The sequence below is a fragment of the Methanosarcina sp. UBA411 genome (assembly GCF_002495725.1).
Lineage (GTDB): Archaea > Halobacteriota > Methanosarcinia > Methanosarcinales > Methanosarcinaceae > Methanosarcina.
Genome location: NZ_DAGK01000024.1, coordinates 18,882 through 134,224 on the forward strand (window position 1 = coordinate 18,882; position 115,343 = coordinate 134,224).

The 115,343-nt window shown below is 39.1% G+C and carries 93 protein-coding genes and 1 pseudogene (1 of these 94 only partly in view); 44 read left to right on the forward strand and 50 right to left on the reverse strand.

The window, feature by feature from the left end; genetic code table 11:
* Positions 1-117 precede the first annotated feature (117 nt).
* The 7 genes from BP861_RS08710 to BP861_RS08740 form a co-directional block, all read right to left on the reverse strand.
* Positions 118-1,056 carry a cytochrome c biogenesis CcdA family protein gene (locus BP861_RS08710; RefSeq protein ID WP_292374462.1) on the reverse strand — a complete coding sequence of 313 codons (939 nt, stop codon included), beginning with the start codon at positions 1,054-1,056 and terminating at the stop codon, positions 118-120.
* 1,593 nt (positions 1,057-2,649) lie between these two features.
* Positions 2,650-3,762 carry a pyridoxal phosphate-dependent aminotransferase gene (locus tag BP861_RS08715; RefSeq protein WP_292374464.1) on the reverse strand — a complete coding sequence of 371 codons (1,113 nt, stop codon included), beginning with the start codon at positions 3,760-3,762 and terminating at the stop codon, positions 2,650-2,652.
* A gap of 64 nt (positions 3,763-3,826) precedes the next feature.
* Positions 3,827-4,441 carry a 6-phospho-3-hexuloisomerase gene (gene hxlB / locus BP861_RS08720; RefSeq protein ID WP_292374466.1) on the reverse strand — a complete coding sequence of 205 codons (615 nt, stop codon included), beginning with the start codon at positions 4,439-4,441 and terminating at the stop codon, positions 3,827-3,829.
* A 217-nt stretch (positions 4,442-4,658) separates the two neighbouring features.
* The gene (locus BP861_RS08725) at positions 4,659-5,171 is read right to left on the reverse strand and encodes a hypothetical protein (RefSeq protein ID WP_292374467.1); all 513 of its coding nucleotides are present in this window, start codon (positions 5,169-5,171) and stop codon (positions 4,659-4,661) included.
* A gap of 14 nt (positions 5,172-5,185) precedes the next feature.
* Positions 5,186-5,545, reverse strand: a complete 360-nt coding sequence (locus BP861_RS08730; protein ID WP_292374469.1) for a DUF2073 domain-containing protein — start codon at positions 5,543-5,545, stop codon at positions 5,186-5,188.
* Between the two features lie 5 nt (positions 5,546-5,550).
* Positions 5,551-6,192 carry an Era-like GTP-binding protein gene (locus BP861_RS08735; RefSeq protein WP_292374472.1) on the reverse strand — a complete coding sequence of 214 codons (642 nt, stop codon included), beginning with the start codon at positions 6,190-6,192 and terminating at the stop codon, positions 5,551-5,553.
* 744 nt (positions 6,193-6,936) lie between these two features.
* On the reverse strand, positions 6,937-7,932 hold the full coding sequence (locus tag BP861_RS08740; protein ID WP_292374696.1) for a phosphate uptake regulator PhoU: 996 nt from the start codon (positions 7,930-7,932) through the stop codon (positions 6,937-6,939).
* A gap of 240 nt (positions 7,933-8,172) precedes the next feature.
* Here BP861_RS08740 and BP861_RS08745 point away from each other — a divergent pair, with 240 nt between their 5' ends.
* From BP861_RS08745 to BP861_RS08755, 3 genes are read left to right on the forward strand one after another with little or no spacing between them, the layout of a single operon-like run.
* A complete protein-coding gene (locus BP861_RS08745; protein ID WP_292374474.1) occupies positions 8,173-9,036 on the forward strand; it encodes a shikimate kinase in 864 nt (287 codons plus the stop codon).
* A gap of 14 nt (positions 9,037-9,050) precedes the next feature.
* Complete coding sequence (locus BP861_RS08750; RefSeq protein WP_292374475.1) at positions 9,051-9,338, forward strand: chorismate mutase; 288 nt, start codon at positions 9,051-9,053, stop codon at positions 9,336-9,338.
* A gap of 21 nt (positions 9,339-9,359) precedes the next feature.
* Positions 9,360-9,755 carry a 5-(carboxyamino)imidazole ribonucleotide mutase gene (locus tag BP861_RS08755; RefSeq protein ID WP_292374477.1) on the forward strand — a complete coding sequence of 132 codons (396 nt, stop codon included), beginning with the start codon at positions 9,360-9,362 and terminating at the stop codon, positions 9,753-9,755.
* 942 nt (positions 9,756-10,697) lie between these two features.
* On the opposite strand, the gene BP861_RS08760 is transcribed toward BP861_RS08755, so the two are convergent.
* The 5 genes from BP861_RS08760 to dph5 all read right to left on the reverse strand — a co-directional run bounded on the left by BP861_RS08760 (position 10,698) and on the right by dph5 (position 14,423).
* Positions 10,698-11,369, reverse strand: coding sequence for a diphthine--ammonia ligase (locus BP861_RS08760; protein ID WP_292374478.1), 672 nt, complete (start codon positions 11,367-11,369; stop codon positions 10,698-10,700).
* 118 nt (positions 11,370-11,487) lie between these two features.
* A complete protein-coding gene (locus tag BP861_RS08765) occupies positions 11,488-12,387 on the reverse strand; it encodes a carbohydrate kinase family protein (RefSeq protein WP_292374480.1) in 900 nt (299 codons plus the stop codon).
* A gap of 253 nt (positions 12,388-12,640) precedes the next feature.
* Positions 12,641-13,030: a DUF555 domain-containing protein gene (locus tag BP861_RS08770; protein ID WP_292374698.1), complete on the reverse strand. Its 390-nt coding sequence runs from the start codon at positions 13,028-13,030 to the stop codon at positions 12,641-12,643.
* A gap of 271 nt (positions 13,031-13,301) precedes the next feature.
* Positions 13,302-13,583 (reverse strand): DUF357 domain-containing protein, encoded by a 282-nt coding sequence (locus BP861_RS08775; protein WP_292374482.1) that lies wholly within the window; start codon positions 13,581-13,583, stop codon positions 13,302-13,304.
* 39 nt (positions 13,584-13,622) lie between these two features.
* Positions 13,623-14,423, reverse strand: coding sequence for a diphthine synthase (gene dph5 / locus BP861_RS08780; protein WP_292374484.1), 801 nt, complete (start codon positions 14,421-14,423; stop codon positions 13,623-13,625).
* 162 nt (positions 14,424-14,585) lie between these two features.
* Between dph5 and BP861_RS08785 the strand changes: the two genes are divergently transcribed.
* Together BP861_RS08785 and trxB are read left to right on the forward strand one after the other, a co-directional pair.
* Positions 14,586-14,828, forward strand: a complete 243-nt coding sequence (locus tag BP861_RS08785; RefSeq protein ID WP_292374486.1) for a glutaredoxin family protein — start codon at positions 14,586-14,588, stop codon at positions 14,826-14,828.
* 54 nt (positions 14,829-14,882) lie between these two features.
* Positions 14,883-15,812: a thioredoxin-disulfide reductase gene (trxB, locus tag BP861_RS08790; protein ID WP_292374488.1), complete on the forward strand. Its 930-nt coding sequence runs from the start codon at positions 14,883-14,885 to the stop codon at positions 15,810-15,812.
* Between the two features lie 234 nt (positions 15,813-16,046).
* Here the strand turns inward: trxB and BP861_RS08795 are convergent, their stop codons facing one another.
* Positions 16,047-16,328 (reverse strand): MarR family transcriptional regulator, encoded by a 282-nt coding sequence (locus tag BP861_RS08795; protein WP_048105965.1) that lies wholly within the window; start codon positions 16,326-16,328, stop codon positions 16,047-16,049.
* Between the two features lie 240 nt (positions 16,329-16,568).
* Here BP861_RS08795 and BP861_RS08800 point away from each other — a divergent pair, with 240 nt between their 5' ends.
* Both BP861_RS08800 and BP861_RS08805 read left to right on the forward strand, forming a co-directional pair.
* Positions 16,569-17,081, forward strand: coding sequence for a response regulator transcription factor (locus BP861_RS08800; protein ID WP_292374490.1), 513 nt, complete (start codon positions 16,569-16,571; stop codon positions 17,079-17,081).
* 886 nt (positions 17,082-17,967) lie between these two features.
* Positions 17,968-18,846, forward strand: coding sequence for a tetratricopeptide repeat protein (locus tag BP861_RS08805; protein WP_292374492.1), 879 nt, complete (start codon positions 17,968-17,970; stop codon positions 18,844-18,846).
* A gap of 370 nt (positions 18,847-19,216) precedes the next feature.
* Here BP861_RS08805 and BP861_RS08810 read toward each other — a convergent pair whose 3' ends face one another.
* Entirely contained in the window at positions 19,217-19,957 is a 741-nt protein-coding gene (locus BP861_RS08810) for an HAD family hydrolase (protein WP_292374494.1), read from the reverse strand.
* A 194-nt stretch (positions 19,958-20,151) separates the two neighbouring features.
* On the opposite strand from BP861_RS08810, the gene BP861_RS08815 reads away from it, so the two are divergent.
* The 3 genes from BP861_RS08815 (at position 20,152) to BP861_RS08825 (ending at position 21,890) form a co-directional block, all read left to right on the forward strand.
* Positions 20,152-21,369 carry a tetratricopeptide repeat protein gene (locus BP861_RS08815; protein WP_292374495.1) on the forward strand — a complete coding sequence of 406 codons (1,218 nt, stop codon included), beginning with the start codon at positions 20,152-20,154 and terminating at the stop codon, positions 21,367-21,369.
* 108 nt (positions 21,370-21,477) lie between these two features.
* Positions 21,478-21,642 (forward strand): hypothetical protein, encoded by a 165-nt coding sequence (locus BP861_RS08820; RefSeq protein ID WP_292374496.1) that lies wholly within the window; start codon positions 21,478-21,480, stop codon positions 21,640-21,642.
* Complete coding sequence (locus tag BP861_RS08825) at positions 21,630-21,890, forward strand: succinylglutamate desuccinylase/aspartoacylase family protein (RefSeq protein ID WP_292374498.1); 261 nt, start codon at positions 21,630-21,632, stop codon at positions 21,888-21,890. The genes BP861_RS08820 and BP861_RS08825 overlap by 13 nt, the downstream gene beginning before the upstream one ends.
* Positions 21,891-22,199: 309 nt before the next feature.
* Here BP861_RS08825 and BP861_RS08830 read toward each other — a convergent pair whose 3' ends face one another.
* From BP861_RS08830 to BP861_RS08845, 4 genes are all read right to left on the reverse strand, one after another.
* Positions 22,200-22,586, reverse strand: a complete 387-nt coding sequence (locus BP861_RS08830; RefSeq protein WP_292374499.1) for a hypothetical protein — start codon at positions 22,584-22,586, stop codon at positions 22,200-22,202.
* A 561-nt stretch (positions 22,587-23,147) separates the two neighbouring features.
* Positions 23,148-23,567, reverse strand: coding sequence for a cupredoxin domain-containing protein (locus tag BP861_RS08835; RefSeq protein ID WP_292374500.1), 420 nt, complete (start codon positions 23,565-23,567; stop codon positions 23,148-23,150).
* Positions 23,568-24,698: 1,131 nt separating this feature from the next.
* Positions 24,699-25,094, reverse strand: a complete 396-nt coding sequence (locus BP861_RS08840; protein ID WP_292374501.1) for a hypothetical protein — start codon at positions 25,092-25,094, stop codon at positions 24,699-24,701.
* A gap of 668 nt (positions 25,095-25,762) precedes the next feature.
* Entirely contained in the window at positions 25,763-26,098 is a 336-nt protein-coding gene (locus tag BP861_RS08845; RefSeq protein ID WP_292374502.1) for a hypothetical protein, read from the reverse strand.
* A gap of 325 nt (positions 26,099-26,423) precedes the next feature.
* Between BP861_RS08845 and BP861_RS08850 the strand changes: the two genes are divergently transcribed.
* The 3 genes from BP861_RS08850 (at position 26,424) to BP861_RS08860 (ending at position 29,582) form a co-directional block, all read left to right on the forward strand.
* On the forward strand, positions 26,424-27,785 hold the full coding sequence (locus BP861_RS08850) for an NAD-dependent succinate-semialdehyde dehydrogenase (protein ID WP_292374504.1): 1,362 nt from the start codon (positions 26,424-26,426) through the stop codon (positions 27,783-27,785).
* A 260-nt stretch (positions 27,786-28,045) separates the two neighbouring features.
* Positions 28,046-28,186: a thiamine pyrophosphate-binding protein gene (locus BP861_RS08855; RefSeq protein WP_292374507.1), complete on the forward strand. Its 141-nt coding sequence runs from the start codon at positions 28,046-28,048 to the stop codon at positions 28,184-28,186.
* 340 nt (positions 28,187-28,526) lie between these two features.
* Entirely contained in the window at positions 28,527-29,582 is a 1,056-nt protein-coding gene (locus tag BP861_RS08860) for a beta-propeller fold lactonase family protein (RefSeq protein ID WP_292374509.1), read from the forward strand.
* A gap of 1,099 nt (positions 29,583-30,681) precedes the next feature.
* Here BP861_RS08860 and BP861_RS08865 read toward each other — a convergent pair.
* Together BP861_RS08865 and BP861_RS08870 are read right to left on the reverse strand one after the other, a co-directional pair.
* The gene (locus tag BP861_RS08865; protein ID WP_292374511.1) at positions 30,682-31,254 is read right to left on the reverse strand and encodes a hydrolase; all 573 of its coding nucleotides are present in this window, start codon (positions 31,252-31,254) and stop codon (positions 30,682-30,684) included.
* A gap of 66 nt (positions 31,255-31,320) precedes the next feature.
* Entirely contained in the window at positions 31,321-31,515 is a 195-nt protein-coding gene (locus tag BP861_RS08870; protein WP_292374513.1) for a hypothetical protein, read from the reverse strand.
* A 14-nt stretch (positions 31,516-31,529) separates the two neighbouring features.
* Here BP861_RS08870 and BP861_RS08875 point away from each other — a divergent pair, with 14 nt between their 5' ends.
* Positions 31,530-31,790: a hypothetical protein gene (locus BP861_RS08875; protein WP_292374515.1), complete on the forward strand. Its 261-nt coding sequence runs from the start codon at positions 31,530-31,532 to the stop codon at positions 31,788-31,790.
* Between the two features lie 589 nt (positions 31,791-32,379).
* Here BP861_RS08875 and BP861_RS08880 read toward each other — a convergent pair.
* The 4 genes from BP861_RS08880 to BP861_RS08895 form a co-directional block, all read right to left on the reverse strand.
* On the reverse strand, positions 32,380-32,928 hold the full coding sequence (locus BP861_RS08880; RefSeq protein WP_292374517.1) for a ferredoxin-thioredoxin reductase catalytic domain-containing protein: 549 nt from the start codon (positions 32,926-32,928) through the stop codon (positions 32,380-32,382).
* Positions 32,929-33,002: 74 nt separating this feature from the next.
* Positions 33,003-33,308 (reverse strand): glutaredoxin family protein, encoded by a 306-nt coding sequence (locus tag BP861_RS08885; protein WP_292374518.1) that lies wholly within the window; start codon positions 33,306-33,308, stop codon positions 33,003-33,005.
* A 180-nt stretch (positions 33,309-33,488) separates the two neighbouring features.
* Entirely contained in the window at positions 33,489-34,157 is a 669-nt protein-coding gene (locus tag BP861_RS08890; protein WP_292374520.1) for a flavodoxin family protein, read from the reverse strand.
* A gap of 61 nt (positions 34,158-34,218) precedes the next feature.
* Positions 34,219-35,697 carry an MFS transporter gene (locus BP861_RS08895; RefSeq protein WP_292374522.1) on the reverse strand — a complete coding sequence of 493 codons (1,479 nt, stop codon included), beginning with the start codon at positions 35,695-35,697 and terminating at the stop codon, positions 34,219-34,221.
* Between the two features lie 658 nt (positions 35,698-36,355).
* Here BP861_RS08895 and BP861_RS08900 point away from each other — a divergent pair.
* Positions 36,356-37,480 (forward strand): DUF21 domain-containing protein, encoded by a 1,125-nt coding sequence (locus tag BP861_RS08900; protein ID WP_292374524.1) that lies wholly within the window; start codon positions 36,356-36,358, stop codon positions 37,478-37,480.
* Positions 37,481-37,630: 150 nt separating this feature from the next.
* Here the strand turns inward: BP861_RS08900 and BP861_RS08905 are convergent, their stop codons facing one another.
* The 3 genes from BP861_RS08905 to BP861_RS08915 all read right to left on the reverse strand — a co-directional run bounded on the left by BP861_RS08905 (position 37,631) and on the right by BP861_RS08915 (position 41,619).
* The gene (locus tag BP861_RS08905; RefSeq protein WP_292374526.1) at positions 37,631-39,307 is read right to left on the reverse strand and encodes a nitroreductase family protein; all 1,677 of its coding nucleotides are present in this window, start codon (positions 39,305-39,307) and stop codon (positions 37,631-37,633) included.
* 110 nt (positions 39,308-39,417) lie between these two features.
* A complete protein-coding gene (locus BP861_RS08910; RefSeq protein ID WP_292374528.1) occupies positions 39,418-39,960 on the reverse strand; it encodes a DJ-1/PfpI family protein in 543 nt (180 codons plus the stop codon).
* Positions 39,961-40,263: 303 nt separating this feature from the next.
* Complete coding sequence (locus BP861_RS08915; protein WP_292374530.1) at positions 40,264-41,619, reverse strand: TIGR00297 family protein; 1,356 nt, start codon at positions 41,617-41,619, stop codon at positions 40,264-40,266.
* A gap of 333 nt (positions 41,620-41,952) precedes the next feature.
* Here BP861_RS08915 and BP861_RS08920 point away from each other — a divergent pair, with 333 nt between their 5' ends.
* Complete coding sequence (locus BP861_RS08920; RefSeq protein ID WP_292374532.1) at positions 41,953-43,383, forward strand: dihydrolipoyl dehydrogenase; 1,431 nt, start codon at positions 41,953-41,955, stop codon at positions 43,381-43,383.
* A 100-nt stretch (positions 43,384-43,483) separates the two neighbouring features.
* Here the strand turns inward: BP861_RS08920 and BP861_RS08925 are convergent, their stop codons facing one another.
* Positions 43,484-44,401 carry a class I SAM-dependent methyltransferase gene (locus tag BP861_RS08925; RefSeq protein ID WP_292374534.1) on the reverse strand — a complete coding sequence of 306 codons (918 nt, stop codon included), beginning with the start codon at positions 44,399-44,401 and terminating at the stop codon, positions 43,484-43,486.
* 197 nt (positions 44,402-44,598) lie between these two features.
* Between BP861_RS08925 and BP861_RS08930 the strand changes: the two genes are divergently transcribed.
* The 7 genes from BP861_RS08930 to BP861_RS08960 all read left to right on the forward strand — a co-directional run bounded on the left by BP861_RS08930 (position 44,599) and on the right by BP861_RS08960 (position 51,665).
* Positions 44,599-45,018 carry an inorganic diphosphatase gene (locus BP861_RS08930; RefSeq protein WP_292374536.1) on the forward strand — a complete coding sequence of 140 codons (420 nt, stop codon included), beginning with the start codon at positions 44,599-44,601 and terminating at the stop codon, positions 45,016-45,018.
* A gap of 395 nt (positions 45,019-45,413) precedes the next feature.
* Positions 45,414-46,556 carry a TIGR04083 family peptide-modifying radical SAM enzyme gene (locus BP861_RS08935; protein ID WP_292374537.1) on the forward strand — a complete coding sequence of 381 codons (1,143 nt, stop codon included), beginning with the start codon at positions 45,414-45,416 and terminating at the stop codon, positions 46,554-46,556.
* Positions 46,557-46,663: 107 nt separating this feature from the next.
* The gene (locus tag BP861_RS08940; RefSeq protein ID WP_292374539.1) at positions 46,664-47,170 is read left to right on the forward strand and encodes a hypothetical protein; all 507 of its coding nucleotides are present in this window, start codon (positions 46,664-46,666) and stop codon (positions 47,168-47,170) included.
* A 277-nt stretch (positions 47,171-47,447) separates the two neighbouring features.
* Positions 47,448-48,908, forward strand: a complete 1,461-nt coding sequence (locus BP861_RS08945; RefSeq protein ID WP_292374540.1) for a YncE family protein — start codon at positions 47,448-47,450, stop codon at positions 48,906-48,908.
* Between the two features lie 181 nt (positions 48,909-49,089).
* Positions 49,090-49,461, forward strand: a complete 372-nt coding sequence (locus tag BP861_RS08950; RefSeq protein ID WP_292374541.1) for a hypothetical protein — start codon at positions 49,090-49,092, stop codon at positions 49,459-49,461.
* 113 nt (positions 49,462-49,574) lie between these two features.
* Positions 49,575-50,336, forward strand: coding sequence for an epoxyqueuosine reductase (locus BP861_RS08955; RefSeq protein WP_292374543.1), 762 nt, complete (start codon positions 49,575-49,577; stop codon positions 50,334-50,336).
* Between the two features lie 642 nt (positions 50,337-50,978).
* Entirely contained in the window at positions 50,979-51,665 is a 687-nt protein-coding gene (locus BP861_RS08960; protein ID WP_292374544.1) for a C39 family peptidase, read from the forward strand.
* 276 nt (positions 51,666-51,941) lie between these two features.
* On the opposite strand, the pseudogene BP861_RS08965 reads toward BP861_RS08960, so the two are convergent.
* Positions 51,942-52,286 (reverse strand): annotated as a pseudogene (locus BP861_RS08965) (DUF2099 family protein); the annotation flags it as partial.
* A 279-nt stretch (positions 52,287-52,565) separates the two neighbouring features.
* Between BP861_RS08965 and BP861_RS08970 the strand changes: the two are divergent.
* The 6 genes from BP861_RS08970 (at position 52,566) to BP861_RS08995 (ending at position 56,930) form a co-directional block, all read left to right on the forward strand.
* The gene (locus BP861_RS08970) at positions 52,566-52,886 is read left to right on the forward strand and encodes a DUF6951 family protein (RefSeq protein WP_292374700.1); all 321 of its coding nucleotides are present in this window, start codon (positions 52,566-52,568) and stop codon (positions 52,884-52,886) included.
* A 404-nt stretch (positions 52,887-53,290) separates the two neighbouring features.
* Positions 53,291-53,860, forward strand: a complete 570-nt coding sequence (locus BP861_RS08975; protein WP_292374546.1) for a TetR/AcrR family transcriptional regulator — start codon at positions 53,291-53,293, stop codon at positions 53,858-53,860.
* An 86-nt stretch (positions 53,861-53,946) separates the two neighbouring features.
* Complete coding sequence (locus tag BP861_RS08980) at positions 53,947-55,266, forward strand: APC family permease (protein WP_292374548.1); 1,320 nt, start codon at positions 53,947-53,949, stop codon at positions 55,264-55,266.
* A gap of 93 nt (positions 55,267-55,359) precedes the next feature.
* The gene (locus tag BP861_RS08985) at positions 55,360-55,596 is read left to right on the forward strand and encodes a hypothetical protein (protein ID WP_292374550.1); all 237 of its coding nucleotides are present in this window, start codon (positions 55,360-55,362) and stop codon (positions 55,594-55,596) included.
* Positions 55,597-55,607: 11 nt separating this feature from the next.
* Entirely contained in the window at positions 55,608-56,375 is a 768-nt protein-coding gene (locus BP861_RS08990) for a class I SAM-dependent methyltransferase (protein ID WP_292374552.1), read from the forward strand.
* 378 nt (positions 56,376-56,753) lie between these two features.
* Positions 56,754-56,930, forward strand: a complete 177-nt coding sequence (locus BP861_RS08995) for a hypothetical protein (protein WP_292374554.1) — start codon at positions 56,754-56,756, stop codon at positions 56,928-56,930.
* A gap of 133 nt (positions 56,931-57,063) precedes the next feature.
* On the opposite strand, the gene uvrB is transcribed toward BP861_RS08995, so the two are convergent.
* The 3 genes from uvrB to uvrA form a co-directional block, all read right to left on the reverse strand.
* Positions 57,064-59,076, reverse strand: a complete 2,013-nt coding sequence (uvrB, locus tag BP861_RS09000; RefSeq protein WP_292374555.1) for an excinuclease ABC subunit UvrB — start codon at positions 59,074-59,076, stop codon at positions 57,064-57,066.
* Between the two features lie 141 nt (positions 59,077-59,217).
* The gene (uvrC, locus tag BP861_RS09005; RefSeq protein WP_292374556.1) at positions 59,218-60,783 is read right to left on the reverse strand and encodes an excinuclease ABC subunit UvrC; all 1,566 of its coding nucleotides are present in this window, start codon (positions 60,781-60,783) and stop codon (positions 59,218-59,220) included.
* 43 nt (positions 60,784-60,826) lie between these two features.
* Complete coding sequence (uvrA, locus tag BP861_RS09010) at positions 60,827-63,832, reverse strand: excinuclease ABC subunit UvrA (protein WP_292374558.1); 3,006 nt, start codon at positions 63,830-63,832, stop codon at positions 60,827-60,829.
* A gap of 1,137 nt (positions 63,833-64,969) precedes the next feature.
* Between uvrA and BP861_RS09015 the strand changes: the two genes are divergently transcribed.
* The 3 genes from BP861_RS09015 (at position 64,970) to BP861_RS09025 (ending at position 67,340) form a co-directional block, all read left to right on the forward strand.
* Complete coding sequence (locus tag BP861_RS09015) at positions 64,970-65,524, forward strand: metal-dependent hydrolase (RefSeq protein WP_292374560.1); 555 nt, start codon at positions 64,970-64,972, stop codon at positions 65,522-65,524.
* A gap of 411 nt (positions 65,525-65,935) precedes the next feature.
* The gene (locus tag BP861_RS09020) at positions 65,936-66,325 is read left to right on the forward strand and encodes a hypothetical protein (RefSeq protein WP_292374562.1); all 390 of its coding nucleotides are present in this window, start codon (positions 65,936-65,938) and stop codon (positions 66,323-66,325) included.
* A 145-nt stretch (positions 66,326-66,470) separates the two neighbouring features.
* Positions 66,471-67,340, forward strand: coding sequence for a bifunctional metallophosphatase/5'-nucleotidase (locus BP861_RS09025; RefSeq protein ID WP_292374564.1), 870 nt, complete (start codon positions 66,471-66,473; stop codon positions 67,338-67,340).
* Here BP861_RS09025 and BP861_RS09030 read toward each other — a convergent pair.
* Positions 67,318-69,402: a M13 family metallopeptidase gene (locus BP861_RS09030; RefSeq protein ID WP_292374566.1), complete on the reverse strand. Its 2,085-nt coding sequence runs from the start codon at positions 69,400-69,402 to the stop codon at positions 67,318-67,320. The two genes, BP861_RS09025 and BP861_RS09030, sit on opposite strands and share 23 nt — an antisense overlap.
* Positions 69,403-69,922: 520 nt before the next feature.
* On the reverse strand, positions 69,923-70,903 hold the full coding sequence (locus tag BP861_RS09035) for a bile acid:sodium symporter family protein (RefSeq protein WP_292374568.1): 981 nt from the start codon (positions 70,901-70,903) through the stop codon (positions 69,923-69,925).
* 400 nt (positions 70,904-71,303) lie between these two features.
* Here BP861_RS09035 and BP861_RS09040 point away from each other — a divergent pair, with 400 nt between their 5' ends.
* Positions 71,304-72,014: a S4 domain-containing protein gene (locus BP861_RS09040; RefSeq protein WP_292374570.1), complete on the forward strand. Its 711-nt coding sequence runs from the start codon at positions 71,304-71,306 to the stop codon at positions 72,012-72,014.
* Between the two features lie 13 nt (positions 72,015-72,027).
* Positions 72,028-72,789: a DUF2119 domain-containing protein gene (locus BP861_RS09045; RefSeq protein ID WP_349681010.1), complete on the forward strand. Its 762-nt coding sequence runs from the start codon at positions 72,028-72,030 to the stop codon at positions 72,787-72,789.
* Positions 72,790-73,321: 532 nt separating this feature from the next.
* On the opposite strand, the gene BP861_RS09050 is transcribed toward BP861_RS09045, so the two are convergent.
* From BP861_RS09050 to BP861_RS09120, 15 genes are all read right to left on the reverse strand, one after another.
* Positions 73,322-75,970: a hypothetical protein gene (locus BP861_RS09050; protein WP_292374572.1), complete on the reverse strand. Its 2,649-nt coding sequence runs from the start codon at positions 75,968-75,970 to the stop codon at positions 73,322-73,324.
* A 40-nt stretch (positions 75,971-76,010) separates the two neighbouring features.
* Positions 76,011-77,225 (reverse strand): hypothetical protein, encoded by a 1,215-nt coding sequence (locus tag BP861_RS09055; RefSeq protein ID WP_292374574.1) that lies wholly within the window; start codon positions 77,223-77,225, stop codon positions 76,011-76,013.
* Between the two features lie 172 nt (positions 77,226-77,397).
* Positions 77,398-80,391 (reverse strand): hypothetical protein, encoded by a 2,994-nt coding sequence (locus tag BP861_RS09060; RefSeq protein ID WP_292374576.1) that lies wholly within the window; start codon positions 80,389-80,391, stop codon positions 77,398-77,400.
* Positions 80,392-80,415: 24 nt separating this feature from the next.
* Positions 80,416-82,530 (reverse strand): Hsp70 family protein, encoded by a 2,115-nt coding sequence (locus tag BP861_RS09065; RefSeq protein ID WP_292374577.1) that lies wholly within the window; start codon positions 82,528-82,530, stop codon positions 80,416-80,418.
* 351 nt (positions 82,531-82,881) lie between these two features.
* On the reverse strand, positions 82,882-84,810 hold the full coding sequence (locus tag BP861_RS09070; RefSeq protein ID WP_292374578.1) for a PKD domain-containing protein: 1,929 nt from the start codon (positions 84,808-84,810) through the stop codon (positions 82,882-82,884).
* A gap of 347 nt (positions 84,811-85,157) precedes the next feature.
* A complete protein-coding gene (locus BP861_RS09075; protein ID WP_292374580.1) occupies positions 85,158-86,795 on the reverse strand; it encodes an Hsp70 family protein in 1,638 nt (545 codons plus the stop codon).
* Positions 86,788-87,564 carry a nucleotide exchange factor GrpE gene (gene grpE, locus BP861_RS09080; protein ID WP_292374581.1) on the reverse strand — a complete coding sequence of 259 codons (777 nt, stop codon included), beginning with the start codon at positions 87,562-87,564 and terminating at the stop codon, positions 86,788-86,790. The genes BP861_RS09075 and grpE overlap by 8 nt, the downstream gene beginning before the upstream one ends.
* A gap of 2 nt (positions 87,565-87,566) precedes the next feature.
* Complete coding sequence (locus BP861_RS09085; RefSeq protein ID WP_292374582.1) at positions 87,567-89,099, reverse strand: TRAFAC clade GTPase domain-containing protein; 1,533 nt, start codon at positions 89,097-89,099, stop codon at positions 87,567-87,569.
* A 195-nt stretch (positions 89,100-89,294) separates the two neighbouring features.
* Positions 89,295-89,582, reverse strand: coding sequence for a hypothetical protein (locus tag BP861_RS09090; RefSeq protein ID WP_292374583.1), 288 nt, complete (start codon positions 89,580-89,582; stop codon positions 89,295-89,297).
* A gap of 813 nt (positions 89,583-90,395) precedes the next feature.
* On the reverse strand, positions 90,396-91,592 hold the full coding sequence (locus BP861_RS09095; RefSeq protein ID WP_292374584.1) for a hypothetical protein: 1,197 nt from the start codon (positions 91,590-91,592) through the stop codon (positions 90,396-90,398).
* 571 nt (positions 91,593-92,163) lie between these two features.
* On the reverse strand, positions 92,164-95,304 hold the full coding sequence (locus tag BP861_RS09100) for an ATP-binding protein (RefSeq protein WP_292374585.1): 3,141 nt from the start codon (positions 95,302-95,304) through the stop codon (positions 92,164-92,166).
* A 910-nt stretch (positions 95,305-96,214) separates the two neighbouring features.
* Positions 96,215-97,858, reverse strand: coding sequence for a thermosome subunit alpha (gene thsA / locus BP861_RS09105; protein ID WP_292374587.1), 1,644 nt, complete (start codon positions 97,856-97,858; stop codon positions 96,215-96,217).
* A gap of 446 nt (positions 97,859-98,304) precedes the next feature.
* Entirely contained in the window at positions 98,305-99,003 is a 699-nt protein-coding gene (rpiA, locus tag BP861_RS09110) for a ribose 5-phosphate isomerase A (protein ID WP_292374589.1), read from the reverse strand.
* A gap of 149 nt (positions 99,004-99,152) precedes the next feature.
* Positions 99,153-100,487, reverse strand: coding sequence for an aspartate--tRNA(Asn) ligase (gene aspS / locus BP861_RS09115; protein WP_292374590.1), 1,335 nt, complete (start codon positions 100,485-100,487; stop codon positions 99,153-99,155).
* Between the two features lie 764 nt (positions 100,488-101,251).
* A complete protein-coding gene (locus tag BP861_RS09120; protein ID WP_292374591.1) occupies positions 101,252-102,709 on the reverse strand; it encodes a cobyric acid synthase in 1,458 nt (485 codons plus the stop codon).
* Positions 102,710-103,064: 355 nt separating this feature from the next.
* Here BP861_RS09120 and BP861_RS09125 point away from each other — a divergent pair, with 355 nt between their 5' ends.
* The 6 genes from BP861_RS09125 to BP861_RS09150 all read left to right on the forward strand — a co-directional run bounded on the left by BP861_RS09125 (position 103,065) and on the right by BP861_RS09150 (position 109,898).
* Positions 103,065-104,309, forward strand: coding sequence for a hypothetical protein (locus tag BP861_RS09125; RefSeq protein ID WP_292374593.1), 1,245 nt, complete (start codon positions 103,065-103,067; stop codon positions 104,307-104,309).
* A gap of 145 nt (positions 104,310-104,454) precedes the next feature.
* Positions 104,455-105,624 carry an ABC transporter permease gene (locus BP861_RS09130; RefSeq protein ID WP_292374595.1) on the forward strand — a complete coding sequence of 390 codons (1,170 nt, stop codon included), beginning with the start codon at positions 104,455-104,457 and terminating at the stop codon, positions 105,622-105,624.
* A gap of 805 nt (positions 105,625-106,429) precedes the next feature.
* Positions 106,430-106,651: a hypothetical protein gene (locus BP861_RS09135; RefSeq protein ID WP_292374596.1), complete on the forward strand. Its 222-nt coding sequence runs from the start codon at positions 106,430-106,432 to the stop codon at positions 106,649-106,651.
* 354 nt (positions 106,652-107,005) lie between these two features.
* Complete coding sequence (locus BP861_RS09140; RefSeq protein WP_292374597.1) at positions 107,006-107,233, forward strand: hypothetical protein; 228 nt, start codon at positions 107,006-107,008, stop codon at positions 107,231-107,233.
* A gap of 552 nt (positions 107,234-107,785) precedes the next feature.
* Positions 107,786-109,306, forward strand: coding sequence for an AMP phosphorylase (locus BP861_RS09145; protein ID WP_292374598.1), 1,521 nt, complete (start codon positions 107,786-107,788; stop codon positions 109,304-109,306).
* Between the two features lie 58 nt (positions 109,307-109,364).
* Positions 109,365-109,898 (forward strand): tRNA (cytidine(56)-2'-O)-methyltransferase, encoded by a 534-nt coding sequence (locus tag BP861_RS09150; RefSeq protein WP_292374599.1) that lies wholly within the window; start codon positions 109,365-109,367, stop codon positions 109,896-109,898.
* A 97-nt stretch (positions 109,899-109,995) separates the two neighbouring features.
* Here the strand turns inward: BP861_RS09150 and BP861_RS09155 are convergent, their stop codons facing one another.
* Complete coding sequence (locus BP861_RS09155; RefSeq protein ID WP_292374601.1) at positions 109,996-111,456, reverse strand: protoporphyrinogen/coproporphyrinogen oxidase; 1,461 nt, start codon at positions 111,454-111,456, stop codon at positions 109,996-109,998.
* A gap of 816 nt (positions 111,457-112,272) precedes the next feature.
* Between BP861_RS09155 and BP861_RS09160 the strand changes: the two genes are divergently transcribed.
* From BP861_RS09160 to BP861_RS09175, 4 genes are all read left to right on the forward strand, one after another.
* On the forward strand, positions 112,273-112,560 hold the full coding sequence (locus BP861_RS09160; RefSeq protein WP_292374603.1) for a hypothetical protein: 288 nt from the start codon (positions 112,273-112,275) through the stop codon (positions 112,558-112,560).
* A gap of 441 nt (positions 112,561-113,001) precedes the next feature.
* A complete protein-coding gene (locus tag BP861_RS09165; RefSeq protein ID WP_292374605.1) occupies positions 113,002-113,511 on the forward strand; it encodes a shikimate kinase in 510 nt (169 codons plus the stop codon).
* 433 nt (positions 113,512-113,944) lie between these two features.
* Positions 113,945-114,223, forward strand: a complete 279-nt coding sequence (locus BP861_RS09170) for an ACT domain-containing protein (RefSeq protein WP_292374607.1) — start codon at positions 113,945-113,947, stop codon at positions 114,221-114,223.
* 40 nt (positions 114,224-114,263) lie between these two features.
* A protein-coding gene (locus tag BP861_RS09175) for a PFL family protein (protein WP_292374609.1) crosses the window boundary here: on the forward strand, positions 114,264-115,343 show its 5' portion. Its footprint extends 282 nt past the window's final position; only the first 1,080 of its 1,362 coding nucleotides appear in the window; the start codon lies at positions 114,264-114,266; its stop codon lies beyond the right edge, outside the window.

Sequence of the window (115,343 nt, forward strand, 5' to 3'; positions counted from 1 at the left end):
AGAAGAAGAAGAAGAAGAAGAATAAGAAGAAGAAGAAGAAGAAGAAGAAGAAGAAGAAGAATTTATAAAAAATATTTCAAAAATATAAATATTGTATTTAATAATCAACTTTTGAGGTTAGAGAATTCCAAGCTGCATGAGCAGAGCAACAGAAATCAGTATAAATCCTGTTGTCAACCTTATTTCCACTCTCCATCTTTCCCTGAATTCAGTTACTCTATTCGGACTGAGTCCGAAGGCAAGGAGAAGACCAAGAGCTATTACGGGAAGCAATAATCCAAGGTTATAAACGCCCATATATGTTGTTCCCCTTAAAATATCGGTTTTTGTTGCCAGAATGCTCAGGAGTGAGAGGTAGATCGCTCCTACGCAGGGCGCTTTGACCAGGGAAAACATGCTTCCAGAAAGGAAAGACAGTAATAGAAGATTGCTTTGGTCCATTTTGCCCATAAAGTTTTTTAAGGGTTCGGGAGTCCTGAAAGTAGATCTAGCATGCTTTTTTAGCCAGTAGGCATCAAAAATATGCCAGAAGCCGAGAAGGGCAATAATCAGGATCGAAGCTTCTATAAAACTTTCCTGTATTTCAGGTAGAAGATTAACAATACTAAGGATGCTCATTCCAGCAAGCATGTACATAGTAAAGATTCCTGCCGAAAACCCGAGCGTGATTTTGAGCATTTCCTTTCTTCTTCCGTGCTTCACAAGGGTGACTGAAGCAAGAAAAGCCATTACCGCAAGGAGGCAGGGATTAAAACCCGCAAGAATACCTGCTGCCAGGAGCAAGAAGGGGCTGATTTTCTCAAGGTGCTTGTTTTTCCCGTCTCGAGTTCCTGTCAGCGAAAGCGAGAGATTCTCGGCGAGAAAATGAGAAGGCATTTGGGTTTCCGTCAGAAAAACCCTGGCCGTACTTATATGTGTTCCATAGAAAAAGTCTGTCGCCCGACCTCCAGATGCCGCGGCTGAAGCAACGGATGCAGGGCTCAGCAACAAAAAAATGAAGGCCAGCGCAAAAATTCCTTTGTTTACAAGCAGCTTATGCACATTTTTCTTGTTCATATCTTTTCCGAGACTATATTTATAAAGAGATCTTAAATATTCAGGGCCGACAGATACATAATTTCTGGTAAAATTCAGATTATTACATGGTGTCAGGTCTTTTCTTATGGAAGGAAAGAGCCTATATCCAGATGGAATTTTATTCTTTAATTTTCCTCTTTTTATAACGAAAAATTATGTACTAATAACAATTATCTCTTTCGATTTTACTAATTAATGTGATACTTTTAGCCTTAATTTACGCACCTATATTAGTTTTATTGTGGAACTAATTCCAAAAACTAAAAATTAATCTTCAGAATCCCATACTTTGAATAATCAATTAAACTCGAGGTCAGGAAAAATAATTCTGAAACTTGCTCATTTTCTAAATAATTAAAGTTCTTCTCTTTTTTACTGTAATTACTGAATTAGCAATTATTTTATCTCTGATAAATGAATAAAATCTTTCTAAGTCATATTTTCCGTCAATAATGCAAAAAACTGTTTTTTCTTTCTCCCTAATTTGCTTTATTAACTAATTGAGCGTTTTATTTATCTTTCATTTACTTTAATGCTTTTACTTTTTTGTGACAGAAAGTGGAAGAAGAATTTAATTTAAAATTGTTTTTATAAAACTTTCGATTTCAGATTTTTATGTGGTGCAAAATTTTATATAAAGTGAAGGCAATATTCAATTTTGTAAAAGGATTCGTTAAGCATATTGATACTTGTGTAAGCATTTTTTATAATATAAGTTTATTAATTTTTGGAAACATTTCTAGCATTTAGTAGAAATATAAATTTGCAGAGATGGTTTAATTGACTATTAATGCAAGGAAAGAATTTATCATTATAGGATTTTTTTAATGATGGTTTTACTTATTTACAAATTTCTTCCCATAATCATTCCTTTTATATTCACAGGATCAACAGCGCCATTTTTCGTAATACATAACCATGATATAAAAGGTCATGAAACGACAATTGAAGTGTTTGATCAACATAACAAATCAGTAATAAACGAAACATACAGCCTTGAACCTAAAAGTGATTTGTTACAGCCTCGTCCTTTAAGTTTAAAGCTTTCCTGGGAAAAAAGGGAGTATACATTTAAGTGACTACGGATAAAAAATAACAAATACGATTAAAGTTGAAATTCCAAATCGTTGTACTCTTGTAGACATACGTTTATACTACAAAAGCTACGGTGATATTCCTCATGTGGACTATGAATCCACTGAGATAATTCCTATTTCTATAGAAACTAATGAAATGATGTGCTGAGAAACTATTGAAAAATGTAAACAGCGGTTGAAATAAATTTTTGACAAAAACCTATAACCTGAGAGATTATTGTCAAGAGGTATATTGTCGAGAGAGACATTATTGAAAGAAATATCGTCAAAACAGTAGCTCCAGCAGTAAAAAAGATTGAATTAAAGATTTTTACAAAATTGCAGAAGGAAAATCCAAGAGAAAGAAAAGTCAGAAAGAAAACCCCAAGAAAAATATTCCTTTTATAGGAATCTCTGAAAATTCTCCAGATTTTTTCCGGGATTTTAAACTATTTAGTGAGAATATTTTTGTTACAGCATTGCCTCAGAATACTTTTCAGAGTACTTTTTCCATGATTCCTAAGGCCTTTTCAATATCCTTCATTGAAGCCGCATAGGAAATTCTGATATAGCCGTCCCCTTCGCTTCCGAAGGCTGTGCCGGGAGTGACAATAACGCCGTTTGAGATCAATTTCGAGGCGGCCTCAGCAGAATTTGAGACTTTAGGGAAAGCGTAGAAAGCTCCTTTCGGAAGGGCACATTCCATCCCTAGGTCGTTCAGGCCTTTTACGAGCACATCCCTGCGCTTTCTGAACTCCTCTCGCATGGCGTTGACCGAATCTTTGGGCCCTGTCACTGCAGCATAAGCAGCTTTCTGAGCAATTGAGTTGGAGCATGCCTGGAAGTACTGGTGCACCTTAAGCATCTGGCCTATGTAATCTTTTCTAGCTGCCACGTACCCGAGTCTCCAGCCGGTCATGGCATAACTCTTAGAGGTAGCGTTTACAGTAATCACATTGTCCGAATAGCTGGCAGGACTAACATGTTCTCCTTCGTAGATGAAGTACTCATAGACTTCGTCGGAAATAATAGTTATATTGTGGTCGTCTGCAATCTCGGCCAGGGCTTTTATATCTGCCCTACTTGCAACTGTACCTGTGGGATTTGAAGGGGAATTAAGGATTATGGCTCTGGTCTTTGGAGTAATTTTCTCAAGCACGGTCTCAGGCTTCATAGTAAGGTCTTCGGCGAGTGGAACACCTACGGCTTTGCCACTCATAATTTCGGTCAGTGCATTGTAAGACACGAAGCCAGGATTTGAAATAAGGACTTCATCCCCGTGGTTTAGAAGAGCTGCAAGGGCAATGGCAAGAGCTTCCGAGGCGCCCGAGGTGACAATTATCTCCTCAGGGGAAACAGAGAACCCGTTATCTTTCTTGAACTTGGAACTCAGGGCTTCTCTTAACTCCGGGATACCCGAACCAACCGTATAACCCGTAAAGCCCTCATTTATAGCTTTTATTGCCGCGGCCTTGATATGCTCCGGGGTATCAAAATCCGGCTGCCCCAGCCCAAGGTTAATGGCGTCCGAGCCTGCGGCTTCGAAAATTTTCCTGATCCCTGAGGTGTCTATCCTGGCTACATTCTCTGAAAATTTTATTCCCTTCAAATTGAGCCCTCCTGTATCCCTATAAATTAATGTTTTTAAATATACCTGCTAGCAATTAAGACTTTTATTCGATGTTCGTGTGTCTCGATTTCAGTTCGGCTTCCGAGGCGCCTGTAAGCGTAATAAGCTGAGAGATTATCGAGTCAAGGAAAATAAGCGATGTAATTTCGAAAGATGTGCCCAGAGGAGGCAGATTTTTGTAACCTCCCCGCATATTTCTTTCAAGGTAACCGTCTGCATCAGGATCGTTTTTAGTCTTGCTCGGAAGGATCATAGCAATATCCGAGACTCTACCGAGTGTGGATTCTTTTTTAGAGGTGACCGTTATGAGGGTTGAGCCAATATCCTTTACGATTTTTCCGAGATCGGCTATAGAATGGGTTTCTCCTGATCCGGAAATGGCAATCACCACATCTTGGGGTCGAACAGCAGGGGTTGTAGTTTCGCCGACTACATACACGCTGAATCCGAGGTGCATAAGCCTCATTGCAAAAGCTTTGGCAACAAGCCCGGACCTTCCGGCCCCCATCACAAAGATTCTTTCGCCTTCCAGAATCTTCTGGACCATTGACTTTATTGCCTCTCTGTCAAGTCTGTCAATTATCTCATTGAGGTTTGCTGCAATCATTTTCATTGATAATAATACATCTTCGCAGTCGTTTACCTTAACTTTTTCCATATGAGTTCTCCAAAAAATATTGAATTAAGCGCCTGGTAATATATCTAATATTATAATAATCAATTAATTAAATTTATTCACCTATATGTCAATGATAGAAAATGCTCCTGAAATACTTTACCAAAGCCTTCTTTCCTTAAAATTTACATTGCGGAATCTCAGGGCAAATTTCGGAAGCCTTCTTTTCACCTTGCCGCAATGCCAGCAGTCCAGGCTTTTACCTGCTTGTTTGCGATTCAGTTTTATAATTAATAGCTTTCAATTCCCAGTTCTCAATATTATTCTTAAATTCATGATAGAGCCTCTGGATATCACAGTCACTACCGTTCCAATAAAAGTCCTTACGTGTTTCTCCTTTTTGGAGCTCTTCAAGTATAAACTTTGATAAGTGGAAAAGGGCTTTTTTATTGGAAAAGGGAATACTATAATTTACGCGATAACCACTGGCTGTTTTTCCATAGGACACGAGTGTGTACCCTTTACTCTCATATTCCGTGATCTCATCAAACTTGCAAATTATTTCAAACTCATGAACCGTAGATTGGTCGACTTTTGAAATTCCTATGAGTATCTGTGCTATAATATAATCAGGAACTTTCCGTCCAAACCATACGGCGATTTTCCCGTAAGTGCAGATTACAGTGACGTCATTCCTGCCCATCTCAAAGGAGCCGAGGGACTGGGGAGGGTAAATTATAGCTTCCACGTCTTGGGTCTTTTGGGCACACATTGCTTCCACTTCGTTTACTTACTTGCAGAGACAAGTGCACTGATGAGATTCCGATCTTTCTTAAGGGTTTTGAGCTGATTTGCAGGCCCTATTACCGTAAGTCTCTTACTGCTCTGTTTTTTGAAAATTTTTCCCAACAATGAACCATCTGTGTTTGCAGGATAACTTTGCATCTCGATGCCTGAAAACACATCAGGCTGGATCGCTGACATTGTCATTTCTATAAGTTTTGCTTCCTCCATCGGGTTCAAGCCCTTTTCAAGCACCAGGATTTTACCTTTTCGTACCTCATCGATTATGTATCGGACTTTTTCCATTGAAGCCATCTGAGAAATTCTGGCTTCGGATATCAAATCAAGCTGAATTCCCTGCATGTAGATCACCCGAACTGCTTTGCCAGAGCTTCATAAAATGAATCCATTCCCACCCCTTCAAGGGCCGAAACTGGCACCATGGGATGCTGGGGAAAGGCTTCCTTTATCACGGCCGGGTCAGCTTCTGGGAGATCCACCTTGTTTGCTACGATAAGAAGCGGAAGGTTTCTGGCTTCCATATTCCCTATTACTGTTACGTTGACTTGAGTATAGGGATTTTCGGTGGAATCCATAACAAGTATGACACCATCAAGGTCATCCAGCCATTTGACAGCTTCAATTACTCCTTCTGTCGCTTCTTTGGATCGCCTTTTGGATTCGGAATCACTCATTCCCTGCTCCATGAAATCATGGAAATCGATCTTTGTGGCAAGCCCGGGCGTGTCTACGATATCAAGGCTGATTGTATGCCCGTTGGTCTCAATACTTATTGCGTTCCTTCTTTTGGCATGCCGGGTTTCATGAGCTATATGAGAAACAGAACCCATCGTTTCTTCGGCTCCGACCCAATCCTTAAGGATCCGATTGCTAAGTGTCGTCTTACCGGCATTGGGGGGACCGTAGATTCCTATACATGCTCCTTTTTTCTTAAAGAGCTTGTTAAATATTCTTGAAAAGCTTACCTTAAATCGTTTTATCATATTCATAGCTTCCCTCCTTTGGGAAAAGCATAGCACCTAAGGATTTCTCGGATTGCTTTCCTTTACGGGTTGGTACTTAAATTTTTTTAATCTTTTGATCCATGAATATAAGTAACTTCTATTTGCCGTACTGAGGGGATTGGGGGAAATTGTAGATGTTCTTTTTCCTTTCCAGTATATCTAGGAATAAATATGTAGTTTTCAGGTCCTTTCTATGGTGGAATAGAAAGCGCCTCCGTGGAAATAACACCAGAATATAAATAAATTGCTTTTTATCGCCTGATTCCCTCACCACATTAATAAAAGGGCTTTTTATCTAAAAATAAAAGCTTTCTATCTAGAAGACTTTAAACTCTCCCGAACTGATTTTATCGTATTAAATTTTTATATGTGCACTGATGTTCTGCACTTTCCTTTATATCTTTTCCTATTTTTATTTATTCGACCTTAAAAATATAAATGATTTTTGTGAAGATATCTTCTGTATCTTCTCACTCAATTATCATTTATAACTTATACCTTAATTTTCATTCGATATTCCAAAATATTTTGTATAATCTTCAGGATATCTTTATAAATTTGAAGATATCTTTTGAGTATTTCAAAGCACTAAAAGGTAAACTTTTTATTTTGGATTTAAGATTCTAACTATATATCTAACTTTTTTATTACTTTTAGGATATTTTGCTTGAAAGTATTATATTACTTTCAGGCAGAGGAGCGTTTCTGATTTTTTCGGTAAAGCTTTGTCTATCTGTCCCGGATTGCCGAGTTTATAGCAACTTCGGCTATATTAGAGCTAAGATCTCCTATTCTAGATAAACTTTCTACAACACTCCCGAGTGAAATCATAGTCTCATGTGACTCCAATTTTAGAATAGATGCATGCAGTTCCTCTACCCATGTGCGCATGTTGTCAACGCTATCTATTACCTGATTGGCAAGAGAAGTATCGGCTTCAAAGAGGGCTTCAACTGACTGTTTCACCAGTTCCATGTAAGCATCGTTGAGTTCCTCGATCTCTTCCATCATTTTATCATTAACAGGATGTTGCAGCTTTGGGACTACATTTGCTATTTTCTGTGCGTGATCGGCTATCCTTTCCAGAGGACTTGCCGCCATTCTAAACTCATGGTATTCCTCTATGTTTGTTTCTGAAGAGTCAGGCATCCCACCTCCGCAGAGAATAGAGCGAAACTGCTTGGAAATCAGGAGATATAGTCTATCAACCTCGTCATCTCTCTGACTTACGTCAAGCGCAAGATCGTGATCAACAGTTTTACAGGCTCTTACCGCATCCTTTTGCATTGATCTCGCAATGAGGAACATCCTCTGTACGCCTTTTTTGATAGGAAGTTCATTCGGATTAAGAAGATCCTGGATAACCACACAGCTTGAGCTTTCTTCAGTAATTTCTGAGCCTATGAGTTTGTAACAAACTCTCCGGATTGTTTGTTTTTGTTCAGCGAGTATTCTTTCTGAGGAGAGTTCAATCCTATCATATCCGTGAAGATATGCAGCAACGATGTCTCTCTCCAGTTCTCTTATTTTACAGCCTGTAACATCAATCTTTTTAGTTTTGATTATCCTTCCTTCGAGAATCGGGTTTATCAGTAGTTTTCCGTCAGGCTGTGCTTTGATAGAAACCCTCATGCCTGTTTCGATTCCGACTTTTTCAGCCCATTGCTTAGGAAGGGAAATAATGTAAGTGGATCCGCCTGTTTGCTGTACTTTCCTGGTCTCGATAATTGATTCCCCGTTTTTGGTTGCTAAATTTGAAAATTAGAAATATTTATTCCTAATTTGATAATACTTTTTAATTATACTTAGAAGTACATTTTCTATATACGTGATTCAACTTTACTATTTATATTTGTGGATTCTTGCTTTTTTATGAATCTGCCACAGAACTCTGCGTTTCAGGATACTTTATTCTTATGAAGAAACGCAGTAAAAAATATTAAAGAATAACGCATTCTGAGCTTGATGATACTCGAAGGGCACGCCTGCGCGTCTGGGGCAGGAACCATTATCGCAGCATTTGCGACCTGGAAAGGTGCAGCATTTGGGACTGGATTAAAAACATATTCAGAGGTAAAACTCTCGGATCGCGAGAGAAAAATCCACGGATCTATTGAGGGAATGCCTGAAGGAGATACTTTTCTTATTGAAAGGTGTGTTGAACTTGTGCTTGAACACTTCGGGATTGAACTTGGAGGCACAGTAAAAACAAGCAGCAATATCCCACTTGCAGGTGGACTCAAGAGTAGCAGTGCAGCTGCCAATGCAACTGTACTCGCAACCTTAAACGCTATTGAAGAATCTATGCCTTCTCTTGATGCTGTAAAACTTGGGGTAAGAGCTGCAAAGGAAGCAAAAGTAACGATAACAGGGTCTTTTGATGATGCGTGTGCATCTTTTTTCGGCGGAATCGTGATTACTGATAACCGGGAATTGAAATTGCTCAAAAGAGAAGAATACAATTCAAAAGTACTAATTTTTGCGCCGAATAGGAGAGTATTCAGCTCACAGACAAATGTAAAACGTTCAAAGCTCATTGCTCCTTATGTGGATATGGCATATGAACTTGCACTTGCAGGAGAATATGAAAAAGCGATGACTTTAAATGGTTTCCTCTACTGTGTCGCTCTTGGCTTTGATACTGAATGCATTCTTCGAGCCCTGGAATGTGGAGTAAAAGGGGTAAGCCTATCCGGGTCGGGACCAGCATATGTTGCTCTTGTCAAAGAAAACCAGATTGAAGAGCTTAGATCGGCCTGGGAAAGCTGTGGGATCGAAGGCAAGGTTATAGAAACCTCTATAAATAACAGAGACGCAATATCTTTATAAAGCGAGGAGTTCAATTGAGCGAGCTTGAGTCTATCCGCAAAGAAATCGAAGAAATTGATAGGGAAATTCTTGCCCTCATTGATAGAAGAGTAAATCTGGCTGAAAGAGTACTTGAATCAAAAAGAATAAATGGAACTTTGATAAATGACCAGAAACAAAATGAGGTTGTAGTTAACAGAGCTTTAAATGCCGCAACCGAGCTCAATCTTGATTTAGGATCTATAAAAGCTATTTTTGAGATTCTTATCAGGATGAGTATTGAACGTCAAAACGAGTTGAGTGGCAAGGGAAGACTGCCCTGACTGCTCAGGAGAAGTTAAAAAATGGTTGATATCTCAGTAATTATGGGTTCCGAATCCGATAGGCCTATCGCCAACCGTGCGATATCCGTACTTGAAAAGAGCAGATACACTTATGAAGTGATGGTTATCTCTGCTCACAGGAACCCTGACGAACTTGAAAGCTACATCTCAAGCACTGATGCAAAGGTCTTTATTACGATTGCAGGTTTATCCGCAGCCCTTCCTGGGGTTGTAGCCTCAAGGACAAAAAGGCCTGTTGTAGGAGTTCCTGTGAGCGCGAAGCTTGGTGGACTCGATGCTCTGCTCTCCATTGCCCAGATGCCTCCAGGAGTGCCTGTTGGAAGTGTTGGAATCGATAATGGAGCAAACGGCGCATATCTTGCTTTGAGAATACTGGATTTAATTGACACCAACTAAGCCTTAAGAAGCCTATTAAAAGTTAAAGGCCTTCATTTCAGGCTTGAAATAGTAATTAATAGATTTACGAAATTCGGTCGGCTCACTCCGAAAATCTTTTTTTAAACTATTTCAATTATTAAGGCTATATTTACCTCTGTTCAGTTTTGCTCAACCCATTTTAACCTTTTTTAACCAGCTTTAACCAATTTTAACCAGCTTTAACCAGTTAACCCTGTTCATCTTTGCTCAACATTATTAAAATCCTTTTTTACCCTTGCTCAGCTCTGTTTAACCCAATTGATCTAGAGTTATTCTAGTTATTCATTTTATTTCAGCTGGAAAGATCTGTTAAGAAACAAACAGAATCAGGCTGAGTTGCAAAAAGTATTGTTAAACACAGTATATAGGAAAAATAGAAGCGAAATTCTTTGAATAACAGGACAAACAAATGAAAGTACTTGAAAGCACTTGGATAATAAAAACAATAACGTTGGGGATAGAGCATCTGAGTATTTGGAGGTTAAGGGAGTTGGGGGGAGTTGGGGGAAAAAGTATTGGCTGAGGTTTACAACAGAATAAGATTTTTCTCAGATGCTCTACTTATAAATATACGGCATAATATATAAAAATGAAGATATACTGCTATTTTATGTGGATTTTTCGCAGCACTTATATTTTTGACAAAAGATCTTTTAAGTCAGGTTCACATTGGTAAATCCAGATTCAAGCTAAAAAAATGCAAAAAAATAGACTTGAGAAAATGCATTCACATTGGTAAATCCAGATTCAAGCTAAAAAAATGCAAAAAATAGACTTGAGAAAACGCATAAATGACAAAAGTAAAAAATAAAGAATAAAAAGTAAAAAGATTTGATTTGAAGAATTATATAGCTTCAAATTATGAAATAAATGAAATCCAATCTCTGGAATTCACCTACTTCTCAGGAAATTTTTTGAGAATCAATTTTTGTCGACAAGTTTTGCTTCCAGGATCTTTAAGGAACCAGTGTCACCCTGCCACTCGGTTTCACTTTTCACAATCTCAATTCGTTTTTTAAAGAATGGAGCGTCAAGCACAACAGTTTCATATTCTCCGCCTTCTCCGGCCATGTGGACCATGTACCGCTTGTTCAGGGCTTTAAGATGTTCAATAGAATTTACATTTATAGGGCGGCCCAACCAGGACTTGTCAAGACCGTCGGCTGCGACTCTGACAATCCGGATATCGAGCACTTTTGACATCTCATTGAGCAATTCTTCAGGGTCCCTGTGCCAGAGTGGGGTATAGACCTTAAGCCCCAGGGAATCGCAGATTTTCTTCACTCTACCTGCCTGGTACTGAGATTCAATTGCACCTACAGCTACTCCGTCTACATCTACTTTCTTGAGGGCAAGGGTCAGGTCATCCAGTTCAAGTTCTTTTATTCCGCTGGACTCTTGCTGAACCAATGGAATTTCACAGGCGGCAGAGATTAATTCTACCATGTGGAGGTTGACGGAATGGTACATGTAGGAATCGTCCCTTGCAGGAATAATATTAATCAGGTGGGTGACCTCATGTCCTTCCTGGAGGGCTTTATATATGGCAAAAATCGAGTCCTTGCCACCGGAAACCAGTGCTGCGAGTTTCATCTGCATCCCTTTTTGTTTTACTATCTTTTTCTTACGTAGCGGGTTATAATGCGTGGATCATTATAATATTTTATATACTTTTTGACTTTTTATCATGATTTCTTAGTAATTAGCTATTTCAGCACTCTTCCTCAAGCCTTCCAAAATTGGCTTCATAACGGGCTTTCATTTCCTCCCAGGTGGGAAGGTCTGTCTGGCAGCCCCGTGTCTGTACAGCAAAAGAAGCTACTGTAGACCCTATTTTTCCGCATGCGGAAAGTGAGTATCCTCTGGTAAGAGCCAGAAGGAAACCTGCCCTGTAAGCATCTCCTGCTCCTGTAGGATCTGCAGCTTTGACAGGGATTACAGGAATTAAGAATTCTTCATTACCTGTATAGATCCTGCTGCCTTCTGAATCGTATGTAACAACGATAGTGTTGATCATCGCCTTAAGCTCGGAGAAACTCTTTCCGGTCATCTCTGAAACTCGCCTTATCTCATGTCGGTTCGCAAAAAGGATATCAGTATGAGCGAGTATGAGTTCAAGGTTTTCTTTTGAATACGTAACAAGATCCTGACCAGGGTCAAAGGATACGAAATTGGCAATTTGCGCTATCTTCGCGTTATACACCGAATCAGCGGTTGCAAGATGGACAAAATCTGCAGGTTCGGGTTCCAACTCTTTGAATTTTGAAGAGGCTCCCCAGTAAAAATAGGTTGCCTGGTTGTCTTCTCTGTCAGTAAAAATAAATGCTTTGGAAATTTTCCGGTCCTCAATTCTATAAAGGCGGGAGAGGTCAACATTCACTTCTGTAAGCAGTTTTTCATATCCTGAACTTACAAAATCCGTGCCTACAGGGGAAATAAGCTGGCTCTTCCCCCCAAGTTTTGCAATGGCAACTGCAATATTGGCGGCCCCTCCACCAGGATATTCTTCATAATCAATGACAGGGGACGATTCATTTTTTCCTGCGATTTTTTCAACATCTACAATGTAATCAAGGGCAGTATGTCCTACTATAGAAATTACTCTGTCCATGTAGTATCCTCTTTTTTCGTGGATTGTAAAAAAGCCCGGATCTTTACGCCGGATCCAACTGTAAAAACAAAGCCTGGAGGAGAGATAAAACTTGCTTTTTTGCTGACTTATATTAACGAAAAGTGATCTATTCTCACCGAGGGCCTCTTTTCAGCCATGTACCTTTTCAGGTCATGTCTGAAGAAAACCAGAGGCATAACTAGCCGCAGCATTATGCCTTATTCAGTTCCTAACAGGCTTTGAGAAAAACCTGTTATTTACCTGTTTTGCTTTTCTGCTGCTGTTCGCTCTTCTCGGCTGACCTTTCGAATTCGGTCACTTCAACGACTGTCAACGGAATGTCCCTGAGGGATTTCCCTATAACGGATTTTGCGATCCTTTCCGCATGTTCGGCAGACTCGGCATCAAAAACCTTCATCTCAAAAACAAGACCTACAAGAGCGGTGTTTGCTGCTATGAAAACACTGCTAAAAGGCTCGCCACATATCGGGCAAGACGTAGTTCCCACGTCAACCTCTACAAAATCCAATTTAGGGTTCAGGCGTTTTCCAGCTTCTGAAATCGCGACGCCTATAGCATCATCAGCCGTCTTTACATCTCTAACCAACCAAGCTGCTTCAAGTACTACATGGAAGTTTTTCATCATCGTCCACCATAATTATTTAGTTCTACTCCTTTTTCAAGGAGATTTCCCGATAGGGAAAGTTTTTACAGAATCTAAAGAATAGAATAAAGTATATAAATTGTTTCTGCTTCAATAGAATAGTACTACATTCACTTTTATATTTTCAGTTAAGATTTTAATTTATAGTTCTGAAATTTAATCCTTCCAATTGAGGCATTTATGCTTTCACCCTAGTATCAGGGTTCAGGCATTTTTGATTTTCTCTTATTTGTTCTCTTTTATTCTTGTTTTATATAGTAAAAAGAGTTTCGTCATCTACTGCAAAAACACCGAGCTTCGCTCCCGCATCGAGCCAGGCATGGCCATAACTGAAGGAGGCAAGGGCATTTACAGGGTCTTTATTCTCCAGAAAATACACCCCATCTTTATAATAGGCTTCTGCCATTGTATAATAATCCTTTGCAACGGTATACATATGGGATCCCTCAATTGGGGAATATTTGGCTTTCTGGAGTGCTCTCTTTAACATATCCTCGTATCTTTTGACTTTTTCATTAAGATCGGCAGGCATAATGATCACCGAGAAGGATTTAGAAATATTATTCTCTCTTTAATCCACTTCTTTCATAAACCCTATTGGGCCTCCAGCAAGTTTCACAAGCGCTTCAGCCTCAAGAAAATGCGGTTTTCCGGGAATTACAAGGATATGGAGAGGCTTTCCAAAATCGAAGTCCTTCAGGTTTTCTGCATAATCTGCTTTTACAACTGGGTTTTCCGAGCCTGCCCTTGCTATTCCCACTGCAGCAGCTCCATGCATAACCCCTTCTTTCCTCTTTTCTTCGACTTCGAGGAGAAGCTCAAGTGCAGTATTTACAGTCATGTAGCCTTTTTCCTTATCTATATCCAAGAACACCAGAGTATGCAGGCCCAGTTCCAGGTTTTGCTTTATAATGTCATAAGGAGTTTCTGAGATTACTTTTGTGCCTCTCCTGCTTTCATAGGGGTGAGGAATACTTGCGGATTTCCCAAAGCGGTAGTTCTGCAGTCCTGTGAGTCCTGAAACAGCTGAGGCAATAGAAGCTCCATGAACCAGACGTGTTTCAATTCCCAGTTTTTGAGCCCTCAAGCGCAGATCTACATGGGTCGTGGAGACCATTGTATCTCCACCAGTTAGGAAGCAAAGGTTCCTGTCTTTTGCCTCGTTGAGCCAGTCAGGATGCTGCTCCACATCTTCTCTTGAAAGCAAAATAATTTTTTTTCCGTAGAGCTTCTCCATTTTTTCAAGGTTCGTACCCATGAGACAGGATGTATAGAACTCAGCATAAACCATGTCAGCTTCCCTGACAGCCTCAAGTCCCTTTAAAGAAATGTCATATTCATCAAAAAGACCCAGACCTATAAATGTAAGCATAGCCCGCTTTAAGATCTCTGCGGGTTTAAAGCTTTTTGCTTGGATAGATACAAGCAATAAAAACTCTTTATTTTCCGAATTTACGGGTACGCTTAACTTATTTATATTATGGAATTAATAATAGAATGAGCTTACAACTGTATTTTTTAGTGGGGTTTTATCATGGTTAAAGTTACGCTTATTCACGCAAGCTGGTGTACTGCCTGTCCGGCAACCCGTCGACTTTGGAAAGATTTGAAATCTGAGTATGACTTCGAATATGAAGAAGTAGATGCGGAAACTCCAGAGGGCCAGGCACTGATAGATAAGTACGGTATAGTTGGAGTTCCTACAACTATTATTGATGGGGAGGTAGCTTTCACAGGCCTTCCGAAAAAAGCCGATGCTATATCCCTTATTAGCTGAGTTAATTCCAAAATATCTAGTTTTTAACTGTTTTTCTGAATTCAGGAGGTAAGTATGTACGACCTGATTATTATAGGAGGAGGGCCTGCAGGGCTCACAGCCGGGATCTATGCCGTACGTTTCGGAATTAACACTTTGGTTCTTGAAAGAAGTGAAATTAGCGGCCAGATTGCTCTTGCAGATGTAGTGGAAAATTACCCTGGCTTTCCAGCAATTTCAGGGCTTGAATTAATGGAAAAATATAGATTCCATGCTCAGGAAGCCGGGGTAAAGACACAGATAACCGAAGTACTCTCTGTTCGCGACGAGGGGGAAAAGAAGGTAATTTCCACGGATAACGGAGACCTTGAATCAAAAGCTGTCATAATTGCTACAGGCGCAAATCCTAAGCATTTGAACATACCAGGGGAAAAAGAGTTCCTCAGTAAAGGTGTTTCCTATTGTGCCACATGTGACGGGCCTTTTTTTAGAAACAAAACCGTTGTATTAGCCGGAGGAGGAAATACAGCTATTAATGATGCTATTCTCCTTTCTAAGATTGCCCGGAAGGTTTATCTTATTCACAGAAGAGACCGATTGAGAGCTGCAAAAATCCTCCAGGATAGGGCTTTTGCAATTCCAAATATTGAGTTCATTTTCAATGCCTCTATCCTGGAAATCCTAGGAAGCAGCGGAAGAATTAGAAGAGTCGAAAAAGTAATTTATAAGGATCTAAAAAGTGAAGAGCAGCATGAACTGGCTACAGACGGTGTTTTTATTTATGTAGGTATTCGTCCGAATACTGAGATCATTGATGTGGAAAAGAATAAAGAAGGTTTTATCAAAACGGATAACTTCCTTGAAACCTCAAAGAAAGGAATTTATGCTGCTGGAGACTGTCGTGATACACCTATCTGGCAGCTTGTGGCAGCCGTTAGAGATGGCGCACTCGCAGCTACTACTGCAAGTCTATACATAGAGAGCCTCAAAAAAGAGGTTAGATGAGAAATATTAATTAGATATGAAATATTAATTAGATGTGAATATTAATTAGATGTGAATATTAGAATCATCATCTTCTGACTGAAGTTGACTGAAGCAGGCTCCTGAAAAATTATCCGAACCTGGACCAGTTGACTGAGATCGCCTTAAAGTTTAATTGTTCATAAATTTAAGAGAAGGAACAGTAAAATTATTCTGTCCCTATTTTCCATTTTTCGCGCTTCTATTTTTTCAGGCTTATTCCAGCATCTGGTTAATTTTATTGTAGAAATCTATGATCAATCTTGTTGCCTCATTATCCATGTTCAACTGGAAAGTTCGGATTTGCTTTCCCAGGGGTTTTTCTATGACGATTCCCGACGCAATCAAAGGAGTAATAACCCTTGATACGCTAGAGTGAGACAGGCCAGTTTCTTCAGCTATTCCCGAAAGGTAAGTTGATTCGTTCTGGTGTTCGATCAGATTCTTAAGTACTGTCATTTGTGCGGTTTTACCGAAGATTTTTTCCATTGGATCCATTGATATCATCTCAGAGGTGGCTGTTCTCTGTAAGTGATTCATATTTCCAATATTAACTTGTTATTTACGGTTATAAACTTATCTCCTGATTGGGCAATCAGGCGATTGATAAAAAATCTTCTGAATATTTAGAGAACTCTATGCTCTATAAACGGTATTAAATTTAAAATATGGCATATTATAAAAAATATAAGAAATGTTTAAGATCTAAGAAAATGTTATACTGTATGGTGATGGAGGGTGGTTAATAATAAAAATCTTGATTGTGAAATTTTGAGATTAATTGAGGAACAGCCTGAAATAAGTGAAAGGGATATTGCTTCCAGTCTTTCAGTTCCGGAAGAATTGATAAAGATCCGAATTGCAAATCTAAATGATACACGTCAGAAAATCTTGATTATGGGTGATGGAAACATTACCTGCAATATTAAGGCGACGCTTGAAGCTGAAAATTATAACGTTGTTAAAATCCCTGGTGGCTTTTCCGCACTTGAAGCCGTAAAAACTGAAAAACCCGACCTTGTCTTGCTGGATACCGGACTTGCAGATCTTGAAGATTTTAAAATATGCAAGCAGCTTAGAACCAGTTCAAGGTACTGGTGGATCCCAGTGATGGTGCTAAGTGAAAGAGGAGAAGTGGAAAACAGGGTTAAGGCTTTTGAATCGGGAGTCGATGATTATGTTACTACGCCTTTTAACCCAGTGGAAATACGAGCCAGAGTGAGAATGATTCTAAAGCGTACTCAGATTTGACTTCAAAGTTGGTTCAGAACAGAAAAATTTTTTTCCACTCTAAAGCTTTACAAAATGGAAATATAGCCCTAAAAAGTTTAGGGCACCACTTTGAAATTTTTTATCATTACAGCATATTAGAAAGCGGTCAGAAGTATTCTCAGATGCCTATCATTTATTTAATTTCTTATTAAATATTCCTGTCGTTATTTCACGATCTTTGTTAAAATATAATAATTAATTAAATATGTCTGCCTATATCCCCGGGACACCCGTATAGATTATTTTAAAAAGATCTTTAGAATAGGCTTTAAGAAGACGAGAAGCTATGAAGAGATAAATCCGGTATTAATTTAAGTCTCTTTAGATAAGAGAGATCCTCAATTCTTCAATATGAAGAGATAATAATCAGACTTTTGACATGCCGCGAGAAGAAAGAAGTCTAGACTTTTACCGAAGTCGAACTTATCGGATTTTTCAGATTTTATTTAAAAGACTGATTTCCTCCATGTCAGGGCAAAAATTCAGAATAAATAGAGGAAAGACTGAAGAATTTGGGGCTAAGATAAATATATTTCATTAATATTAATGAGAAATTGAAAAATATGGTATAAATTTGTTTTACTTTATCTAATCCTTAAATCAATTATGAAAACTTTATTTTTAAAATAACAAAGTATAGGAATTTTTCAAAATCCTTAAAAAAGAGCAAATACATAATTTATTGTGTGTAACTGTAAATATGTCTTCAAAACGTAAACTACGACGTGAAACTGTAGATATGTCCTTATTTTTGATACAGAGCTAAAGTACAAAATTGATTTAACGCTCTGAAGGCATATATTATTGCTAGAGTAGATGTGATTAACAGTGGAAAAACGTGATCGAAAAAAGGTGTGGTTGAGTGATGACTTCTAACGAGTGGTACAATACAGGTGTTGCACTCCATGAACTTAGACGATTTGCCGAAGCTCTGGATGCATATAACAAAGCTCTGGAAATAAGCCCTGACAATGCAAAAATCCTGTTTAGCAAAGGGATGGTTCTGAAAAGCCTTTACAGATATGATGAAGCTCTTGATGTCCTTAACAGGTCTCTTGAGATCAATCCTGCGGATGCGAAGACGTGGTACTCCAAAGGTGACCTGCTTATAGGCCTTATGCAGTATAGGGAAGCTCTGGATGCATACTATCGGGCTATATATCTTGCTCCTGAGGATCCTGAAGTATGGTACAGGCGGGGAATGGCTCTGAGGGAAATGAAAGCATACGAAGATGCTATGGATGATTTCGAGAAGGCTATCCGCCTTTATGAGAAGAACTACGACATGAGCTCTATGAGTGCAAGCGAATGGTGCAAGAAAGGTATGGGGCTCTGCAAGATAAAGAGTTATGAAGAGGCCATTAGCGCTTTTAATAGAGCTCTTGAATTAAACCCTGCGAATGGTAAAGCCCTGTATAACAAGGGTGTAGCTCTCCGCTGGCTTGGAAAACACGATGAAGCAAAGCTTTATACCGAAAAAGCCGTGGAGGTCTTTGACACAAAGATAAAAGCAAACCCCGACAATGCCCGATTCTGGTACAATAAGGGAATTGCCCTAAGAGATCTGGAAAAATACAAAGAGGCACTTCAAGCTTTTGAGAGAGCTATCGATATCAATCCAAGTTTTACAAAAGCCTGGATCGGTAAAGGCATTGTATACGACAGGATTAAGAAACACCAAAAGGCAATGGAGGCCTACGAAAGAGCGGTCGATATAAACCCGATATATTCCGATCTCCTTTAAGTAGCCAGATTTCAGGTTTTTCCATTGCTGTCAAAGATCCAGAGCCAGAAAAAGCCGTTAGCCGAAAATTCTTATAGGAATTTTGAGTACTGACGGCCAAAAGTTTTTCATTTATCCAAAAGTCTTCTTTTTTCCTGATCTATCTGGTTTATAGATTTACAGCTTACAGGTTTACCTGCATACCTTTTCAGAGTCCAATATGTCAAGCACAACCATTGTGCCGGTTTATCATGCCGGATAGGGCTAGAGATAAGGGTCTCAAACTCAAACGCAACCGTCGCGCCGGTTAATCACGCCACTAGTTGGAGTTTTCGATCAAACCTTTTTTGAAAAGGTTTGCGATCAAGCATTTTTTGAAAAGGCTTGCTGCTCAGAGAAGACCAGGTATATCAAGCATGTCAGAAAAACTATTGAGCCTGAAATCAAAGCACTGATCTGCTTCTTCTCCAGGTCTCCAGTCTCCGTAGGAAGCATAAGCGGTTTTCAATCCAAGTTTTCGGGCAGGGACTATATCCCTTTTGATACTGTCTCCCACTACCAGGGTTTCCTCGGGAGTTATTTCAAGAACTTCAAGCGCAAAAAGGAAATGTGTTGGATCCGGTTTCTTTGTGCCTGTTGTATCCGCCGCTACAAGAAGATCAAAGTAATTAAGAAGTCCGACTTTTGTAAGCCTTGCTAAAGCATGATGCTTATCAGCGTCCGTTATAATCGCAAGCTTTAAGCCCAGACCTTTCAGCTTATCAAGCGTATTCGTTACAGCTGGATAGAGTTCGAGATTTTCCAGCTTTTCCTGTTCATATATTTCACAGCATTTCCTGTAGCCCTGAGCTGTAAAAAGATTCCTATCTTGCATATAGTCTCGAATATTTTCGTAATCTTCAAAACCATAGGTCCCTCTCAGGAAATACCTGAAAAGCTCCGAAGGTTCTTCAGCAATACCTCCTTTTTCTCTCCCAATAAACGATAAAATCTTCCTGAAAGCTTCCATTTTTGCGGCTATGAAATCAAAAAGAGTGTTATCCATATCAAAAAGTATGGCCTTTAAGGTTCCGGGATAAATTCTTTCTTGATCTGTCTGAATTATGCTCCTGTTTTTATCGAATTCTTCCATTTCTTCGAGCCTGCCGGTTTTCTGAACTTTGTGAATTTTGCATCTTCCTTCCCTGTTATCCAGTCTGGAACTTTTCTCAGGGTTTTCCGGGGAGAGGCTATAAAAGCCATAAAGGACAGATGTATAGATTATAAACGAACAATGGATTTAAGTAAATACCGAACGCGGACACTTAAGAATCCGCAGGGTCTACCATGAAAGCCAGAGCAGGAAATATTGATATGAATTCGGACGAAGCAAACGATAAATCCTTCAGAAAAGAAGGCGGGAAAGAAAAATCTGAAGAAGAGACGGTTTCCGAAGATATGTATGTTCTGAATGATTCGGGGGATGTAGGAAAGAACGAAATCAGTGATGAAGTCCTTGCATACGGGCTTAATGAATACGGACTTGACCTTCTCAGGAGTGGCAAGCTTAATGAGGCAATTGTAGCTTTTGATAAGGCAATTGAGAAAGATCCAGAGAATATAAATTTATTAAATAATAAAGCTCAAGTCCTTGAAACTCTTGGAAAATATGAGGAGGCTCTTGAGCTTTATAATAAAGCTGTCAAAATCAATTCAGATGATCCAGATATATGGAATAATATGGCTTTTTCTTTTTCCCAGGTTGGAAAGTATGACGAAGCTGTTAAAGCCTATGAAAAAGCCCTTAAACTCAGGCCAGATTATCCTAATGCATGGTATGGAAAGGCCCTAAACCTGAGCCAAGCGGGAAATTATGAAGCGGCTGTCGAAGCCTATGAAAAAGTCCTTGATGAGAATCCCGACTATAAAGAGGCCTGGGTAGGAAAAGGCATAGCTCTTGGGCAAATGGGCAACTATGATGAAGCAATCATCGCGTACGACAAGGCACTCGAAATTGATCCTAATTTTGTAGAAGCCTGGCAATATAAAGGCGTGGATCTGGACAGCCTTGGCAGTTACAGGCAGGCTCTGAAAGCATATCAAAAAGCTGTGGAGTTGGATCCTGAGAACGATGACGCCTGGAACAACATGGGGATAGACCTCGAGAATCTCGAAAAATACGACGAGGCAATTAAAGCTTTTGACAAAGCAATCGAAATCAACGCAGAAAGTGCCGATGTCTGGTATAATAAGGGCTTTACCCTCAGCCAGATGCAGAGATTTGAGGAAGCCGCAGAAGCATACAGGAGAGCTACACAGCTTGACCCTGAGTATTTGGAAGCTTTTTCCAGTCTGGGTTTCGTGCTTGCACAACTTAAGCGCTTCGAAGAAGCTCTGGGTGTTTATGAGCAGGCACTAAAGCTTAGTCCTGACGCTGCCGATTCATGGTTTGGGAAAGCTGTCTGTCTGAGTTTCCTAGGGCGGGAAGAAGAGGCTGAAGAAGCATATAGGAAAGCTGTAGAAATCGATCCCAGATATGCCGAAGTAGGGGGAGATATCCAGTAATCAATTTTCAAATAAATCGGCCTATTTATTGTCCAATAGCTTATTATTGTACAATTCTACTTTTTTCTTCAAAATTCTTACATTTTTATTTTGATATTTATTTTTTAGATGCCTGTTGTCCTGGATTCGAAACTTCGGAATGGATCGCTACGAGAAGCTGCAAGCAACCTTGGTATTCCTGCGCTTGTTTACGAAGGCGGGGAAGCTCTTCGATTTGATGCCCTTGCGGCAAGAATGGGCGCCGCGGGATCAGGCGAGTTATGGAATCCTTAGGAATGCTACATGTTCCTCCTTCACGAAAAAGGAGAAGCATTTTACCGGTTATCTCGCGCTCAAGCGTCTGGGTACGGGCTCCGAGCGGGATTATTCGTCCGCTCAAAAAGCTTGGGGACAGGGTAAGGGAAGGAGAAATTATCGGATTTGTTGTTGATCCGTTTAGCGAAGCAGGAGAAATTCCCGTGAGAACCGAGAAGGACGGCATCATTATAGGAAAAAATAACCTTCCACTAGTTAACGAATGAGATGCACTTTTCCATATTGCATGTTTTGAGAAGATAGAATTCGTGGAGTCGCAGCTTGAAGAATTTATGGATATGGGATAGAGTCCCTGGAACCTGTACGAAGCTAGAAAGTCCGAACAGGATTTAGAAAAAACCTGAATTGCCGTTTCTGGCTTTAATTTCTTTTCTATCTTTGTCTCTTCCTATTCTCATTTTTTCTTTCCTTACCATCCCTGAAAAATCTGAGGAGCCCAAATTAAAAAATAGAATTTAGTGGAAGAAAGAGTAATTTCAATGTAAAAATTTAAATCAAATCTATGTTTTTGCTATTTATTTAATCAATTCTTTCTCATAACTGTTTACTGTAGCAATTAAATTTTCTGAATAGTTATATATGTCGTTTAACTCATTTATTGGAGTTTTTTCAGCTTTTCTATCCTCATCGGCAAACAGCTCAAGATACTTCTGCCTTGTATTAAAATGCAATCTGCAAATGGGCTTTCTATTGTTATTATCCAGCAATATGCCACAGTAATTCTTTTTATCTCTCATAACTATCCTTTTTGGATCAACAGTCGAGTGAAGGATTGATTTTACAATGTAATATCCTTCTATCTCCTCTTCTGTTGTTGTGATATCATTGGCTTCTTTTGCAATCTCGGTATTTTCCTGCCCATCATTTTTATCTACAATTACTTCTGCAGGTTCTTCAGACATTGCAAATTTCAATCTCTCGTTGATTTTTTCATTTATATACTGGAATAGGGCATTCTTTGTAATGCCTGTGAACTTTTCACGGACATTCTGAGTAAAAGGCCCGGAATGTACCTGTTTTCCGAAATATTTTACAAAATCCTCTGATGGAGCATTAAATTCTCTTGCAAGGATTTGCTTTATCTCGCGGGTATACTTCAATTCGCAAGCTACAGAAGCCAGGTCACCGATATCAAAAGATTCTTTCCTGAATCTTTTAAGTTCATCTTTCTTTTAGGTTTTGCTTTGTTAAGTAGAAAAGAGATCATCCAGTAGTGATTTTGAAGTAAAAAGTGACTGTATTACCCCAAAAGCAATGATACTACTTTTTTCTTGGAAAATTCTATGGAGTTGCTTTATTAAATTAAACTCGCAAAAGTTAAAAAATCAATGAATAAGTTTATAAAAACTGTATAGAAGTTAGTTAAAAAATAGAAAGAGTTGTTTAAAGGCTAATTTCGGTGTCAATATCGATAGGTTCTAAGATCTCAAACTTCAGTGCTTTTTGCCTAAGTAAAACCGTTATCACTTCCTCTCAATTACTACCACAGTTCCCTTCATAGAAGGATGGATTGAGCAGTTATAATTATATGTTCCGGCATCCGTAAACAGAAATTCGTATGTGTCTCCATTCTCAAGTACCTTGGAATCAAAGGTAGGCCCTCTCACGGTATGAGCAATTGAATCCTTGTTCGCCCATCTTACGGTATCACCTGTCAGGATTTCTACTGACTCTGGGTTAAAGGTAGAATTCTGGATATCAACTTCGACGATCTTTCCTTCACCTGCTGCAGGTTGAGGCGTTGTGTTCGAAACCGGAACCACAGGCGTTTCAACCGGAGTTACTGCAGGCGTTTCAACCGGAGTTGCCGGTTTATTTCCTGCACATCCTATTGCCAGGAATATGCTAAGTAAAACTATGAAAATTACAAGTTCTCTTTTCACTCGTCTTCCCCCACAAAAATAAGTGCTTTATAATTAATATCTTGAGATTATAATAGTTCCCACCAGGTTCTAAACATAGTTCCTTTATGATTTAATCTAGAATCACAGATTTTCAAAGATAAATTTAGAATTATATTTATATCATTTACCTCTTTAGATAAACTATGATATTATATCGACAAAAATTTATTTTTAAAATAAAAGATTAAGAAAATTGTAGAACATTACATATAGAAAAGAATTTGTTTGGAAAATCAGATTCGAAGTCGATACTTATCTATTTTAGGGTCCTTCCAAATCAGTGTTAAAACTAAGGATATAGAATGCTTATTTTGAGTAATAGACATGCTTTTAGGATTTTTTTTAACAAATTTACACCCTAAAAATCAATTTTTTAGTAAAATAACCGATAAAACTCGTTAAAATTGATAAATGACCAATATAAAACTATTATTTGTTCACAATTTCTTTGATTTATGTCTAAGGCGCCTGATATCATTTTCATTTATACAAAATTCAATGATAAAAGCGAGGAAAAAATGATATTTAATCAATTAATTAAAGAATCTAAACCCTCTAAATAGCAAATAGATCATTTAACTAATGTACCTTAATTGTGGAAGGACTGGTAATATATTTAATTAAGGAAACAAGGTTTAATAATCCTTAAAAACTAATTTTTTTGAGGGATCTGTATCCATTTGGAGTGATCATTTTTCAACTTGGCAATTATATTAAACCCACCCAAAATAGCGAAGAGCCTAGCAGTTTAACTGGCTAAGAAAAGGATAATTTTCTCTGAAAATCAGAGACAATTTTTAAAAGATACCCTCCTTGAAACTAAATTTCCAGGTAATTCCTATATGCCTTCTCAGCAAATACGGATTTTTGTACTAGAGTCAGATACTTTTGCCTTTCTGTTAGTGTTTTCGTCTTTCTGCTACAGAACTAAAACACACAGAACTAAAACACCACAGCTAGCCTCGTTAAATTTAAAGATTATACGTAACTGTACTGTAAAAGTTTTATACTATGGGCAGAATTCTGATCATTGCCCCTTACCAACAATAATTCAGGCTCAATTAGAATTACCGGATTACTCTGCCCATATTGTTTTTAGATAAAGTTTCTTCATTTACCTTTGCTAGGAGTTACATGGACTACTCCGCCACCTTCACCAGTAGTACCTGTAACATTTCTAGCTGGAGTTTGTGTCCCAGTTGGAGTTCCTAATTCGATTGGAGTCTTTTGTTCATATTTCTTCTTTATAGTTATATTCTGTCCAGATACATTTGTTACATTCTCCTTTCCAGTTACATTTGTTACATTCTTCCCAGTTACATTTTCTACTCCCGTAACTGGAGTTACTTCTTTAACTGGAGTTACCTCTTCAACTGGAGTTACCTCTTTAACTGGAGTTACCCCTTTAACTGGAGTTGCGGTCTCATTTGGAGCTTTCTGACCGGCGCATCCTATTGCGAGGAATACACCGAACAATACTATCAATATGACAAGTGCTTTTCTCATATTTTCCCTCCACTCAAATAATGTGTATTATAATAGTTGCTTTATAATTGATATTGAGGTTTTATAACAATTACTGCTAGATTCTGAACATAATTCTTCTTATGATCTGCCGTATAACACCCCGTATCTCTGAAAGCAGGGATCTTCAGTTAAGTCAATACACTTCTCAATCTTCCGGTTTTATCTTCATTAGAACTACAAAGAAGAATTTCAAAAAATGAAACTGAAAAATATACCAAATATATTGATAAATCAGAAAAACAATTAAGCTCACTGATAGGAAAAAAGGATATAGAATGATCGAAAAAGTAAAATCGTTTTTAAAGACCTCTTTCGTTAAAGTAAGAATTTTAGGTAACCGATTTTTCAAGCATTTAATGTCATTTACTTTTATATATCTTCTTCTTTGCTTTAATTCTTCTTTGCTGTAATATTTCTATCACTACATTATACGAGAGAATACTGATAGAAATACCTTCCCGGCAAAGATTAACTCATATGTTTCTTATTCGAGTTGCCAAACGAATTCACAGCTGCCACCTTATGCTTCTAAAAATTAGCATATAGAAGGCAAATCACACAATAAAGTACTTGGATTAAAGATAGAACACTGAATTACCTTGAGACAATTTAGTACCGATTTACCATTAAATAATATAGTAATTGTCTCAAGGAGTTACTTTGGTTACAGTGGTCCTAGTTGCAGTAGTATTATTACCTTTTATGGTGGTTCTATTTACAGTAGTATTATTTCCTTGTATAGTAGTCCTATTTACTCCCATAGCTGGAGTTACTTCTGTAACAGGAGTTTCTTTTATAACTTCAGTTACAGCTACGACTTCCTGAACCGGAGTTACAGCTTCAACGCCAGTTACTACCTTAACCTCAGTTACAGCCTCTACAGGAGTTCCTGTTTTATTTGGAGCCCCACCTTTCTGACCAGCACACCCTATTGCAAGGAATACGCCGAACAAAACTATCAATATAATAAGTGCTTTTCTCATATTTTTCCTCCACTCAAATAATGTGTTTTATAATAGATGCTTTATAATTGATATTGAGATTTTATAATAATTGCTGCTAGATTCTGAACATAATTCTCCTTAAATCAAAAATTCTGCATCGTTTTATCTCATTTCTATTGATAGTTCAGAAAGTATTCTTCTAAAACCACGAAACATAATATATAATTTTATGATTTTCGTTTTATACTGGATCTTTTAATTAATTTGAATTGAGAGTCTTTGTCTTCTGCCTAGTTTCCTTAAATTATAATACATGGAATTCCAATATTATTAAATGACTTTTATGACTTTTTGGGGGGAAGTCGTGAAAATAAAATCCATTAATCCTTATACTGAGGAGGTAAACTGGACATATGACTCGTTTTCTTTCGAGGAATGTGAATCTAGAATTGAAAACTCTAGAGCCACTTTTTCAGGGTGGAGTTCATTGTCTATTGAGGAAAGAACAAAATACTTTTCAAGGGCTAGTAAAGTCCTTCGTCATAATTCCGAGATCTATGCCGAAATTATTACGAAGGAAATTGGAAAACCTATCAGGCAGTCAAGAGGCGAGATTGAAAAATGCGCCTGGATCTGTGATTATTATGCGGAAAACGCAGCCGAATTCCTGAAGGACGAGATTGTGGATACAGAGGCAGAGAAAAGTTATGTAACTTTTGAGCCTCTTGGAGTAATTCTTGGGATTATGCCCTGGAATTTCCCCTTCTGGCAGGTCTTCAGGTTTGCAGTGCCTGCAATATGTGCAGGAAATGTCTGTGTACTTAAACACGCTTCAAATGTTCCAAGATCAGCGTTGGAGATCGAAAAAGTCTTTATTGAGGCTGGATTTCCAGAAAACGTAGTTAATACCCTGTTAATTGACTCAAAAACTGCCATGGAAATTATTGAAGAAGAAATGATAGATGGGGTTTCGCTTACCGGCAGTATAGTCGCTGGCTCGGAAATAGGGGAGCTTGCAGGGGGATTGATCAAGCCTTTCGTACTTGAACTTGGGGGTTCGGATCCTTTTATAGTGCTTGAGGATGCTGATATAGAGAGGGCTGCGCAGACTGCCGTAAAGGCTCGTTTTCTCAATACCGGACAGAGTTGTGCTGCTAAGCGATTTATTGTCCTAGAGGATGTTGTTGTGGACTTTATCGAGGCATTTGAAATTGAAATGCAGGAACTGAAAATCGGTGACCCTATGAATGAGGAAACCGATATCGGACCTCTTGCAAAGAAAGAGTTTATAGAGAGTCTTGAAAAAGTCTTGAAAGACGCAAAAAAGAAAGGTGCAGAACCTCAAGTTTATGGAGAAGAGCACAACAAGGGCTTTTTCTTTAGGCCGACCATCATCCCTGCAGCCAGCACAGACATGAAGGTTTGCAATGTAGAGGTCTTCGGGCCTATTGCCCCGGTGATTACAGTAAAAGATGAGGATGAAGCCATTAAAGTCGCAAACTCCACAGAATTCGGACTAGGAGCCGAGATATGGTCTGGAGATCTGGAAAGGGCTCAGAGGTTGGCAAAAAGGATAAAATCAGGAATTGTAGCCATTAATGGAATGGTTAAATCGGATCCGAGACTACCTTTTGGCGGAATAAAAAAATCCGGAATAGGACGAGAACTTTCACATTACGGGCTTAAAGAGTTTGTGAACATAAAGACGGTTGTGGTCAATAAGTGAGGCTTACAAGAGCTGAGGCTGATTGAAGCTTTATATTGAAAAAGAACCCAAAATTCATTAAGAGGAATCTCAGAATTTTTTTTACACTTGAGAAGCTGCTTTCATGAAAGCTTCGGACCCTTTTTGTTGCCCAGCTTGAAGAAGAAGGCTTTGAAATATTTTCTGACTTCCAGGCGAAGAAAACCTTGACCTGCTTGAATTCACTGAGGACTTCCAGAATTAAACTGATTGTAACAAGATATGAATAGGCTGCGGCGTTCATGGCCGCAACGTATGGGAAGCTGACAGGGAAGTCAGAGGCTTGCTTTTCGACGCTTGGCCTCACAGTCACCAATCTTATTACAGGCATTGCCCAAGCACAGCTTATAGGAGCCCCCTCTTATTTCCATAAAACTACTTGATGTGGCGATTATCATAAGACCTATACATTTTAGCTTATTTTGAGCCAACTTCAACGGCAAATAACAGGGAACTGTTGAGTAATGTATAGCTTTTGTAATAAAATCTATGCATTAAAAAACAGTTATTTAATCGCATATTTTAATATGGTGAATGATAAGAAATAATTATTCCTCTCAGCTTATAAAATCTAAAATTATATCATAATCAATAGGCAAAATAACAAATAAAAAACGATGTTTTCTATATGTAGAGGATTTGGGTTATTTGTACACGAAATTTTCAGTAACCAGCAGATTACGTTACATTTAAAGTGTAAATAAAGGATAAGGGGGAAAATAAATGAATAAAAAGATGTTACTCTCTACGGTTTTAACTTTAGTAGGCACTGTTCTGATTTTAAGTCTAATTTCATCTGTGACATTGGCATCTGATGAGCAAGATGTTTCACCTACTGTACCACCTGCACATATGGGTATAAATGAAACCAATGTCTCTAATTTGAGAAATTTTAATAATATGGTTATGGCTACTGTTCCTGTAGGAAATCATCCTTACGGAGTTGCAGTAAACCCAAACGGAACAAACGTATATGTGACAAATTCCAATGACAACACTGTCTCTGTGATTGATACTGCCACAAACAATGTTACAGTCAATATAAATACAGGAATTGGTCCTGAAGGAATTGCAGTTAATCCAAATGGAACCAGGGCATACGTGACAAATGGGGGCAGCAACAACGTATCCGTGATTGACACAGCAACAAATAATGTTACAGCTACGGTAAATGTAGAAACTAGTCCTTATACAGTTGCAGTAAGCCCTGATGGAAAAAAGGCATATGTGACTAATTGGGGAAGCAACAATATTTCTGTAATTGACACAGCAAATAACACTGTTATAGTCAGAATACCTGTAGGAAATAGTCCATATGGAGTGGCAGCAAGCCCTGATGGGAAAAAGTTATATGTGGCAAACTATTGGAGCAACAGTATCTCAGTATATGACACAGCAAACAGCACGGTTACAACTGCAATAACAGGATTAAACAATCCTTATGGAGTTGCAATAAGCCCTGATGGAAAAAAGGCATATGTAACGAACTACGGCAGCGATAATGTCTCGGTAATTGATACAGCTAGTAATACTATCGCAGCCACAGTGAAAGTAGGATACTATCCCATTGGAGTTGCAGTCAACCCTTCGGGAACAAACTTATATGTAGCAAACTACGGCAGCAACACTGTTTCTGTAATTGACACAGCAACAAACAATGTTACAACTGCAGTGGGTGTAGGTCTCCATCCTTATGGAGTTGCAGTAAATCCAAATGGAACAAAGGTATATGTAACGAATTCAGATAGCAATACTGTTTCTGTAATTAATATAAGTTGATAACCAGGAAATCATGATGAGTAAAATTGCTTTGCATCTACCTTATTCTAGTAAGCGTATTATCAACATGAAAAACTAGGATAAAGGGAGATTGAATATTTAGAGCAGTCAGCTGGTACGGAATCCAAAATGAAGTTATTGGGATAAGACTTACACACTTGAACCGAAAAACATCAGCGTTAAGCCATCAAATGTCCAAAGTGTTATTTTAACCAATGATGGTTCTTGTGTTTGATTTTATATCGAGTGTGTAAGTCCTATGGAATAAGAAAGGGCTTTGCAAGTGTGGAATTCTATCAGTCAGTTGGGAGTTAAGTAAAAAGCGACTCAAATGGATTGAGTAATTTATTTCAGTCTTGATTTGCTATTAACGTGGTGAAAGGTTACCATTGGACTTTAGATTTAAACGCATATCTTATTGCTATTGATTAGAGAATACGAAAGACAGCCACAATTACCTCATCCACACCGGTCCCAACATTGCAGCCATCATGACTATTACCAAGATAACTATTAAGATAACAATTATCTTTTTTATGTCGTTTGTTATTTCCATCTACTCATACACCCACGACTAGTTACTGTTTCTCAGATAATATAACGTTCACATTCAAAAATTGAGTTTTCAGTTTTTCTGCATTCATTTATATACCAACCACATATTTCCCAACTATAGTTATCCTTACTAAAAGATACAGATATTATTATATAAATATATTATATAAATCAAAAAGAAACTTTGGTTCCGTTGCAAAAATTTCAGAATAAGAATGTAAATCTATGGATGATGAATCAAAGGCAAAATATCCAAAAAGAAGCAGTGAATCAGGAAATAATGAGCTCTATAATTCTTTAGTGCTTACTCACAAATGAAGGCAGCAGGATTTAGATATGTTGACTGTTTATGAAAATCTCGCAACCTCACCATAATGGCTGCAACCAAATTTTGAAAGGGGCCTTGTTGTTGTTTCCTCTTAATGTTCCAAGAAGATGTAGTACAACCTTACATAGGAGATGTACATAGTTTCTAACCATCTCTTAAGTAGCATTTGCTTTGCTAGTTCCATATTGTGATAACAAGATTAAATATTTTTTAACCTTATTGGAGAGCTTTGAGGATTTCATCCGTTTTTCGTACCCTGCCGATTCTTTTGAATATGAAGTTTACAGCTGCTTTGTGTTGTTCCTCGGAGCTGGAAGTAATGGCATCTTCGGCAAAGATCTGTTGAAATCCATACTCATAGGCAAAACGTGCTGTACTCTCAACACCAAAGTCGGTCGCAATTCCGCAGAGTACGATTGTGTTCATTCCACGCCGCCGCAGTTGGAGTTCCAGATCTGTCCCATAAAAGGCTCCCCACTGCCTTTTGGCTATAACAATATCCTTTGAAGTAGGAGACATTTCAGGCACAAATTCAGACCAGTCAGGAGACGGGGCTGAGGAACTCAATAATGACTCATCACTTAAGACATTGAGCATCGTTTCTTTTGTAATTATAACATGCACAAGAAATACGGGCATATCGTGTTTCCGAAATATGTTTACAAGCTTTGAGGCATTTTTTATAACGTCTTGTGCAAGATAAGGCTTTGTTGGCTGTGCGACTATCCCCTTTTGCAAGTCTATGACCACAAGAGCTGTTTTGGCTTTATCAATAGTCAGTTCCTGCATACCATCACCATATCAAATACTAGCATCAAACTACTTATTCGCTCCGTTGGCGAATTATGCGTCGTTTCAGTGCCGATAGTTATGGAGAAAATCTGTAATTAGAGTCTGTCTGTTATCGATTGTCTCCTGTTTCCGGCAGAGTCGCAGCCTATTTTCATGGATACTTCTGCATATTCTCGCGCTGGCATAATTTGCTCCAAGCATATCCTTGAAGCCTGCCTGCTTCATGGAACAAAAAACAAGAGTTAAGTCTTTAGACATGATTTATCACATTCATGAACGATGCTACATTAGGATTTTTTGGAGCGATTTTTGGTTCAATATTAGGAAGCTATCTTACTTATCGTTCCACAGATCAATTAAATAAAGAGCAACAATTAAATGAATTAAAGAATATCGCAAAAGCAATGGACATAAATTTTGAAAGCTTCAGTAATTCAGAACTTGTAAAATATGCTGAATTATACGTTAAGCAACGGTCCAAGAGACAGCCCCAAATTCATTCATTTCAGAGGAGCAGTTATACGTTCCAATAGATCCCTTATATCTACCAACTGACATTTATTTCACATTTAAACACGATATCAGTAAGTTTGATTATAATTTGTCATCTAACATATACCAGTTTTATACTGATCTATTTAAAGCAGAAATGAATCGTCATTATATACAAAATAACAATATGAACCGTGATTCAGGCAAACAAATTATATGTACGATTAAACAGCAAGACATGGAAGCAAATATAATATCATGTAGTAACAAAATCTCAAATATCAGGCTTCAATTAAAAAAGATATATGAAGAATAATTTCCGTCCAAAGAATGGAAGATATCTTGGAATACTCAACTTGGTCAATATGGAGCGCTATGAATTTTCAAATTTATGTCTACAATTCAGATGGATCACTCAAAAATGTAGTTGCAAAATGTTATTGATGAGAGTTCCTATAATAAATGGTCTGGAAACTATTACTTCATGATAAACACTGAACAACCGTATGAAATAACAGTAGAATGAAAGTATATGCTAAAGAAAAGGATAAAAATTAAAAAGCAAAAATGAAAAGAAATATAAAATTGGAATAGTAAAGGAAAATTTACTGAAATTTCATTTACTGAAAATTACATAAACCGCTCAAATCTTTCCTTTCTCGCTTTACATATAGGACAAACTCCAGGTGGTTCGTCCATAGCACAGAGATATCCACAAACTTTACATCTCCATACCGGTTTTGAAAGTTTCCCTGTAAACTCCATACTCTCCATCATCTCGGTTCTTTTCTTTTCTTCTTCTCTTTCGGCGTCCCTCTGGGCTTTTGGAGGGCGCCTTTCAGGAATCGATTCGACTATTCTTTCTCCCCGGATAACCTCGTCCGAAACATAAAGTGCACAGTAACAGGCTCCGTAATCGTTAAGGTCGGGATCTCTATAATAGCAGGGACAGACAATGTCCAGGTCCTCTTCAAGATTATTGGCCGAAAGCCTGCAAGGGCAGGACCAGTAGCCGTACCGCCGTTCATTGGCGAGCAGCCCTCGCACAAGGTCCTTTGTGAACTCAACGTCAGGGTTGAGGTGATACCCTGATTTCTCAACCTGGTCATTCAAACGCCTGTAGACTTTGTCCACCAATTCGTCACTTATGTCTTCTTCGGCGGCTTCATCTTCTTTCAACCCAACTCCCCCTTAAACAAAACTTTTCCAAAAAAGTTTTATCAAAGACTATTTCATTTAGTCTAAATTTATGTTTAAAACCCCAGAGCTTCGCGGATTTCTTTTTCCTTAAAACCTACAATTGCCTTCTCTCCGTTTATAACAGTTGTCGGGAAAGAAGTTGAAGGATTGAAGCGTCTGATTTCCTCAACAACCTGGCCCTCTTCATCTTCTTCAAGCTTATCCACGTATATAAAGTCGAAATCTACGCCAAGATCGGTAAGTAGTTTCTTTGTCTTTTTGCACCATACACAGGTGCTAAGGCCATACATTACAACCTTACCCCTGTCAATTCCAGAGATGTGAGCTCCTTTCTCCTTATCCAGAGTAGATACATCCATTCGGTTAACCCCCGATCACAATAAAGTTATGGCAGTACGCCTATGAGTACTTTACCTCAAAATCACATTTTTTCCTGATCTCGCCGGCAAATTGAAGCTAGTGCAGACTGTACGTTCCGTAAATTACTTATAAGAAAATATAGACAAAATGAGATGCAGGAAGATTTCCTGCCTTATATTTTACTTTATCAAGCCCATCCGGACATACCAGTCGTAATCATGGGCAAACTTTTCTTTATTAGATTTTACAAGCTGACAGAAATATTCTGTGTTCTGGCGGTGGAGTTCCTCCTGATCTGGATATGTGATTTCGCCACGAATCGACTTTACCAGATTCTTACCAAGTTCTTCGGCAGTTCCCGCAGCCTGCTGAGGTGCTGCCGGGTCTCCCCCCATCACGACGCCAAGACCTCCGACAACATTAACGCCCATATTTGTGAGCACACTGTTCATGTAGTCTACTACAACATCTGCTTTGTTTCCTCCTGCCGTGGATACGGAGCATCCGAACTTTCCGGCTAGCATCTGACAGTGAACGACATCTGAAAGCCGGTCAAAGAAGGCTTTCATAGGCGCAGGAACCGAGTTAATATAATTAGGAGCACCAAAAACGATTCCATCGGAATTCACGATTCTGTCAAAAAGTTCCTCAAAGTCATCGATCTGGGGACACTCCCCTGTAGCATAACAGGCTCCGCACCCTGTGCAGTACTCTATTTGCAGTTTATAGAGATCTATCAACTCGACATCCGCGCCTTCGGACTCAGCGCCTTTGATCACGGACTTTACCAGTTGAAGGGTATTACTTTCATTTCCTCTCGGACTTGCGTTAATTCCAAGAACTTTCACGATTATCACCTTGATTAAATTAGTTACGCAATGGTTAAATGAATTACACAGGATTAACGTATTATTTTTTGCCTTTCTCAGATATATTGGCGTGAACTATAGGACTCCTTTTCCCTCTTACCAGGGATGCGAATATTCCAATAATGCAGAACACTGTAAACAGAATGAAAGCATAATGCAGGCTTAAAACGAACTGGGGATAATATTCAGGCGTAATCTCCACAGGGCCGATAACTATCGCAAAGATCATCATTGCTATACCCATCGAAAGCATCTGGCCAAGGAGCCGCATAGTCCCGTTCATTCCCGATGCGACGCCGTAGAATCTCTTATCGACCGAGCTCATGATTGCATTCGTGTTAGGAGGCGAAAAAAGTCCGAAGCCTATACCAAGAATAACCAGGGTAATAATAAGGTGCCAGATAGGAGTTGTTTCTGTAAGGAAAATAAGAAGGAAGAGCCCAAGCGCAGTAAATGTCATTCCGGCAGATGCGACAATCCGTGGTTCAATCTTGTCAGAAAGCCGGCCGGCAATTGGTGAAACCATAGCCATAATAACTGGCTGTGCTACTAGGATAAGCCCTGCATTTTCGGGCGTGAAGCCTTTTGTGTACTGGAGATCGAGGCTTAAAAGAAATGTCACTGCATAAGTAGCACTGTAATTGATGAGTGCAGATAAGTTAGAAAAGGCAAAAATTCGATTGTTTGTCAGGAGCGAAATATCAAGAACTGGAGAAGGTATTCTCATCTCATACAGAGCAAAAACAATAACCCCGATAATTCCCACGGCTAATAAGGCAGCCCCTTTAAAGTCCGGCAGAACTGAAAAACCGTACATGACTGCAACTACCGCTACACTATATATGATTGAACCTGTCAGGTCGAACTTCTGTCCTCTGCATTCAGCCCATTCACCTTTAATCTTCCATAAGGTTAGGAGAATTGCTGTAATACCTATAGGGACATTTACGAAGAAAATGCTCCTCCAGCCAAGATATTGTGTCATCGCACCTCCAAGTAGGGGACCAACAGAAAGCCCAATGTAAACTGCAGTAATATAAATACCAAGAGCTTTCCCACGCTCACCAGGTGGGAAGACAGAGGTAACGATAGCAACACTTGTCCCAAAGATCATGGCACTCCCGATACCCTGGACGACTCGTAGTCCAATTAGCAGTTCTGTTGAAGTAACCATAGTCATAATTAAAGACGAAATGCTGAAGATCGCAATACCACAGAGAAAAACCTTCTTCCTTCCATAAATGTCAGCGATTTTTCCGAAAGGAACAAGAAATAGTGCTGATGAAAGGAGATATGCAGTAGCAACCCACGAGAGGGAAATTGAGTTCATATGAAATTCATTCCCAATTGCGGGCAAGGCAATATTTACTGCCGAACCATCAAAAGGAGTAAGAAATCCCGAAAGTATCGCAATGAAGAGCACAATCTGTTTCTCTATACCACCAACAGGAGCATTAGGAGTATGGCAGATTTCCGGGGTTTTGGTAGAGAGTCCGGAGTTAATTTTTTCTATTTCCATGTATATCACTAATTAGAAGGGTCATTATCTGTAGTCTACACAGTGTCAGAAAAATCGTATCGATTTCTTTGAAGGATAGATTACTTCAGAGGCAATTTCCTTCATAATACTTTTCCTAATTATGATTGACTAGCCGGCCATTAGTGCAATTGGTTTCTGGTTTTGATCAAATTTTTCTAAAAAATTTGTGGTCAAGCTTCCCCCGGAAAGGTTGCGAGTAAGCCTTTTGTGAAAAGGTTTACAATAAACTTGAGAACATAAATTAAACTATGAGAATGAATAATTATTAAAAAGGGACGCTCCGGAATTAAGATTACCCGCAAATTTTACCTTCAGTATTGTTTAAAATCGCATAGCGCTCAAAAGAAACTAATGGTTCAGAAGAAGTAATTTAAGATTAAATTTACAGCTTAAGGTTAAGCTTTCAAAAATTAAAAGAATGAAAATCATAAGAACAAATTTAGAAGATGAAGGCGATCAAGTTAAATATATAAATTGACGGATTAAGTCGTAACTCTATGTTTATATGAAAACTAGGATGGATTAAGCCATTTAATTATGAGTTGTTAAACTCTAAGCCATTATTAAATTATGAGTTGTTAAACTCTAAGCCATTAAGTTATGGCTGTATGAAGATTATAGAGGTTATAGACTTACAATGAATGAAATAATTATCTGGATATTAATTGCGTTCTGCCTGACGCAGTCCGCTATTTTCTCAGGTATGACAATCGGGCTTTTCAGCCTTGGAAGACTCAGGCTTGAGATTGAGGCAGAAGCAGACAATAAAGAAGCTCTCAAGATTCTGCAAATCCGGCGGGATTCTAACTTCCTGCTGACGACACTACTCTGGGGAAATATAGCTGTAAACGTTCTAATTGCTCAGCTTACAGGTTCCGTGCTGACAGGAGCCGCAGCTTTCCTCTTCTCTACTTTCGTAATAACCAGTTTTGGAGAGATTGTCCCCCAGGCATATTTTTCCCGAAACGCCCTGTCACTCGGAGCAAAGCTAACTCCTCTGGTTCGCTTTTACCAGATGCTGCTTTATCCAGTAGCCAAGCCCACAGCTCTTATTCTTGACTGGTGGTTAGGCAGGGAAAAACTCGAACTCTTCAAGGAGCAGTCTATGCGGATTATGCTTGAAAAGCATATAGAGTCTGGAAAGTCCGATATCGGCGCTTTTGAAGGGATAGGAGCCCTGAACTTTCTTTCCATAGACGATGTCAACATTTCCGACGAAGGCTCGCTAATAGACCAGAGAAGCATAATCTCTCTCCCGGTGGAAAATAACCGTCCGGTATTTCCTTCTTTCAAAAGGGAACCAACCGATCCTTTTCTGCAAAAGATAGAAGCCTCCGGGAAAAAATGGGTAGTCATTACCAACCCTCAGGATGAGCCTGTCATGGTGCTTGATGCGGATGGTTTCTTGAGAGATGCAGTCTACAAGAAGGGCCCATTCATTCCGCTTTCTTATTGCCATTTCCCGGTCGTTGTGAGATCTCCTAAGACCAGGCTTGAAAAAGTAATTAGGCAATTCAAAGTGTATCCGCAATATCCTGAAGACGATGTAATTGACCAGGACCTTATCCTTTACTGGGACCAGGAGAAAAGAATTATTACGGGCTCGGATATTCTTGGCAGGTTGCTGCGGGGAATTGTAGTGGAATGTGAACTGCCATCAGGATGTGAACTGCCTGTTCCGCCTTCCAAACCCGGAGTTGTCCGAGGGAGAACTCTGAGAAGAGGAAAGAAAAAAGAAAGCGAAAAACAGAAAAAAGAATAAAAATAGAAAAGGGAATAAAAATAGAAAAGGGAATAAAAAGGAGTGAAAAACTGCAAAAGAATTTTTACTCCTTTTTTAGTTCCTTCCTTTTTTAGTTCCTTATACCTTTTTATTCATTTTATTTCTGTCTCTACTCTTTTTATCCGTTTATTAATCTTCGTATGCAGGAAGCGTTATAACGCCTATCTCCGGAAGTGGGTAACCCACAGCGAAGTGGTAAAGGTCCTGGAATTCAAGTCCTTTGAGCCCTATGGCGTCATGCAAAGGATCATCGAAGAAACACCCAATCCCGCAGCCTCTGAGGCCATTTGCTTCGGCTTCAAGGTAAAGAAGTTGTCCTAGAATTCCGCATTCCCAGAAAAGGTAAGGATATATCCAGGCTCCGAACCTGTTCAAAGGCTCTTTGAATTCCGAGAGCATGCAGGCAGTAAAACAGGCATCAGCAGCTTTTCGCTGGGCGCAGGAAAGCTGAGCTGCAAAAGAGTGCAGGGTTTCTTCCATCAGCAGGTAAAACTCAAGGTCTGAAGGGCAATTTTTCGGTTTTTCCCATAAAAAGTCAGGCCTGATAGCAGCTTTAAATCTCTCTTTTTCCTCGGGTTTGCGAAGGAAAATATAAAGTCCAGGAAGAAGATCCTTTACGCGGTTTACGAACAGAAGCAGGTGAGTAAAGGAACCAAAAGCAAGGGTATTGAAAATCGGATTATTTTCCGGAAGGGTTTTTTGCAGCATTGCATAGAAAATTTCTTTTTCCATGTATGCGCTATTATCCATTTCAATAGCGCTTCTCCTTCCGCGGATAACGCTGCGTAGGGGCACGGTTTTGAGTTCGGGCCGGTTCTCAAAACTGCTGGCTTTCAGGGATGAAACGACTAACGTTCCGGATTTTTTTTCTTCTGCTTCTTTATTCTCAAAGTAATCTGTTCCCTTCTTTTGAGCTGCTGAGGCTGCCTTTTCAATACCAACCCATTCAACATGCTCTGGGCTTAAACTGTTAGGAACGCCTTCCCAGGAAAGATTCCTAAAAGCAGGAATAGCGCTGGAAGGAATCCTGCCTCTGTTACAGGTTTCTCCTGCCGGATAGACCGCAAGCAGACAGGCAGGCTCCTGTTTTTCAGGGCCTATCTCTTCGGAGATGCCAAGAAGCACTGCAATTTCTTCCGAACCCATGTCAGCAAGAAGGCTTGTTTTCCAGCCGAGCCCGGCAGCAGCAAAAGTGAGCGCAGCAATTGCATGACCCAGATCATGCTGTGCATATCGAAAGGCTCTAAGTCCGTATTTCCAAGAAACTCGCCAGAAAATTGAACTAAGGCCTACGAAAAAAGTGCCTTCAGGAAAACCCGAACTTAGCAGCTCCCAGGTTTTCCTAGGAAATTCGGCTCTTAGTTCAAGGGCATGAAGCAAAGGAGCATAATGGAAGACAGACGGATTTTTCAGAAACCCTTTAACAGGGCCGGAGAGAAGGTAAACCTCGGTAGGATGAAGGTTTCCGCTTGAGGGATTGACACGAAGAGGCCATTTTGTACCTCCTGCCATTTTCCAGGCAGAGATGGCAAAACTGTCAAAAAAGAGCCTGGAAATCGATTCCGCATTCAACTCAAACGGCTTTAGTTTTTCCGGTGAGAAAGCCTGTTCATAGGCAGGAAAAAGCTCAGCTTTTATTTGCTCATCGCTCCAGATTTCCAGATTTAAAAGTCGAGTTCCATGATAGTTAAGGAAGGGATCTGGCTTGAGAGGCAGATCCAGGTGGTGAGGACCCGGAGCATAAGCTTTGAAGTTGTGTTTACTTTCCTGGTGATAAGCCAGTATGGTTTCAAGTTCCGCTGTCATAATAAGCACACCCGGTAACCGGAGAAATCAAATTCTCAGACAACTTTTTCGGTAAAGAAGATCTGCTTTTTCGATGAAGTAGATCTGCATTTCGGGATCTTTGATGAGAATTAAGCTTTTTTCAGGGCCTCAAGTACGGCTTTTCCAAAAGCTTCAGCACTTGCAGGATCTCGCCCTGTAACCACCCTACCCGAAACCACTACCTCCCTGTCCAGATAGATAGCTCCATGTTCCTTAAGTTCGCTGACCGTATCCGGGCTTTTGAAGACTGTGCTCTCTTTGCCCTTCAAGATACCCGTTCTTGCCAGTACCACAGGGGAAATACAGATTGCTGAGATTACTCTTTTCTGGGCATCCGCTTCCTTTAAGAGTTTCTGCAGAGCTTTGTTATCCCACAGGTATTTTCTTGAACCTGAGCCTCCTGTGATTACTATTGCATCGTAGTCGTCAACTCTGGCGTCCGATATCTTGATATCAGGCTTGATTGTGCCTCCGAGCATCCCTTTTGCAGTTTTCTTAGCTTCGGCTGCAACAGTAACTTTTACTCCTGCAGCCTCAAAAATCTTTTTTGGAACAAAACATTCCTCGTCTCTAAACTGTTCTTGAGCGATTACAATTAGGATCTTCTTGCCTTCGTATTCGGTTTCTGTCATGTGGGAATCTTCCTGTAAGCTTGAAAATTAAGAATCGAATAAATAAGAAGTGAAATGGTGCAGTAACCCTGTTCCTAAAGGATATGTTCATGAAAATATAAATGGATGCTTCTTATAAGGATAAGGAACCGGAGGAAAAGTGAAAGGAACCGAAAAATGGAGTAAGAGCTTAAGAAAGTATTTAAGAAACTTGAAAAAAGAAATAAAAAGCTGAGAATGCCTGAAAAACAATGGAAGGAGTCTAAGAACTTCTGAATAGATTTAAGGAATAAAAATCAGTTATAAAACATGTTACACATCCAATTAAGTTAAAATTAAATACAGAACTGCTGAGACTCCTGCCCCTGTAAATGTTGCCGCGAAATTGACTCCGCTGTTTGAAAGCACTCCCCTTTTCTGAAGTGTAGCCCCAAGGAGGCTGTCCACATTTGTCCCGAAAAATCCTCCTGCCGTTGTAATGAGGACTGTTAGTATAAAATTGTCCGATACTCCTAATAAATATGCAAGGATTCCTATTACTGCAGAACCGAAGATTGCAGCGAGTTCGCCAAGCAACGAGACAGCCCCGTCGACTCCAGGTTCCGAAAGTTTAAGAGTTGTTATCATTCTTGGCCTTCCTTTTGCCGTTGTTCCTATTTCACTTGCCAGAGTATCCCCAGTAGCTGTTGCAACCGTACCCATATAAGCATAGACGATCGGAAGGCCGTACTCCGGGAAAACTCCATATGCTACTGCAAGGGCAAGGGCTGCCGTACTGTTTGAGAATACGTTTTCGTAACTCCTGATACCGTCTTTAGCCTGTGCAATCCCTATGGATTCTTTGTACGTGTACTTGTATCTTGTAAACCCACCTCCTAGGATAAAAAACGTGAGCAAAAGCAGGAACCAAGAAAGTCCGCTGAAAACGATTATTAGGACTCCCAGAAGAGCGGCACTCAGGAGGGCAGAGACATCTGCAATCTTCGCCCTGTAAGCCAGCACACCCAAGAGAAACGAAAATAAAAGTGCTACGAGCATTTTTTCAGGGGGTACCCAATATCTAAACTCCTCAAAAATCCACATCGTCATGCCTGCGCCTAGCGGCACGGAAATATTCTTATCTATTTTGGAGGGGATTGACTCGAATAGAGAACCTGTAACTGCCCCGATCACAGCTATGAAGAAGATAAGATTATATGAGACCGGAAGATCCTGCCAGTAGACAATCCAGCTTGCAGCAAAGAATGCGGCAGCAATCCGAAGTGCCAGGAAAGCCGAACTCCAGAATATTGAAAAACTCCTCTTTTTGATTCTGCTCCGCCTCAAATTATAATCAGGTGCGGTATCTGTTTCCGAAAAAGAGGTTTTATGGTTTCCTACTGCCGCAATCGCAAACGCGGCAAGTACTATGTAGAAAGGATAGGTGTAAGAATAGCCTCCCGAGATCACGGAAACAAAGAGCATTAGAACTAGGGAAAAAGCAAGGCTGGTAACATCTCTGCTGTAGGAAATGAAGTTTCCTGAAAACCTGATTCCCAAGAAAAGAATGATAGATAGGAGAAAAAGAAGATTCACCCCTGCAAAGGGAGCTATAAGAATGAGCAAGAGATATAGGATATGCATTACAGGAATTCTCGAGTAGGAATCCCCCCTCTTTAAAGATCGGGCAGCTCTGTTCATTGTAAACATCTTTTGTTTTTACTCATTCTGGGAAACTACATAGAATAGGATTGTCTTTATAAAAAGATAGCTGTTCTTCTTTCAGAGACAATTTAAAAGATACATATCAAAATTTAAAAATATTTGTTTTAGCAATCGAAGCCGGGAAGAATTTAAACAAACCCTTTAAGTCCTTTAGAAATTATCCAATGAGTAAAAACTTTTGCCTCACGTTTATTTTTCAAAACTTTCTCAAAATATACTTAACAAAATCCGGATCCATAAATATAACCAGGAATAGATTAGTATAATAACCGGCAAACTGCGTGCTATAATTGGTGGTGAGGAGAAAGTATGGAAAACTACGACCTTATTATAATAGGTACAGGTTCTGCAATGAACTATATAAATCCTATTATTGACTCGAACCCGAAAATTAGAATTGCTGTCATCGACAAAGACGAACCAGGCGGGATCTGTCTTACCAGAGGGTGTATTCCTTCAAAAATCCTGCTATATCCTGCAGAACTTATCAGGGAACTGGAAACCGCATTTACTTTTGGAATTAAGCTTGAAATAAAGAACATCGATTTCCTTGCGATTATGGAAAGGATGCGTAGAAAAATAGGAGAAGATATAGAGGCGATAAAGGAGAGTTTGGCCGACAACCCCTATCTTGACTATTATCATGAAAGTGCAGAGTTTATCGAGCCTTATACCCTGAAAGTCGGCGAAAAAACCCTTCACTCCGAAATGATCTTCCTCTGTACCGGCTCAAAACCTGCGATTCCACCTGTAAAAGGCCTTGAAGAAGCAGGATACCTTACAAGCGACACTGTACTTAAACTCACAAAATGCCCAAAAAAGCTTGCTATCCTGGGAGGGGGTTATATTGCAGCCGAATACGGGCATTTTTTTTCAGCAATGGGAGCCGAGGTCATGGTTATCGGGAGAAATTTCCGGTTTCTTCCGCAGGAGGAACCCGAGATCTCCAGACTTGCCAATATGAAAATGTCAGAATACATGCAGATCCTTACAAACCATGAAGCCATAGAAATTCAAAAAGAAGGTAACGGGCAGAAAACGGTTATCGTAAAGGAAAGAAATTCGGAACAGGAAGTAAAAATCACTGTAGACGAAATTCTCGTGGCAACAGGTCGAGTTCCGAATACCGATATTCTCCACCCCGAAAGAGCCGGGATCAAAACAGACATCCATGGCTGGATTCTGGTGAACGAGTATCTTGAGACTTCCCAGCCGAATATCTGGGCATTTGGGGACGCAAATGGAAAGTACCTGCTAAAGCACGTAGCAAACTACGAATCAGGGATAGTGTATCTCAATGCAATCCTGAAAGAAAAAGTAAAGGTGGACTATCATGCAGTACCTCATGCCGTTTTTTCTCACCCTGAAATTGCCGGAGTAGGTATGAAAGAACGGGGAGCCGTTGAAAATTATGGGGAAGAGAGAATACTCATAGGCCTCAAGTTTTTTGAGGATACTGCGAAAGGATCAGCCATGGAGATCAGGGATTATTTCGTAAAGGTGATCCTTGATGCGGAGGAAGGGAGAATTCTGGGAGCTCATATAATAGGCCCACAAGCCTCAGTCCTGATCCACCAGATAATTCCTCTCATGTATACCGAATCAAGAAGTCCTGAGCCAATAATGCGGGGTATGGATATTCACCCGTCCCTGAGTGAAGTCGTAACCAGGGCCTTTTATTCGCGGCTGCCGCCTGAACACTATCATCATTTCCTAAAACATATTGGGCTTGAGGACTGAAAAATCTCTACCTGCTTGACGAATTAAAATCTCTACTTGCTGATAACTGAAATCTCTATCTATTTGGGAACTCAAAATTTCTGCAACTTTTTATTCACACCTATTTTTTAATAAGGTCAAAAACCCACCTGCTGATGCCTGGGGCAACGCTTCCGGCTCTCCTGTAGAGTTCCACTCCAAGCCCCATTTTTTCATAATCCTTAATTAGTTCCGGTATCTGGGACTCGGCTTTGAAAGTGTAGAAGTGAATGTACCCTCCTTTCCTGACAAGTTTCGAGATTTCGCCAAGAAAGTGATCCATACCGTAAGGAGTTGGGACAATAGCTCTGTCAAAGCCATTTTCAGGAAACTGAAAACTTTCATTTTCATTTTCCTCAAGACTCAGGTATACGGGCAGATCAGAAAAAGCCTTATTTGCTGGCACTTCACCGGCTTTTGTAGAATTAAACATATGGGAAACTTTTTCAAAATCATCCTGGATAACGGCTATTTGACCTTCAAGCCTGTTAATCCGAATATTTTCCCGCAGACAAGCGCAGGCGTCGGGATTTATTTCAATAGCATATACCTTTGCTCCTTTTCCTGCGGCTGGAAGCACAAAAGGACCGACTCCGGCAAAAGGTATTATAATGTGTTCACTAGAGGTAATTTTTGAGGCTACCCGCCTTCTCTCAGAGTACAGACGGGGATTAAAAAAGACTTTTTTGACATCCAGCTTGTAGATATAGCCATTTTCCTTGTGAATGGTCTCAGTAGTTTCCCCAAGAAGAAGCTCAAAATCCGCAACCCTGTGCTCACCTTCAAGTTTGCTCACCTTATTAAGCACAGCTCGCGTGTTGCCTCGCATGGAAAACAGCTTCGAAGCAATAGCTTCTTTATAAGCTGAAAGTTCCGGAGGAATCGAGATTACGGCTACATTCCCTATGTAATCAAAACGTTTTGGAACTATCTGAAGCAGGGGCTCTTCAACTATTCCTTTCATCTCATCTCGCAAACTCACTCTCTTTCTAAAACTCATTCAGAATACCTCTGCATATCAGATTTTAAATATTAAATTTTAACATTAAGATAATAGTTCCAGATTTTAGTTCCGCTTTTAAGAAGAATTTCAATATATGCTTTTTGTTTGGGAAAGTGTAGAAAAGTATGGAAAAAGATAAAACCCGGAAGAAACCTTAAACGGTTATTTCCTATTTCAGGTAGGCTTATTTCCCCATGAAAATTATTATAGAGACCCCAAAGTATAGTTTCTGGAAATACAATAAGACAGAAAAAGGCTATGAAAGAGCTTTCTTTTCCCCCCTGCCCACAATTTTCAATTACGGCTTTGTAGAAGGAACTGAAAGCGCAGATGGTATGGAAGAAGATGTGGTGGTGCTGGGACCCCGCTTGCCTAGAGGAAGCACACTTGAAAGGGAAGCTTTTGACGGTATAGTCAAGTTCCTGGACGATTCGGTCAGGGACGATAAGAAAATAATATACATCAGCGGGCTTCGTTCTCCTGTCCTGCTTGCTTTCCTGCTTGCTTATTACTTCAGGCTTTACGCTCTTTTTAAAATCTTCCTGTATGCTTTTCGCGAGAGAAGAATTTCAACATGCAGGTTTGAAGGAATCGAATTCCGAAAATTGCGCTGAGATTTTTAGAGATCCACCTTTAATTTTCAACTCTTTCGTCTATCTTTAGGCTTACACCTTACTTTTAGACTCATGCATTTTACTTTTAAACTCATAATTTAAATCCACTTCAGGTCCATTTTCCCTGGCGAATCTTAACTGAATTAAGCTTCACTTTCTATAAGATATTTGAGCATACGCTTTAAAATAGTATTATATGTCAGAGTTAATGGAACTCAATAATTAATCCTGATTTACAAAGGAGAGTAAAGACAAATTCCCTGGATGCTAGGTCTAAAGAATTATATAAACAGTGTGTATAATAAATTAGAGAGTTCCTCGATCTTAATTTATCTCAGGAAAACTTAGAAAAGTACTAATAATTTAAAGAAGCTTAAAAAAAGGGTGCTTTAAATATGCCTTTTCATGTGATGCTTATCCCGACCCTTGGTTGTCCTGCTAACTGCAGCTATTGCTGGAGTTCCGAAGAAAAGTCCCCGATAATGAGCATTGAAACGATAAAAGAAGTGGTTGAATGGCTTAAAATATTCAGGGGAGATTCGGTTACTTTTACCTTCCACGGCGGAGAACCGCTTCTGGCAGGGGCGGAATTTTATAGGGAAGCACTGCCACTCCTGGTTGATGGTTTGAGCCCCAGGAGAATAGCTTTTGCGATACAGACAAACCTATGGAAAATGACTCCAGAGATAGCTGAAATTTTTGCAGAATATGGAGTTCCTATAGGCTCTAGCCTGGACGGTCCAAAAGAACTTAATGACCTTCAGAGGGGAAAAGGATACTACGACAAAACCATGAAAGGCTATGAAATTGCCAGGGAACATGGGCTTGATGTGAGGTTCATTACCACTTTCACATCTCATTCCGTAAAATATAAGGAAGATATTTTCAATTTTTACCTTGAAAAAGGTTTAACTCTCAAGCTGCACCCCTGCCTGCCTTCTTTAAAAGGTGACAACCCTGAGAAATGGACGCTTTCTCCCGAGGAATACGGGGAACTCTTAATCTATCTTCTTGATAAATATCTGGAAAACTTGGGCCAAATTGACGTTATGAACATTGATCACCTGTGCAAATGCGTATTTACAGGCAGGGGCACGGTCTGTACTTATGTTGACTGTATGGGAGATACCTTTGCTGTCGGCCCTGAAGGAAACATCTATCCTTGCTATCGCTTTATTGGAATGCCCGAATATGTGATGGGGAATGTTTATGATCGCCCGACCATGGCAGACCTTGCTCAATCCGAAGCCTGGAAGAAAATGCACCAGTATAAAGAATATGTGGATACTGCATGTGGCAAATGCGCCCATATCAAATACTGCAGAGGCGGATGCCCGTACAATGCAATAGTTCCCACAGGCGGGGAAATAAAAGGCGTTGACCCGCACTGTGCTGCCTATAAGATGATTTTTGATGAAATAAACAAGCGTGTCAACGAGGAAATGTTCGGGGGCTCAGGTATGGATGATATGTTCTCGCCCGGCAGTATGAGACCTTCAAAACCCGGAATAATGTCCCTCATGCTTAAGAAACTCTGAAACAAGCTTAGAAACAAGTTTGAAACAAAATTATAAACAAGCTTATGTACGAAACTTCTGAATTAATTATGCTTTCAAAATAAAGAAGAATTTTAGCGGTGTTATTAATGAAAAACAATTTGAAAATCATAGCAATGCTTCTTTTCATTGCTACTATTGTTTTTGCAGCCGGCTGTGCTGAAAAGACAACAAATCCAGAAAATGAAACTCCAAGTGTTTCAAACCAAACCGCTCCAACAGTAGTTACAACGTCTTCACCTGTTAAAACATCAAACGTTACTGAAACAGCTAACGATACTGTAATAGAAAGTGATTACATTGAAAATATAACAACATCTGAAACTACAACAAAGCTTCAAATCAGGAAATCAACTTATGTAGCTCCGCATCAACCCAGTTCGGAAGCAAATCAAATAACTTATACTTCATACAACAGTAAAAACAATACCCCGGTTGTTTCAAATAAGCAGGGTACTCTGAAGATTATATCGAGTGGAACAAACACGACTCAAGAAAATACAACTCAGGGAAACACGACTCAAATTGGCGATCCATCCCTCGAACAGAAAATCACTCAGAATCACACATCCACTAATAAATCTATAGGTATCTAAACTACAAGAAAGAACTAAAGCGTCTATCAGTAGCAGTGAAAATAACTGTTTACTGATATCATTTTCGATATGCTATTATGACTTTTCACATAGGTTCTTAATGTAAGGATAATGTGATTTTTCCATTTTTATCTTTTATCTTGAAATTATTCCTCTTTAGAATGTTTTATTATCCTGAAGCTAAGTTAACTTAAGGAATGTTTTTAAAAATGCCCTAAGTTTAGATTTTCAGATAATACCCCTAGCATTAAAGACAATCATTACTCAGGGATAAAAGATGAAAAGGAAAATTACATCAACAATAGAGATTGCCACTTTTTCGATTCCACTTTCATCTATGACAACGCCTAATAAAGTGCGTAGACAACATATTCTCATAAGAGCTCTGAGAATAACGGCATTTGCGATTTTAACACTGGTGAGTGTAGCAGGTGCAGCTCCGTTTGCATATGTAACGAGTATAGGAATCGACACCGGTACTGTTTTTGTGATTGACACAGCAACTGACAATCTTACAGCCGTAGTGCCTATAGAAGGCTGGGCTGGAGAAGCCGCAATCAACCCTGCAGGAACAAAGGTATATGTGACGGATATATCAGGAATCAGCACCACTATCTCTATAATTGACACAGCGACAAATACGGTTGATGCAGTAGTAGACGTAGGAAGTTATCCTCGGAAAATTACAGTTAACCCGAAAGGATCAAGGGTTTATGTGACGAATCGTTACAGTAGAGTGGATGATAATAGCAACAATGTCTCTGTAGTTAACACAGTAATTGGCACATCCACAAACACTGTAATGGACCCAATTAATATGGGGCTGAGCACTTATGACATTGCATTCTACCCTGATGGGAAAAAAATCTATGCTACGAACAGTCGCAATAACACTACTTCTGTAATTGACGCAACTACAAACAAAATTATAGCCGCTGTATCTGTAGGAGACTATCCGACTGATATTGCAGTTAGCCCTGATGGAAATAAGGTTTATGTGATTAATTCAGGCAGTAACAATGTTTCTGTAATTGACACAGCTACAAACAATGTTACAGGAAGTGTACCTGTAGGAAACGGTCCTGGTGATATTGCAGTCAGTCCTGATGGAACCAAAATATATGTGACAAACTCCGGTTCCTACGATGAACAGGGTAACACTGTTTCTGTAATTGATGCGGTTACAAACAAAGTTATAGCTACAGTGTATGTAGGAACAGCTCCTAAGGGAGTTGCAGTCACTCCAGATGGAAAAAAGGCATATGTAGCGATCTCTAACGGTTACTCCAGTGACTACAAAGATAATGTCTCTGTAATTGACACAGCCACAAACAAAGTTACAGCGACTGTGAATACAGGAAAATATACTATGAACTATCCTGTTGGAGTTGTCATTGGGCCTATTATAAAACCTAATGAGCCTTTTATAAAATCTAACATAACTGATCAAAGCACAAAGGCAACCTCTAATGAAACTTATCCGAGTACAATGGTGACTTTAAATACAACTGAAAATATAAGCGTTGAAGAGACTAACTTGCCATCATATGAGGAAAAAAATGTTATCGAGCTAAATAATTCAAACAATAACAGTAATAATGATATTAATAATTCCAAATCTGATAATGGTAGTAACTCAAGTGGAAATGAATCGAGCAAAAATAACTCTACCCCAGGCTTTGGATTATTAGGCGGTTTGGCCTGCCTGTATGGTGGATGGAAACTCAGGAAGAAGTAATTTAAGACTTGAATAATCGAAGGTGCTGGCAACTTGTACCTTAAGTCGTAGATCTTGTCTTTATTTGTTGAGATGAAAGAATTATAGATTCCTACGAATCAGAAATAAAGAACAGTTATATCTAACGAATCTGCTTTGTTTTTAAGATAGTTTATATATATCCACTTCCAAAATTAAGCATATGGACGAGGGTAAAATCAAGAATACGATCACTAGAAGTTTTGAACTTCAGGACTACAGAATAGAAGGAACTGAACTTTCCGGGTTCTGGGCGGATTTAACGAGCAAAGAAGAATTGATAGTTGAGGTAAATTACAGCCCTGAAAATGAAAAGTTTTTCAGTCCCGCAGAAATCGAAAAACTTGTCCTGGAGACTTGCAGTAAATGCGGTAGCTTTGAGACTCAACTTCCCGAAAATATAAAATGCGAGGTTACCTTCAAAAATTTAGGAGAAGTGATTTACAAAACCGGTCAGCCTGATTTTGAACTGGAATCTAGGGAGCTTGAAGAACTTCAGGTTGCTTACCGCTTCTACGTTGATTATTACATATAAGTCTTAATATGTAATCCAATTAAATATAGAACATATGAGCTTGAGTTTTTCCAAGAAGGGATAAATCTACGACTAAATATCTGAAAAAAGCCCTCCTGCAGAAATGCGAAAGTATGGATATACCCATGGTTGGGATCGCCGGTGTTGAGAGATGGAATAACCCTCCTTTTTTGCCGTGGATGCCTGAAGAATTCTATCCTCAATCTATATATCCTGAAGCAAAATCAGTAATAGTTATCGGCTTGCCGGTCCCTCTACCGGTGTTGGAGACATCTCCCTCAATATATTACCGCGAACTATACAAGACTGTAAACACCTTATTAGACCAATACACATATCGACTTGCCAACTTCCTAACCGATAGAGGATATCCATCTATTTTCGTACCTAGAGATGGATATGGAAGCATTCAGGTACTCCTCGATAATCCCATCGCTTTCTTTTCTCACAGGCATGCTGCTTTACTTGCTGGACTAGGAACCTTTGGGATAAACAATACAATCCTTACACCAGAGTACGGTCCTAGGGTCCGTTTCGGTTCAATTCTGTCCACAGCTGAACTTCCTCAAGATCCAATGTTGGAAACTGAACTTTGCACCCGCTGTATGCGTTGTGTAAAAATGTGCCCATCGAATGCTCTTGATAAGGAAGATTATCCCAGCGGACTAACAGATAAGAAAGCCTGTTCCTCTTATAGCGCTGAATTAAACAAGCGTCACATTTCGCCGTGTGGTATATGTATCAAGGTCTGTCCAATCGGAAATGATAGAGCGGTATATAAAAGAGACAATGCTGCGATATATGAAGATAAGGATCTTTTTGACAATCATCATAAAGCCTGGAAGCATGTCAGATCTTATGGCGGAAAATTATAAGCTATGACAGAATGGATCTTCTTAATTATTACGAAGAACTTTCACTTGCTATGAATTTTAAATTAATTAAAAAATAAGTTGTACATTATATGTTTGGATACTATATAATTAAGTGCTGGAGAAGTAGTAACTTGTCTTATGACCTAGAAAAAGATAATCCACATTGGAAACTATTTCATGAACTTGCTATTCAAATGGAGGAACTTGATACTAAGAAGTTGGATTATAATCGTTTCAAACTGTTATAAGGTACACTTTAAAGGGCTATCTGATTCTTAGGATAAAGTAGGTAAGGATCTGCTTTTAACTAAGTATGAGGCACTGTATGAATTAGATAAACGAAGAAGGCTTTGGCGCAAACATTTCTCATTGCTCGCAGTGGAGTATGCCGGGATAAGTTTATTTATATTGTTAAAATACGGTTTATGCTTCTTGGAAAGGCTTTTTAGCCTTCTTTCTATCATCATTCAGGACATCTAATCAGCTATTCTGTTTCTAATTCTTTTTTCTCATATATTCAATACTTAGTTTATCATATAATATATATTAATAGTTATATATTTACTTGAAGAGACCTGCTTTATATTCTTCAGTAAAAACCTGGGCTCTTCCTCTTAGCTTGAATTTGGTGGGATACAGTTTATGACAATCAATATTAAGAGGTTGGATATAAGAAAAACAGCATTTTTTCTAAGTCTTGCTGGTTTGGTAGTATTAATCTCTGCAGGAATGTCTACAGGCATCTGCGAGAAAAAAGTTCAAGATGTTATTCCTGAAAACGGCACGACTATTTTGTTACAGGTGCCTGATGTGCGTCAGAGCACAAACTATTCGTGTGGAGTTGCATGCTTTCAAGCTGTGATGAGTTATTGGGGTGGCGAAGATCTGAGAGAGGACCAGTTAATTGAGTTCCTCAATACTACGTATGAGGGTGCTGACCCCGAAGACCTTGTGCAGGGAGCAGAGAAAAAAGGGTTCAGGGTCGAGATTAGAGAAAACTTAACACTGGATGATCTGAAAAAGTCCATTGAGGAAGGCGTTCCAGTAATAGTTGGAGCTCAGGCCTGGAAAGAGGAGAACCAATCCTGGGAAACAGATGACAGCGGTCACTATATGGTGGTCATAGGCGTTGATAATAAAAATGTATACCTGGAAGACCCTTCAATACTTGGCAGCAGAGGGTATATTCCACGTGATGAGTTCATAAAGCGCTGGCACGACCAGTCCGGATCTTCTACAAACGAAGAAATTAGAAAATACGTTCATATGGGAATCTTTATTCGTGGAGAAAGGCCTGAAGAAAATCCTGAATTCATGCATGTGAACTAATTAGGTGTCAGTGTGCGAGCATATCTGAAGCTGGAAGAAGTTAAAAGCCTAGAGGAAAGACGGCAACTTTTTTCCAGCTCATCAATTTCAATCGAGGCTAGATCTGTTTCTCAGCCTGGCATAGAAGATCTGAAAGAAAAGAGTTAAAACAAAATTTGCTGGAAATCAAGAAGTTTGTAAACAAAGTTCAGGAAAACAAATTCCACCGTGTTCCTAAATACCATTGATGATTCCACCAATCGGCTCGGTTTCGATAAGGCCAGACATCCTGCCTCACATACCCTGAACAAGGATAGAATTACTGGAAATTACTGTTCCTGCGCCTTCACAGGCTGTTACTGTTGTGTCAAGCAATCCTCTTTTCAGGCTCGTCATCATAATTTCGCTAGCGTCAAACCCTACAAAATCCTTGAGTTCCAGCTTGCGTTTATCAGTGAACATCCCGAAATCGCTTATTCTAAACGCCATGTTCTTTTTGACTTTTTCCGAAGTTATCTTCTGAATTCCACGCAACTTGGCAAAGATAGGGCACTATTCAACTTCAGGTTCATCGACTTCAACGACTTTCTCATCCTTCACAACTACTCTTGTTTTTCCGACTAATTCCATTATATGGGGCATGATTACACTTTTTTTTAGCTTGACAAAATGCTTTTGTTAAGAAACATAAAAATTAACGTTTTATGATTGCTTACGTGATAATTTATTGACTTTGGACTTTTAATTCTACTTTTATCTATTTTCAAAGCATTTTGAACACTTCTTTGAATTTGGAATTTCTGATTATTTCATGTTATAAGCGAGACTTACTTATATGCAAGTAAGCGTTATTATAATAACAGATAAATTTCGAAAATTTAAATAATTAGAAACTTAATGAGTAAAATTGAAGGTGATACGTTGACTGAATTTACTGTAAATTCCAATCTCTGTGGCTTTGTTCACAAGATACGTGGAAGCAAAAAAGGAAATAAAATTATTGTTGACATAGAAACCCCATGTGCAAAGGTAAAGAAAATTTCCCACATGGAAGTTCCCATGATGGAAATTATGGATATTAAAAACAATTATGTCATTGATAGGGCGCATGAAGCAGATTGTTCTGCAAATTGCCTTGTACCCTGTGCAGTACTCAATCTCTGCAGAATGGAGAGCGGTTTCCTTGCAAAATCTTTGGTAAAAAAAGCAGGTGGTCTCAGTATCGAATTCAACGAAGTCTAAAAGTGTGTTTAATCATTAGTCTTACCCCTTAAACAACTTTTATTGAGCTTATTATAGCCGACACTGAACTCGGCATTGAAAAAACAGCGCATCATAATGTGAAGTATATAGAAAAAAAACTGTACATGCAATAAGAGATAATTTAATTATTTTTTACTACTTATCTCTTATTGTCTCTCTATCTTTGTTTCATTTACTTTATAATTTTTTATTATAGTCTATCGCCTAAAAATAGATTAGAGATATTCAAGGACAAGGATTTCTGTAATTCTGTAATTATCCATCCAATTTCTTTTTGGAACCCGAATAGGCTCTCTCATCCGATAAATCGATGAACCATTTATTATATAGTAAGCACTATTCAACTAAATTATTTAACGGACACATATGTGGTTATGAAATATATGAACCAGACTAATCAACAGATACTTCACTATGCAAGTATTTTTCTACAATCTAGGGGTTATAACGGATTTAGTTACAAAGATATTTCTCAGAAGCTGGGAATAAAAAATGCCGCAATTCATAATTACTATCCCAAAAAAGAAGATCTCGTTGCAGCTTTGCTTGAAGACAGCAGAAAGAAAATAACTGCAAATTTTGCTCAAATAGTGGAGTCTGGAGGCACAGCCCGTGAGCAGCTTCAATCCTATTTTGATTACACATTGAAGGAATTTGATGAAGGCAAATGTATCTGCCCTCCAGGCTCGGTAATCCTCGATTTTGAGGAGCTTCCGGAGAAGGTTCAAAAACAAGGTCTATTACTACTGGATGAATTATTAGTTTGGATTTCCAAAGTTCTCAAAACTGGTCTGGAACAGGGGGAGTTTAACTTCTCTGGTTCTGTAGATGAACGTGCAGAATTAGTAGTCGGAATCTTAATAGGTACTAGGCAATTATCCAGTATAAAGGGGAGAAAAACGCTTGTCAGATCGATTTCTCTAATTAAATCTGATCTTAGTTGGAAAGATTGATTTTTCCCAAACTATTACTTACTTATATGTAAGTAATCATACAATCTAAAAGTCACCCTAAAGATAAAAATGAGCTTAAAGATAAAATGACCGATCTCGAAAAAACAATTACCTTAAAGAGAGGTATAGGGCTTGCAATCTGCATGCTCATAGGCACAGGAATCCTTGCACTTCCCGGCCTGGCTCTCAGCGTGGGGAATGTCTATGAAGCAATCCTTGGATGGCTCCTTATAACCTTCGTTACCATCCCAAGAATTCAGATCTGCTCCAGGCTTGGCCTTAGATTTCCTTCGACAGCCGGGCTTGCAGGCTACGCAGAAAAAGCAGTTGGTCCCTGGGGCAGGTATTCGGTCTCTTATCTTGTAAGCGGTTCTTATCTTTTTGGACTTCCTGCTATTGCTTTTATTGGCAGTGAATATATGCGGCAGTTTTTTAATCTCTCCGAATTGGGAGGAACCTTTTGTGCAATCCTTCTTGTAAGCCTGATGTTTATTTCAAACCTATTTGGGATAAGGGCTATCACTCTGATCAACTACTTAGCCCTGGCTGTACTCTTTCTGCTTATAGGATTGATTATCGTCTTTAACCTCGATTTTCTCGGTTCCGGGCTGAGTATTGCTGGAGAAGCTCTGAGTGGCCACGGAAATACAGATCCAAAAATAGTGTGGAATGTTACGGCCTTGCTTTTCTGGGCTTTTCTGGGCTGGGAGAATCTTTCATTTTCCCTTGGAGAGATGAAAGACCCCGAAAAAAACGTTCCCCGCCTATACTGGTTAAGCTTTGTTCTGGTCGCTTTCATCTATGTTTTACTTGCCCTGATAAGCGTAGGAGCCAGTGCTACAGGAGTTTCCCTTAAGGGAGCTGCCGGTCTCTCCAGTCTGGTTCTTTTTACTCCAGGCGGAAGTTTTCTGATATGGCTTATAATAGTAGTGCTTGCAGCAAACGCCTGCTCCTGGAACTTTACTGCTAGCCGTCTAATATATGCAGCTGGCAGAACAGGTGTTTTTCCTGCAGTATTCGGAAAGCTCTCAAAAAGGAATATTCCCCTATCAAGCCTTGTGACTCTATATGCCCTATCAGTTTCCCTGATTACAGGGTGCTATCTTTTCAAAGTTCCTATTACATCTATGATGATGCTCGTAAACCAGAACTTTATTTTCCTATGCGGCTTCATCATAATTGCTTACTGGAAAACAGAAATAGGCTGGCAGAAGTGGATCTTTTCGGTTCTTTCGCTTCTGTCTTTGAGCTTTCTGGCATCAGGGTTTACCTGGAAGGTCATATATCCGCTCTTTCTGATAGGGCTTGGCTACTTCAGGTTTACCGTAAAAAAGGAAGATATATTATCTTCGCAGGCAGTAGATTCAAAGTCCAGGCAGGAACCTGTACCCCTTGAAGACTCATAGGAATTAGAGAAGTTTTATGGGTCCAGCCTCTCTCTAAGCAAGGATCGGTAATGAAGCTTTTAAAACTGCTACCCAAAAAAGAAAAAAGTACTCATGGGTCATATTGGCGTTGAAACTTATTATATTGGAATGTTTGGAAAATTCAAAACTGTTGTAACAAAACGCGAGATGGGTTCTTTGGGGAGTGGATCCACAATACTTGCAACCTACGATGGGTATAAAAAATGGTCTCCTAGGGGAATTATTATGGTAGGTATTGCATATGGTAAGCGTAAAAACATAGCAAAAATAGTTAAGGCAGAAAAAGCCAAAGGTATGATTAGAAGATAAGGAGTATGACAATGGAAGATATAACAATCCACGAATTTGATTTTGCCCTCATCAATGAATTTTTCACAGAGCTTGAACGGCAGGGACCCGGCAGTCCCGAAGAAACCATCAGGGCATTAGGTTTTATTGGAAATCTTTCAAACAAAACAAAAATTGCCGATTTAGGCTGCGGCACAGGCTTTCAAACAATGGTTCTGGCACAAAATACAGAAGCAACCATCACCGCCCTTGACCTTTACGCCGGCTCGATTGATAAACTTAACGCAACAGCCAGAAAACTTGGTCTGCAGAACAGGGTAAAAGGTATTGTCGGTTCAATGGATAATTTGCCGTTTCAGAATGACGAATTTGATCTTATATGGTCTGAGGGGGCTATTGCCAATATAGGTTTTGAAAAAGGCTTGAATCACTGGAAAAGCTTCCTCAAAAAAGATGGTTATATTGCCGTAACATATGAGTCATGGTTTACCGATGAACGCCCCACTGAAATTGAGAAGTGGTGGTTGGACGCAGTTCCTGAAATTAGCACAATAGGGCATAATATTTCCATCATGCAAAAAACAGGTTATATTCCTGTTGCCGCGTTTACGCTGCCTGAAAATTGTTGGATAGATAATTATTTTATTCCACAAAAAGCAAGGCAAGAGGAATTCTTGAAAAAATATGCGGGAAATAAAACCGTTGAGGATATGATTGCATTTATGAAGCGTGAGGCAGACTTGTATTCAAAATACAAACAGTATTATGGATATGTATTTTATATTGGGAAAAAGATGTAAAATAAAGTCCCACTAAGGCGACGCTTTGTTGTAGGTTAGCTCTCTATTTTCGGTTTTATTTTATGTTGTACATTGTATAAGAATGTAAAAATTCCTCAAAGCAAAAGATTGGTGATGTACTCGTTTCCTCTCAAATAATATCATATGAACCTGCTCGAATTGGTAAAAATAATATTCAATTCCGGGGACCTAGTACTCCTAGCAATCCGACTTTACTTAATCGTTTCAATAATGTTGATACATGGAAATTTCTTCTCCCTGATGGAACTCCTGCAAGACGAGAAATTAGTCCTATCCTGTCAGGTGAAAAGTTAATAGACGAACCTGAATTCAAAGCTTCCCTATTCAAGCAATATCCTCAAGCTATTGGAGGAAGAAATGGAAGGAGCTGGTCTTACCGCGGCTTCTATAAGAGTAAGATTGCCATGGATATTAGTAAAGAGCATATGTGACTGGGGAGATGGGAATAAACATAAAAAGCACCAACCGCTTGCAGCTGCAGCTGCGGCCTCACTAGTACATCATGTCCTCATAAAGGTGCTTTGGATGGCTTAACTAAACGCTAATGACTTGAGCAATTTTTGTGCAAAATCCGTTTAAAATCCGTTTTTACTTTCAATGTAACATTTAGTAAATCCCCTCAAGCTAATTTCCTCTCAGGATATTTTTCCCTTAAGTCACTTTCCTCTCAAGCTACTTTGATCTCTTTCTCCAGCTTCTTTATCATTTCCCTTACCTGGATTGCCCGCTCGAAGTCCAGTCTGTCAGCAGCTTCTCTCATTTCGGTCTCCAGTTCTATAATCATATTGGGAATATCAGTTTTCGGGATGTGTTTTGTGTCGGTAATATCCACGACCTTTTCCCTGATGGGTTTCCTGATAGTTGTCGGAACGATGCCATGTTCCTTATTATAGGCAATCTGCATGGAGCGGCGACGTTCGGTCTCAGTAACTGCAGTTTTGATGGAATCGGTCATATTGTCGGCATACAGGACAACCTTCGAGCTGGCGTTCCGGGCTGCGCGGCCTATGATCTGGATCAGGCTTTTTGAGTTTCTAAGGAAACCTTCTTTATCCGCATCCAGGATTCCAATGAAACCCACTTCCGGGATGTCGAGCCCTTCTCTGAGCAGGTTAATCCCGACAAGGACATCGAACTTGCCAAGGCGGAGCTCGCGGATAATTTCAGTCCGTTCCATCGTTTTGATGTCCGAGTGCAGGTAGCGGGCTTTGATTTCGTTCCTGGCAAGGTACTCAGTAAGTTCTTCCGCAAGCTTCTTTGTCAGGGTGGTCACAAGGGCACGGTCTCCTCTTTCTATAATTTTCCGGACCTCCTGCATAACATCCCTGACCTGCCCTTCAAGAGGACGAATTTCTACTTCTGGATCAACAAGCCCTGTCGGGCGGATAATCTGTTCCACGATTTGAGCGGAGTGTTCCCTTTCGTAATCAGCAGGGGTTGCTGAGACAAAAATTACATTTTTCATATACTTCTCGAATTCATCGAACTTCAGAGGCCTGTTATCGTAGGCACTGGGAAGCCTGAACCCGTAATCGATAAGGCTCTTCTTCCTTGAGCGGTCTCCGTTATACATGCCGTGAAGCTGTGGGATAGTCTGGTGGCTCTCATCGATTACCATCAGGAAATCCTCAGGGAAATAGTCAAGCAGGCAGAAAGGCTGTTCTCCTGGCTGCCTGTGGTCAAAATGCCGCGAATAATTTTCAATACCCTTACAACTGCCGGTTTCCTGGATCATTTCCATGTCATAAATCGTGCGCTGCTTCAGCCTATGAGATTCGAGCAGCCCGAGCTCAGGAAGGCATTCCTCAAGCTCTTCGAGGATGGACTGAATTGCACTTTTCTGCTCCTCCTCAGGAATTACGTAGTGCCTGGCAGGGTAGACAAAGAAATAATCCATATCTTCCGTTCGCTGCCCTGTCTGTTTATCTATTTCGGAAATCCGGTCGATCTCGTCTCCGAAGAGCTCAATCCGGATAATATCGTCAAAGTACCCGGGAATAATATCAATAGTATCTCCTTTTACCCGAAAACGTCCTGGCATAAGCTCAAGGTCATTTCTCTCGAACTGGATTTCAACAAGCTTTTGCAGGATTTCTTTTCTCTGAACCTTATCTCCAACTTTTAATTCAAACCCCATTTTCTGGAAATTCTCAGGATTACCAAGCCCATAGATACAGGATACGGATGCCACGACAATAACGTCCTGGCGCGACATCAGGGAAGCAGTAGCAGCAAGCCTCATTTGCTCTATCTTTGGATTAATCTGGGCATCTTTTTCGATATACTGGTCCTTGGCAGGAAGATAGGATTCAGGCTGATAGTAATCGTAATAGGAAACAAAATACTCCACCCTGTTTTCAGGGAAGAACTCTCTGAACTCATTATAGAGCTGGGCTGCAAGGGTTTTGTTATGGGCAATAACAAGGGTCGGTTTCTTGATCTGGTTTATGACATTTGCAACAGTATAGGTCTTCCCTGACCCTGTTACCCCAAGAAGGGTCTGATACTGCTCCCCTTTTTTCAACCCGTCTACAAGCTCTCCAATTGCCTGTGGCTGGGAACCTTTTGGCTCAAAATCGGAAACCAGCTTGAACTGTGGGCTATCCCAATATCGGGCATCTCGCATTGTTTCGGAGATTTTTTGAGATGATGGCTGTGATGTTTGATCAGAAGAATTCATAGAATCAAGACCTAAACCTTGGTAATTTAAATCATGGATACAATTGGCAGTAGTGGCATTTAAGAGATCAGTGGTTTTTAGAGAGTAATTATTTTTAAGAAATGGAGTTCAAGAACCAATCATTTGAGGAATCAGCAATTTTTAGGTATCAGGAATTTTAGGAATCAGTGACTTTTGCCTCAGTAGGCGGTTATAAGAAATTGCAAACCTATGGGCCTCGTCCCGGATCTCCTGGACAAAGAGCGAGGCTTTCTCGTCTTTTTTGATGGGGAGAGGAGACTTAATTCCTGGCACATAGATTTCTTCTTCCCGCTTGGCTATCGAGATAAGAGGGACCCTAATTTTGAGCTTTCGGAGTTCCTGGAAAGCTGAAGAAAGCTGTCCCTTTCCCCCGTCTATAATAATGAGGTCAGGTAGGTCGTGTTTATCCTCAAGCAAGCGGGAATAGCGTCTGTGCACAACCTCGGCAATGGACGCGAAATCGTCAATTCCCTCAACGCTCTCGATCTTGAAGCGGCGGTAATTGTGCTTATCTGGCCTGCCCCCCCGGAACTGCACCATTGAGCCGACCGTTGACGTTCCAGAAAGATGGGAGATATCAAAACATTCAATAACATTTGGAAGTTTCGGAAGTGAAAGCTTACTCTGAAGAACTTCGAGCTTTTTCCGGTCTCCGAAGAAACCGATCTCAACATTTTTCAGGGCAAGGTCGAGGAGTTCCTTTTTCTCTCCCTGTTTAGGAACCGTAACTTTGACTTTTACCCCCTTCAAATGTGAAAGAAAATCAGTAAGCGACTCTTCAAGAGGCTCTGGCAGGATCAGTTCTTCAGGTGGCTCGTTCTCGGAATAATACTGTACCAGGAATTCTTCCAAGAAATTTTCCCCGAAGGGAAAGACATAGTCCTGTTTGTCCTCAAGCGTACCTTTGTAGACTTTGAAGAGCATGAGATAAACGGTGTCATCCCTGACAATATAGTTCAGTATATCCTCGTTATGCTTTTTTTGCCTCTCCACGTTTTGCTTTTCCTGGAGATACTCAAGGGCAGCAATCTCATCCCGCAGAGCCATGGCTTGCTCGAATTGCTGCCTTGATGCAAGCTCTCTCATTTCTTTTTCCATGGATTCGATGAGTTCTTTACTATTGCCTTTCAGGACAGAGGCAGCTCTCTTCACTTTTTCGGCATAATCTTCCGTGGAAATTGCACCTATGCAGGGCCCACTGCATGCAGCAATATGGTATCTGAGGCAGGCCCGTTTCGGCATCTGTTTACAGGTCCGAAGCTGGAAGGTCTTTCTTACAACCTCAAAAATGTAATCTCTTTCCTTTGCCGACACAAAGGGCCCAAAAAAGCTTCCGTTATCTACTTTCTTCCGGGTAATCCTGATCCTTGGAAACTTTTCATCGGTTAAATGAATGCAGGCATACCGCTTTGAGTCTTTTAAAACAATATTGTACCTTGGCCAGTGTTTCTTGATGAGGGTATTTTCCAGAAGGAAAGCCTCTACTTCCGTGTTTGTGACAATAAAATCAAGGCTTCTAACAACTTGTACAAGACTCGCGGTTTTTGGGTCATGATCTCGTTTCTGGAAGTAGCTGCTTACCCGCTTTTTAAGGTCTTTTGCCTTGCCTACATAAATTACGGTTCCTTCTTCGTTCTTGAAAAGGTAACAACCAGGCAGGTGAGGAAGAGCCTCCAGATCAATCATTTTTAAACCTCATATTCAAGTTTTTCAGGTAGCTTAAATAAACTTAGATCAACTGTTCTTCAAAAGTTTTATCGGTTCTTTGTTTGCTATGCTTGAAACCTCTGGAAGCTTCTTCCGAGTCATCTTCAAAGTCTTCGGAATCCTCATTTAGATCGTCATCAAGACCTTCATAATCAGCCTCAAATTCTTCCCCTTCTTCGAAAACGGTTTCTACAGGCTCTTCTCCCGAAATATCGAGATATGACTGTGAAAGTTTGGAAGCAAGGAAGCGGGCAGTATAGCTTCCCTGAATCATGGACACTTCCTCTGGAGTTCCTTCGGCAATAATTTCTCCGCCTGCGTTTCCACCTTCAGGACCAAGGTCGATGATATAGTCTGCGGATTTTATTACGTCCAGGTTGTGCTCTATTACAACTACAGTGTTTCCTTTTGCCACAAGCCTGTTGAGAACTGAGATGAGCTTTTTGACATCATGGAAGTGAAGCCCGGTTGTGGGTTCATCAAGGAGATAAATCGTCTTTCCAGTACACTTTTTGGAGAGTTCTCTTGTCAGCTTGATCCTCTGGGCTTCCCCACCTGAAAGCGTTGTTGAGCTCTGGCCGAGTTTGATATAGCCCAGCCCAACTCTTATTAGAGTATCGAGTTTTCTTTTGATTGAAGGGATGTTCTCGAAATGTTCGGCAGCTTCTTCGATGGTCATGTCCAGGACTTCAGCTATCGACTTGCCCCTGTATTTTACTTCGAGGGTTTCCCGGTTGTAGCGTGTGCCCTTGCATTCCTCACATTCGATGTAAACATCAGACAGGAAGTTCATTTCGATTTTTATCAACCCGTCTCCCTGGCAGGCTTCACAGCGTCCTCCTTTTACATTGAAAGAGAAACGCCCGTTTTTATAGCCCCGGATTTTTGCTTCCTTGGTTTCGGCAAAAGCCTGTCTTATGGCATCAAAGACCTTGGTGTAGGTGGCAGGGTTCGAGCGAGGCGTTCTGCCGATAGGGCTCTGGTCAATAACTATTACCTTGTCGATCTCAGAATCGAAAACCAGCTCGTCATAGTCTCCTGGTGTTACATTTGATTTATTTATCTTCTTCGTCAGGGCTTTGTACAGAGTATCATAAATTAGCGTGGACTTTCCGGAACCAGACACGCCTGTAACCACGGTCATGACCCCTATAGGAATATTCGCGTCTATGTTCTTCAGGTTGTTCGCCCTGCACCCTTTAAGCCTGATAAAAGCATCACTATGCCGGCGGAGGGCAGGCAGTTTTATCTGCTTTACTCCTGAGAGGTATTGACCTGTCAAGGACTCTGAGTTCTTTTCTATTTCTTCAGGCGTCCCTTCGGCTACCACATAGCCCCCATGAACGCCTGCGCCTGGACCTACATCGAGTACATAGTCTGCAGCCCGAATAGTATCCTCATCGTGTTCCACGACTATCAGGGTATTTCCAAGATCCCGCAGGGTCTGGAGAGTCTGGATAAGCCGCTCATTGTCTCTCTGGTGCAGCCCTATTGAGGGTTCGTCGAGCACATAGAGCACACCCATGAGGTTTGAGCCAATCTGGGTAGCCAGCCGGATTCTCTGGGCTTCCCCGCCCGAGAGAGTACCTGAGCTGCGAGAAAGGGTGAGATAACCGAGCCCCACATGCTCAAGGAAGCCGAGCCTGGATCGGATCTCCTTTAAGACCTGCTTTGCGATCTCCCTTTCCTTTTCCGAGAGCTCTACGTTTTCGAAAAACTGGACGCATTCCAGAATTGAGAGATCGGCTATATCCACAATGGATTTCCCGCCAAATTTTACTGCAAGAACTTTTTCCTTCAGGCGCTTGCCTTCGCATTTAGGGCAGGGCTTAACCTGCATGAATTTTTCAAGCTCCTTCCGCCTGTAGTCGGATTTCGTCTGACCATACAGCCTCTCGGACTGCGGGATCAGCCCTTCCCAGGAGCCTTTGTGAGACCAGGAGACGTCCCCGTTTTTCATGCTCATGTTGAACTGCATGCTTTCGTCCGAACCGTACATAAGAGCGTTATACTGCTCAGCTGTGAGAGCTTCAATCGGGGTAAAAATATCAAAACCGAAGTGTTTTGCCACAGCTGCTAGGTGCTGGCTCCTGTAACTGTCCAGATAATTTCTATACAAGGTGACCGCGCCGTCTGCAATACAGAGGGTTTTATTCGGAATAATCAGGTCAGGGTCAAACTCCATCTTAAACCCTAGCCCATTGCAGGCTTCACAAGCCCCGAAAGGACTATTGAAGGAAAACATCCTGGGCTGGAGTTCTTCGAAGGCCATGCCGCATACCGGACAGGCCATGTTTGAGGAATAAAGGTGATCTTTTCCTTCCGAATCAACCGCAATTAAGAGCCCGTCTGCTTTCTGGAGGGCATTTTCACAGGCTTCGACGAGCCTGGAACGGTCTTCGGATGGGTCCAGCCGGTCAATAACGACTTCGATATCGTGCTTTTTGTAACGGTCAAGGTTAATCTCATCGTCAGTCCTGTGGATCTCGCCGTTTACCCTCATCCGGGCGAAGCCTTCGCTATTTAGTTCCCTGAAAAGGTGCTGGTATGTTCCTTTCTTCTGGCGGACTACAGGTGCGAGGATGGTAACCATACCCTCACATACCCTGCTGAGGCTGTCGGCAATCTTTTCAGGGGATTGAGACTCGATCTTTATGTTGTGGGTCGGACAGTAAGGAGTACCGACTCTTGCAAAAAGCAGTCTCAGGTAATCATAAATTTCAGTAACTGTTCCTACCGTACTTCGTGGATTTTTTGAGGTTGTTTTCTGCTCAATGGAAATTGCCGGAGATAACCCTTCGATGCTGTCAACATCCGGCTTGTTCATAATCCCGAGGAACTGCCGCGCATAAGCCGAGAGAGACTCCACATAGCGCCGCTGCCCTTCGGCATAAATCGTGTCAAAAGCCAGGGTAGATTTCCCTGAGCCTGATACCCCTGTAATAACAATTAATTTGTCCCGCGGGAGTTCCACCGTGATGTTTTTCAGGTTGTGTTCCCGTGCCCCTTTGATAATAATATTTTTCATTTTCCTTCTCTCGGGTTTTTATCCAGTTGAATCAGTTAGATGAGAATTTAAAGTTTGAATCAAGTCTGAATTTTAAAGTTTGAGATCTAAGAGCTCCAGAATTAATAGAAATTTCTGAATTTACGAAACTTTTTTGAAAAAGTTTAAAATTTATATTCAATTACCAGGCTATTATTTTAGCCAGATAATTCTATGCATTATTATAAATAAGTAGTGATAATTACCGAAGGTTGATTTCACTTTTGCCACAGATGACGATTTTCGGATTCATATTACCCAGTTTTTCAATACACACAGCAGAATGCAGACTTTTTATTAATAGAGTGATATAGCGGAGTGAAAGTATTAAGCAATAAATAAATGGTTCTTTGAATTCAGATTCAGTAGATTATGTTTATTGATAGTGAATTGTATAACTTTATTACTTGAAATTTCATATCTGTTTGCCTTCAATACTTTCAGTCCAGAAAATTATTATCTCTACAAACCAGCGTGAATAACCCTGTTAAGCCAGGAACTAATTCCCAAAAAAAAGGAGGAAAAAAAATCGTAGACTACAAGAAGAGCGGTGTTTGAACTTGTAATCATACAACAAATGGCTAAATCATGCCATTATATAAAAAATTATCTACATTAGAATATTTTAGTAGATTTATGTAAATATTGTAAGGAATTAACGCGTGTCGATATTTCCGCTTTTCATAAAGTATACTTTATGACAATACATCAAAACTTAAAATTGCTTCTTTGAATCTTTTATTCTCAAACACACACTAGCTTCAGAAATGTTTTTTATTTTAAAATCGATAAAACGGGGCTATAAAATTCTTCAAAAATAATGAATTATTAACCTGAGATAAATAATCTGATAGTTTTATTAGGGTTATTTCAGCCTCTTGGAGCTGATATTGAGAAGTTTTGTATAAATCATTTAACTTACAAAATATCTAATGTACAGAAAAAAAATAATAAATTACGACTATAAAATTTAACCTTTTTTTATTTTTTGTATTATGAGTCCACTAAACTATTAATCTATACAATAAAAGAATGTTTTTAAATAAGCGCAATAACTTTTTAAAATTTTAAAAAGAGGTGGACTATATTTATATATAACTACAGTGTTCTTATTTTACGATGCTTCTTTTTGGGCACATAGGGGTTACACTGGGAATATTCTTCGGACTTGGGATTTTCATACCTCGGCTGAGAACTATTATAGATCCAAAATACTTAGCCGTTGGGGCTCTCTTGCCCGACTTAATAGACAAACCTATAGGAATGATCATCTTTGCTTCTACCTTTTCAAGTGGACGCATTATAGCTCATACCCTGTTGTTCTCTTTATCATTATTTTTAGCTGGTTTATACCTATACAAAAAGAAAAGCTATATAAATAAGAGTGATATCAAGGTTCTCTCCCTTGCTTCAGGCTCCTTCTTCCACCTTCTGGAAGATCATATGTGGGCAAGCCCCAAGACTTTACTCTGGCCACTCCTCGGACTGGAGTTTCCCAGAACCCACATTGATTCCACTGGAATAGAATATTTAATAAAAATGTTAGAAAAATCTTTTACATTTCATCTCTCACGCTCTTCCGTTCCTGAAATCTTGGGGATAGGGGTAATAGTTATTTTGACTTTATACTGGTTAATAAAAGGATTTGGGCAAAATAAGTATAAGGATGAATAAAGTGTTGCTGATTTTCTAATTATTAGGCTTGTTTTTCTTGTACTTTAAGATCTGAAAAATCGAGTTATGGCAACCTTTCTGGATATCCTTTTACAAAACATTTAGTAGCATCTTTTTTAATATCCGGTTCAAAAATAAGTAGCATTTACTATATAGTTTCAAAAAAGCGTAAACATAAAGCTTAAGAAGAAAATACAGAAATTCAAGCTGATAACTTTATAATGAGCAAAAGAGTTCAAATGACCGAATCAATACAAAAGAATAAAGTGCCTGAAACTCCTCAAAACTCTCAGAAATATAAATTTTCAATTCAAAGAATGCCCCAGGGATTAACCCTTTTATAGATCAATGAAATTCAACACCCCTACAGCATCCGTATCAATAACAAGATGTTTTAACAGAGGCTTTTTAATGAAAAAAATAAGTTTTTTATTAGTTGTAATGCTGATTACCAGCGGATTTAGCGGTTGTATAGGACAGGAGCAAACCGCACAAGATAACAATAATACAACAACACCTTCATATAATAGTAGCCAGAGTGGACATCCTAGTTTCTGGTCAATGTTATTCTGGTCAAATCTCATAAACAGGTACATAACACCAGGTATCCAGACTGCAAAAACTTACATGACCCCTGACACTACAAAAAAAACGGATGCGCCCGACATCTCTAAAAAGGTTGACGCAAAAGACCCAACCGATACGACAAAGAAAGACTCAATAAGTCCAGACACCGGAAGCAAGTCAAAACCGAAAGTAAAAACAACCACTACAAGAATCAAGCGGAGTGGAAGACGTTAATATCTACTCTAACGAAGTCAAAACTTATAATTCCTTTTTTATTTCCTGATATGCGCATTCAAAATGGCGATTCTGACCCGACGCGGGCGGAAACCTGAGAAACTCTTCCTTTGAAAGAGCACAATTTCAATTTCTGTCTGCGAATATGGTCGATGAAAGCACTAACGACACAATATTCCCTGCCTACAACATTACCTACGTCCAAGGAGTACCCATAGGGTTCATCGGAATTTCCCTGAAAGACACGCCGTCTAAAGTGACTCCTTCAGGAGTGGAAGGGCTCAGGTTCCTGGATGAGGCCGAGACCATTAATGAACAGGTCGAAAAACTGAAAGATAAGGGCGTAGAAACCATAGTGGTGATCATCCACGATGGCGGCTCCCAGGAAGGATTATATAACGAGAGCCTGAATATGAGCGGCCCGATTGTGGACGTCATCAAAGCCACCGACGATGGAGTAGACGTTTTCGTCACTGGCCACACCCATCAGGCCTACAATGCAGTTATTGATGGCCGTCTGGTGACAGAAGCAGGTTCAGCAGGTAATGTACTCACAGATATCTGTCTGGTGATAAGCAACAAGACCTGTGATGTGATCGAGGGAAGGTCGAGAAACATCATAGTATCGAGAAACGTTCCTGAAGATTCCGAAGTAAGCGAGCTGGTCGAGGAATACAAATCTCTGGTTGCATCCCGTGCGAACAAGGCGATTGGTAACATCACGGGCAATATCACAAGGGCAGCCAGTAATTCCGGTGAATCTGCTCTTGACGATGTTATAGCCGATGCTCAACTCTATGCTACCTCTAACCCAGAAGATGACGGTGCTGTAGTAGCTTTTATGAATCAGGGAGGCATTCGTGCAGACTTGGTATATGATCAACTCAGCGGTGGGGAACTGCCCGGTCAGATCACCTATGGCGAGGCATTCAGTGTCCAGCCTTTTGGAAACATTTTGACATCAGGAACAAAAAAGGCTTTTTGGGATCAATTTACCAGATCACCGGCCTCTTAATTTCTGATCTGTAGAGTTTATCCGAAGGTTTTACGCTCGGGAACGCCTTGTAAAACTCAGGCACGTTGAAGACTACGCCATTGACCCTGAACTTGGAGGGCGCGTGAGTATCGGTCAGTGCTAACGTCCTCAGGGATTCGTTTGTGTCCGATTCCCTCCATACCTGGGTGAAGCTTAAAAAGAATCTCTGATCTCCGGTGAACCCATCGATCATTTCTGGTTCCTCTTTCGATGAGAGCTTATAAGCGTGGTAAGCCACTGTCAATCCGCCGAGATCTGCTACGTTCTCAGGCAGGGTCAGGTTGCCGTTGACATACAGACCTGGAAGGACCTCGAACCCGTTGTACTCGTCCACCAGAACCTCCGTGCTTTTGTTGAAGTTATCAGTATCTTTTGACGTCCACCAGTCCGTCAAATTTCCACTGGCATCGAATTTCCTTCCCTGACTATCGAAATGATGAGTCATCTCGTGGCCTATAATAGCGCCTATGGCACCATAATTAACTGCATCATCGGCATCCTTGTTAAAGAAGGGCGGCTGAAGAATACCTGCCGGGAATACTACAATGACCTTATTATAGTCTGCATAGGCGTTAGTCTCCTGGGGGTTCATCTCCCAGAGCTTACGATCTACAGGCTTGCCTATTTTATCAAGACCAGTGGGACCATGATGGAACTTGAATTTAGAGCCACGAAGGATATTCATGACATAAGAATCGTTCCTCACTTCAAGCTCTGAATAATTAAGCCATTCATCGGGGTAGCCTACCTGCACATCTAGTGCCTCAAGCTTTATGAGTGCTTTCTTCTTGGTTTCAGGCTCCACCCATACAAGATTTTGAATTCTTTCCCTGAAGGCTTTCTTCAGGTTAGACACCATTTCTTCCATTCTGACCTTGGAACTTGGATCGAAATATCTATCAACATATACGCGACCTATGGCCTCGCCTATGGCATTGTTTTCTGCATCGATGACCCTCTTCCAGCGAGGCACCATTTCCTGCTTTCCATTAAGCTTTTTCCCGTAAAAGTCAAAGTGCTCTTCCTCCAGGTCGGAGCTAAGATAGGGAGACGTGGCTAAGATCAGCTTCCAGCGCAGGAAAACCTTCCAGTCAGCTACGCTTTCGTCCTGAAGGGCGGTACTCAGTTCCTTGAAGAAGGATGGATTTCTGACGTTAACCTCGGTCACATCCGGGCAGCCCAGGACAGTGAATAGACAGGACCAATTTAAGCCTGGAGCAAAGGCCTGAAGCTCCTCAAGGCTCATTTTGTTATATGTTTTGACCTCATTGCGGTCGTCAACGTTAGTAAAAGATGCATTTGCCAGCCTGGTCTCTATCCTAATCACGGTTCTGGCATTATTCTCAGCAGTCTTTGGGCTATCGCCGAGTAAGATAAACATCTTGGTTATATGAGTCAAATACTGCTCTCTTATCTTGATAGATTCGTTATCTTGCCTGAAATAGAAATCTCTATCTGGGAGACCTAGACCTCCCTGAGTAAGAGTGGCGATCATGAACTTGCTATTTTTCTTGTCGGGTGCAGCATAAATAGAGAAGAAGGGGTTCATACCATACTCCATCATTTGCGCTGATACTGTCTGGATATCAGAAACGTTGGAGATAGTATCTATCATCTTCAGTTTGCCTTTAATTGGATCCAGATGCTGCTTTTCCAGAGTAGCATTGTCCATTCCCACGCTGTAGAATTCACCGATCTTCTGTTCTAGGCTTCCCTCAGGAGCAGAGGTGTTGTTGGCTGCACTCTCTACTATTCCTTTAACACGATCGTAATTCCTATCCTCTACTATCGCGAACTCGCCGTATCGGGATTTCTCCGCAGGCACAGGGTGGTTTTTTATCCATGTTCCTTCGGAATACTCGTAAAAGTCATCTCCAGGTTTTATAGAGAGATTCATGCTTTCAGGGTCGAAGGCCTTCTCATGTTCTGAAATGATCGTATCACCCATTGATGTTTCAGAAGAACCAAAAGCTACAAAGGTTAAGGCATTAATTATTACGATGCCAAAAGTGAACAGACCTATTACTCCCTTCTTCTTCATGCCCCACCCCATGGATTCTAAGGAACCTCTTAAACTAAGAGGTATAAGCTAAACGCTGATTTTTAGTCTCTGTAAAAATTTTTAATTTAATGGACATACGTACCTGGAGTATAAAATTAAGCACAATGATATCAGTGCCAATTCACATTTTTATACAGTTAAACTTTTAATGCAATTTATGTTTTTATTTCAGCTGCGTAAGTCCTATTTAGATAAAAGTAGTTTTTTAACTGTGAGCTCGTTTACCGCAATATGTCCACAAGCCCTATTGCCCCCATAAAATAATATAATTCTCTTAATCACTTAAATTGATTATGCGAAAAATAGATTCAATTCCAAAAATTTGATGATTTTTTGATTTCATTCTTGATTACTAGCCTTGGAACTGGATAGATAATGAAAAAAAATAGACAATGAAAAAATAGACAATGAAAAACACAGAATTAATCGAAAACCTTTTGTCAGATTCCCAGATTTATCCTGTGCTTCCCAACCTTCTTTATGTGATGTCTAGAAGATTTCACCCCAATTTCTTACTATATAACCCACTTTTTTTGGGTCTCTTACTTATGTCGGGATCAGATACACTTTGTTTTGACCAGTGACCTGCAAGGAAAGCTCCGGACAGGTTGTGCCAGATACTGAAAATCGCACCTGGAAGCGCGGCTGTGGCCGTGAAATGTTTTACAGCAAGAGCCACGCTCAGGCCGGAATTCTGCATCCCAACCTCGATTGCAATAGTCCTTGCTTCGGTTTCGCTGAGTCGCAGGAACTTTGAAATCCCGTAGCCACCGGCAAGACCAAGCCCGTTGTGCAGTATCACTGCAAGCAGTACCAGCGGGCCGCTCTTTCCAAGGTTTGCGCTATTTGTCCCTATAATCACCGCAATAATAATTACTATGGCTGCGGCTGAAATTGCCGGAAAGATTTCCCGAATTGCACTTATCCGTTTTTCAAAGAAATAATTGATTGTAAGCCCGAGCACCACGGGTACAATTACCACATTTAGAACACTCACAAGCATACCCATGATGTCAACTTCTACGGTATGGCCTATAAAAACCCAGGTAAGGAAAGGCGTTGCAAGAAAAGCAATTAGGGTAGAAACCGAGGTAAGGACTATTGAAAGAGCCACGTCGGCTTTTGCTAAATAAGAAATCACATTCGAAGCCGTACCGCCCGGACAACAACCCAGCAGGATCACGCCCGCAGCCAGGTCAGCCGGGAGCTTCAGAATCAGGCAGACAATCCAGGCTGCAAGCGGCATAATTGTGTACTGCATTAAGGTACCCAGGAGAACTACTGAAGGTCTCTTCAATACTGCAAGGAAACTGTCCACCGAGAGGGTGATTCCCATCCCCAGCATAATCAGGCTTAGAAAAGGTACGATAAGACCCTGATGGAGAGCAAAATATTCAGGATAAACATATGCAACAGCCGATAAGAGAACCGCCCAGAGAGGAAACAGAGACGTAAATTTTTGAAGTATTTTTTGATACACTATCTCACCAGATTTGCAGGATGAAGCCGCATACCCAAAGTATTGAACAGGAGATTAGTAAGTAAACTTGCTAAAAGTAAACAAGATAAAGCAACGACTAAAAAGGAATCAATTGACGTAAAATATCATTAAAGAATCTTAATAAAGAACTGGGTACACGCCCTATATAGATAGATGAAGTATTCATTAAAAAGTATCCATTTCTTTTCGATAAATAATAAAACTTTAATTAATTTGGAAACCTTAAATTCCAGGCAAATACATTGTTCAGTGAGTTAAAAGAAGCTTTACGTTTTCAAATACTTTCTCACCAGTTTTTCCTTATCCTTATTATCTTCGATTTCCAGTCTTGTAATCTACTTGCTACCTATATATACAGGCTCTGCCGATACAATGCCCCATGAGACTGGATGCATACCTTGTAGATATGGGTTATTTCAAATCAAGGGGACGAGCAAAAACAGCTATTCTTGCCGGAAATGTTAAGGTTAATGGAACAGCGGTAACAAAGGTCTCCAGAGACGTGTCTACTGATGATATAATAGATGTTACTGAGGGCTTGGACCAGCCTCAGGGCTATTTTAAACTCAAGCTTATTCAGGAGGAAAGCGGGATTCTTAAACCTGGGGATAAAGTGCTAGACCTTGGATCCAGTGCAGGCGGCTTTCTTCTCTTTGCCTCGGAAATTGCAGGCCATGTAAAAGGCATAGAATTCAGCAAGGACTTCAGGAGCGAACTTGGAAAAATCGCACATGAAAAAGAAAACATTGATGTAATGTTCGGAGATGTTTTTACCGTACCCCTGAGTTTACTTTCCGAAGAGCCCGTGGATGTTATTCTTTCGGATATGACCCTTGAACCCGAGGACTCGATCAAGGCGCTTTCAAGAGTGCTGCCTCTGCTGAAAGCCGGAGGGAAGCTGCTTCAGGTTATCAAGATTCCAAAAAAGAAGAACCCAAAGCCTATCCTGAGTAAAATCGAGAAACTTGGGCTTGAAATTCAGCAGGTCATCAATCCTAAAAAACAGGAAATATATGTGGTCGCTAGAAAGCCTCTGTCTGAAGAGAAAGAGCCACTCAAAGAAGATCAGCAGGAAGAAAAGGAGTTTTGAGGCCTCAAAACAGATGAATACTGACAGAATAGAGAACTCAGGCGGAATAGACAGTTTTGAAACAATAGAGAATCTAGGTGGAATAGAGAATTCTAAAGGAAAAGAGAACTCCAACGGAAAAAAGAGTTTCGGAAATTCTTTTCCCGTCAATCACGAAAGCACAAAAATGCGACCAGATTCGTATCCGGATTTCGGGATGAGAATTTACGGCCGCGGAAAACCAGTTCGGCTCTTTGTTGCAGGCCTCCACGGGGACGAATGGAAAGACACGAACGGACTTCTGAAAGGCATCAAGCCTCCGAAAACCGGCACTCTGGCCTTAATTCCATTCGTAGACTGTGGAAAGTATATTTCAACCCTGAGCCCGGATTATTATCCTGAAACCGGAAAAAAGATTCTCAAGGCTATTGAAGAGCTAAAACCCGAAATTTACATTGAGCTTCATTCCTATTCCAGCGAAAACCTTGAAAAACTGGCTGGAAAGAACAGGCTCAAACTCATAGGAGTGCCAGCTTACAGCATTCTGAAAGAAGGAGTGCTCCTTGGTTCGGTTTCTCCCTGGGTTAGAAGAAAGTATTTTCCTAAAGAAGCTCTCTGCCTCTCTTTTGAACTCCAAAAAGGGAGTATGAAATCAAGAAAATTTACTGCCCATATGCTTGAAATCCTCAAGGAAATTCAATCAAGGGACGAGTTCATTGAATATATGAAAAAAAAGTTTCCTGCTCAGGCGAAAAAGGCAATAGAAGATTACCAACGGTTTTACGGAGAAATCTGAATCCCTTTAATTCTGTTCATCTTGGAGTTAAGTCATAATTTAGGAACTGGTTTTCAGAAAGACGTATTCCTTTTTTTGTAGATAACTCTTGATAATTTCAGACTGATTTATATAACAATTTAGTCAAAATAACTTTAATTATTGCGTATCGCTACAAGTTTGTCGTAATACGACGATTTGTTTTCATAGTCTGTTATTTTCTCCTCCCAGTTGTGATAAAGTTAATGGAAAATTCTGAGCTCATCAAAGAAACCTGTAACTTCTTTTCTAGAGGGTTTACAAAAAAAGAAAGAATACAATAAAAAGATAGAGATATAGGAAAGAGGAAGAATTTAACTAAGAAAAAGTGTTAAAAATAGTTATTAAGATGATTTTATTTATAACATTGTCTTGAATATTGAAGCCGGTGGATTGAAATAAACCTTACTTCCATGCCGGTGCAGAAAATAGAGTAGTGGAAATACCTCGGAAGTTCAAGTGATGATAACCCTTTAAATCAGGTTGTTCGACAGGCAATAGTAGCGGGGCTTACTCACTTTTTAATTCGTTTGAGAAAATTACTAATACTGTTCAGCAGTGGATTTGTAGACAAAGCAATTTCCTTAATCTCATCCCAATACTGTAATGAATGACGATCTTTATAAAAAAAAGTCTTCACTTCATTATCCAAGAATTCGAGCTTTTGTTTGCTGAGTTTGCACAATACTTTACCTGTTGCTTCACGTTCATTAGAAGTTCCAACATCAAACAAGAACTTCAAAAATTCGCAAAAAGTATCATAATTTTTATCATTCTTGCTTTGTTTTAAATAATCATTTGCACACATGGTAATATATATCTTAGATATTCTTGGGGGCATATTGAAGAGTTTATATACATTTTTAAGTTCCTTTGATGTCCGACAATAGCTTGTGATATGTGGCATAATCCATTCTAAATAACTATCTACATCTTTTTCCATTGGTTCTGAAAGATTAATCCCTTTGTCAGAAACAATTCTTTTAAGATATACAATTACAGACTGTAAGTCTTTATTGCTTTTGATTCCTTCAATACTCATACCAACAAAAATAAGCAAAACTTTTCCGCTTATATTTTGTCGGCGATATTCGAAATTATAATCGAAGATGTCTATTATAATATTGGCGTTTTCTTTTGAAGGCCTTCCCAAAGGAATCTTCTTTATAATATCATCAATTAGCTCATAAACAAATAAAACATCCAATTTGTTCTGATAGATAATTTCAAACAATTCGATCTCAATCAAAGTGATATCCCAATTTCTATCTCTATTTCTTTTAACATATTCATAGTAGGCTTCAAGAATACATGGCAAATACTCTCTTGAATACTTTATATTGTTGAGAACAAAGAATTCATAATGCTCCTTAAACAGCATATTTTTGTCTATTGAGTCTTGATTACTATTTAATAACAATTCAAACAAACCATACATTTGCTTCATTCTGTTGGAATTATTCAAAATGGTAAAAACAGAATTTCGATTTTCACACTGTGATTTTAGAATAACTTCGTAGAAAAGTTTCCACATAGAATGAGAAGCAGCTTCACCTGAAGGTAGGCTCAACAATACTTCTTCTATGTTCAATGCCATATTAGTCAAATATTTATGATTATTTGAGAAATTATCAAATATTTGAGTAACAACAAAGTATCCGTCGTTCTCATTTTCCTTATACATTGATTGCACGATGCCTGCGTAGAGTTTTCCTATTGGATACTCCACACGTAGTTCTTCAATGGGAATGGATTTATCTTCCACATATTTGCAAAGAACCTTAATAATGAAATCCAGCTTCCAGTTTGAGACATCATACTGTACTGCAGCAAATATCTTCTGTTGATTACATTCATTCATTAGTTCTGCAACAATGTTGAATCCTGCTGTATTGCACAGCTTGTCCATGTTATTATAAAAATGAATGAATTCCTCTTTACTTTTTCCTGTTTCCCTGAAAGAATTGAGTATTTTCTCAAGAACAAATCCTTTTATTTGTTCTTGAATTAATACGGATAGAAAGCTGTATGAACCTAAAATGTAACGAAAAACTTCTAATGAATAGATATCGTCAAATTGAAAAATTATATCTTTTTCAGATAGTAATTGTTCTGTTAGAGCGACTTTTTCTTCATCACTTGCAAATCTCTCCGCAAACGAAATAGCGTTTACAAATATTTCCTTGTTAATATTCAATATCCCATAAGAACGTAATTTATAGAGAGAATATGCACTGTAATAATCTAAATTGGCATTAGAGTAAGAATAAGAGTTCGTTAAGAATTCGTGAAAACTCTTTAAGATATCATAGGAAAATAACATCGCCGCTTCAATAAAATCATAAAATTCTCCTTTTTCATTAAAATCTACAGTATCTTTTGTATATAAATCGAAAATAAAATACTGTCTCAAACTTTCATCTATTTCAGGAGTATACTTTGTTCCATTAGGTACGACCCCACATATTTGAGATCGTGACAATGATGGATCATACTCATATGTTGTAAAATTTATATTCAATGCAAGCTTCAATGGCAAAGTGTATTCGAGAGCTGCTATCCACAAAACTATATTTTTCGGCTCATCACAGATTACAAGACGCTTACGCTCGTTCTCAAACGAAAGCATTGCATGCAACATATTCTTGAAAATGCCCATACGGTCATCTTCACCTAAAAACTCAATAACATTGTTTATATTAACAAGGTACCCTCTTAAGAGTTCTGGGGTGGGGAGAAAAGGGGGTCTTTCGGGATTGTTAACTTCCCCATATTCCATACAATCCCTGAGCATTTCATTTCCGTAAAATTCACATGGATAATATGCATATTCTTCTTCATTACATATTATTGAATGACTTAAATAATTACCAAAACGTCCTGTACTGCCCATATAATCTCTGCCAAGGTATGTGTTAAGGGTCACAGCACAAGTTCCGTTATTTAACTTCCTGAAAATGAACGCTTTGGGCATAGTTAGGGCAATTTCCTCAGACATAACAACACCAGCTCCCAAAGCAGGGGTTTGATAAGTAAACAAACTCCTAACATCTTCTGATTTACTATCTTGAAAATCTTCATCATAGGAATAAATCTGCTGCCCATCATTGACACCATCTATACCCCTCATGCATGATGTATAAATAATTTGATGTTTACTCACCTAACACACCTCTTTCCTTGTTACAACGATTTGCGATTGCTTATTTAGAAGTTTTTATAACTCCATTTTTCATTAACAACCAGAGTAATGGATCCTCAATTCTATGTGGTCTTGGTCTTTCAATACTTCGATCTTTACGGGGATTATTATTAAGTCCTAGTGCAGATACTGTAAAATAAGAATAGTTCGTGTAATTTACATTGAGTTGTGATATAAATGAGTCTGCGCCCCATGTTTTTAGCAATCCTTGAACCTCCGAGTTAACATTATGCCAATCAGAGAGAACGAAACTCTTTTCCGCGCAGTGTGGACTTGTTCCTAGCACAGTACATCCTTCTGGTATAATAGAATAAATAGCATCAAATTTTGAAAACACTGCAGCAACCGGAATGTTGATTTTTTGAGTTGAAGACAAATTATTACAATTTCGAATCAAATGGGAAACACGAGCCATAATGTCATCTGAACGAGTTGCCAGACGCCAATCAACAGAAGATGCTCTTGCAATTGTTTCAGCATCCAGTTGATTTCTAACTGCAGGAATTTGCATTGGATCAAGTAAGAAGATGATGCCTGATGACCTGCAAATATATTTATTTAGAGTACTCATCGTATCTTCATCGTTTAAGTCTTCACCAGCCGTGTCAAAAAAAACAAAGGTGAAAGAATCAATTTTATCCTGAAACAGCGATTTGTGTTTAACATTAAGTGTAAAAATCAAAGGCCTATATGCGCCGTTGTTAACATCCTGTCCGGAGCTCTTTGTCAAATCAAGTTTTTGGAGATCAAAATATAGTTTTCTTCCGAAAGAGCTTTCATATCTTTCCATACTGTCATCAAACGCTACCATAGCCCCATCGAACTTGACAGATATTCGCTCAATTAATTCTTTAATAATTACACCAACGAAATGGCTTTTTCCAGTATCACGAGAACCTACAACGGATATTATCATATCTCTGCCAAGTAATGTACTTTCGGGTAAATTATTATGACAAGAAGGGCAAACAACTTTATACGTTATTTGCTCACACTCTGGGCAATTTGCGGATTTTGGTAAACTAAACGGATTTCTAGATGCCACATTAAAGGTTTTTTTCCCTTGCTTTGGCATTTTTAAATTACCATTTTCGTATTTAGTCATTTCAATATCGTCAAAACTTTTGCATCGTTTATTGGTACAACGAAATTGAGCCTCTGTAATTTTATGTTGGCTAAAGCAATAAGGACAAATAAATGTATTTTTCAGCACCATTTAATTCCTTCCTACTAACTATCTCTAGATTAAACCCATCTTCTACAGTTAAACAATGGGGAATAGTAACTTCAAATTAAACAGGGAATTTCTGAAATTCAGGAACTAATTAGCCTTGTAAGAGTATACTATGTCTCAATTGTAGAACAAATATAGTTTTGAGACAGCTCGCTTAGCTAATTTTAAAGCTCGAATTAACTTTAAGCTGAAGTTGATATGATGATTGTAACGCTTCATTTTTTAAGAATGCTTTAATATACGTTTCTCTCTCGGTATTCTTAGGAAATGGAATTTTAACCTGCAAAGAACCAGTAACAGATTGTGTTGGTATTGAATAAAATAATTTAGCCGATGCTTTAAACATAGGAACATGTTCCACAGCCGAAACAATGTCAATATCAGGCAAAATAAATGATTCATTCTCAGCTTCAAAATTAATTTTTACACTGTTTTCTCCAAATCCAAAGAATTTCTTTGCTAGTGAAATAGAATAAGTAATGACTTCCTTTGGAGCATTTACAAATGGATAATCTGTTCCTGTAGAATAGTCTTTTTCTCCATCTCTGTTAAACTCTGCAAACACAGAGAAGTAATAATTTTTCGGTTTCAAATCATCAATAATAAGGATGTTATCATGCTGATACTGTTTAAGTGTTATGTATTTCCTTATCGATTCTCTATCATTAATGCCAATTGGGTATTGATCAAATCGATATAAGACGACAAATCCTGTTGCTCTTTTAGGTAAATTGATAAATATATTTATTTTATCGTTAACAACAGCAATGTTTTTGATAATTATAGTTCCTTTGTTAGCTGCACGAGCGATAGCACCAATAACCACAGATCCTGATTTTATGACAACGGCAGTTATGTACAACAATTCGTCACCCTTAAATTGGAATGTGCCTGAGTTATATGCTGTCTTGGTTACAGCAAGCCTTCTCATTTTTGAATCGAGTATTGATTGGGGTACTATTTCTCCGCACTTATATTCTGGCCTGTCTGTTGAACAATATAATCGCACTTCAGAATTCTCGGGATTTTCCCATGTTACTTGGAATGTATCGTCTTGAACTGGTTTTACGCTCAAAGTCTCAATCGCATTTGGCAGTCTTGTTGGTATTCCGGAAATTTTAATACCATTGGTCATTTGTTTTTGACCATTAACATTGTAGACTAAGCACAAGCGGTAATTGTAAACCTTGTCGTTCTTCAAGCCAGTATCCAAGTAGCCAGCTAAATTATTGCTATTAACATATTCTTCTTTACCGTCTTCAGCAGTTCTAAACAAATTAACAGTTGAGCCAGAAGGAATTGGATCCCAATCTAATTGGAGCATTTCATCTCCTGTAGTAACTGTAACATTTGTTATTTCAAAAAGATTTACGGCAGGTGTTCTAGAAGTTAATGGTTTCGAATATACACCGGATCGTTCTGCAAATATTGCATAGTAATAAAAAACACCAGGCAGAATCTTGCTATCATTGAAACTGCAAATATTAACTCTTCCGACTAAATCTCCATCTGTATTGTTTACCGGAATAGCATCTCTTTTTCGCACAATAGAATAGTATACAGTACCATGCGAGATACTTTCATTCCAACTAAGAATATTGGTTTTTGTGTTTCCGTCAGGTGAAATCCTCAAATCGGTTGGCATATGAGGAGGATACCTAGAAATTAACTCTCTAACTCCCGGATAATCAAAACAACTTTCACTTGCCTTAGTACAGTTTTCAATAATATCATTTTCATTGCTAGCTGACCGAGCTTTATTATAATAAGATTGGGCTGTTTCTATAGATGTTGTTATTTCTAATTCTAAGTCAGCCTCCTTGAATTCGGGGAAGCTTCTTTGAATAGCTGCGTACTGTTTCTTTGCTTCATAGTAGCGCTTCTCTTGAACAGTCTTCCTCAGATTTACAGCTACATCACCAATTCGCTGCTTAAACTCTTCCAGTTGTTCCCTAATCGCCTTAACTTTGCTACTTCCAGGCCAGTATCTTTCAGCGTCTTTCAAATGCACATTGGCAACTTCAAAATCCATTGTATTAATGGCATGTTGAGCCAAGTCACACAAAGCCAATGCTCTATCTATATTTTCAAATTTAAAGCCACATTTGCATACTTTGATATTGGCATCATTTTCAGCGCCGCATTTTGGGTTCGGGCATTTGATGATCAGTTCATTACCACAATTTTGACATACTTCTCGCCCATCAGATACGTCATTGATGCAACCACACCTACAAACCTTAATATTTTCATTATTTTCGCTTAAAGGATTTGGATTATATGCAATTTTCTCAACTTTGCAAAAAGCAATAAGAACTTTTTCCGCCAGTTTCCTATCCTTAAACAATTCAGTTAACTGTCCAATATAAACATTACCTTGTTCATTAGACAATTCTAATCCTGCTATTTGTGCAATTTCTTTTGCATGATCTAAAATACTTCTTCTTTTGCACCATGCCAAATATTCATCATAAATCATTTTACTGTTTTCATCTTCAAAAGCCAGCTCACAGGCTTCGCAGATCTTTTTACCAGAACTGCTATTGGCATCGTTTTTATTAAAGTCTTTTTTCATCTCCTTTGCAAATTGTGTGAGCTTATCGCATGGCAGCTTGTCCATATTCGGTATAGTACCGGGATTTAAGAAGTCATAAAAATTGTCTTTATTAAATGGCTTAAGAAAGTTCTTCATGCCATCGAATGTATCAGCTTTTATAGGTTTCTTTTTATAATACTTGTTATTGTCTGCATCAAAGTCAACTTTCTTTTGGCCAATTTTTATGCCAAGAGCAGCGACTCTTTTTTTAACTACATCAGCAGATAATTTTTTTGCAGTCGCAATTTTTTCTATAATCTCTTCGGTAATTTCTCCACTTCTGCCAAGTATATTAAGATCTTTATCTAACTGAGCATATACATAATTACGAGCCGCTTCAGATTGCTTTTTACGCTCGATAGGATCACTCATTATCCTTTTAGTTTCGGGAAGCATTTCAAGATATTTTTTGTATTCTGCTCCCTTTTTGAAATCAGTTGAATTTCTAGACCAAAACTTACGCTTTTCTTCAATTCTTTGGTCTATAACAGCTTGATCCTCTACTGGAGGGTCAAACTCTAATTCTAATAGCAAATAGCAATTCTCATTCATGAAAACACTACCTTTACTCTAGAATTACATTACTCTCAAACCAGTAGCGACCTCACCGATTGCTTGGGCAATCTTTGAGAATGAGCCAGATAGTTCTGCCAAACTCGTAAGAGAAGCAAATTCATCTGTAGATGCTATTCTCTTCAAAAACTTATAGTCTGCAGACCCAAACCCCAATGCCATTACTTCTATGCCTGCTCTATGACACTCCTTGGCTGCACTTATTGCCTGTTCCTGATGATACCACTCACCATCAGTAAGCACAATAATATAGCGTACTTCGCTCTCATTTTTTAGAAGCTTTCCTTTTAACAGGGTCAAAGCAGTCGTAAATGGTTCCGCAGAATTTCCAATACCTACATTAATATCACTTAATTTTGAGATTATGTCATCAACATCTTTGAAATCTCCACTGAGAGGCAACACACATTTGACCTTATTGGCAAATGCAACAATACCAATTTTGGTGTTACCTCCCTCTAATTTGGCTACAAACTCATGCATGGCTTGCTGTGCTTTTTCTATCGGTTCACCATACATGCTTCCAGATAAATCAACTGCTAAAATTATATTAACATCCGGAGCTCCAAAATTACCAGCTTGATCCTTTGGAGACCCATCAGTCCAACCCATATCTTCGGGTAGGGGCTCAATTTTAATTGGCAATTTTTTATGGTTTTCCTGTTGAACCGCTGATACTTCAACAACCCCATTTGAAGTATATCGATATGTCAAATCAATAATAGAGGTAGGTGAAGAAACTCTTTCAATTTGTGTTATTACATATTTATTGATTATCGTATTGTCTAAAGGTCTTTCAAACTCACCTTGAAGAACATATACCTCAAGTTCATTATTTCTAGTCCGTGTCTTAAATTTGAATGATTTTGTATTATCTGCTGGAATTTTACTATTTTTTTTAATAATAATACTATTGATGTACTTTTCTCCATCGGGACTAATGGATATCATTCCAAGAGAGTGAGAGGTAACATCTGATACGGATTTAGCACCCTGTATGTACAGATTGCTTGTTTTTGGGCGACGCAATATCCCGCCGAGCATAGGAACAACGTTCTCTCTATCGTCAATGTTCGCTTTGATTGCTGCTCCGAGAACTACAGCTTCATCTACATTAATACCCGAAAGAGGTTGCTTGCCCGACATTCTCTCAATATACTTATGAACCATTCTCATTCTTGTGGACCCGCCAACAAGAATTATACCGTCAATGTCATCCCAAGATAAATTAAGAGAAACGATTAAACTTTCTGTCAATTCTTTGGTTGTCCCCAGTAAAAACTCTGAAATAGATTCAAATAAATCTTCTGTGATCTCAATGTTAGCTTTAATATTTCGATAAGTAATGGGCACACTTACAATGTCCTTTGCTGTTAGCTGCTTTTTTACATTTTCAGCAGCTACCAATAGGGAGGAAACCATTTCTGTGTCTTCGCTTAAGTCGATGCCATATCGCTCTTGAAACTCGGCTGCGAGGTATCTTGCTATACAATCATCCCAGTCTTTGCCACCAAGTTCATGGTTACCGTCACTACCTAGAATATCAATTTCGTCTTTATTGATGCGGGCGATGGTAACGTCAAATGTGCCACCACCAAGGTCATATATAAGCACAGTCTGTTCTACGTCTTTGCCGTTCAAGCCATATGCGATTGCTGCTGCAGTAGGTTCATTAATAATTGCAAGGACGTCTAACCCTGCTTTTTTGCCAGCTTCAATAGTAGCTTCACGTTCTTTATGGGTAAAATATGCAGGAACAGTAATAACAGCGGCATCAATTGCTTCTCCGATTTGTGATTCGGCTTCTTTTTTAATCTTCTCAAGAAATATGGCAGAGAAGTCCGTTGCATTATATGTTTTTCCATAAAATTCTACAGAAAACATATCTTTGCCCATACTGCGCTTAAAAAATGCAACAGCATTAGTGTCGCCAGCGGCTTGCATATTTTTGGCGTCTTCCCCATATAATATATTACCGTTAGGTTCGAAATACAGAACTGACGGAGTAATAGCACTGCCAAAACAATTTTGTATAATTTTTGGCATTCCGGTGTGCTCATCTATACATGCAACCGCACTAAAAGTTGTACCCAAGTCAATTCCAACTCTAATACCCACTTTTATTCCTCCAAATCAAATTAGCCTGTCAAAAGTTAATTTTTCGATTTATTCTTTTGCGTTTCTTTCAGCTTCTTCTCCTTTTCTGTGAATCTGGATTATATAAATCTGGATTGACTTAAATGGGACTCTCACACGGTTGCAGATTCCTAATCCTGTCCACTGAGCATACCTATAAGTTCAATAGTGGGGATGGGTGTTGAGTATGACGTTATTTGTGATGATGTTCTTACTCATTCCCGAAGAAAATCCATTAAAACAAGGATTGAAACCGTAGGTCAATGCTGTCTGGAAGCTGTCCTGCTGAACAGACAAAAAAGTAAAAAGAGATATTTCATTTTGAATACCCCTTTAAGCTCTTTTGTAACTCTCCATCAATGTTAACTTCAAATTCTTTGCTGAAATTATGTTTCCTTCGCTGTCAAAATAGGTGCTTTCATATCCTTTGGGATTATTTTGATAGTAGTAGAAGCTTATCACTTTATTTCCAGACTGATCTTGCCATATATCCCATTTCCACTCAGGATGATAAGATTTAGAATCTCCAGAAACAGTTATTATAAAGTCGCTTACCCCTTGATAATCATTTACAAATGTTAATACTTCAGATTTGGTGGGAAGGTTTGTGATGTCTGTTGCTGCACTAGTATCTGAACCAGTTTTTGTGTTATCGGATGCTGTGCCAGAATCTGAACCAGTTTCTTTGTTATAGGATACTGTGCCAGTATCTGAACCAGTTCCTGTGGATCGAGACGCAGTGTCAGTATCCACTGAAGTATCGGTATCCTCAGGAGACGTAACAGTGATATAGTTCTTCTTTAGTTCTATATCCTCACCTACTTCATTGGTTATGGTCTCTGTTACTGTGTAAACTCCAGCTGTTGTATAAGTATGCGTTGGACTCTGCTTGGTTGAACTAACTTTGTCCCCGAAGTTCCAGTTCCAGGAAGTTGGTGATCCGGTGCTCTCGTCAAAAAACTGTACCTTCAATGGTGCTTCTCCAAAAGTTGTATCTGACCAAAAGTCGGCAACAGGGGGTTCTGGTTCTTCTGGTTCTGGTTCTGGTTCTTCTGAAACAATTATTGCATCTATCGAATTCGTATTATCGTCATTGCTTACTATCGGGTCTGTTGGTGCTTGTGAAACTTCAGACTGACTTCCATCGTTCCCATTTATCAGTGCAACTCCACTAAATATCAGAAGACATAGAAATACCCCGATAGCTAACTTTTTTTGTGCATCATGTCTTTTTTTCTTTTCAGCTTTTTCTTTTGCTTTCTTTTTAGCCTCTTCCCTTGCTTTTCTTTCAGCTTCTTCCCTTACTTTTCTTTCAGCTTCTTCCCTTACTTTTCTTTCAGCTTCTTCCCTTGCTTTTCTTTCAGCTTCTTTCTTACCTGGATTATTTGAATCTGGAACACATGTAATTTGCTCAACTTTGCAAAAAGCAATAAAAACATTTTCAGCTTGTTCTCTATCCTTAAGCAGTTCAGTTAATTGCCCAATGTAACGATCGCCTTGATCATTAGACAATAATGATCCGTTCATCTCTGCAATTTCTTTTGTATCATCTAAAATACTTCTTCTTTTGCACCATGCTAAATATTCATCATAAATCTTTTTGCTGTTTTCATCCTTAAAAGCCAGCTCACAGGCTTCGCAGACTTTTTTACCAGAACTGCTGTTGGAATCGTTTTTATAGAAGTCGTTTTTCTTTTTTTCCTGTGCTAATTTTTTGAGCTCATCGCATGGCCGTTCTTCCATTTTCTGCTCAGTACCGGGATTTAAGAAATCATAAAAATTGTCTTTATTGAATGACTTAAGATAGTCCAGTACACTTTTGAATGCATCAGCTTTCGTAGGTTTATTTTCATAATATTCTTTATAAGTTCTCTGAAAATCAACCATCGGGACAATTTTTATCCCAAGAACAGAAGCTCTTTTTTTGACTACATCAACAGATACTTTGTTTTTATCTGCAACCTTTGCAATAGCATCTTCATTAATTTTTCCACCTAACTCACGCAGATTTTCATCTAACGAAGCATATACAATACTGCAAGCAGTCTCAGCTTCCTTTTTACGCTCGATAGGATTACTCATTATCTTTTTTATTTCGGGAAGCATATCAAGATACTTCTTGTATTCTGCTCCTCTTTCGAAATGATTTAAATTTCTAGACCAGAATTTATGCTTTTCTTCAATTCTTTGGTCTATAACATCTTGATCCTCTACTGGAGGGTCAAAATTCAATTCTAATAACAAATAGCAGTTCTCATTCATGAAAACACTACCCTTAATCTAGAATTACATGATTTTCAAACCAGTATCATCATCGCCGATTTCTTGGGCGAGCTTTGAGAATTGCCCCTTGTTTCTCTCCAAATTAAATTAGCCTTATGCAGTCAATGAATTTGAGGGAAGCAAAGCTAATTTGCTCGTCACCGGATAAGTGCGAGATCACGATAAATTTTATTCGTTACTTTAACATTTACTTAAAATTTTAATCGATTATGAATTGGATTGAAATTCGATTTTGAGAAAGAGAATTAAAATTTGAAATGGCTTCTCGCACAAAATCGATAGTTTTCAGGCAAGAAAATCCATTAACCGATGCCAATGAATTGTAATTATATAACAACCATTTGCCTTGATTTTTCTTTCAACTCTTCAACCATGTCGCCAGCCATAATATATTTTGACCGCATAGTGGCGTGAACCTCTTTGTTGCTCGTTAAGTCTCTGCCATTGACTTCTAAAATGCCTTCATTATTAAGGCTAAATGTGATCTCAACAGGCGCATCGGCAGGAAGATTGCCTGGTAATTCTAATGTTGCTGTACCAATTACATAATCTGCATCAACATCAAAATACTCGTCCATAAAATCACTTTCATAGACGACAATTTCAACGTCTCCTTGGTTTTCATCAATCGTTCCAAGTATTGTGGAAACAGTTATGACACCATCAGGCATAGGATCATTTTTAATAATCACATTGTAACATTTTCGTTCCCTAGTTTTCTTATCTACAATTACTTCTACAGCAAAACTTTTAGTTGTAGCCACAACGATCGAACGTTTTTTCCCACCTATGCTCATCATCGCTGGGTCAACAGATAATTGTTCAACATTATTAGACGGATCTGAAAAGGAATCAGAAATCACATTGCCTTTATTGTCTTCATCCCATTTGGACAAAGTTGGTTGGTTGTTGATGTAAACATTAACAGCGTGAATCGCAGCCCCTTTAGCAACGGCCTCATCCGGTTCAAGAATTTTAGGTTCTATTCCATATTTTTCTTCCAATACTCTGGTTACCTGTGGCATTCTCGTAGAGCCGCCAACCAAAAGAATTTCATCTACCTTAAAACCGCGTTCTTCTGCCACAGTAATAGCAGCATCAGTCTTATCAATGGTTGATTTTAGTAATGCAGAAGTAATTTCATCAAATTTTTCTCTTGAAAAATCGATTCTTGCTCTTTCTCCAGCTGCCTCAACCATAACAGGAGTTTTTTCTTTGGCAGAAAGTTGCTGTTTTGCTTTTTCCGCTTTCAAACGAAGATCCTGTTGTGCATATTCATCAAAATCACCGTTATACCCTTTTTCAGAAAATTCGTCTGCAAGATAACGCATCGTTGCAGCATCCCAGTCTTTACCACCCAAATCATGATCTCCATCAGAACATATAATCTCAATTTTTTCTGAGTTAATGCTCATGATAGTAACATCAAAAGTTCCTCCACCCAAATCGTAAACAAGAATAGTTTTCTCTTCATGTTCTTTAGTGCACCCATAGTAAATTGCTGCAGCAACAGGCTCACTAATAATCTCTAGTACATTGAGACCAGCAATTATTCCTGCATTCTTTGTGGCTGTTCTTTCAGCAGTACCAAAATAAGCAGGACACGTAATTACTACATCCTTTACTTCTGCGTCAATCGCCTTTGCCGCATCTTCTGCAAGCTTCCTCAAGATATAGGCCGACACTTCTTCAGGAGATTTATCTTCACCATTGTAATTTATAGCAAAGTTGCTTTTCCCCATCAAAGTTTTTACTAGTGAGACAGTACTGTTAGGATCAATAACGGCATTCTCTTTTGCCACCTGTCCTACAACAACTTGGTTTGGACTTGCAAAATTAACCACAGAAGGGGTAGTATTTGTTCCTTCTAAATTTTTAATAACATTAGCCCTTCCAGTTTCATCAACATATGCGATACACGAATATGTGGTACCAAGGTCAATACCGTATACATATTTAGCCATTTTGTACCTTCTCCTCATTATATTTTGTAATTATCTCGCCTGGTTCTTCATAATAATAAAAAGCAATTTTTTCTGCAGAAATCGTTCTTCCGTTGTAGTTGTAACCACAGCTTAAAGACTCGGCCACCTTTCCATGCAATTCTTTGTTTTCGGTAACTACTTTCTTAATTGCTCTTTGCTTTACCGGCACAAAATTGTCTTCATGGCTGCTCTTGTATATCTCAACACCATTTTTCTCTAATATATCCTGAATATCAAGAGCATATCCTGCAAACGTCTCATAAGGAATACTCTGTTCTCCTTCAGGTTTCTTGAGGTAAAAATCGGCTATTCTCAGAATACTATCTCTAACTTCAATAATATCAAGAAGAACTTGTCTGATGAGTTGTGCATACATGTCATCCTTATATTTCTGAAGTCCCTTATGCATCTGATCGATAATTTTTTCTTCGTCTTCCATATTCCGTATTTTTTCGGAAAAGAGTAGATTAAGGGAGTCCATTTTATCTGAAAGGACGATGATTCTCTGCAAAATGTTATCATTACCGACGCTTACATTTTCAGCTTTTTTTGGTTCTTCTTCAGTGCATTCTTCAGCATTCTGCTCATCAGATTCTGAAGCGCTAAACTCATCTGATATTAGTGCCTCCTCTTTGATCTCTTCATTGCTTACAACAGTACCTGCAACTTCATTCGTCATTTCTTCAGGAAGGACAGTATTTATCACATTTTGAGAAGCAGAAGGTTCTTCCTTGTTGGTATTGTTCATGCTTAATCTCCTTGCATCTTATCTTCCCGTGCATATCCTTGTATCTCAATGCTTTTCAATGCAAAAGGACGTTTTGTAAAATTAGTATTTTTCCAATTACTAGCCATCGTTGAATCTGCATTTTTAAAAAGCCACTCCATAGGCTCCATCACGCCTTTTGGTTGGTAAGTGCCTTTATTTCTGGTATGTCCTATCGCGCTGCAGACGAAAAATCTGTTGTTTTTAAATTTGATATTTATAATGTTCAAGAAACTTTCCATTCCGTTATCTATAAGGAACTTACGGCAAAGGTAATCTTGAACATCCATCGCGTTATTATATTTTTCAGGATTAGTTGCCATAAGATTGTTAACCGCAGCTTCACCTAATTCATTAAATAGTCCTGCAGAATCCGCTTTGTTAATTACAACAGCTAAAGGTACGGATAACATCTTTCTGTCAGTAAGACCAGTAACTTCTCTCAACTTATTCAAAAAAGAATTGACTATTCCGTTAATATCAGCCTTGCCGATACCGGCTATATCTTCCGGCGTTAAATCGCTTTCGCATTTATGCCTAACACTTGGAATAGAGAATGGGTCAATTATGAAAACAATACCCTGACAATATTCATACTGTTTTTGAACTTCATTTTCGTTATTGTCAGTGAATACTTCACCTGCGATATCATAAACATGAACCAATCTTTCAGGCTTGAACTCATCACCCTTTACAAAGAAACTGAAGGATATAGAACTTGGTTTGTTTACATCCTGTGGCCTATCAGTCATCCTTGTACTACCCGTTTGATAATCCCGTGTAATTTCTTTGTATATGTTAGATTTGGCTTCATTGTAAAACTCTATTTCCCATGATTTTCCAGGAGCTACAGATTCAACAAAATCTTTTGAAAATGCAGTGATGAAAGCCGTTTTACCAACCGAGCGCCCTCCAACTATTGGTATACAAATAGGTACAGTTTCCCTGTCATTCAAATATGTAATTTTGCCTTCAAGCCAGCAGTAATGGCAAATTGCTGTGAGTTCACGTCTCCCATTAAAGAATGTGGTGGGAAGTATTTCTCCGCAATGACAGGTTCTTTTTAGGATTCCATACACACCAGGAGTCAGGTTTGTATGTTTTTCTCCACAATTTGTGCAAATATAAGTTGGAATTAATGATTTTCTTTTACAGTCATGGCAAGCTGTAAATATTTTCTTTTGTAAAAGATACACTCGGTCAGTTACCCAAACAACAGTAAATCCTATGTAAATGACCGTCATAAAAACTAATAATATGGCTATGTTAATAGCGGATAAAACCAGTGTGATGGCAGAGCCGCAGATTAAAACCGCAATTATTGCTAAAGAATTGAGTAACCATTTAAAGATAAATAATTCTCTTCTATCTACACCTTTTGACAAAGCGATGTTGTCCTTATACGTATCAATAGACTCAGTATTCCTCTGCCAAGCGCCTTTTACCGTATTCCAAAGATCTTTATAACCTTTACCAAAAAAGTAACTCTTTTTAGCAGGTTGTGGATCAGTCGCCAATCTTACTACCTCTTTTTATCTTATGCCCCAAAAAATTATTAAATCAAGATATTAAATCGAAGAAAAGTTGCCTAGTTACTCGCAATGAAATAACCTATGCAACTTATTATTCTCTGGAGTTTCAATTGGAATCTCTAATCTTGAAATTCAAGAAGTATAGCTGAAAATATGTGTAGATTATATTATGGCAAGTCTTTAATACACATTATAAATATAATTATAAATCCAGACAGACAGCGATATGAAAGTAATTATACAGCAAACAGAAACTGCACGATTACTTCTATACATATTTTCTTTGAATGATTTACCATAGTTGACAAGAGCAGTTCCGCCACCCCAAAGGACACCGCCCCCTACTGCCGCTGATATAGCAACTAATATTGCTGATAAAGCAAATAACAATATGTAAAACGCTATGTAAATTAATATACCATAAATACACAGTTTAAGGAACGTTAACATATCGGACAGATCACCCATTTTAATCACTCCAGGTTAGCAATTTATCAAACCAGCCAGAAAATCAAATAAATAGTTAGCTTAATTGTGATCTACAACGATTTTAATATAATATTTATTTTTATATCTTTTCACAAATGTTTATATGCCCTCATAACCTATGATTAAGTCCTAATATATAATACTTTCTATATTCTTAGTATAAGAACAGAGATTCTTTGAATAATGACTGTAAATAAACGAAAGTACTAAAAAGTCTTCATAATTTATGAATTATTATTCTGTAGAAGAAGCTACTAACTTATCTTCGGCAGGAGAGATATTTAATTTTTGATAATTTTTGATGATGGCGATTTTGAAATGATGCTCTATAATTGCGTGTAGTTTTTAGGTTTAAATATGACCAAAATTATTAATCTCTCATATTAGACTTTAATGAAAAAATAATTCTTATCTTGAAAATTTAAAATTAAATCATACTAATAAAACGGTGAGAAAGTCACATAATTAAAAACAACACTTGTGTTTTTCCCGCCTACTCAAAAGATGCACAGGCAAGATGCAAAAATTAAAGAAAAATATAATTACCTTTACAATTTTGATCAATCTAAAACTTTTGCCTTAATCATTTAACCATTAAATTTTTGAAATGATCCAATTTCCTCGATCATAGAGAAACTCCAATTTGAAATATCTTTTTATTATAGAGCCCATCCCAAAACCTATTTTATTCCAAATCAGTAAGAGTTTCAGGACTGTTTTTCATGATCAGATATTCGATTGACTGTCCCAAATAAGAGATTCAAAAATCAAATTTTGAGTTTCGGGATAGGCTCATAATCTGAATCTTCTTCCCCTGTTTTGGTTATCTCTAGAATACTCCAGTCTGCCCGGTTTATCTCCAAGCTTATCTCCCAGCTGGTGACCAAGATCATATCCAGGCGGCTCGCGCATTCGCTCTACTACATAATCATCTAGCTCTTTATCTTTTCCTAAAATATTCTGTGCAAATGTTTCTCCATTTTGTGCCCTTTCTTTAAGTTTATTGATTATCCTATTCTCCTCTTGCTTATACCAGCCCCTGACGTGCTTTGGAAGTTTTGACTTGTCAGACATAGCCTCTTTGAGTATACTCTTTCTCGTGGCAATTCTCCAATCTTCAGTTCCACCATAAGCAGTATCTCCTCTAGCGGCAGGCCCAAACTTCCCTTTCTTAACACTTTTCTCCCAGTCAGGCAATATTTTTATTGCCCTTTTATCACCTTGTGCCGCTAGTTTTCGAATGTTCTCAAACTTCTTGTTTGCCAAGCTAGCTTCGGCCTTTTTCCGGCGTTCCCTCATCTTACTACTCATTGAAAATTTGTGTGAGTTGGGTTTTAGTGGCGGTCCGGTTTCTCCCTTCTTGACACGCTCTTCCCAAGAAGGCAGTATTTTTTTTGCGCGGTTATTACCTTTATCTGCTTCAGCTTTGATATTTGCAAGTTGATCCTCTAGCCATTTTTTATATTTTTCTTTATGTTCTTGTTTTCGTGAATTGCGACACGGATGTTGGTCACCTTTATTATTTTCATTCTTACCTTCATATTTGTCTTGATACTTCTGCTCTAAACCATTTTGTTTTAGATTGCTTGTATTAGGTTGAATACCATGTTCTTTTTTCTTTAGTTCATTCTTCTTTTTTTCTTCTTTCATTTCAGGACTATCTGTGTTCCTTTCAGTTTTCTCAGCTTTTCCTTCCTTAGCTTCTTCTCTCTTAGCTTCTTGTTTTTCCGATTTATTTCCAAGTTGTTTTCCTGATTCCCGTTTTAAATACTGTTCTTTATTTTCAAGTTGGCGTTCTGGAGTAACTCCTTTCTTTGAATCATCGCCCGATACTCCATGTTTAAATCCTTTTTTTTCGTTATTTTGCACGAAGTCTTTAGAACGAGCATCTAATTTTCCATTAACTTTTTTTGTTTCAACACTTTTCTTATTAAATTCACTAGGTTTGTCATTGACACTAACCTTTTCAGTATTTTTGATCTCAGACATACTTCCCCTCCTATAAAATAGAGTATAATTACAGTTTCTGCAATCCCTATAAATTTAAATACTTATTTTGTTTAAAAGTTAACATCAATTTATTATTGTAAAAATTTTGAAGACCTCAAGTGCACTGGTCTTCTCGTTGGAAGCAAAGTGAGACCCATTTCTTCTTGATTTGAATTTATCTAAATTGTCACTCTATGTACGATGACTGAAAATCAAATAAAAAAACCGAAATTCTACTTTCGATTACTTAGAGGTTAAGGGAAACTTATCAAAAAGTTACTCATTTGGATTCGGTTATGATACAAAGTGCAAAGAAATTATTATCTTTTATGCAAATATCTATGAATTATACCGGAAAATCGCTATGCATAGTATTCAAAGTTGTGCATAAAATTCGTTAACCGATGACAAATGAAAAGTTACTTAGTATCTCTGCAAAGCAGAGTGAGAAACCAAAGCATGTTTCCACTTTTGATAAGATGACTATCTGCAGTTTGATTTCTTTTTTCACCACTATAATGAACTTTAGCTTTCCATAATTAAGCTCCAACGTGATTTGCTCCTAAGTTCCTCAACCAATACAATACAGTACAAGCTTGTACCGATAATCATCCGGTTCACTTTGTATCTTGTAAAGTAAAAGATTTATGAAAGTTTGATCTTTCGTCTGTTCATCATAAAAATCCGCGTAGAGATCTAAGTTATTATAGATGCAATCACTCCATATTCTACAGGTACTAACAACAGAGTCATCAATATCCGATTCTTCCAAAACCTCCTCTGGCAATCTGTCCTCAAATATTCTAAACACATCGTTGCAATTCATAAGTTTAAAAATAAGCTCAGAGAATGCAAACGGCTGCTGTTCGGTCCCATATTTTTTTTGATATTCTAAAAAAAGATTTCTTATGTCGGTTTTGGCAAACTTGGAAACCTTTGAAGAATTAATAATTGTGTTGAACCAGGACATATTAAAATTGTCATCTGCATCCTGGGTTATGAGTTCAGTAAGTAAGTCTCCTATTAGAGTTGTCCTGTTCTTTCTATCCTGAATCGGAGTTGTTGATATTTCATATAGATCACTACTCTTGTCTGTTTTTGTTAAGACGGCTTCCAACCAGTTGTTTTGATATATCGCAGCAACGCCTTTATCCAGTTTACTCAATTCCATAATCTGCTTATCATTAAGGCCGATCGAACAGCCGGCTACCTCGCAATCACTCTTTTCAGGTAGCCTCATAATTATTTTTGTGTTTGTATTTTTTATCGCTGATATATCTACGGCTGTTGGTGACTGGTCGACAATGATAAAGCCTTCACCGAATGTTCTCATCTCAGCAATAGAATTACTTATCATTTCAACAGATTTGCCCTGAACATTTGCAGATTCTTGATTCTGATCTGTAGAAGTCTTTTTCAAAAGGTTATGCGCTTCTTCCAATATAGTTACATGCTTAAGCGGCAAGTTTGTGCCGATTGACGTTGATTGTCTGAATTCACTTAACTTTAATATCAACACACCCATTAACAATGCCTTGGTTTCAACAGACCCGATACGGCTCAAGTCAACAATTGTATTTTGGTTAAATAGCACATCATCATCAATTGCATTTCCCGTAAAAATCTGCCCGACCAAACCGTTTGTTAATGATTCAACACGGGTAACAAGAGATCCAATATAATCACCCTTTGTTTCCGCAGAAAACTTAGATGCTTCGAGTAACTCCGGTAAAATTTCAACGACATCTTTGAATGTTGGGAATTTTCCGTTCCCTTGATTAATATATATAGAGTGATTTAAGTCCCAGCCATGAAGAATATATGCATTCTCAAATGATGCTTTCAAAAGTGCTGGCATAGCTGCATATAATGGCCAACATGCACTGAATATTTCTATAAGTCTATCCAAATGCTCCAATACATGAATTTCTTCATTAAATTCAAAAGGATTTATGCGTAGCATGTCATAATATTTTGGATTCGTTGTAAATATGTTAATATCCGGCATTCCGCCAAAAGCTAACTTGTATTCTCCTTTTGCTGGCTCAATAACTAAAAATTTGACGTTATTTTTTTGTGAGATTAGTTCTTCAATAAGTTTATAAGTTGTATTTGATTTACCCGAACCAGTTGATCCAGTTATAAAACAATGTGCTGTTAAGCTCTCTAAATCCAATCGTACTCTATTGTTCTCGAATACCTCTCCCATATGGTAGATGGCCCCAATGTCCACATTCCGGTAGTTCTCTTTTTGCTCCTTTGCAAACACATTTCTACCAAATGCAACGGAAATGATGGATGTGACACCAGCTACAGATTTACGCGGAATTCCCATAAAAATAGGCACCTCAACCCCACTAATCATACTCGCTGGAGTGATTGTCTGTTCTGTGTAGGTTCCCTCTCCACTATTTTGAGGAAGATATTTAAACATGGGATGCAGACCATATCGGAGATAATCCATGATCATCAAATTCGTATCTGAATTCTCATATTCGTTACCCCACAGATTTATGAAAGAGTTTTCGACGCTTGTTTTTTCTCCGGCAACCAGTGCTTTATAAGTATTAGCTGCGACAACAGTTGTTTCGGGATCTTCCGAAATAAAATAACATGCACTATCCCATAATCCATATGCTTCGCAACTTTTAATTCTATCTAGTTGCTCATCTATTTTCTTTAATAACACCTGTACAGTCTTGTTTTGTTTAGTGATAGCTATGCTATTAGAAGTTCCTTCCGTAGTCGTTGTTGTATCTGATTTTGTGTTACTAGTAGATTCAGATTCAGAACGGGTTTCGGTATGAACAGTAGAAGATCCGCTAAAGCTTCCAGTATTTGTTCCATAACTTGTTCCAGAGTTCAATCCCATCACAAAAAGAGAATAGTTTCGACCACGGTTCCGAGATTTACTTGTTCCACTGGAAGTACCAGTGTTTGTCCCGGTTGTGTCACTAATGCCCTCATTTATCGATTTTGAAAAGCTATTACTTATACCAATGGCTACAGCTTCACTTTTATTTTCACTGTATGTCAGATTCGCCTGTGAGAATTGTGAAAGTGTGGAATAGAGCTCTTCATATCCTCGTTTCTTATTCTCCAAATCAGCCTTACTTAAAGGTGAAGAGATTAATACTGCAGTATATTTCACACCTGACATAGAATCAATAAATTTCTCCATTCCTTGTACAAATTTATCTTTATCATTGTCTCTTGTGCTTGGAACAATTGAAACAGCAGATACAGCCATATTGGAATATACATTGGGTATATGAGATTCTAATAATCTTTCAATTTGTGGAGACGATTGCTCTTTTATTTCAATACCTGGAAAATTTCCTCTCAAGCTTTTCCCCAATATCTCTTTTGCAATATTTGGTTGATTGATATCTCTTGCTCCAATGTAAAAGTTTACACCGTCTTTATCGCTAAAAATAACAAGTAAAGCTGAACTTCCAAAGTTTGATAGTGCACTATAGACACTCACAAGTTTATCATTAATGTTCTCATTAGCATCATATACAATCTTGCTAACTTCAAACATAGAGATATATGAAAAAGAGCATTGAGAATTTGCCAATGGTATAGGTTTGCACTTATCTATGTCGATTAAGTAGTTTTTGTTTATAAATAGATCTGCAATTTCCAACCCATTTTGCATGATTTCAGAAACTCGGTCTTGTATCTCGGTCACTTCTTCAACATGTTCCATAAGCGAGGACCCTCTTGTCCGATGAAATAGTTCTATCATACTTATTTTATGATTATATTCGAGAAATTGACATAACTATTGATATACATTTTTATATTTTTCTAATTTGGAATATTAACAAAGGATAGGATAACGTTGAAAAGAACACTTGGAAAAAGAATTGAAGTACCGATTGTGATTATTTTTCATTCGACTGCAGAATGGAAATCAAAGACGAAATTGGAAGGAGAAAATTAAACGGCTCTAGATCAAAAAGAGTACACTGAGACAGATATTTCAATATAGAATTACAAAACTTAATACTCAGAGCATATCTTCATTGGATAAGTAAGGAGGGATTGCTCTACCCTTCTACCCTAAGAATCAAAAACGATAATTTCCCATTATCCAGCTCAATCGTTCCATAATACTTTCGATACGGGTAGCTGCTTTTTATGTAGCTCAATTTTTCTGAAACTTAATTTATTTTTACATAAATAGAAAATTGCTATTTTCAAGAAATAAATTTACCTACAATTTTGAAGGGATATCTTGGACTCTGGTTTGAATAAATAGTAGCTCATTATTCGGTCTGGAGATCTTAGATTCGGATATTTCCTACCTTCCAGCATTAGATCTGTACGCATTTTTTAATTTTGTTATGACGTATTCTTACCCGTTTCCATAGCTTCCGAGGTCATATATTAAGTAGGTTTTTTGAAAACTTCTACAGAATAAATCCTCAAGATCTGTAATTTACACAAAAATAATACATTGCCAATTTATCAGGAAACTAAGATTTAGAACTTAAGAATTAAACCTAGGGATAAATTAAAAATAGAACTTTAAAATCTCTGAACAGATTTTAAAAAATAGGCTATAGAATAGAACCTACAGCTCTTGTTTTCAAGATATCCCTATTAATTTGGCTTTACCTGCGCATACTAAGTGCAGGAGCCGCCATGCCGTCGTAGGTACTTGCCATATGTTCGGGCTTGACATTCTGCATTTCAGTGCGCTGGGCGCGGAGCATATCATCCACCCGGAGTACCATCACTGCAGCTTCGGAACCGGCTTTGACGGAGTTGATCTTAACCCTGAGAGGATCAACTATGCCTTTTTCGAGCATGTCTTCAGCGGCGCCGGTATTGATGTTCAGGCCTGCATTTTTGTTTTCGGCGTGCTTTGCCCTGAGATTCACTATTGTGTTGATAGTGTCCAGGCCTGCGTTTCTGGCAATTGTCCTTGGGATTTCTTCAAGGGCATCTGCAAAAGCTCTGATTGCCATCTGTTCACGCCCGCCTACGCTGGGAGCATATGCACGAAGCCCGAGTGCGACTTCAATTTCAGAAGCACCGCCACCTGCAACAATCCTGCCGTCTTCTACTGCGCATTTTACTACTCTGAGAGCGTCGTCAATTGCGCGTTCAAGGTTGTCAACCACGTGTTCGGTACCGCCTCTAATGACAATTGACACGGATTTTGCACCCTTACAGTCTCTGAGGTAGGTTTTGCCCTGGTCGCCATCCCGATCCTGTTCGAGGAGTCCGGCATGTCCGAGTTCTTTTTGGGTCAGTTCTTTGATATTGCGGATAGGTCTTCCGCCTGTGGCATCTACAAGGTGCTGCATGTCATCGTTCTTAACCCTGCGGGTAGCATAAATTCCCCGGTTTTGCAGGTAGGCTGCGATCTTGTCATCCATGCCCTTTGAGCAGAAAACTGCATTTGCACCTGCCCTGATAATATAGTCTGCCATTTCGAATAGGGCTGCCTCTTCCTGCTTTACAAAATTTTCAAGATCGCCATATGCGCTTATCTGAAGTTTCGCTTTATTTGCAGTCTTGCCTGTCTCCATAGGGGCATCAATCAGAGCAATTGCTGGATTTTCGATTCTAAGAGGGAATTCCTTGTCCAGAGCAACCTTGTCTATTACAATGCCTTCAACAAACTCGGTATCTTCGATCTTGCCGCCGACGTCTTTTGAAATAATAACATCTTTAAGGTCGACTATTCCCCTTTCGCGAATCGCGAGCACAGCATCCACGCAAAGTTCTGCAATCAAACGGTTGTATTTTTCGGAAGCCTTGCCCGTAATAGAGGTTTTGGCAACTTCTACAAGCATCTCCTTTTCGTCTTCACCGGTTGGGACTGCCAGATTCTCTAAAATCTCAACAGCCTTCTCGGCTGCAAGCCTGTATCCATTAACAATAATTGTCGGGTGGACTCCACTCTCAATAAGGTTTTCTGCCTTTTCTAGCAGACTGCCTGTAAATACGACAGCACTTGTAGTCCCGTCGCCGGCCGAGCTTTCAAGTGATTCTGCAACTTCTGCCACCATCTTGGCTGCCGGGTGCTCGATGGACATATCGTGTAAAATGGTTGCACCGTCGTTTGTGATCGTAATGTCTCCGATAGGGTTGACAAGCATCTTGTCCATTCCTCTCGGTCCGAGCGTATTCTTGACTATGCTGGCCACTGCCTTTGCAGCCGCAATATTCATGCTGAGTGCTTCTCTTCCCTTTGTCTGCTCTTTTCTAGGATCTATTATTATGATTGGCTGGCCACCTTTTTCCATCTGAACCAAAACCTCCTTAAAATGAAGTATATGTATCGAAGTTTTTTACTTGATAATTTGAAGTCGCCCTGGCTTACAGTCACCTTTAGCCCGAGATCAGCCTGAAAATATAATTTTATCAGTTGCCTTATCTGAAGCAGTATTGATCAGAAAATAACTGATAATACTTCTATAAAAATATACCGGGTACCTTCCGATTCTTGAAGGTGAAACTAGATTTCCTCGTAAGGCTAAGGAATAATTTTAGAAAGTGTATTGCCTTAGAAAGTGCATTGCCTGTTACTGTCCACTACTTTTTCCCTCAAAGTTTGTTCTTATGGATAGTGAAAAATTGGCCGCTACGGCTTTTATTTTTATCCATAACAACTTTGACCTTTTAATTTCTGATCAATTTCGCTTCTGGCCACTGTTACTTCCTGACTATAATTTATATTTCCTGATTACTTTCACTTTTTGATAATCTCCACTGATCCGTCTTTTTTCCCGATATAGAGCTCGTCCACATTGGAAAAGATTCCATGTTCAACAACTCCCGGAATTGAAGATAGTCGAAGAGCCAAACCTTCAGGATCGTTTATCACGCCGAAATTAGCATCAAGTACAAAGTTTCCATTGTCGGTTATCACAGGCCCGTCTTTTCTCAGAGCTAACCTTAGCTCGGGCTTTCCTCCCAGCTCTTTAATTTTTTTAATCACAAGGGTTTTTGCAAAAGGCAGAACCTCAATCGGAACAACCTTATCAAGCTGGGTGCTCGTTTTTGATTCGTCAGCCACGACTAGAAAATGTCTTGCAGATGCCGATACTATCTTTTCCCGGGTATGGGCAGCTCCCCCGCCTTTGATCGCATACAGTTTCGAGTCGATCTGGTCCGCTCCGTCAATGGCAATATCCAGTTCAGGATGCTGAGCAAGGTTAGCTAGAGGGACACCGGCTTCTATGGCAAGCATTTCAGACTGGTATGAAGTAACAACACCCAGGATATCGAGCCCCTCTTCTCTTACCCGCCTGCCAAGTTCTTTTATTGTATATGCAACTGTTGAGCCCGTTCCAAGCCCCACAACCATTCCCGATTCTACCATCCGGGATGCAGCAATGCCAGCTGCACGTTTTTCCGGGGAATCGGTAGATATATTTCGTTCTGTCATTTTATTTTCCCTTCCGATTCGAATCCTGAAAAAGTTATGAAATTCTTAAACTGGAGATTAAGCTGGAAATGCTTAAACTGAAGACAAACTGAAAATTTAAACAAGAAGTGTTTAAGCTATAGAAGTTTAAACTCCAAAAATAAGGGATTTCAGGGAGAAAGTCTTCTCCTGTCCCTTGGGAAGAGTACTGTATCCCTGATATTTTCGGTCCCAAGCATGGTCATGATAAAACGTTCACAGCCCATGCCCCAGCCTGCGTGTGGAGGCATGCCGTATTCAAAAGCCTTGAGGTAGAACTCAAAACCGTCAGGGTTCAGGCCCTGTGATTCTATTCGGCTCTTAAGCAGGTCAGGAATGTGGATACGCTGAGCTCCTGAGGAGAGTTCCATTGTGCGGTGCATCATGTCAAAGGATTTGCTGTACTCCGGCCTGTCCTCATACGGCATGGCATAGAACGGTTTAATCTCAGTTGGCCAATCAATAAGGAAATAGTGGGATTCTCCTGTAGTCTCGTAGACGTAATTGCCCACAATATGTTCTCCGAGCGTGCCAAGATCATCTCCCCAGTGCATTTTCTCTTCCGAGCGAGCATTTATGATCTCGATTACTTCGTCATAGGTGAGCTTAAGGAAAGGAGTTTTCGGGACTTTGAGCTCAATCCCGAGTGTTTCAAGGGCAGACTTGCACTTCTCAATAACCTGGGCGTAGACATAAGCCACAAGGTTTTCAAGAATCTCCATTACATCAAAGTGGTCTGCAAAGCTGACCTCGACATCGATAGAAGTAGCTTCGTTCAGGTGCCTGCGGGTATCGTGTTCTTCAGCTCTGAAAATTGGACCAATCTCAAAAACCCTGTCAAACCCGCCGCTCATAAGGATTTGCTTGAAGAGCTGAGGGCTCTGGTTCAAAAAAGCTTCCCTGTCAAAGTAAGTGATCGGGAAAAGTGCAGTGCCACCCTCGGTTGCAGTTGCCACAACCTTGGGAGTTGCGGTTTCGATAAATCTGTTTTCTACAAAAAATTCCCTGATAGCCTGGAGAGCCTGGTGTCTAATCTTGAAAATCGCAGTTGTTTCTGCCCGTCTGAGATCGATAAAGCGTGAATCCAGCCTGGTATCCAGTTCAGCTTCCACCTTGCCTGTAGTGTCCATTGGTAACGGAGAATCTGCAACATTCAGGACAGTGATCTCTTCAGGAAGCAATTCGTATCCGTTCGGAGCTTTCTCTTCGAATTTAACGGAGCCGGTTACTGTAATTACTGACTCGCGGACAAGTCTTCTTGCAGCATCAAACAGGTCTTTATCAATTTTCTTCTTTACAAGGGTAACCTGAGCCTTTCCTTCCCGGTCTCTAAGCACTACAAAACAGATCCCTCCGAGGTCTCTTACCTCATGGACCCATCCTGCCAGGGTAATTTTCTGACCGTTGTCAACGTTTTCGGGTTTGACATCGGCTGTATAATGTGTTCTGAGTTTTGCTAATGACATAAATTCACCTAGATTGGAGTAAATTAAATAAAAAATGTAAGAATGAAGCTGAAACGTAGGTGAATAGTCATAACTCATTATTAATTTATTTGTTGCCCGAGTTCCGTCTCCCGAGTTCCGTCTCGGGAGGACGGAGACCTTTTCGCTCACTTCGTTCGCTCAAGAGGGCTGAACTATAATAAAGATACTAAGCTGAGCCAAAAGGGCTGATTTGTGGGAGGTAAAATCACTTTTCGATTCACTGAAGAGAGATATTTTCTAGGCAAACTGCACTGCTTTTCACACGGCTAAGAGGATAAGTTTGTGAAGTTAAATCTATTCGCGTTTCCGGTGTATCTAGTCGCTACAGAGATTGTAGTGGGTTAAGGCCAGAACTGTCGCCGGTCAGAAAGCAATGGAAATAAAGAAAATAAGCTGGATGCAGGCATACTTTCCTGCTTAGAAGTTGGGAAAGTTTAACATAAGTCTTAAAATTCGAAAATATAATAGAACAAATTCACAATACATAAATAATTAGCAATAAGTCATTTATCATTGAGTGGTCTTTGGAGTTCGGTTATACCCTCCTCAAGTACTGCAATTTACCCCCAATAATACAGGTTTTTAGTTCCGACTATTCCCAATGTTCCCCTAAAAACCACTCAATACCTTTTTTATACTCAATACTTTTTACGCACAATACCGTTTCAAAAAATAAGTTTTATCAGGTGTTCTACTTTGCAGCACCTGAAGGTTCTGATGCCTGCATTTTCAAATACTTATTTTCAGATCCCTATAATTTCATAGACTTTTTCCATGTCAAGGTTCTGCTTAACTACATCTGCAAGTTCTTCGTAGGCATCGTTTTCGGTCATGATGTTTTCAGGGCTGTACTCAAGTCCTTTTTTCTCATAGAGGTATCGCATAAGGGCATCTCTTATATTTTTATTGTCAAAGAGCCCATGCAGATAAGTGCCAATTACCAAGCCAGCATCATCGATTGCTCCGTCATCTCCAAAGATGTTGCGGTAAGAATCGGTTATGCCCATATGGATTTCGTATCCTTTTATTTCCTGTCCGTCTATTGGAGCTAGTATCGGGCCGTAAGCATTCACTTTTTTTGTGACCTGGATTGTTCTCTTTTTATATTCTCCGAACTTTGTTCCTATATCCAGAAGGCCCAGCCCTTCGAATTCGGCTTCGACTCCGTTTTCAACTCCTGAATCATAAATTGTCCTGCCGAGCATCTGGTAGCCTCCGCAGATTCCGAAAATCGGGATTTTTCCCTTAAAGGCCTGGATTTTCTCGGCCATACCACTTGCCTTAAGGTCGAGCAGGTCGTTAACCGTATTCTTTGTTCCTGGGATCATGATCGCATCCGGAGTTCCTAAGTCTTCGTCAAGCTCCACATAGCGGATTTTAGCAGATCTTTCCAGGGGCTCAAAGTCCGTAAAGTTCGAGATCCTTGGAAGGCGGATAACTGCGATCTCAATTTCTTTTCCGTTTCTTTCGCCTTCTTTATCTTCAAGTGAAACCGAATCCTCAGAAGGAATATTAAGCTTGAAATAAGGAAGGACTCCAAGAACCGGAATGCCGGTCATTTCTTCAAGCTGCTTCAGACCTGGTTTCAGAATCTCCAGGTCGCCTCTGAATTTATTGATTATGAACCCTTTGACGTTTTTCCGAACATCCTCGGGAAGAAGTGCAACTGTACCGTAGAGGCTTGCAAAAACGCCTCCTCTTTCTATGTCCCCGACAAGGATTATGGGTGCTTGTGTAAGTCTTGCAGTGCCGATATTTACGATATCTCTTTCGTACAGGTTAATTTCGGCAGCTCCCCCTGCCCCTTCCATAACAACAATATCATGTTTCTTGCAAAGTCTTTCGAGAGCTCCTTCAAGGACTTGATTCATTTCTTCAATGGAATCATAGTACTGACCTGCACTCCTGTCAGCATAAGGTTCTCCCAGCAGGATAATCTGAGAAACGCAGTCTCCTTTGGGTTTTAGAAGGACAGGATTCATATCGGTAGTGGGCTCGGTGCCTGCAGCTTTTGCCTGGATTGCCTGGGCAATTCCGATTTCCTTTCCATCCTTTGTGATCCAGGAATTTAGGCTCATGTTCTGAGCCTTGAAGGGGGCAACCCTGTATTCCCTTGACAGGATTCTGCATATGGCAGTCACGACTGAACTTTTCCCAACATGGGAGGCAGTTCCCAGGATCAAGACGCTTTTCTTTTCCATTTTTACCACACCTTCTGCTCGAACACTTATTTTAAAAAACTTACTTTTATAATTCGTATAAATTAGTTTTTATTTTTTCTCCGAAGGATGTAAATCAAGTAAACTTGTTTATTGTTAATATTATCCTCTTTATACTTTAACTAAAGAATAAATACTTTCGGATTCATTGCAGGTTTTGTTTATCTACTTTAAAAAGCTGATCGGATTTCAGGCATTTTCTCTTATCAAGATTTGTTTTCTTATTGTGAGCATCATTTCTTATTTCAAGCTTATTTTCTAATTATGCCTCTGCTTGGAGTGTTTTATTCCATTTCTTTTTGAAAGATTTTATCTTCTTAACTGAACAGGACTGAACATGAAAAACTGCCCTTCTCCAGCTACCCTTCTTTTAAATAATATTAAAACAATCTTTTTGATAATCGACCGGGGAAAAAAGACAATGAAAGCCGTGCTTTTCTTATTTCTTTTACTTATCATTTCAGTGACTCCAGCACTTGCAGCAGATGGCTCTCCCGTAGGAGAAGCGAATACGGCTCGCATAGCCGAACTTTACAGTGACCTTGAGTCTTTTGACGTGACTCTTTACTCGACACAGCCAGAAGAAAACCTGAGTCTTGAGGTGTTTCTTGTAAGTTCCGAAGGAACTCGTGAGAAGACACTTGACAGTCAGGTGTTTTTAGTAGGTAGTCTTCCTGCAAATGTAGGAGTTACGAAGGTTGGATTCTGGAATGTCAGCGATTCTGAACGTGGAGCTTATAGGCTAAAGGCAAGACTTGTTAAAGAGGAGCAGGTGTTCTCAGAGGCGAAATATAACTTTGCTTATGGCAGCAATTCTGTATCAAGGCTTCAGGTCAATGACCTGGTTCCTAATTCCCAGGGAATCAGTGTTGCACTATCTCCAAAAGAAGCCTCAATTTTTGATATCGAATACATGCTTGTAAACGGCTCGGATGTAGTTTACACAACAAAAACTGAAAAATTATCGCTTACCAGTGCGCCTGATGTTTTTTCCGCGTCTTGGGGTACGCTTATTGAGAATAATAAGGACTATGTCGGACGGGTCAAAATTCATGTATATTCTCCTGAAAGGGAGTTTATAAGCTCAAGCGAGCGGTTTACTGCCAGGGATGATGTCGAGATTACCGACATCTATGAAGATGAGACAGGAGCGAGTGCAACAGTTATTGGGCGTTCCCAGGTACCATTTGAAGGAGAACTTATTTTCTCTGTATATGAACTGTCCGGAACTTCAGGAAATGAGAATTCCGGATTAGTGGAATCTACTCGAGCAAGAGTTCCAGTGCTTTTGAATAATGACGACGAGACTGTCGAAGTTGCCTGGAGCCAAAGATTATCGAAAGGAGTTTACAGGCTTGAGATCGAGCTTGTGGGAAACGACGGTGACGTTATTGAGCACAGAGAAACTGTAATCGAATCCAACCTTTCTCCAGCTTCAAAAGTGAGCTCAGTAAATGATACCGATAATGAGATAGTAACTCAGGACGAGAAAGGAGATAATGGCGCCCCTGGCTTTCCTTTAGTTTCAGGAATTACAGGGCTTATTGCAGTGTCGATTTTTTTGAGGAAATCTCAAAGATAAAGCTCAAAGAATAATGAAGCTCAGTGAAACGCGATCTTCAAAGAATGATTGAGAGATAAAAGCGAATAGAGCTCAACGAAATCTAAAATGCAAAGAAAAATTTCAAGTTAAAAGTGCAGGAAAATCTCATACAGAGCTGTGAGCCATGCGTTATGAACTCTTTATTTCTCTCAGGCAAATCCGAGCAAGGAAATTCCAGACAATTCTTTCGGTTGGAGCTATAGCTCTTGCCGTGATGGTTCTTACCGTTTCTCAGGCGGTCATGGTTGGTTTTACGGGCGAGCTCTATAACACTACAGTAAATAAATTTCCTCACGTCTCGGTATCACCACAGGAAGGTGAAGACTACATTTACCTTTATAGGACCCTTATTGACGATATTGATAAAATAGAGGGCGTTTCGGCAGTTTCTCCTTTTCTTACTGGAAAAGCTTCTTTCATGTTTAAGACAAATTCCTTTAATGCCGAGCTGAAAGGCATTCTTCCTTTACAGGAAAATAATATCAGCGATATTGAAGCCGATATGGTAGAAGGAGATTTCAGGGAGCTTGAATATTCCAAAAACACCGTGGTAATTGGCTCGAAGCTGGCAGATAAGCTTGAAGTTAATCTGGGTGATTCCGTTGATGTTTCTTTTCCCAATGCAAATCCTCTTTCCCTGAGGGTTGTCGGAATCTTTCATACTGGTTCTCCTTTAGATGAATCCCTTACTTATACTTCCCTGAATGCCGCCCAGGAATTCTACGATGTTCCTGATGTGATAAATGGGCTTTCTGTCAGGCTTAAGGATTTTAATAAGGATAGGGAAGTAGCTGCCGAGATTGAAAAAACAGGCTATGAAGCAAGAGGCTGGACCGAAACAAATCCTGAAATTCTTAGGACGATTGCTATTGAAAGTACTTCGAATAATGTTGTTCTTAGCCTTATTATCATAATTGCTTCTTTCGGCGTGGTCAGCACTCTGAATCTCTCGGTTATCGGTGCAACAAGCCAGATAGGTATGCTCCGAACTATGGGTGCTACAGTTTCAAGTATTCGAACAATATTTATTCTTCAAAGTGGCATCCTCGGTCTGCTGGGTGCTCTTGCTGGTACTCTTACAGGGGTTGTAATATCTCTGGCAATAGGCCAGTATGAAATACCGACTGCTTCCTCAGAACTTTACGGTGGCCTTACAACTATTCCTATTATAATCCGGATCGGAGATATTCTGTTCATTATTATTGCAGTTTTTCTGCTGAACCTTCTTGCCGGGATTTATCCTGCCCAGCAGGCAGCAAAACTTGATCCTGTAAAAGCTATAAGCTCAAAATGAATAGATTTGATACATTTATACATTAAAAAGTATACTTATCTGTAAAACTAAGCTATAATTAGTGACACTTATAATTATAATCAAAGGACATATTCGTCATTCACATAATTATTAGCGGATATACTCAAACGGTACTGGAAAATATTTCAAATTATTTAAAGTAGTTAATTTCACAGTCTGGCCTAGTAAAATAAGAAGCAATTTTAAAGATTCTTGTACCGTACAGAAATATATTTTTATCTATCATTTTTTTGTATATACACATTCCTTTTAAATTACCTATATAAGTAATAAAAATTGGTAACGCGGTTAAAATAATAGCTCTCATTAAACATTTCAATGTTAACTAATATCTCTTCGAGTTTAAAATTTAATTCCCGTTAATTATATATCGTTTTTAGCTTATGTTTACATACTAAAGCATAGCGAACAAGAGCGAACAAAAACCTTGTGCATGAATTCTCATCAACTGATCACTGTATGAGAATTCTATTTTCTTATTTTTCTATTATGCATAAAATTCGTGTAATCTTTTTGTATCTTCAGCATAAGATCTCTATGATCTTTTTTATATACCGAATTCTCCAATAATTCACATTTATTGAGGAAAATTTTTACAATATATTTCTTATTTGATAATTTATTGGTTGTCTTTTAATTTATCGTTCTTTTTTAACTTATTTATTATCGCTAGTTTTTGAAATAAGCTGCAGGAAAAGACATTCTAGTGATATATCTGTAACATATTTTAATTCCTGAATCCCAATGCAAATATTTATATTGATTCATAGATATTTATAATGTAATGGATAACAGTAGAGAATACCAGCTTTACCTTGAAGCACTGGATGATGAAAGATCAGCATGGGGAAGGAGAACGGCTATAAGGCGGCTATGTGACTGTAAAACCGAGGAGTCTCTATACTATCTGAATGAGCTTATAGTTGACAGATATTGCGTTGTGCCTGATTGGCTCAAGAGGATCGCAAGAGAGTATTACGTATCTCTATGCCTTGAATTTCTCTGACATTGAATTTTAAAGAGTTTACGTTCTTAAGATAACTTTTAAAAAATATATGTAACTGCTCATTATATAAATACACTTAATGAAGAATTATAAATATTTAATGAAGAATGCCTGTTCAGACTTAAAGGATTATACTTTCCTAAAGTTTATATGCAATTACCCCAATTCTCTGATAAAGCTCAGGAACCATTACGCTTAGCTACAGGTTTACTTTATTCATGAGTTCTCGCATTCGGTTCCTGTTAAGAAAAGAATCTACGAAAAGAGTTCGTTTTTGCTAAAAATCAATTAGTTTAATTGTTGAATTTGGAATCTATAAGCCTTAAATCTTAATTTGATAATAATTATTTCAGGATGGATCAGAAAATGGGCAGGGATACTGGAAAAGCTTTAGGGGGCCCGGCAATAGCTTTGGTGGGCATTGGAGCAATATTAGATATTATTTTGTTTTACTTCATGTTCAAATTTGCTGATGAGGAAAACCTGTTTATGGTTCTCTTAACGGCAGCACTGATAGGAATTATAGCACTGGGGATTGCCAAAGGTCTTGTTTCCATATCCAGACATAATTATGGCAAATGAGCAGATAAATTGACAAGTTTGAATAAATATAAAATAATTAAGACCAGATGTTGGCTGAATAATATTAAATAACAATTAATGAGAACAATAGTTATACTGGAGATAAAAGAATAATATTCCAGGTTAAATTATTCCCATAATATCTATTTTATTCTTCATTCAGGCTTGATTTAAGCTTTTTATAACAATTCTTTAAAATTTTTAGGTTTTTCCTGAAGATACTCTACAGGTAATTGTGGAATCGATTAAAGGCAAAACTACTAACTTTCCTTTAACAAAAAATTTTTTATATATTTATCCTTAATTTCTGAATGTTTTTACGGAATTAATTAAAATAATATGAAGGTTAATATATTACCTCAGTTTAACTTTAAGATTCACATATATTATGCACATTTTATTAATTGTTATGCACATTTACTATCAATTTACTAGAGCTTTCAGGCTGGACTGTTAGCTTCCCAGGTAGACAAACAGAAAGTAAAATCTGGGTAAATAAGTTATAGTGACAATTTACAATTATACTTAGAACAAAATGGAAGGAGTTTACTAATGCAGTTGAATCTGGAACATTTCAACATAAAAATAGGGCAGCATAAAGTGTTACTAAATATTGTGGATGCAAAAGAACTGGGGGTTAATCCAGGGGATAGGGTCCGTATCCGAGGGCATGAGAGCATTTCTGCTATCGTGGATACAACGGATGATATGGTTCCTCCAGGTACGCTGGGAGTCTTTTCCGAAGTTTATGAGCACTTCCAGGATTGGGAAAAGCCGGTCGAAGTCTTTCCGACATTCCGTTCAAAATCTACATCTGTGATCAAGAAAATGATGGATAAAAGACCTGTTGCACAGGATGAAATTAAAGTGCTTGTAAACGATATTGTGGAAGAAAATCTTAGTGATATTGAACTTTCGGCCTTTATAACATCTTCTTATATTCACGGAATGACCGACGATGAGGTCGAATGGCTTACAAAGGCCATGATTGAGAGTGGAGATACTATCGAATTTGATACCCATCCTATAATGGACAAACACTCGATAGGAGGGGTACCCGGAAACAAGATATCTCTGCTGGTTGTCCCTATTGTTGCTGCAAACGGACTTCTCATCCCAAAGACAAGTTCAAGGGCAATCACAGGAGCAGGCGGAACCGCAGACCTTATGGAAGTGCTCTGTCCTGTAGAGTTCAGTTCCCAGGAAGTCAAAGAGATAACTGAAAAAGTAGGGGGTGCTCTTGTATGGGGTGGAGCCACTAATATTGCACCTGCCGATGATAAACTCATAAAAATTGAATATCCTCTTTCCATTGATCCTTACTACCAGATGCTCGCCTCAATTATGGCAAAAAAGGGAGCTATAGGAGCCGACAATGTGGTAATGGATATCCCCGTCGGGCCAAGCACAAAAGTCCCAACCGTTCAGGAAGGGCAAAAACTTGCAAGAGACCTGATTAACCTTGGGCACAGGCTTGGAATGAATGTAGAGTGTGCAATTACCTACGGTTCTTCTCCGATTGGAAGAAAAGTAGGGCCCTCTCTTGAAGTCAGGGAAGCCCTGAAAGTGATGGAGAGCATGGAAGGCCCAAACAGCCTCATTGAAAAGAGTGCAGCACTTGCAGGTATCCTGCTTGAGATGGGAGGTGCGGCTCCAAGAGACCGCGGAAAAGAAATTGCATTGGAAACGCTAAGGAGCGGAAAAGCCCTTGAAAAGATGAAACAGATTATTGAAGCCCAGGGTGGAGACCCGAATATTACATCAAATGATATCCAGGTAGGACAATACACTGCCGATATTTTTGCTTCTGCAGATGGATATGTTATCGAATTTGACAATAAGTGGATAATTGAAATTGCCAGACTTGCTGGAGCTCCTAACGATAAAGGAGCCGGAGTCGCTATTCACAAGAAAATGGGTGAGTCCGTTAAGAAGGGAGACCCTATCCTTACAATTTATGCTGAGAAAGAGTTCAAGCTCGAAAACGCATTGACAACAGCTCAGAGAACAAACCCGATAATTGTTGAAGGCATGCTTTTGAGGAGAATTCCTGGAACTTACGGGTTCCAGTAATCTTCTCTAACTTTTTTCAGTGAAATCCTTTAATACCTTGTAGGATTTTAGCACGAGCATGAAAAGGATTGTTTTGCTGCGCCTGGGGCACCGCCCGGAAAGGGATAAAAGAATTACCACCCACGTGGGATTAACTGCACGGTTACTTGGTGCAGAAGGTATGCTCCTTGCCTCGAATGACCCCGGAATAGTAAAAACTCTTGAAGATGTTGTAAAGCGTTGGGGTGGAGAATTCTATATCAAGAATAACGTCAATTTTAAACAGGAAATCAAGGAATGGAAAGCTGACGGCGGAAAAGTCTGTCATCTTTCGATGTATGGAGTAAATCTGCCCAGCATTACTGGAGAACTTAAAAGTTGTGACAGGCTTATGATTGTCGTAGGAGCAGAGAAGGTACCTCCCGAAATTTACCAGCTTGCGGACTGGAATGTTGCAGTTGGAAGCCAGCCCCATTCCGAAGTTGCAGCGGTTGCAATCACTCTGGATAGGATTGCAGATGGCGAACCACTTTACAGAGAGTTTCCCAATGCTGAATTAACAATTGTGCCAGCAGAAAGGGGTAAACAGGTTATAGAAAACATCAGGGATTAAGTATATTCCCTTTTAACTTTTCTTCACAGCCTGTGTCCTCTATTTTTCAGGATCTTTGCTTTTGGCTCTGGTTTTTAATTTTCAGATTTCCACCTTTTTATGTTTCATGCAGATTTCCATCTTCGTTTAGAATTTTTAAGAGCTCAATGATCGAATACGAAGCCCGGGTGATTCCCATGCTTCGTTTATCAGTATCTGTACCAGCTATATAGAGATTCTGAATCGGAGTTCTGATATCTACAAACTTTCCATCTATTGAGACTGTAGCTTTTTCGGGAATTGTTATCTGCTCATGCTGCATATCAATATGTTTCTCGGTATTTGGAATAGCGAGGAAAACGGTGTCGTAGGCTTTTTTAAGTTCATGCATTTCACTATTATTCTCGTTGATAATGAAAGTAAAGCCTATAAGCTGTTTGTCTTTAGGAGCAAGTGATTGATCGTAATTGCTTATAGGAGATGCCCAGTAAGCAAGATCTTTAAACCAAATCTCTGAGCCTGTGTAATTAAATTCTGGGATCTTTTTTTCCATTCCAAGCCAGATAGTCAGGCTTTTGTTATGGACAATATCTTTTAGGTCTGCTATATACTCTGAAGGAAGATCCTTTATAAGCTTGGGAAGCTCTGTTGCAAATCCCGTGTAGATAACAATATCTGAGCTATAGATCTCATCAGCTTCTACACCTAATATCTTCCCGTCCTGTACTAAAATAGAGCTTACTTCACATTCTTTTTTGATCTCAACTGTTTCCGGAAGCGAGTAGAGGATAGCATTAAGCAAAGCCTTTAATCCTTTTCTGGGATAACCCTGAGAATCATTTACCTCATTTGTAGCAAGTCTTTCCAGAGATGTAAAAGGCTGCGTAATTTTTGTCATTCTGGCCTGAAGTGAAGCATGGAGATGATACGGAAGGATTGAGGCAAGAATAGATTCTGCAGACTGACGTTTTTTAGGCTCAAGCTTTCCTATCACGGCATCAAACTGCTCTTGAGTAACGCTATCCCTTACAAAACTACTGCCATACAGGACACGTTGAGCTGAAGTCTCTTTCATAGTTTTTCCAGAAAGAGACCTACACATTGTGTCCACGAAGTCGTATGTATCTTCAGAAAGACTCTTTGGTATAAAATCGTATACCGATCTATTCGAAAGATCTATTCCGAATGAGGAGAGAGTAAAAGCTTTTGTAAGGGTCTGGGAAAGCAAAACTCTGTCTTTTCTAGGAAGCACGTCAAAAGTAACGAAATCTTTGAGGTTAGAAGGAACTTTAACGAAAGTGTTTTCAGTTCGAATATAGTAATACCCATAGTCTTCAAATACAGGTAAATAATCAAAATAATTGTCCATCAGCATCTTGAGAGGTCCTTCCACCAGATGAGTAATCGCATGCACCCCTGTGTCTACTTGATAGCCGTCTATCATGTAGCTATTGCAATTTCCTCCAATATGCTGCCTTTTCTCAAGAACAAGGACTTTTTTTCCATGTTTGGAAAGCGTTAGAGCCGCTAAAAGCCCGCTTATTCCTGCCCCGACAACAACTACATCATATTTTTTCATTTCCAAAACGACCTATATGTTTATGACCTATATTTTTTCCCGTTAGGCAAGTTTCTAGCCAATGTAACTATTTTAATTGTCACTACTCAAAACTTGCTTATAATTTTAGAATTTCTCTTTTTAATTTTAACTTTGTGGATACTCTGTAATTAACAAAAGTTTGTCCAGGGGCACAGGGAGAATCAAAATAAATCTCTGAGAACATCACGTATTATTTATATTTGTTATTACTATTTATGAGAAAAGTATTAAATACAAGTTTTACCTCGAATGGAGTGTCTACAGACAGGTCTATTCCTCCTGTTAAAGCAGCACTATTTTTTCCGTCTTCCGTTCCTCCAGAAGGGAATAATAGATGTGAAAACATAGTGATTCCCGGAAAACTGTGTTAAAGCTTGGCAGAGAAATACAGAAGCGGAAACTTTTTTCTGGTAGCTTTTTGCTTTTCCGAGCATCCTATATGGCTATTTTTATTTCCTTTTGTACTCTATATGGCTATTTTTATTTCCTTTTGTACTCTATATGGCTATTTTTATTTCCTTTTGTACTATTAGCTGAATCAAGTCCACTCCTTAATAACGCTGTAAACTCCGTTACAACTTCGTAATTTTCTTACATGCTCCGAAAAACGGATAAATGTACATAAATTAAAATAGTAACAGAAAGTAAGGATTTATGATCCTTATGGATTCGTTACATGAAATATATCTCATAGCTGGAAGTATATCTTTTATAATACTTCTCCTACTTTTTTTGAATTATTATAAAAAAAGGCTTATTCCATGTTCTCTCAAGCTTTGCAGCTGGATCTGCGGGATGGCAATCAGTTCGGACAGTCCCTGGGTCAAGATGCTTGTGCTTCATCTTGTGTTTTCCATTCGACTTCTCATGTATCTTGCAATTGTTTCTCTCGAGCAGGTAGATAAACTAACTGCCAAAGGACTTTTGAAGCACTATATATCAGGCACCAGAATTGTCCTTTCTGAGCATATACTTTCTTTCTTTCACTCTCCGAAAAAGAGTGAAAGGCAAATTCTCGGTCTCAACGCTAAGCCCGCAAATAGAAAAAACCAATATTTGAGGAAGAGTTCTTCAAGAAAATAAATTTTTAAGGAAATAGATCTCTAAGGAATAAATTATTAATAAAATAAATTCCTTAAACCAGTTACTTTTATTTTTAAACTTTTTATTTCCGGACTTATTTTTGCTAGAAGCTCCACCCAAGTTACACTTTACTGGAGTACTACAGGCTGTTTATTTTTGTTCATCAGACAGTTTTCTTGATTTCATCGGATAATTTCCATGCGCTATTCATTTATTTCCAATCAAATAATTAATATCAATCGAATGGAAAATTTATGATCTTTAATTTAATTTTAAGCCTTGAGTTGTTATTAGTAATCCATTTTGTATAAATATTAACGTTGTACGTTTTATATAGCTAGAAAGTGTATTTTGTCCAAAAGATTTAAGGCTTAATGATACTTATGCCGGAAAGCTTCAATTATCGGTTTCTGTTGTTTTCAGAGTTTAAGGAGTGTGGCAATGAACATAACATTAATTGGCATGGCGGGAGCAGGAAAAAGTACTATCGGGAGAATACTTGCAAAGCGTCTTGGCTATACTTTTATTGATGTGGATCACCTTATCAAGGAAAACACCGGAATGCCCCTTCAGACCCTTATAGATAAACAGGGAGATTCAGCTCTTATCAGCTTTGAAGAAGAAGCTATTCTCAGTCTCGGGCAGGTGGACAAGTGTGTTATTTCCCCTGGCGGAAGCGTAGTTTATTCCGAAAAAGCCATGGAGCATTTAAAAAAAATATCAAAAATAATCTTTCTGGACACTGATTTCAGAAGCATTTCCAGAAGGCTTCCCAATGCAAGGAAAAGAGGCATAGTAGGACTCAGAGATAGGAGTCTGAAAGAGCTTTTTGAAGAAAGGATAGTCCTTTATCATAAATATGCGGATTTTTCAATAAAACTTAGAGGAAAAGAAAACATCCAGAAAATCACTGAAAAAATTATTGAACTCTGTTTTGAAGAAAATACCTGAAATTTATAATTAAATATATTTATATAAGGTACTTATCTGTTTTTTAACTATGCTCTCTCGTCCTTTCTTTTTCAATTTATGTGTTATCTTAAGTTTTCTATTAGAATAGACTATTTTAAGGATGTTTTCCTTTAAGAACGGTTCTCTTTTAAGAATGATTCTCTTTAAGAAAATTTTTCTTAAAAAACAATTCTCTTAAGAACAGTTTCTTTTAAGAACAGTCCAATTTGCGAGCAATTTACTTTAAGGATGGCCTACTTAAAAACAGTTCACTGGAATGATTTATCTTGTGAATAACCTGTAGAATGGCTTACTTTAAAACAGCAGTTTACTTTATTAGCTATCAGGTCTTCAATCTGAGCAGAAATTTCTTAGTTTATAACGTTTAAGCATCAGCCTGCAGGAAAAAGGTCCTAGCGGCAGGAGATATAAAATGGCATCAAGTCGTTTCATCATTACGGTTATAGGCAGCGACCGGGTAGGAATCGTTGCCAGGATCACTACTGTGATGGCAAGTTTCAATGTAAATATTGTCGATATCACTCAGACTATCATGCAGGGTATCTTTACTATGATTATGCTTGCAGAAGCTCCACAGGAGAACTTTGACCTTTCGGCTTTTCAGGAGGCTATGAGTGCTGAGGGAAAGAGCCTTGGAGTCGAGGTCAAGGTACAGCATGAAGATGCGTTTCGCTTTATGCACAGGGTGTGAACTGGAAAATCAATCTGTCTGAAACGAGAGGTAGTTTTTCATGCATATAAACCCGAACGAAATTCTGGAAACGATCCAGATGGTCAGGATGGAACATCTTGACATTAGAACTGTGACAATGGGTATCAGCCTGAGGGACTGCAGTCACCCTGATATTGAGGTATTCAATGAGAATATTTATGAAAAGATAACCACCCGTGCAAAAGAACTTGTGCACGTAACTAATGAAATTCAGAGCCTTTATGGAATTCCAATAATCAATAAGCGAATCTCAGTAACTCCAATAGCTGTTGCAGCTGAAAGCTGCAAGTCTCATGATTTTGCTTCCATCGCAAAAACGATGGATGAAGCTGCAAAAGACTCACAGGTGGATTTTATAGGAGGTTTCAGTGCCCTTGTCCACAAAGGAGCAACTGTTGGGGATCTGAAGCTTATTAATTCCATTCCAGAAGCCCTTGCATGTACGGAAAAGGTCTGCTCATCAGTAAATGTTGCCACTACAAAAACCGGAATTAATATGGATGCGGTTGGCCTGATGGGTAGTATCATAAAAAAGACTGCGGATTTAACTTCGGATAGAGATGGTATAGGCTGTGCCAAGCTTGTTGTCTTTGCAAATGCCCCTGAAGACAATCCTTTTATGGCAGGAGCCTTTCATGGCATAGGTGAACCCGAGTGCGTTATCAATGTTGGAGTCAGCGGGCCGGGCGTCGTAAATGCTGCAATCTGCGAGCTTGAAAACCCGAATCTTACGGAAATTTCGGAAACCATCAAAAAAACGGCCTTTAAAATAACCCGTATGGGCGAAATGGTAGGTCGGGAAGTTTCACGGAGACTTGGAGTCGAATTCGGTATTCTTGACCTTTCTCTGGCTCCTACGCCTGCAATAGGAGACAGCGTTGCTGCAATTCTGGAGGCAATGGGGCTTGAGCGCTGCGGGGCTCACGGAACGACTGCAGCTCTTGCTCTTCTTAATGATGCCGTAAAAAAAGGTGGAGCTATGGCTTCTTCCTCGGTAGGTGGCCTTAGTGGAGCTTTTATCCCTGTCAGTGAGGACGCAGGCATGATCGAAGCCGTCAGGGCCGGAGCCCTCAGCCTAGAAAAACTTGAAGCTATGACC

What these genes read in the sequence shown, in the direction of transcription:
- BP861_RS08710 (WP_292374462.1), bottom strand. Translation starts at nt 1,056, where the DNA reads ATGAACAAGAAAAATGTGCATAAGCTGCTTGTAAACAAAGGAATTTTT.
- hxlB (WP_292374466.1), bottom strand. Translation starts at nt 4,441, where the DNA reads ATGGAAAAAGTTAAGGTAAACGACTGCGAAGATGTATTATTATCAATG.
- BP861_RS08725 (WP_292374467.1), bottom strand. Translation starts at nt 5,171, where the DNA reads ATGTGTGCCCAAAAGACCCAAGACGTGGAAGCTATAATTTACCCTCCC.
- BP861_RS08730 (WP_292374469.1), bottom strand. Translation starts at nt 5,545, where the DNA reads ATGCAGGGAATTCAGCTTGATTTGATATCCGAAGCCAGAATTTCTCAG.
- BP861_RS08735 (WP_292374472.1), bottom strand. Translation starts at nt 6,192, where the DNA reads ATGAATATGATAAAACGATTTAAGGTAAGCTTTTCAAGAATATTTAAC.
- BP861_RS08745 (WP_292374474.1), top strand. Translation starts at nt 8,173, where the DNA reads ATGATACTCGAAGGGCACGCCTGCGCGTCTGGGGCAGGAACCATTATC.
- BP861_RS08755 (WP_292374477.1), top strand. Translation starts at nt 9,360, where the DNA reads ATGGTTGATATCTCAGTAATTATGGGTTCCGAATCCGATAGGCCTATC.
- BP861_RS08760 (WP_292374478.1), bottom strand. Translation starts at nt 11,369, where the DNA reads ATGAAACTCGCAGCACTGGTTTCCGGTGGCAAGGACTCGATTTTTGCC.
- BP861_RS08765 (WP_292374480.1), bottom strand. Translation starts at nt 12,387, where the DNA reads ATGGACAGAGTAATTTCTATAGTAGGACATACTGCCCTTGATTACATT.
- BP861_RS08770 (WP_292374698.1), bottom strand. Translation starts at nt 13,030, where the DNA reads ATGAAAAACTTCCATGTAGTACTTGAAGCAGCTTGGTTGGTTAGAGAT.
- BP861_RS08775 (WP_292374482.1), bottom strand. Translation starts at nt 13,583, where the DNA reads ATGCCTGCCGATCTTAATGAAAAAGTCAAAAGATACGAGGATATGTTA.
- dph5 (WP_292374484.1), bottom strand. Translation starts at nt 14,423, where the DNA reads ATGCTTACATTTATAGGTCTGGGTCTTTTTGATGAATATGACATTTCT.
- BP861_RS08785 (WP_292374486.1), top strand. Translation starts at nt 14,586, where the DNA reads ATGGTTAAAGTTACGCTTATTCACGCAAGCTGGTGTACTGCCTGTCCG.
- trxB (WP_292374488.1), top strand. Translation starts at nt 14,883, where the DNA reads ATGTACGACCTGATTATTATAGGAGGAGGGCCTGCAGGGCTCACAGCC.
- BP861_RS08795 (WP_048105965.1), bottom strand. Translation starts at nt 16,328, where the DNA reads ATGGATCCAATGGAAAAAATCTTCGGTAAAACCGCACAAATGACAGTA.
- BP861_RS08805 (WP_292374492.1), top strand. Translation starts at nt 17,968, where the DNA reads ATGACTTCTAACGAGTGGTACAATACAGGTGTTGCACTCCATGAACTT.
- BP861_RS08810 (WP_292374494.1), bottom strand. Translation starts at nt 19,957, where the DNA reads ATGGAAGAATTCGATAAAAACAGGAGCATAATTCAGACAGATCAAGAA.
- BP861_RS08815 (WP_292374495.1), top strand. Translation starts at nt 20,152, where the DNA reads ATGAAAGCCAGAGCAGGAAATATTGATATGAATTCGGACGAAGCAAAC.
- BP861_RS08820 (WP_292374496.1), top strand. Translation starts at nt 21,478, where the DNA reads ATGCCTGTTGTCCTGGATTCGAAACTTCGGAATGGATCGCTACGAGAA.
- BP861_RS08825 (WP_292374498.1), top strand. Translation starts at nt 21,630, where the DNA reads ATGGAATCCTTAGGAATGCTACATGTTCCTCCTTCACGAAAAAGGAGA.
- BP861_RS08830 (WP_292374499.1), bottom strand. Translation starts at nt 22,586, where the DNA reads ATGTCTGAAGAACCTGCAGAAGTAATTGTAGATAAAAATGATGGGCAG.
- BP861_RS08840 (WP_292374501.1), bottom strand. Translation starts at nt 25,094, where the DNA reads ATGAGAAAAGCACTTGTCATATTGATAGTATTGTTCGGTGTATTCCTC.
- BP861_RS08845 (WP_292374502.1), bottom strand. Translation starts at nt 26,098, where the DNA reads ATGAGAAAAGCACTTATTATATTGATAGTTTTGTTCGGCGTATTCCTT.
- BP861_RS08855 (WP_292374507.1), top strand. Translation starts at nt 28,046, where the DNA reads ATGGCCGCAACGTATGGGAAGCTGACAGGGAAGTCAGAGGCTTGCTTT.
- BP861_RS08860 (WP_292374509.1), top strand. Translation starts at nt 28,527, where the DNA reads ATGAATAAAAAGATGTTACTCTCTACGGTTTTAACTTTAGTAGGCACT.
- BP861_RS08865 (WP_292374511.1), bottom strand. Translation starts at nt 31,254, where the DNA reads ATGCAGGAACTGACTATTGATAAAGCCAAAACAGCTCTTGTGGTCATA.
- BP861_RS08870 (WP_292374513.1), bottom strand. Translation starts at nt 31,515, where the DNA reads ATGTCTAAAGACTTAACTCTTGTTTTTTGTTCCATGAAGCAGGCAGGC.
- BP861_RS08875 (WP_292374515.1), top strand. Translation starts at nt 31,530, where the DNA reads ATGAACGATGCTACATTAGGATTTTTTGGAGCGATTTTTGGTTCAATA.
- BP861_RS08885 (WP_292374518.1), bottom strand. Translation starts at nt 33,308, where the DNA reads ATGGATGTATCTACTCTGGATAAGGAGAAAGGAGCTCACATCTCTGGA.
- BP861_RS08895 (WP_292374522.1), bottom strand. Translation starts at nt 35,697, where the DNA reads ATGGAAATAGAAAAAATTAACTCCGGACTCTCTACCAAAACCCCGGAA.
- BP861_RS08900 (WP_292374524.1), top strand. Translation starts at nt 36,356, where the DNA reads ATGAATGAAATAATTATCTGGATATTAATTGCGTTCTGCCTGACGCAG.
- BP861_RS08905 (WP_292374526.1), bottom strand. Translation starts at nt 39,307, where the DNA reads ATGACAGCGGAACTTGAAACCATACTGGCTTATCACCAGGAAAGTAAA.
- BP861_RS08910 (WP_292374528.1), bottom strand. Translation starts at nt 39,960, where the DNA reads ATGACAGAAACCGAATACGAAGGCAAGAAGATCCTAATTGTAATCGCT.
- BP861_RS08915 (WP_292374530.1), bottom strand. Translation starts at nt 41,619, where the DNA reads ATGAACAGAGCTGCCCGATCTTTAAAGAGGGGGGATTCCTACTCGAGA.
- BP861_RS08920 (WP_292374532.1), top strand. Translation starts at nt 41,953, where the DNA reads ATGGAAAACTACGACCTTATTATAATAGGTACAGGTTCTGCAATGAAC.
- BP861_RS08925 (WP_292374534.1), bottom strand. Translation starts at nt 44,401, where the DNA reads ATGAGTTTTAGAAAGAGAGTGAGTTTGCGAGATGAGATGAAAGGAATA.
- BP861_RS08930 (WP_292374536.1), top strand. Translation starts at nt 44,599, where the DNA reads ATGAAAATTATTATAGAGACCCCAAAGTATAGTTTCTGGAAATACAAT.
- BP861_RS08935 (WP_292374537.1), top strand. Translation starts at nt 45,414, where the DNA reads ATGCCTTTTCATGTGATGCTTATCCCGACCCTTGGTTGTCCTGCTAAC.
- BP861_RS08940 (WP_292374539.1), top strand. Translation starts at nt 46,664, where the DNA reads ATGAAAAACAATTTGAAAATCATAGCAATGCTTCTTTTCATTGCTACT.
- BP861_RS08945 (WP_292374540.1), top strand. Translation starts at nt 47,448, where the DNA reads ATGAAAAGGAAAATTACATCAACAATAGAGATTGCCACTTTTTCGATT.
- BP861_RS08950 (WP_292374541.1), top strand. Translation starts at nt 49,090, where the DNA reads ATGGACGAGGGTAAAATCAAGAATACGATCACTAGAAGTTTTGAACTT.
- BP861_RS08955 (WP_292374543.1), top strand. Translation starts at nt 49,575, where the DNA reads ATGGATATACCCATGGTTGGGATCGCCGGTGTTGAGAGATGGAATAAC.
- BP861_RS08960 (WP_292374544.1), top strand. Translation starts at nt 50,979, where the DNA reads ATGACAATCAATATTAAGAGGTTGGATATAAGAAAAACAGCATTTTTT.
- BP861_RS08975 (WP_292374546.1), top strand. Translation starts at nt 53,291, where the DNA reads ATGAACCAGACTAATCAACAGATACTTCACTATGCAAGTATTTTTCTA.
- BP861_RS08980 (WP_292374548.1), top strand. Translation starts at nt 53,947, where the DNA reads ATGACCGATCTCGAAAAAACAATTACCTTAAAGAGAGGTATAGGGCTT.
- BP861_RS08985 (WP_292374550.1), top strand. Translation starts at nt 55,360, where the DNA reads ATGGGTCATATTGGCGTTGAAACTTATTATATTGGAATGTTTGGAAAA.
- BP861_RS08990 (WP_292374552.1), top strand. Translation starts at nt 55,608, where the DNA reads ATGGAAGATATAACAATCCACGAATTTGATTTTGCCCTCATCAATGAA.
- BP861_RS08995 (WP_292374554.1), top strand. Translation starts at nt 56,754, where the DNA reads ATGGAAGGAGCTGGTCTTACCGCGGCTTCTATAAGAGTAAGATTGCCA.
- uvrB (WP_292374555.1), bottom strand. Translation starts at nt 59,076, where the DNA reads ATGAATTCTTCTGATCAAACATCACAGCCATCATCTCAAAAAATCTCC.
- uvrC (WP_292374556.1), bottom strand. Translation starts at nt 60,783, where the DNA reads ATGATTGATCTGGAGGCTCTTCCTCACCTGCCTGGTTGTTACCTTTTC.
- uvrA (WP_292374558.1), bottom strand. Translation starts at nt 63,832, where the DNA reads ATGAAAAATATTATTATCAAAGGGGCACGGGAACACAACCTGAAAAAC.
- BP861_RS09015 (WP_292374560.1), top strand. Translation starts at nt 64,970, where the DNA reads ATGCTTCTTTTTGGGCACATAGGGGTTACACTGGGAATATTCTTCGGA.
- BP861_RS09020 (WP_292374562.1), top strand. Translation starts at nt 65,936, where the DNA reads ATGAAAAAAATAAGTTTTTTATTAGTTGTAATGCTGATTACCAGCGGA.
- BP861_RS09025 (WP_292374564.1), top strand. Translation starts at nt 66,471, where the DNA reads ATGGTCGATGAAAGCACTAACGACACAATATTCCCTGCCTACAACATT.
- BP861_RS09030 (WP_292374566.1), bottom strand. Translation starts at nt 69,402, where the DNA reads ATGAAGAAGAAGGGAGTAATAGGTCTGTTCACTTTTGGCATCGTAATA.
- BP861_RS09040 (WP_292374570.1), top strand. Translation starts at nt 71,304, where the DNA reads ATGAGACTGGATGCATACCTTGTAGATATGGGTTATTTCAAATCAAGG.
- BP861_RS09045 (WP_349681010.1), top strand. Translation starts at nt 72,028, where the DNA reads ATGAATACTGACAGAATAGAGAACTCAGGCGGAATAGACAGTTTTGAA.
- BP861_RS09055 (WP_292374574.1), bottom strand. Translation starts at nt 77,225, where the DNA reads ATGGTGCTGAAAAATACATTTATTTGTCCTTATTGCTTTAGCCAACAT.
- BP861_RS09060 (WP_292374576.1), bottom strand. Translation starts at nt 80,391, where the DNA reads ATGAATGAGAATTGCTATTTGCTATTAGAATTAGAGTTTGACCCTCCA.
- BP861_RS09070 (WP_292374578.1), bottom strand. Translation starts at nt 84,810, where the DNA reads ATGAATGAGAACTGCTATTTGTTATTAGAATTGAATTTTGACCCTCCA.
- BP861_RS09075 (WP_292374580.1), bottom strand. Translation starts at nt 86,795, where the DNA reads ATGGCTAAATATGTATACGGTATTGACCTTGGTACCACATATTCGTGT.
- grpE (WP_292374581.1), bottom strand. Translation starts at nt 87,564, where the DNA reads ATGAACAATACCAACAAGGAAGAACCTTCTGCTTCTCAAAATGTGATA.
- BP861_RS09090 (WP_292374583.1), bottom strand. Translation starts at nt 89,582, where the DNA reads ATGGGTGATCTGTCCGATATGTTAACGTTCCTTAAACTGTGTATTTAT.
- BP861_RS09095 (WP_292374584.1), bottom strand. Translation starts at nt 91,592, where the DNA reads ATGTCTGAGATCAAAAATACTGAAAAGGTTAGTGTCAATGACAAACCT.
- BP861_RS09100 (WP_292374585.1), bottom strand. Translation starts at nt 95,304, where the DNA reads ATGGAACATGTTGAAGAAGTGACCGAGATACAAGACCGAGTTTCTGAA.
- thsA (WP_292374587.1), bottom strand. Translation starts at nt 97,858, where the DNA reads ATGGAAAAAGGTGGCCAGCCAATCATAATAATAGATCCTAGAAAAGAG.
- rpiA (WP_292374589.1), bottom strand. Translation starts at nt 99,003, where the DNA reads ATGACAGAACGAAATATATCTACCGATTCCCCGGAAAAACGTGCAGCT.
- aspS (WP_292374590.1), bottom strand. Translation starts at nt 100,487, where the DNA reads ATGTCATTAGCAAAACTCAGAACACATTATACAGCCGATGTCAAACCC.
- BP861_RS09120 (WP_292374591.1), bottom strand. Translation starts at nt 102,709, where the DNA reads ATGGAAAAGAAAAGCGTCTTGATCCTGGGAACTGCCTCCCATGTTGGG.
- BP861_RS09125 (WP_292374593.1), top strand. Translation starts at nt 103,065, where the DNA reads ATGAAAAACTGCCCTTCTCCAGCTACCCTTCTTTTAAATAATATTAAA.
- BP861_RS09130 (WP_292374595.1), top strand. Translation starts at nt 104,455, where the DNA reads ATGCGTTATGAACTCTTTATTTCTCTCAGGCAAATCCGAGCAAGGAAA.
- BP861_RS09135 (WP_292374596.1), top strand. Translation starts at nt 106,430, where the DNA reads ATGGATAACAGTAGAGAATACCAGCTTTACCTTGAAGCACTGGATGAT.
- BP861_RS09140 (WP_292374597.1), top strand. Translation starts at nt 107,006, where the DNA reads ATGGATCAGAAAATGGGCAGGGATACTGGAAAAGCTTTAGGGGGCCCG.
- BP861_RS09145 (WP_292374598.1), top strand. Translation starts at nt 107,786, where the DNA reads ATGCAGTTGAATCTGGAACATTTCAACATAAAAATAGGGCAGCATAAA.
- BP861_RS09150 (WP_292374599.1), top strand. Translation starts at nt 109,365, where the DNA reads ATGAAAAGGATTGTTTTGCTGCGCCTGGGGCACCGCCCGGAAAGGGAT.
- BP861_RS09155 (WP_292374601.1), bottom strand. Translation starts at nt 111,456, where the DNA reads ATGAAAAAATATGATGTAGTTGTTGTCGGGGCAGGAATAAGCGGGCTT.
- BP861_RS09160 (WP_292374603.1), top strand. Translation starts at nt 112,273, where the DNA reads ATGGCAATCAGTTCGGACAGTCCCTGGGTCAAGATGCTTGTGCTTCAT.
- BP861_RS09165 (WP_292374605.1), top strand. Translation starts at nt 113,002, where the DNA reads ATGAACATAACATTAATTGGCATGGCGGGAGCAGGAAAAAGTACTATC.
- BP861_RS09170 (WP_292374607.1), top strand. Translation starts at nt 113,945, where the DNA reads ATGGCATCAAGTCGTTTCATCATTACGGTTATAGGCAGCGACCGGGTA.